Origin of the sequence: Micromonospora sp. NPDC020750, from assembly GCF_044334565.1 — a bacterium.
Classification (GTDB): Bacteria; Actinomycetota; Actinomycetes; order Mycobacteriales; family Micromonosporaceae; genus Micromonospora.
The window spans coordinates 113,888-228,107 of sequence record NZ_JBIRTH010000003.1 but is presented as its reverse complement, the minus strand read 5'-3'; the positions used below and the strand labels follow the sequence as shown (position 1 = coordinate 228,107).

The 114,220-nt window shown below is 74.0% G+C and carries 102 protein-coding genes, 1 tRNA gene and 5 pseudogenes (2 of these 108 cut by a window edge); 75 read left to right on the top strand and 33 right to left on the bottom strand.

The genetic code is table 11. From position 1 onward, the window contains the following. Positions 1-691: the 3' portion of a sensor histidine kinase gene (locus ACH4T9_RS11240; RefSeq protein WP_396670947.1), read on the top strand. It extends 557 nt beyond the left edge of the window; only the last 691 of its 1,248 coding nucleotides appear in the window; its start codon lies beyond the left edge, outside the window; it ends in the stop codon at positions 689-691. After that, a complete protein-coding gene (locus ACH4T9_RS11235) occupies positions 688-1,344 on the top strand; it encodes a response regulator (RefSeq protein WP_396670946.1) in 657 nt (218 codons plus the stop codon). Before ACH4T9_RS11240 ends, ACH4T9_RS11235 begins: the two co-directional genes overlap by 4 nt. Positions 1,345-1,458: 114 nt before the next feature. Here the strand turns inward: ACH4T9_RS11235 and ACH4T9_RS11230 are convergent, their stop codons facing one another. Genes ACH4T9_RS11230 through ACH4T9_RS11220 form a run of 3 tightly spaced genes read right to left on the bottom strand, consistent with a single transcriptional unit; the run spans position 1,459 to position 4,101 of the window. After that, a complete protein-coding gene (locus ACH4T9_RS11230) occupies positions 1,459-2,148 on the bottom strand; it encodes a TVP38/TMEM64 family protein (RefSeq protein WP_396670945.1) in 690 nt (229 codons plus the stop codon). Then, a complete protein-coding gene (locus tag ACH4T9_RS11225) occupies positions 2,145-2,864 on the bottom strand; it encodes a glutamine amidotransferase (protein WP_350884884.1) in 720 nt (239 codons plus the stop codon). The genes ACH4T9_RS11230 and ACH4T9_RS11225 overlap by 4 nt, the downstream gene beginning before the upstream one ends. Then, positions 2,854-4,101, bottom strand: coding sequence for a MurT ligase domain-containing protein (locus tag ACH4T9_RS11220; RefSeq protein WP_396671457.1), 1,248 nt, complete (start codon positions 4,099-4,101; stop codon positions 2,854-2,856). Before ACH4T9_RS11220 ends, ACH4T9_RS11225 begins: the two co-directional genes overlap by 11 nt. 355 nt (positions 4,102-4,456) lie before the next feature. On the opposite strand from ACH4T9_RS11220, the gene mraZ reads away from it, so the two are divergent. The 25 genes and pseudogenes from mraZ to ACH4T9_RS11095 all read left to right on the top strand — a co-directional run bounded on the left by mraZ (position 4,457) and on the right by ACH4T9_RS11095 (position 31,251). Further along, positions 4,457-4,888: a division/cell wall cluster transcriptional repressor MraZ gene (mraZ, locus tag ACH4T9_RS11215; protein WP_396670944.1), complete on the top strand. Its 432-nt coding sequence runs from the start codon at positions 4,457-4,459 to the stop codon at positions 4,886-4,888. A gap of 206 nt (positions 4,889-5,094) precedes the next feature. Beyond that, positions 5,095-6,194, top strand: a pseudogene (gene rsmH / locus ACH4T9_RS11210) (16S rRNA (cytosine(1402)-N(4))-methyltransferase RsmH). After that, positions 6,191-6,793 (top strand): hypothetical protein, encoded by a 603-nt coding sequence (locus ACH4T9_RS11205; RefSeq protein ID WP_396670943.1) that lies wholly within the window; start codon positions 6,191-6,193, stop codon positions 6,791-6,793. Before rsmH ends, ACH4T9_RS11205 begins: the two are co-directional and overlap by 4 nt. A gap of 3 nt (positions 6,794-6,796) precedes the next feature. Then, complete coding sequence (locus tag ACH4T9_RS11200) at positions 6,797-9,022, top strand: peptidoglycan D,D-transpeptidase FtsI family protein (RefSeq protein WP_396670942.1); 2,226 nt, start codon at positions 6,797-6,799, stop codon at positions 9,020-9,022. Between the two features lie 52 nt (positions 9,023-9,074). Beyond that, on the top strand, positions 9,075-10,637 hold the full coding sequence (locus ACH4T9_RS11195; RefSeq protein WP_396670941.1) for a UDP-N-acetylmuramoyl-L-alanyl-D-glutamate--2,6-diaminopimelate ligase: 1,563 nt from the start codon (positions 9,075-9,077) through the stop codon (positions 10,635-10,637). Beyond that, on the top strand, positions 10,634-12,034 hold the full coding sequence (murF, locus tag ACH4T9_RS11190) for a UDP-N-acetylmuramoyl-tripeptide--D-alanyl-D-alanine ligase (RefSeq protein WP_396670940.1): 1,401 nt from the start codon (positions 10,634-10,636) through the stop codon (positions 12,032-12,034). The genes ACH4T9_RS11195 and murF overlap by 4 nt, the downstream gene beginning before the upstream one ends. After that, positions 12,031-13,167, top strand: a complete 1,137-nt coding sequence (mraY, locus tag ACH4T9_RS11185; protein ID WP_396670939.1) for a phospho-N-acetylmuramoyl-pentapeptide-transferase — start codon at positions 12,031-12,033, stop codon at positions 13,165-13,167. The genes murF and mraY overlap by 4 nt, the downstream gene beginning before the upstream one ends. A 256-nt stretch (positions 13,168-13,423) precedes the next feature. After that, positions 13,424-14,830, top strand: coding sequence for an FtsW/RodA/SpoVE family cell cycle protein (locus ACH4T9_RS11180; RefSeq protein ID WP_396671456.1), 1,407 nt, complete (start codon positions 13,424-13,426; stop codon positions 14,828-14,830). Then, positions 14,830-15,936, top strand: a complete 1,107-nt coding sequence (gene murG, locus ACH4T9_RS11175; RefSeq protein WP_387023480.1) for an undecaprenyldiphospho-muramoylpentapeptide beta-N-acetylglucosaminyltransferase — start codon at positions 14,830-14,832, stop codon at positions 15,934-15,936. Before ACH4T9_RS11180 ends, murG begins: the two co-directional genes overlap by 1 nt. Before the next feature lie 142 nt (positions 15,937-16,078). Beyond that, the gene (gene murC / locus ACH4T9_RS11170; protein ID WP_396670938.1) at positions 16,079-17,548 is read left to right on the top strand and encodes a UDP-N-acetylmuramate--L-alanine ligase; all 1,470 of its coding nucleotides are present in this window, start codon (positions 16,079-16,081) and stop codon (positions 17,546-17,548) included. A gap of 32 nt (positions 17,549-17,580) precedes the next feature. Continuing rightward, positions 17,581-18,363 (top strand): cell division protein FtsQ/DivIB, encoded by a 783-nt coding sequence (locus tag ACH4T9_RS11165; RefSeq protein WP_396671455.1) that lies wholly within the window; start codon positions 17,581-17,583, stop codon positions 18,361-18,363. 276 nt (positions 18,364-18,639) lie between these two features. Next, entirely contained in the window at positions 18,640-19,755 is a 1,116-nt protein-coding gene (ftsZ, locus tag ACH4T9_RS11160) for a cell division protein FtsZ (protein WP_387023476.1), read from the top strand. Positions 19,756-19,764: 9 nt separating this feature from the next. Next, positions 19,765-20,511: a YggS family pyridoxal phosphate-dependent enzyme gene (locus tag ACH4T9_RS11155; protein ID WP_396670937.1), complete on the top strand. Its 747-nt coding sequence runs from the start codon at positions 19,765-19,767 to the stop codon at positions 20,509-20,511. Positions 20,512-20,700: 189 nt separating this feature from the next. After that, positions 20,701-21,411 carry a cell division protein SepF gene (locus ACH4T9_RS11150; protein ID WP_396670936.1) on the top strand — a complete coding sequence of 237 codons (711 nt, stop codon included), beginning with the start codon at positions 20,701-20,703 and terminating at the stop codon, positions 21,409-21,411. A 29-nt stretch (positions 21,412-21,440) separates the two neighbouring features. Continuing rightward, positions 21,441-21,743, top strand: a complete 303-nt coding sequence (locus ACH4T9_RS11145; protein ID WP_161690198.1) for a YggT family protein — start codon at positions 21,441-21,443, stop codon at positions 21,741-21,743. Between the two features lie 52 nt (positions 21,744-21,795). Beyond that, the gene (locus ACH4T9_RS11140) at positions 21,796-22,596 is read left to right on the top strand and encodes a DivIVA domain-containing protein (protein WP_396670935.1); all 801 of its coding nucleotides are present in this window, start codon (positions 21,796-21,798) and stop codon (positions 22,594-22,596) included. Between the two features lie 73 nt (positions 22,597-22,669). Next, a complete protein-coding gene (locus ACH4T9_RS11135; protein WP_396670934.1) occupies positions 22,670-23,377 on the top strand; it encodes a hypothetical protein in 708 nt (235 codons plus the stop codon). 6 nt (positions 23,378-23,383) lie between these two features. Continuing rightward, on the top strand, positions 23,384-23,683 hold the full coding sequence (locus ACH4T9_RS11130) for a DUF167 domain-containing protein (RefSeq protein ID WP_396670933.1): 300 nt from the start codon (positions 23,384-23,386) through the stop codon (positions 23,681-23,683). 22 nt (positions 23,684-23,705) lie between these two features. Next, positions 23,706-25,211, top strand: a complete 1,506-nt coding sequence (locus ACH4T9_RS11125) for a potassium/proton antiporter (RefSeq protein WP_396670932.1) — start codon at positions 23,706-23,708, stop codon at positions 25,209-25,211. Between the two features lie 224 nt (positions 25,212-25,435). Beyond that, positions 25,436-25,855 carry a TraR/DksA family transcriptional regulator gene (locus ACH4T9_RS11120; RefSeq protein ID WP_396670931.1) on the top strand — a complete coding sequence of 140 codons (420 nt, stop codon included), beginning with the start codon at positions 25,436-25,438 and terminating at the stop codon, positions 25,853-25,855. A gap of 62 nt (positions 25,856-25,917) precedes the next feature. Continuing rightward, positions 25,918-26,532 carry a signal peptidase II gene (gene lspA, locus ACH4T9_RS11115; RefSeq protein WP_396670930.1) on the top strand — a complete coding sequence of 205 codons (615 nt, stop codon included), beginning with the start codon at positions 25,918-25,920 and terminating at the stop codon, positions 26,530-26,532. Continuing rightward, a complete protein-coding gene (locus ACH4T9_RS11110; RefSeq protein ID WP_396670929.1) occupies positions 26,529-27,473 on the top strand; it encodes an RluA family pseudouridine synthase in 945 nt (314 codons plus the stop codon). The genes lspA and ACH4T9_RS11110 overlap by 4 nt, the downstream gene beginning before the upstream one ends. A gap of 43 nt (positions 27,474-27,516) precedes the next feature. After that, a complete protein-coding gene (locus ACH4T9_RS11105; RefSeq protein WP_396670928.1) occupies positions 27,517-28,485 on the top strand; it encodes a hypothetical protein in 969 nt (322 codons plus the stop codon). A gap of 76 nt (positions 28,486-28,561) precedes the next feature. Next, positions 28,562-30,244 carry an AAA family ATPase gene (locus ACH4T9_RS11100; RefSeq protein ID WP_396670927.1) on the top strand — a complete coding sequence of 561 codons (1,683 nt, stop codon included), beginning with the start codon at positions 28,562-28,564 and terminating at the stop codon, positions 30,242-30,244. A 56-nt stretch (positions 30,245-30,300) separates the two neighbouring features. Beyond that, positions 30,301-31,251, top strand: a complete 951-nt coding sequence (locus ACH4T9_RS11095) for a DUF2567 domain-containing protein (protein WP_396670926.1) — start codon at positions 30,301-30,303, stop codon at positions 31,249-31,251. Here ACH4T9_RS11095 and ACH4T9_RS11090 read toward each other — a convergent pair. Continuing rightward, positions 31,166-31,867: an LON peptidase substrate-binding domain-containing protein gene (locus ACH4T9_RS11090; RefSeq protein WP_396670925.1), complete on the bottom strand. Its 702-nt coding sequence runs from the start codon at positions 31,865-31,867 to the stop codon at positions 31,166-31,168. The genes ACH4T9_RS11095 and ACH4T9_RS11090 overlap by 86 nt on opposite strands. A 106-nt stretch (positions 31,868-31,973) precedes the next feature. On the opposite strand from ACH4T9_RS11090, the gene hisD reads away from it, so the two are divergent. The 11 genes and pseudogenes from hisD (at position 31,974) to hisF (ending at position 40,212) form a co-directional block, all read left to right on the top strand. After that, positions 31,974-33,296, top strand: coding sequence for a histidinol dehydrogenase (gene hisD / locus ACH4T9_RS11085; RefSeq protein ID WP_396670924.1), 1,323 nt, complete (start codon positions 31,974-31,976; stop codon positions 33,294-33,296). A 23-nt stretch (positions 33,297-33,319) separates the two neighbouring features. Next, positions 33,320-34,393, top strand: coding sequence for a histidinol-phosphate transaminase (locus ACH4T9_RS11080; protein ID WP_396671454.1), 1,074 nt, complete (start codon positions 33,320-33,322; stop codon positions 34,391-34,393). Then, positions 34,390-35,001, top strand: coding sequence for an imidazoleglycerol-phosphate dehydratase HisB (hisB, locus tag ACH4T9_RS11075; protein WP_396670923.1), 612 nt, complete (start codon positions 34,390-34,392; stop codon positions 34,999-35,001). The genes ACH4T9_RS11080 and hisB overlap by 4 nt, the downstream gene beginning before the upstream one ends. Before the next feature lie 28 nt (positions 35,002-35,029). Next, positions 35,030-35,203: a hypothetical protein gene (locus ACH4T9_RS11070; protein ID WP_396670922.1), complete on the top strand. Its 174-nt coding sequence runs from the start codon at positions 35,030-35,032 to the stop codon at positions 35,201-35,203. A gap of 156 nt (positions 35,204-35,359) precedes the next feature. Beyond that, a complete protein-coding gene (hisH, locus tag ACH4T9_RS11065; RefSeq protein WP_396670921.1) occupies positions 35,360-35,995 on the top strand; it encodes an imidazole glycerol phosphate synthase subunit HisH in 636 nt (211 codons plus the stop codon). 75 nt (positions 35,996-36,070) lie between these two features. Then, positions 36,071-36,394 carry a hypothetical protein gene (locus ACH4T9_RS11060; protein WP_396670920.1) on the top strand — a complete coding sequence of 108 codons (324 nt, stop codon included), beginning with the start codon at positions 36,071-36,073 and terminating at the stop codon, positions 36,392-36,394. A 32-nt stretch (positions 36,395-36,426) separates the two neighbouring features. Then, positions 36,427-37,152: a bifunctional 1-(5-phosphoribosyl)-5-((5-phosphoribosylamino)methylideneamino)imidazole-4-carboxamide isomerase/phosphoribosylanthranilate isomerase PriA gene (priA, locus tag ACH4T9_RS11055; RefSeq protein ID WP_396670919.1), complete on the top strand. Its 726-nt coding sequence runs from the start codon at positions 36,427-36,429 to the stop codon at positions 37,150-37,152. Then, positions 37,149-37,538, top strand: a complete 390-nt coding sequence (locus ACH4T9_RS11050) for a RidA family protein (protein ID WP_396670918.1) — start codon at positions 37,149-37,151, stop codon at positions 37,536-37,538. The genes priA and ACH4T9_RS11050 overlap by 4 nt, the downstream gene beginning before the upstream one ends. Before the next feature lie 95 nt (positions 37,539-37,633). Beyond that, positions 37,634-38,062 (top strand): annotated as a pseudogene (locus tag ACH4T9_RS11045) (MarR family winged helix-turn-helix transcriptional regulator); the annotation flags it as partial. Positions 38,063-38,182: 120 nt separating this feature from the next. Continuing rightward, positions 38,183-39,181 (top strand): NADP-dependent oxidoreductase, encoded by a 999-nt coding sequence (locus ACH4T9_RS11040; RefSeq protein ID WP_396670917.1) that lies wholly within the window; start codon positions 38,183-38,185, stop codon positions 39,179-39,181. Positions 39,182-39,444: 263 nt separating this feature from the next. Next, positions 39,445-40,212: an imidazole glycerol phosphate synthase subunit HisF gene (hisF, locus tag ACH4T9_RS11035; RefSeq protein ID WP_387023427.1), complete on the top strand. Its 768-nt coding sequence runs from the start codon at positions 39,445-39,447 to the stop codon at positions 40,210-40,212. Positions 40,213-40,249: 37 nt separating this feature from the next. On the opposite strand, the gene ACH4T9_RS11030 is transcribed toward hisF, so the two are convergent. Together ACH4T9_RS11030 and ACH4T9_RS11025 are read right to left on the bottom strand one after the other, a co-directional pair. Then, complete coding sequence (locus ACH4T9_RS11030; protein ID WP_396670916.1) at positions 40,250-40,711, bottom strand: hypothetical protein; 462 nt, start codon at positions 40,709-40,711, stop codon at positions 40,250-40,252. 68 nt (positions 40,712-40,779) lie between these two features. Continuing rightward, on the bottom strand, positions 40,780-41,514 hold the full coding sequence (locus ACH4T9_RS11025; protein ID WP_396670915.1) for a YitT family protein: 735 nt from the start codon (positions 41,512-41,514) through the stop codon (positions 40,780-40,782). A 59-nt stretch (positions 41,515-41,573) separates the two neighbouring features. Between ACH4T9_RS11025 and ACH4T9_RS11020 the strand changes: the two genes are divergently transcribed. Together ACH4T9_RS11020 and ACH4T9_RS11015 are read left to right on the top strand one after the other, a co-directional pair. Further along, entirely contained in the window at positions 41,574-43,031 is a 1,458-nt protein-coding gene (locus tag ACH4T9_RS11020; protein WP_396670914.1) for a PLP-dependent aminotransferase family protein, read from the top strand. A gap of 102 nt (positions 43,032-43,133) precedes the next feature. Next, positions 43,134-44,435 (top strand): low temperature requirement protein A, encoded by a 1,302-nt coding sequence (locus tag ACH4T9_RS11015; protein WP_396670913.1) that lies wholly within the window; start codon positions 43,134-43,136, stop codon positions 44,433-44,435. A 58-nt stretch (positions 44,436-44,493) separates the two neighbouring features. Here ACH4T9_RS11015 and ACH4T9_RS11010 read toward each other — a convergent pair whose 3' ends face one another. The 3 genes from ACH4T9_RS11010 to ACH4T9_RS11000 form a co-directional block, all read right to left on the bottom strand. Then, on the bottom strand, positions 44,494-46,320 hold the full coding sequence (locus tag ACH4T9_RS11010) for an AMP-dependent synthetase/ligase (protein ID WP_396670912.1): 1,827 nt from the start codon (positions 46,318-46,320) through the stop codon (positions 44,494-44,496). A gap of 139 nt (positions 46,321-46,459) precedes the next feature. Beyond that, complete coding sequence (locus ACH4T9_RS11005; protein ID WP_396670911.1) at positions 46,460-47,398, bottom strand: terpene synthase; 939 nt, start codon at positions 47,396-47,398, stop codon at positions 46,460-46,462. A gap of 129 nt (positions 47,399-47,527) precedes the next feature. After that, positions 47,528-48,157, bottom strand: a complete 630-nt coding sequence (locus ACH4T9_RS11000; RefSeq protein ID WP_396670910.1) for a TIGR03085 family metal-binding protein — start codon at positions 48,155-48,157, stop codon at positions 47,528-47,530. Between the two features lie 151 nt (positions 48,158-48,308). Here ACH4T9_RS11000 and ACH4T9_RS10995 point away from each other — a divergent pair, with 151 nt between their 5' ends. From ACH4T9_RS10995 to ACH4T9_RS10985, 3 genes are all read left to right on the top strand, one after another. Continuing rightward, entirely contained in the window at positions 48,309-50,183 is a 1,875-nt protein-coding gene (locus ACH4T9_RS10995) for an ABC transporter ATP-binding protein (RefSeq protein ID WP_396670909.1), read from the top strand. A gap of 102 nt (positions 50,184-50,285) precedes the next feature. Continuing rightward, positions 50,286-52,067, top strand: a complete 1,782-nt coding sequence (locus ACH4T9_RS10990; protein WP_396670908.1) for an ABC transporter ATP-binding protein — start codon at positions 50,286-50,288, stop codon at positions 52,065-52,067. Positions 52,068-52,181: 114 nt separating this feature from the next. Next, the gene (locus ACH4T9_RS10985) at positions 52,182-52,934 is read left to right on the top strand and encodes a DUF2470 domain-containing protein (RefSeq protein ID WP_396671453.1); all 753 of its coding nucleotides are present in this window, start codon (positions 52,182-52,184) and stop codon (positions 52,932-52,934) included. A gap of 72 nt (positions 52,935-53,006) precedes the next feature. Here ACH4T9_RS10985 and ACH4T9_RS10980 read toward each other — a convergent pair whose 3' ends face one another. Genes ACH4T9_RS10980 through ACH4T9_RS10970 form a run of 3 tightly spaced genes read right to left on the bottom strand, consistent with a single transcriptional unit; the run spans position 53,007 to position 55,170 of the window. Continuing rightward, positions 53,007-53,600, bottom strand: coding sequence for a TetR family transcriptional regulator (locus ACH4T9_RS10980; RefSeq protein ID WP_396670907.1), 594 nt, complete (start codon positions 53,598-53,600; stop codon positions 53,007-53,009). 47 nt (positions 53,601-53,647) lie between these two features. Next, on the bottom strand, positions 53,648-54,403 hold the full coding sequence (locus ACH4T9_RS10975) for an ABC transporter permease (RefSeq protein WP_396670906.1): 756 nt from the start codon (positions 54,401-54,403) through the stop codon (positions 53,648-53,650). Then, positions 54,400-55,170, bottom strand: a complete 771-nt coding sequence (locus tag ACH4T9_RS10970; RefSeq protein WP_396670905.1) for an ABC transporter ATP-binding protein — start codon at positions 55,168-55,170, stop codon at positions 54,400-54,402. The genes ACH4T9_RS10975 and ACH4T9_RS10970 overlap by 4 nt, the downstream gene beginning before the upstream one ends. 101 nt (positions 55,171-55,271) lie before the next feature. Here ACH4T9_RS10970 and ACH4T9_RS10965 point away from each other — a divergent pair, with 101 nt between their 5' ends. The 5 genes and pseudogenes from ACH4T9_RS10965 to ACH4T9_RS10945 all read left to right on the top strand — a co-directional run bounded on the left by ACH4T9_RS10965 (position 55,272) and on the right by ACH4T9_RS10945 (position 59,202). After that, positions 55,272-55,694, top strand: a complete 423-nt coding sequence (locus tag ACH4T9_RS10965; RefSeq protein ID WP_396670904.1) for an aldo/keto reductase — start codon at positions 55,272-55,274, stop codon at positions 55,692-55,694. Positions 55,695-55,718: 24 nt separating this feature from the next. After that, positions 55,719-56,441: pseudogene (locus ACH4T9_RS10960) on the top strand (phosphoribosyl-AMP cyclohydrolase); the annotation flags it as partial. 180 nt (positions 56,442-56,621) lie between these two features. Further along, the gene (gene hisI / locus ACH4T9_RS10955) at positions 56,622-57,059 is read left to right on the top strand and encodes a phosphoribosyl-AMP cyclohydrolase (RefSeq protein WP_396671452.1); all 438 of its coding nucleotides are present in this window, start codon (positions 56,622-56,624) and stop codon (positions 57,057-57,059) included. Continuing rightward, the gene (locus ACH4T9_RS10950; protein ID WP_396670903.1) at positions 57,056-58,609 is read left to right on the top strand and encodes an anthranilate synthase component I; all 1,554 of its coding nucleotides are present in this window, start codon (positions 57,056-57,058) and stop codon (positions 58,607-58,609) included. Before hisI ends, ACH4T9_RS10950 begins: the two co-directional genes overlap by 4 nt. Positions 58,610-58,665: 56 nt before the next feature. Next, positions 58,666-59,202, top strand: coding sequence for a Trp biosynthesis-associated membrane protein (locus ACH4T9_RS10945; RefSeq protein WP_396671451.1), 537 nt, complete (start codon positions 58,666-58,668; stop codon positions 59,200-59,202). Between the two features lie 7 nt (positions 59,203-59,209). Here the strand turns inward: ACH4T9_RS10945 and ACH4T9_RS10940 are convergent, their stop codons facing one another. Further along, positions 59,210-59,467, bottom strand: coding sequence for a hypothetical protein (locus tag ACH4T9_RS10940; RefSeq protein WP_396670902.1), 258 nt, complete (start codon positions 59,465-59,467; stop codon positions 59,210-59,212). A 524-nt stretch (positions 59,468-59,991) separates the two neighbouring features. Here ACH4T9_RS10940 and trpC point away from each other — a divergent pair. The 5 genes from trpC to ACH4T9_RS10915 are packed head-to-tail and all read left to right on the top strand — an operon-like array spanning position 59,992 to position 65,342. Further along, positions 59,992-60,795, top strand: coding sequence for an indole-3-glycerol phosphate synthase TrpC (trpC, locus tag ACH4T9_RS10935; protein WP_396671450.1), 804 nt, complete (start codon positions 59,992-59,994; stop codon positions 60,793-60,795). A 41-nt stretch (positions 60,796-60,836) separates the two neighbouring features. After that, positions 60,837-62,072, top strand: coding sequence for a tryptophan synthase subunit beta (gene trpB / locus ACH4T9_RS10930; RefSeq protein WP_387023740.1), 1,236 nt, complete (start codon positions 60,837-60,839; stop codon positions 62,070-62,072). Positions 62,073-62,076: 4 nt separating this feature from the next. Continuing rightward, positions 62,077-62,880, top strand: a complete 804-nt coding sequence (gene trpA, locus ACH4T9_RS10925; RefSeq protein ID WP_396670901.1) for a tryptophan synthase subunit alpha — start codon at positions 62,077-62,079, stop codon at positions 62,878-62,880. Between the two features lie 49 nt (positions 62,881-62,929). Beyond that, positions 62,930-64,138, top strand: coding sequence for a prolipoprotein diacylglyceryl transferase (gene lgt, locus ACH4T9_RS10920; RefSeq protein ID WP_396670900.1), 1,209 nt, complete (start codon positions 62,930-62,932; stop codon positions 64,136-64,138). Positions 64,139-64,154: 16 nt separating this feature from the next. Continuing rightward, positions 64,155-65,342, top strand: a complete 1,188-nt coding sequence (locus tag ACH4T9_RS10915) for an FAD-dependent oxidoreductase (protein WP_396670899.1) — start codon at positions 64,155-64,157, stop codon at positions 65,340-65,342. A 170-nt stretch (positions 65,343-65,512) separates the two neighbouring features. Here the strand turns inward: ACH4T9_RS10915 and ACH4T9_RS10910 are convergent, their stop codons facing one another. Then, complete coding sequence (locus ACH4T9_RS10910) at positions 65,513-66,364, bottom strand: GNAT family N-acetyltransferase (RefSeq protein ID WP_396670898.1); 852 nt, start codon at positions 66,362-66,364, stop codon at positions 65,513-65,515. A gap of 144 nt (positions 66,365-66,508) precedes the next feature. Between ACH4T9_RS10910 and gltB the strand changes: the two genes are divergently transcribed. Both gltB and ACH4T9_RS10900 read left to right on the top strand, forming a co-directional pair. Next, positions 66,509-71,203 (top strand): glutamate synthase large subunit, encoded by a 4,695-nt coding sequence (gene gltB / locus ACH4T9_RS10905; RefSeq protein WP_396670897.1) that lies wholly within the window; start codon positions 66,509-66,511, stop codon positions 71,201-71,203. Beyond that, positions 71,196-72,704, top strand: coding sequence for a glutamate synthase subunit beta (locus ACH4T9_RS10900; protein ID WP_396670896.1), 1,509 nt, complete (start codon positions 71,196-71,198; stop codon positions 72,702-72,704). Before gltB ends, ACH4T9_RS10900 begins: the two co-directional genes overlap by 8 nt. Positions 72,705-73,534: 830 nt before the next feature. Here ACH4T9_RS10900 and ACH4T9_RS10895 read toward each other — a convergent pair. Then, entirely contained in the window at positions 73,535-74,293 is a 759-nt protein-coding gene (locus ACH4T9_RS10895; RefSeq protein ID WP_396670894.1) for a TOPRIM nucleotidyl transferase/hydrolase domain-containing protein, read from the bottom strand. 526 nt (positions 74,294-74,819) lie between these two features. Beyond that, positions 74,820-76,364, bottom strand: coding sequence for a M1 family metallopeptidase (locus ACH4T9_RS10890; RefSeq protein WP_396670893.1), 1,545 nt, complete (start codon positions 76,362-76,364; stop codon positions 74,820-74,822). Between the two features lie 597 nt (positions 76,365-76,961). On the opposite strand from ACH4T9_RS10890, the gene ACH4T9_RS10885 reads away from it, so the two are divergent. The 3 genes from ACH4T9_RS10885 to ACH4T9_RS10875 all read left to right on the top strand — a co-directional run bounded on the left by ACH4T9_RS10885 (position 76,962) and on the right by ACH4T9_RS10875 (position 81,384). Then, entirely contained in the window at positions 76,962-77,762 is an 801-nt protein-coding gene (locus ACH4T9_RS10885; RefSeq protein ID WP_396670891.1) for an SGNH/GDSL hydrolase family protein, read from the top strand. A 104-nt stretch (positions 77,763-77,866) separates the two neighbouring features. Further along, positions 77,867-80,497, top strand: a complete 2,631-nt coding sequence (locus ACH4T9_RS10880) for an FtsK/SpoIIIE domain-containing protein (protein WP_396670890.1) — start codon at positions 77,867-77,869, stop codon at positions 80,495-80,497. Positions 80,498-80,499: 2 nt separating this feature from the next. Further along, entirely contained in the window at positions 80,500-81,384 is an 885-nt protein-coding gene (locus ACH4T9_RS10875; protein WP_396670889.1) for a hypothetical protein, read from the top strand. Positions 81,385-81,406: 22 nt separating this feature from the next. Here ACH4T9_RS10875 and ACH4T9_RS10870 read toward each other — a convergent pair whose 3' ends face one another. Beyond that, positions 81,407-82,366, bottom strand: coding sequence for an FAD-dependent oxidoreductase (locus tag ACH4T9_RS10870; RefSeq protein WP_396670888.1), 960 nt, complete (start codon positions 82,364-82,366; stop codon positions 81,407-81,409). A gap of 178 nt (positions 82,367-82,544) precedes the next feature. Between ACH4T9_RS10870 and ACH4T9_RS10865 the strand changes: the two genes are divergently transcribed. Together ACH4T9_RS10865 and ACH4T9_RS10860 are read left to right on the top strand one after the other, a co-directional pair. Next, the gene (locus ACH4T9_RS10865; RefSeq protein WP_396670887.1) at positions 82,545-83,453 is read left to right on the top strand and encodes a LysR family transcriptional regulator; all 909 of its coding nucleotides are present in this window, start codon (positions 82,545-82,547) and stop codon (positions 83,451-83,453) included. Positions 83,454-83,539: 86 nt separating this feature from the next. Then, positions 83,540-83,992: a hypothetical protein gene (locus ACH4T9_RS10860; protein WP_396670886.1), complete on the top strand. Its 453-nt coding sequence runs from the start codon at positions 83,540-83,542 to the stop codon at positions 83,990-83,992. A 102-nt stretch (positions 83,993-84,094) separates the two neighbouring features. Here the strand turns inward: ACH4T9_RS10860 and ACH4T9_RS10855 are convergent, their stop codons facing one another. Beyond that, the gene (locus tag ACH4T9_RS10855) at positions 84,095-85,024 is read right to left on the bottom strand and encodes an aminoglycoside phosphotransferase family protein (protein WP_396670885.1); all 930 of its coding nucleotides are present in this window, start codon (positions 85,022-85,024) and stop codon (positions 84,095-84,097) included. A 109-nt stretch (positions 85,025-85,133) separates the two neighbouring features. Continuing rightward, positions 85,134-85,490, bottom strand: coding sequence for a hypothetical protein (locus ACH4T9_RS10850; RefSeq protein ID WP_396670884.1), 357 nt, complete (start codon positions 85,488-85,490; stop codon positions 85,134-85,136). A 40-nt stretch (positions 85,491-85,530) separates the two neighbouring features. Here ACH4T9_RS10850 and ACH4T9_RS10845 point away from each other — a divergent pair, with 40 nt between their 5' ends. Together ACH4T9_RS10845 and ACH4T9_RS10840 are read left to right on the top strand one after the other, a co-directional pair. Next, positions 85,531-85,728: a DEAD/DEAH box helicase family protein gene (locus ACH4T9_RS10845; RefSeq protein WP_396670883.1), complete on the top strand. Its 198-nt coding sequence runs from the start codon at positions 85,531-85,533 to the stop codon at positions 85,726-85,728. Beyond that, positions 85,725-85,877 (top strand): hypothetical protein, encoded by a 153-nt coding sequence (locus tag ACH4T9_RS10840; RefSeq protein WP_396670882.1) that lies wholly within the window; start codon positions 85,725-85,727, stop codon positions 85,875-85,877. The genes ACH4T9_RS10845 and ACH4T9_RS10840 overlap by 4 nt, the downstream gene beginning before the upstream one ends. A gap of 112 nt (positions 85,878-85,989) precedes the next feature. Here ACH4T9_RS10840 and ACH4T9_RS10835 read toward each other — a convergent pair whose 3' ends face one another. Continuing rightward, complete coding sequence (locus tag ACH4T9_RS10835; protein ID WP_396670881.1) at positions 85,990-87,102, bottom strand: trypsin-like serine peptidase; 1,113 nt, start codon at positions 87,100-87,102, stop codon at positions 85,990-85,992. 606 nt (positions 87,103-87,708) lie between these two features. Here ACH4T9_RS10835 and ACH4T9_RS10830 point away from each other — a divergent pair. The 4 genes and pseudogenes from ACH4T9_RS10830 (at position 87,709) to ACH4T9_RS10815 (ending at position 91,347) form a co-directional block, all read left to right on the top strand. After that, on the top strand, positions 87,709-87,927 hold the full coding sequence (locus ACH4T9_RS10830; RefSeq protein ID WP_396670880.1) for a hypothetical protein: 219 nt from the start codon (positions 87,709-87,711) through the stop codon (positions 87,925-87,927). Between the two features lie 17 nt (positions 87,928-87,944). Continuing rightward, positions 87,945-88,232, top strand: a pseudogene (locus ACH4T9_RS10825) (hypothetical protein). Between the two features lie 319 nt (positions 88,233-88,551). Then, the gene (locus tag ACH4T9_RS10820) at positions 88,552-90,774 is read left to right on the top strand and encodes a M48 family metalloprotease (protein ID WP_396670879.1); all 2,223 of its coding nucleotides are present in this window, start codon (positions 88,552-88,554) and stop codon (positions 90,772-90,774) included. 72 nt (positions 90,775-90,846) lie between these two features. Further along, positions 90,847-91,347 carry a hypothetical protein gene (locus ACH4T9_RS10815; RefSeq protein ID WP_396670878.1) on the top strand — a complete coding sequence of 167 codons (501 nt, stop codon included), beginning with the start codon at positions 90,847-90,849 and terminating at the stop codon, positions 91,345-91,347. A 111-nt stretch (positions 91,348-91,458) separates the two neighbouring features. Here the strand turns inward: ACH4T9_RS10815 and ACH4T9_RS10810 are convergent, their stop codons facing one another. The 5 genes from ACH4T9_RS10810 to ACH4T9_RS10790 form a co-directional block, all read right to left on the bottom strand. Beyond that, positions 91,459-91,902 (bottom strand): nitroreductase family deazaflavin-dependent oxidoreductase, encoded by a 444-nt coding sequence (locus ACH4T9_RS10810; RefSeq protein ID WP_396670877.1) that lies wholly within the window; start codon positions 91,900-91,902, stop codon positions 91,459-91,461. 112 nt (positions 91,903-92,014) lie between these two features. Next, entirely contained in the window at positions 92,015-92,887 is an 873-nt protein-coding gene (locus tag ACH4T9_RS10805) for an aldo/keto reductase (RefSeq protein WP_396670876.1), read from the bottom strand. A 115-nt stretch (positions 92,888-93,002) separates the two neighbouring features. Beyond that, complete coding sequence (locus ACH4T9_RS10800) at positions 93,003-93,629, bottom strand: hypothetical protein (protein WP_396670875.1); 627 nt, start codon at positions 93,627-93,629, stop codon at positions 93,003-93,005. A 118-nt stretch (positions 93,630-93,747) separates the two neighbouring features. Then, entirely contained in the window at positions 93,748-94,257 is a 510-nt protein-coding gene (locus tag ACH4T9_RS10795) for a hypothetical protein (RefSeq protein ID WP_396670874.1), read from the bottom strand. A 261-nt stretch (positions 94,258-94,518) separates the two neighbouring features. Then, positions 94,519-96,144, bottom strand: a complete 1,626-nt coding sequence (locus ACH4T9_RS10790; protein WP_396670873.1) for a GMC family oxidoreductase — start codon at positions 96,142-96,144, stop codon at positions 94,519-94,521. 174 nt (positions 96,145-96,318) lie between these two features. Here ACH4T9_RS10790 and ACH4T9_RS10785 point away from each other — a divergent pair, with 174 nt between their 5' ends. The 3 genes from ACH4T9_RS10785 (at position 96,319) to ACH4T9_RS10775 (ending at position 99,290) form a co-directional block, all read left to right on the top strand. Further along, positions 96,319-96,684, top strand: coding sequence for a YciI family protein (locus ACH4T9_RS10785; RefSeq protein ID WP_396670872.1), 366 nt, complete (start codon positions 96,319-96,321; stop codon positions 96,682-96,684). A 279-nt stretch (positions 96,685-96,963) separates the two neighbouring features. After that, positions 96,964-98,412: a pyruvate kinase gene (pyk, locus tag ACH4T9_RS10780; protein WP_396670871.1), complete on the top strand. Its 1,449-nt coding sequence runs from the start codon at positions 96,964-96,966 to the stop codon at positions 98,410-98,412. Then, a complete protein-coding gene (locus ACH4T9_RS10775; RefSeq protein WP_396670870.1) occupies positions 98,409-99,290 on the top strand; it encodes an acyl-CoA thioesterase in 882 nt (293 codons plus the stop codon). Before pyk ends, ACH4T9_RS10775 begins: the two co-directional genes overlap by 4 nt. On the opposite strand, the gene ACH4T9_RS10770 is transcribed toward ACH4T9_RS10775, so the two are convergent. Then, the gene (locus ACH4T9_RS10770) at positions 99,291-101,057 is read right to left on the bottom strand and encodes an extracellular solute-binding protein (RefSeq protein ID WP_396670869.1); all 1,767 of its coding nucleotides are present in this window, start codon (positions 101,055-101,057) and stop codon (positions 99,291-99,293) included. It lies immediately after the preceding gene. Positions 101,058-101,081: 24 nt separating this feature from the next. Then, positions 101,082-102,419, bottom strand: coding sequence for a protein kinase (locus ACH4T9_RS10765; protein ID WP_396670868.1), 1,338 nt, complete (start codon positions 102,417-102,419; stop codon positions 101,082-101,084). Between the two features lie 216 nt (positions 102,420-102,635). Here ACH4T9_RS10765 and ACH4T9_RS10760 point away from each other — a divergent pair, with 216 nt between their 5' ends. Continuing rightward, on the top strand, positions 102,636-103,106 hold the full coding sequence (locus ACH4T9_RS10760) for an Rrf2 family transcriptional regulator (RefSeq protein ID WP_350885060.1): 471 nt from the start codon (positions 102,636-102,638) through the stop codon (positions 103,104-103,106). A gap of 201 nt (positions 103,107-103,307) precedes the next feature. Next, on the top strand, positions 103,308-104,267 hold the full coding sequence (locus tag ACH4T9_RS10755; RefSeq protein ID WP_396670867.1) for a sulfite exporter TauE/SafE family protein: 960 nt from the start codon (positions 103,308-103,310) through the stop codon (positions 104,265-104,267). A 327-nt stretch (positions 104,268-104,594) separates the two neighbouring features. Here ACH4T9_RS10755 and ACH4T9_RS10750 read toward each other — a convergent pair whose 3' ends face one another. Continuing rightward, positions 104,595-106,043 carry a pyridoxal-dependent decarboxylase gene (locus ACH4T9_RS10750; RefSeq protein ID WP_396670866.1) on the bottom strand — a complete coding sequence of 483 codons (1,449 nt, stop codon included), beginning with the start codon at positions 106,041-106,043 and terminating at the stop codon, positions 104,595-104,597. Positions 106,044-106,287: 244 nt separating this feature from the next. On the opposite strand from ACH4T9_RS10750, the gene ACH4T9_RS10745 reads away from it, so the two are divergent. After that, entirely contained in the window at positions 106,288-108,531 is a 2,244-nt protein-coding gene (locus ACH4T9_RS10745) for a cellulose binding domain-containing protein (RefSeq protein ID WP_396670865.1), read from the top strand. A gap of 235 nt (positions 108,532-108,766) precedes the next feature. Here the strand turns inward: ACH4T9_RS10745 and ACH4T9_RS10740 are convergent, their stop codons facing one another. Then, complete coding sequence (locus ACH4T9_RS10740) at positions 108,767-109,762, bottom strand: LLM class flavin-dependent oxidoreductase (RefSeq protein ID WP_396670864.1); 996 nt, start codon at positions 109,760-109,762, stop codon at positions 108,767-108,769. A 71-nt stretch (positions 109,763-109,833) separates the two neighbouring features. Beyond that, the gene (locus ACH4T9_RS10735) at positions 109,834-110,313 is read right to left on the bottom strand and encodes an Lrp/AsnC family transcriptional regulator (RefSeq protein ID WP_350885069.1); all 480 of its coding nucleotides are present in this window, start codon (positions 110,311-110,313) and stop codon (positions 109,834-109,836) included. An 83-nt stretch (positions 110,314-110,396) separates the two neighbouring features. On the opposite strand from ACH4T9_RS10735, the gene ACH4T9_RS10730 reads away from it, so the two are divergent. Then, a complete protein-coding gene (locus tag ACH4T9_RS10730; RefSeq protein ID WP_396671449.1) occupies positions 110,397-111,575 on the top strand; it encodes a trans-sulfuration enzyme family protein in 1,179 nt (392 codons plus the stop codon). 42 nt (positions 111,576-111,617) lie between these two features. Here the strand turns inward: ACH4T9_RS10730 and ACH4T9_RS10725 are convergent, their stop codons facing one another. The 3 genes and pseudogenes from ACH4T9_RS10725 to ACH4T9_RS10715 form a co-directional block, all read right to left on the bottom strand. Next, positions 111,618-111,983, bottom strand: a complete 366-nt coding sequence (locus ACH4T9_RS10725) for a hypothetical protein (protein WP_396671490.1) — start codon at positions 111,981-111,983, stop codon at positions 111,618-111,620. Between the two features lie 207 nt (positions 111,984-112,190). Next, positions 112,191-112,295: pseudogene (locus ACH4T9_RS10720) on the bottom strand (transcriptional regulator); the annotation flags it as partial. 35 nt (positions 112,296-112,330) lie between these two features. Then, positions 112,331-112,405 (bottom strand) — tRNA-Leu (locus tag ACH4T9_RS10715). 93 nt (positions 112,406-112,498) lie between these two features. Between ACH4T9_RS10715 and ACH4T9_RS10710 the strand changes: the two genes are divergently transcribed. Continuing rightward, the gene (locus ACH4T9_RS10710; protein ID WP_396670863.1) at positions 112,499-113,119 is read left to right on the top strand and encodes an ANTAR domain-containing response regulator; all 621 of its coding nucleotides are present in this window, start codon (positions 112,499-112,501) and stop codon (positions 113,117-113,119) included. 171 nt (positions 113,120-113,290) lie between these two features. Further along, positions 113,291-114,220, top strand: the 5' portion of a protein-coding gene (locus tag ACH4T9_RS10705) for a hypothetical protein (RefSeq protein WP_396670862.1). Its footprint extends 270 nt past the window's final position; 930 of the gene's 1,200 nt are visible here — the first part of the coding sequence; its start codon is at positions 113,291-113,293; its stop codon lies beyond the right edge, outside the window.

Here is a 114,220-nt window from a genome sequence, read left to right as displayed (position 1 = left end):
CGAGGCGGTCACCGCCGAGCGGCTGCGCATCGCCCGCGAGCTGCACGACATGGTCGCGCACAGCATCGGGGTGATCGCCATCCAGGCCGGCGTGGGGGCCCGGGTCATCGACACTCAGCCGGCGCAGGCCCGCGCCGCGCTGGCCACCATCGAGGCGACCAGCCGCGACACCCTGGCCGGCCTGCGGCGTACGCTCGGCGCGCTGCGTCGCCCGCAGTCGGAGTCGGCGTCGTTGGATCCGACGCCCGGGCTGGACGACCTGGACCGGCTGGTCTCGGCCGCCGCCGACGCCGGGGTGCGGGTGGAATTGCGGCAGTGCGGCGAGCGGCGGCCCGTCCCGGCCGACCTCGACCTCGCCGCGTTCCGGATCGTGCAGGAGGCGCTCACCAACGTGGTACGACACGCGGGCACCGACCGGTGCCGGGTCACCGTCACGCACGGCCCCGACGAAATCGCCGTGGAGGTCGTCGACGACGGCCGGGGCGGCGCGGTCGGCGGTGAGGGGCACGGGCTCGTCGGCATGCGCGAGCGGGTCGCCCTGGCCGGCGGCCGGTTCCACGTCGGGCCGCGCCCGGAGGGAGGCTTCCGGGTGGCGGCGTGGCTGCCGGTGCCGCAGGAGCAGCCCAGGCCGGGGGAACTGCCCAGGCCGGGGGAGCCGGTCGGATCGCGGGCCGGGGCGGGGGACCGGTGACCGTCCGGGTACTGCTCGTCGACGACCAGCCACTGATCCGCGCCGGCCTGCGGGTGCTGATCGTCGACGCCCCCGACATCGACGTCGTCGGTGAGGCGGCCACGGGGGCCGAGGCGGTGCGGCTGGCCCGCGAGGTCGTGCCGGACGTGGTGCTGATGGACCTGCGGATGCCCGGCATGGACGGTATCCAGGCCACCCGGGCGATCGCCGCGCAGGGCGGATCCACCCGCGTCCTCGTGCTCACCACCTTCGACGACGACGAGCACGTGCACGCCGCGTTGCGCGCCGGCGCGAGCGGGTTCCTGGTCAAGGACATGGCGCTGGACGACATCCTCGGCGCGGTCCGGGTGGTCGCCGCCGGGGACGCGCTGATCGCCCCCGGGGTCACCCGCCGGCTCATCGCCGAGTTCGCCCGCCGGCCCACCCCGGCCGCCCCGACCCGGTCCCTCGACGGCGTCACCGAACGGGAGCGCGAGGTGCTGACCCTCGTCGGCCGGGGCCTGTCCAACGGCGAGATCGCCGCCGAGCTGGTGATCAGCGTGGCCACCGCCAAGGCACACGTGGCCAGGCTGTTCACCAAGCTCGGCGCCCGCGACCGGGTGCACCTCGTCATCGCGGCCTACGAGGCGGGACTGGTCTCCCCGACCAACTGAGCCCCGCCCCGCCCCCCGCCCCCCGCCCCAGCTGCGGCACTTTCACGGAAAGAGTGGCCATCCCGTGCCGGGAGGCCACTCTTTCCGTGAAAGTGCGTGGATCTTGTCTGCGGGTCAGGGGGGTGGTGGCGCGTGGCGGCGGCGGCGTTCGGTGTGCCACCAGCGGTGGATCAACACCGCGCTGGCGATCAGGCCGAGGCCGGCGGGGGCGGCGGCGTACCAGTTGACGTCGCCCGGGGAGGTGGCCGCCGCGCCGAGCGCCGCGTAGCCGAAGGCGGTGGGGGCGGAGGCGAGGACGCTGCCGGCCAGGAACGGCAGCACCCGGGCGCCCGTGGTGCCGTAGCCGTAGCTGACCAGCCCGAACCCGGCGATCGGCAGCAGCCGTACGGTGATCACACCGAGGACGCTCTGCCGGGCGAACCAGCCGTCGAGGCGGGCCAGCCGGCCGCGTACCCGGTCGGCGACGAACTCCCGGCCGAGGAGGCGGCCGACCGTGAAGCCCAGCGCCGCCGCGAGCAGCGCGGCGCCCAGCGCGTACGCGGCGCCCTCCAGCGCGCCGAAGATCGCCCCCGAGGCGAGCGTGATGAAGGTCCGGGGGACCAGCGCGACCAGCAACAGCGCCCCGCCGCCGACCGCCGCCACGGGGGCGAGCCCGCCCAGCCGGTCGGCCAGCCCGGGAAACTCCTCCGCCTCGGGCAGGGGGACGACGAGCAGGGCCGCCCCGAAGGTGGCGAGCAGGAGCAGCAGCAGCGCGAACCGGACGGCCGACGGCTGCCGGAGCAGCCGCCGGGCCGCCTGGATCATGCCCGGGCGGCGGCCACGGCGGCGCGGCGCTCGGCGCGGAGCCGGTCGGCCCAGGTGTCGTCCAGCGGCGGGAGCTGGTGCGCGCCGGTCGCCCAGCGCAGCAGCAGGTCGGCCAGGGCGGGGTTGCGGGCCAGGGCGGGGCCGTGCGAGTACGTGCCGAGCAACTTGCCCCGCCACGCGCCTTCCGTGGCGCCGTCGTTGCCGACCCCGGCGGTCACCCGGGCCAACGGGGACACCCCCGGGCCGAGGTGGGTCCGGCCGCCGTGGTTCTCGAAGCCGGTGAGCGCCGGCACGCCGAGCCGGGGGTCGATGTCGCCGGCCAGCTCGCCGACGGCGCGGCTCGGGCCCCGGTCGGAGGAGAGGTCGAGCAGCTCCAGCCCGGTGCACTGGACGCCCTTGGCGAAGAACGAGGTGCCGAGTAGCTGGTAGCCGGCGCAGACGCCGAACACCACCGACCCCTGGGCGGCGGCCCGGTGCAGGCCGCCGTCGGCCCGCAGCCGCTGCGCGCCGAGCGCCTGTGGGCCGTCCTCCCCGCCGCCGATGAGGTAGATGTCGGCGGTGGCGGGGAGCCGCTGGTCGGAGCGGACCTCCAGCACCTCCACCGGCATCCCGCGCTGCTGCGCCCGGCGGGCCAGGATCAGCATGTTGCCCCGGTCGCCGTAGGTGGACAGCAGGTCGGGGTAGATCCAGACGATACGCAGGCTCTCAGTTGACACGGTCCAGCTCCGCTCGGATGTCCTGGAAGGCGGTGTAGTTGGCGATGACCTCCAGGCGGCCGGGTGGCACGGCCCGGACCGCCTCGGCGAACGTCCGGATGTGCTGGAACGGCACCCCGTTGACGTCGAGGCGGACCGCCAGGTCGTACGCCCGGTCGCCGGTGATCAGCACCTGCCGGCCGCGCAACGGGGCGAAGTCGACGTCGAACAGCCAGGAGGTGTCCATCCCGTCGGGGTCCCGGGCGTTGATGGACAGCAGCGTCGGGGCCACGTCGGCCATCTCGAACGCCTCCAGCCAACTCGCCGGGTTCTTCGCCAGCAGCAGCCGGATGTTGCGCCCGTCCCGGTCGACCTGGGCGTAGCGGCCGGCGACCGAGGTGACGGAGCCCAGCCGGGAGACCGCGTCGACGGGGCGCACGCCGAACTCGGCGGCGACGGCCAGGGCGGTCGCCGCGTTGCCCACGTTGACCTTGCCGGGGAGCTGGAGGGTCACCTTGTGCCAGGCCCCGGTGGGGTCGAGCACGCCGTCGTCCTCCACCGTCCACTGCGGCCCGGGGCGACGCAGCGGGCAGCCGCTGCACCACCACTGCTCGCCGGAGCGCTGGATGGTGTGGCCGCATTCGGGGCAGACCCACGAGTCGTCGTGCCAGCGCTGGCCGGCGCTGAACCAGGTGACGTGCGGTGGCCGGATGCCGCGGGCCGGGTCGCCGGGCGGGGTGGCGGCCCACACCACCATCGGATCGTCGGCGTTCGCCACCACCCGCACGTCCGGGTGGTTGATCAGCGCGGCCCGCCAGAGCTGCGCCATCATGGCGACCTCCTTGGCCCGGTCGAGCTGGTCCCGGGAGAGGTTGAGCAGCGCCACCACGTGCGGCTCGGTGGCCTCCAGGACCTGGGCCAGGTAGTGCTCGTCGACCTCCAGCACCGCGTACGGGGTGCTGCCGGCCTTGGCCAGCGCCGAGGTGTGGCCGGTGGGCATGTTGGCGCCGAAGGAGTTGGTGGCCACCCGGCCCAGGACGCCGACCGCCGCGGCGGCCAGCCGGGTGGTGGTCGTCTTGCCGTTGGTGCCGGAGACGAGCGCGATGGCACGTCCGGCAGACAGGTGGGCGAGCAGGTCCGGGTCGATCTTCAGGCCGATCCACCCGCCGATCACCGAACCGTCACCACGACCCGCGGCTCTCGACAGCGCCGCGGCGGTCCGCGACACCGAGCTGGCCACCTTCGCCCGCAGGGGCATCTTCGCGTCCGTCACGCGAGCGAGGTTACCGGACCGCCGCCCCCGCCAGATCGCCGCCGACGGCGAACCGTTCGGCCGGGGGCGTCCGGCGGACGGTCAGCGCACGCTCGACCGGATGGAGTCGATCTATGTCGGGTAGTGGACGCCCGGGTGGGGGCGCTCCGGCCCTCCACTCCGCTCCACCCCCTCTGACGTGCGGTTTTGCGTTCCGAAACGCCACGCCGCACGGGCGATTCTGGTTGCAGGTGGAGGGAAGTGGAGTAGAGTGGGGCCCAATGGTGAGGTCGGTAGGGCCCACCGGCCCGGGGGGAAGCGGCGCCGCGAACGCCGCTGAATGGGCGAGGGGGTTGGGCCGGTGTTTCTCGGCACCCACACTCCACGCCTGGACGACAAGGGCCGGTTGATCCTTCCGGCGAAGTTCCGGGATGAGCTGGCGGGGGGTGTCGTGATCACCAAAGGGCAGGATCGCTGTCTCTACGTCTTCCCGATGCCCGAGTTCCAGCGCATCGCCGACCAGTTGCGCGCGCAACCCATGACGCACAAGGCGGCCCGGGCGTACAGCCGGGTCTTCTTCGCCAGCGCGCACGACGAGGTCCCGGACAAGCAGGGCCGGGTCACCGTCCCGCCCCACCTGCGGGCGTACGCCGGGCTCGACCGGGACCTGGTGGTGATCGGGGCGAGCACGCGGGTGGAGGTCTGGGACAAGGCGGCCTGGGAGGCCTACCTCTCCGAGAGCGAGGACGACTTCGCCGACATCGAGGAGGGGGTGCTGCCGGGCGGTCTGTAGGGCGTGACGGCGCCCGACGTACTGCGAGATCTCCAGCCGCTTTCGAGTTCCTGGCACCCCTTCCCCGGTGCCAGGCGCACGATCTCATCGGAGGGCCGCGGCCTCCGGCGGGCGGGAGCGGATGGGGATCTGGCGGTACGACGGAGGCGTCGTCGCGACGGCAGGCGCGAAGAGAAACGGACGGTTCAATCCAAGTGGGGGTCGACATGGGGGAGCTTCGCGGCACGCACGTGCCTGTGCTGCTCGAGCGGTGTCTCGAGTTGCTGGCCCCCGCGCTGGACAGGGGCGACCGCACGATCCACGTCGACGCCACGCTGGGGCTGGCCGGTCACGCCGAGGCGGTGCTGGAACGGCATCCGCGCACGGTGCTGATCGGGCTGGACCGGGACACCGAGGCCCTCGCCCACGCGCGGGTCCGGCTGGCCAGGTTCGCCGACCGGGTCCACCTGGAGCACGCCGTCTACGACGAGCTGCCCGAGGTGCTGGGCCGGCTCGGCTACCCGGCGATCGACGGCATCCTGTTCGACCTGGGCGTCTCCTCGCTCCAGTTGGACGCGCCCGACCGCGGGTTCGCCTACGCGCAGGACGCCCCGCTGGACATGCGGATGGACCAGACCCGGGGGGTGACCGCCGAGGAGGTGGTCAACAGCTATCCCCACCCGGACCTGGCCCGGGTGCTGCGGGTGTACGGCGAGGAGAAGTTCGCCGTGCGGGTCGCCTCGGCGATCCTCCGGGAGCGCGAGCGGGCCCGGATCACCTCGTCGGCGCGGCTGGCGGAACTGGTCAGGGAGAGCATCCCGGCAGCAGCCCGACGGACGGGCGGACACCCGGCCAAGAGAACGTTTCAGGCTTTACGGATCGAGGTAAACAAGGAGCTGGCAGCGCTGGAGACGGCGCTGCCAGCTGCTCTCGACACGCTCACCGTGGGTGGTCGCATGGTGGTCCTGTCCTACCACTCGCTGGAGGACAGGCTCACCAAGGCGGCCCTCGCCGACCGGGTTCGCAGTAAAGGCCCGGTCGACCTCCCGGTCGAACTTCCCGGTTCGGCTCCGACGTTCCGGCTGCTCAGCCGGGGCGCGGAGCTGCCCGGGGAGGAGGAGGTCACCGCGAACCCGCGCGCCGCCTCGGTGCGCCTGCGGGCCGCGGAACGGATCGACCCGGAGGCGGAGCAGCAGGGGCGGGCCGACCGCGAACGGTCCCGCCGGCGGGTCAGGGCGATGCACCAACCGGGGTCGGCGGGATCGGCGGATCCGAGGCCGGCGCCGGGCGAGGGGCAGGGACGGACGAAGAGGGGGAGGGAAAATGAACGTTGACAAGCGCGACGGCCGGGACACCGGCGTTGGGCAGCGCGCACCGCGGTCGGGGGGCCGGACCGCGGCGCAGCGGACCACGCGGACCGGTGTTCCGGCGGCGGGGGCCGGCCGGTTCGACCGGCAGGGGGAGGCTCGCGCCCGGGGGACGCGCGAGTTCCCGACCAACGGCAGCGCCGCGCTGCGCCCGGCCGAGCGGACCAGTCCGGCGGCGACCCCGTCGCCACGGCTGCGGGTCGCTCCGCCGCCGCCGGTGACGGTGCCGCGGGCACCCTTCGTCGCGCTGATCCTGGTGCTGTTCGTCGGCGGGGTGCTCGGCATCCTGCTGGTCAACACCAAGATCAACGAGAATTCCTTCCGGCTGGAGAGGCTCCAGCAGCAGCAGGCCAAGCTCGACGTGGACCAGCAGCAGCTGGAGAAGAAGATCGCCGACGCGAAGGCCCCCGGCAACCTCACCGCCGCCGCGAAGCGGCTGGGCATGGTCGAGGCCGAGGAGCCGGCGTACATCCGGCTGCCGGACGGCCGGATCATCGGCGTCCCGCAGCCGGCCGACGGCCAGCCCTCGGTCACCAGCCAGCAGGGCGCGGGAGGCTGACCGGTGCCGCCGAGATCGGAGGAACCGCGCCGGGACCCCACGGGGTCCCGGCGCGGTTCGTCGCGCTCCACCAGCGGTCGGGGCGAGCCGCGCGCCGGCGAGCCCGGCGTGGGAGGCATCTCCGACGCGCGGGCGTACACCCCCCGGGGACGGACCATCCGCGAGGAGGACGGCGCGCTCGGCCGGCCGGGCGCCGGGGGCGCCGAGCAGCGGCGTACCCCCCGCAGAACCGGGGCCGGCGGCGACCCGTTCCGACCGGCGTTGCAGGTGCTCGACGGCGGCCGGGTCGGCTCGACCCGCGCGGGCCGGCGGGAGGGCGTCCCGGCCGGGCGCTCCGGGGTGATCCGGACCGTCCAGGCCCGGCCGGCCCGCACACCGGCCGACGACGATGACGCGCCGCCCCCGCCGCGCCGCCGGCCCGGCCCGCGCGCCCCGCGTCGCCCGGAGCGGCCCACCGCCCGGCGCTCGCCGCGCAAGCCGCGCAAGCCGCCCCGGCTGGCCGACCCCCGGCGCCGGCTGCGCCTGGGCACCCTGCTCGTCCTCGTGCTGTTCGCCACCATCGGCATCCGGCTGGTCTTCCTCCAGGCCGTCGACACCCCGGCGTACGCCGGCGGCGGGCTGGCCGACCGGCTGGCCCGGGTCGACCTGCCCGCCCCCCGGGGTGCGATCTACGACCGCACCGGGGCTCCGCTGGCGAACAGCGTCGAGGCCCGGTACGTCTTCGCCGACCCCACCCGGGTCGAGGACCGCGCGGCGGCCGCGCGGGCGCTCTCGCCCCTGCTCGGCCTGCCCGCCTCCGAACTGGCCGAGCGGATGAAGCAGCGCACCCGGGACAACGGCCGCGCGTCCCAGTTCGAGTACCTGGCGCGCGGCGTCGAGATCCCCACCGCCAAGAAGATCATGGCGCTGGAGTTGGCCGGCATCGGCGTGCACCGCGACGAGCGGCGCGAGGTGCCCGGTGGCGACCTGGCCGCCAACCTGCTCGGCTTCACCAGCCAGGACATGGTCGGCCTGGAGGGCCTGGAGGCCCGCTACGACGACCTGCTGCGCGGCGAGTACGGCCGCCGGGTGTACGAGGCCGGGCAAGGGGACCTGGGCGCCCCCATCCCGGGCGGCTACAGCCGCACCACCCCGGCCAAGCCGGGCAGCTCGCTGGAGCTGACCATCCTCCGGGACCTCCAGTTCAAGTCGCAGCAGGTGCTGAAGGACCAGATGGACAAGGCCCAGGGCAGCGTCGGTGTGGCCATCGTGCTCGACGCGCCCACCGGCGAGGTGCTGGCCCAGGCCAGCCACCCCACCTACAACGCCGCGAAGCCCGACGAGAGCAAGCCCACCGACCGGGAGGACGCCGCCACCAGCTTCGTGGTCGACCCCGGCTCGATCCACAAGGCGATCACCTTCGGCGCGGCGCTCCAGGAGGGCGTCGTCACGCCCGACACCGCGCTGCCGGTCGCCAACACCATCCTCAAGGGCGACACCACCTTCCGCGACACCCACCCGGCCGACGGGCAGAAGATGAGCCTGGCCGGGATGCTGGCGTACTCGTCGAACGTCGGCACCATCGAGATCGCCGACAAGCTCGGCCGGGACCGGCTGATCGACTACCAGAAGCGCTTCGGGCTCGGCCAGCCCACCGGCGAGGGCATGCCGGGCGAGGCCAGTGGCCGGCTGCTCCCCGCCGAGCAGTGGAGCGGGTCGTCGGAGGGGTCGGTGCCGATCGGGCACAGCGTCGACGCCACGCCGTTGCAGATGGCCGCCGCGTACGGGGCGATCGCCAACAACGGCACTTACGTCCAGCCGCACCTGATCAAAGCGGTGATCAACGGGAAGGACGGCAGCCGGACCCCGGGCAAGGCGCCGGTCACCCGCTCGGTGCTCAGCCCGCAGAACGCGGCGGCGCTGCGCACCCTGCTCCAGGCCGTCACCACGGTCGACAAGGCCACCGGGCTCGCCGCGGCGGTGCCCGGCTACCAGGTAGCCGGCAAGACCGGCACCGGCCTGCGCTACGTCGACGGCAAGCAGCAGCCCGGCGAGGTCGGCTCGTTCATCGGGATGGCCCCGGCGGACAACCCGCGGTTCGTGGTGGCGGTCTTCGTGTGGAGCCCGGAGGGCGGCGGCGGGGCGGTCGCCGCGCCGGCCTTCCGCGAGATCATGGGCTTCACCCTCAGCCGGTACCGGGTTCCCCCGTCGGCGGCCAAGCCGCCCAAGTTCGAGGTCTTTCCGCGCTGACCCGGCGCGGGGGGACATCATCGGTGAGTGGGGACGAACCACCGGGGCGGCTGTGCGGTCGAGACCGGACGACCGGGTAGGGTCTGACGCCGTGCCCGGCAATCCACGCCCCCGTACCATTACCGGACTCCGGCTCGGCGATCTCGCCGACCGGCTCGCCGTCGAACCGCCGTCAGGCGCCGCCGACGTCGCGGTGACCGGGGTGACCCACGCCAGCCAGGAGGTCCGCCCCGGCGACCTGTACGCCGCGCTGCCCGGCGCCCGCCGCCACGGCGCGGAGTTCGCCGCCGGCGCGGCGGCGGCGGGCGCGGTGGCCGCCCTGACCGACCCGGCCGGCGCCCCAGCGGTGGCCGCGGCGGGCCTGCCCGCGCTGATCGCGCCCGACCCCCGCGCGGTGCTCGGCGCCCTCGCCTCCGCCGTCTACGGCGACCCCACCGCCGGGCTGACCGTCATCGGGATCACCGGAACGGCCGGCAAGACCTCCACCGCCTACCTCGTCGAGTCGGGGCTGCGCGCCGCAGGCCACGTGACCGGGCTGATCGGCACGGTGGAGACCCGGCTGGGCGACCTGGTGGTCGACAGCGTGCGGACCACGCCGGAGGCCACCGACCTGCACGCCATGCTCGCCGCAGCCCGGGAGCGCGGCGTGACCGCGCTGGTCATGGAGGTCTCCAGCCACGCCCTGGCGATGGGTCGGGTCGGCGGGGTGCGGTTCACCGTGGGCGGGTACACCAACTTCGGCTCCGACCACCTGGACTTCCACGCCGACTCGGCGGACTACTTCGCGGCGAAGGCCCAGCTGTTCGACGGGCGCTGCGCGGTCGAGGTGCTCAACCACGACGACCCGGCCCTGCGCCCGCTGTTCAAGCCCGCCACGGTCAGCTACTCGGCCGCCGGCGACCCGACCGCCACCTGGTACGCCGGCGACGTCGACGGCGAGGGCTACGCCCAGCGGTTCACCGCCCACGGCCCCGACGGGTCGACCGTGCCGGCCGGTGTGGCGCTGCCCGGGCGGCACAACGTGGCCAACGCCCTGCTGGCCATCGCCACGCTGGTCGCCGCCGGGGTGGACGCGGAGACCGCCGCCACCGGGGTGGCCGCCTGCGGCGGGGTCCCCGGCCGGCTGGAGCTGGTCTCCACGGCCGGCCCGGTGCGCGGCGTGGTCGACTACGCGCACAAGACCGACGCGATCGTGGCCGCCCTGGCCGCGCTGCGCGAGCTGAGCGCCGGGCGGCTGATCTGCGTCATCGGCGCCGGCGGCGACCGGGACCGGGGCAAGCGGCCGGCGATGGGCGCCGCCGCCGCGCGGGGAGCCGACGTGGTGCTGGTGACCGACGACAACCCGCGCACCGAGGACCCGGGCGCGATCCGGGCGGAGGTGCTGGCCGGGGCGTACGGGGCCGGGACCCCGGCCCGGATCATCGAGGTGGCCGGCCGCCGGGCGGCGATCGACGAGGCGGTCCGGCTGGCCGCCCCGGGCGACGTGGTGGCCGTGCTCGGCAAGGGCCACGAGCGTGGGCAGGAGGTCGGGGGCGAGGTGCTGCCGTTCGACGACCGGACCGAGCTGGCCGACGCGCTGCGCGCCCGCTTCGGCGACCTGGCGGGTCAGCGGTGATCCCGCTGACGCTGGCCGAGGTGGCCGGGGCGGTCGACGGCCGGCTGCTCGCCGCCGACCCGGCCGCCCGGGTGACCGGCCCGGTCGAGTTCGACTCGCGCAAGGTGTCCGCCGGGACGCTGTTCGTGGCGTTCCCCGGGGAGAAGGTCGACGGCCACGACTACGCCGCCGCGGCCGTCGAGGCCGGCGCGGTCGCGGTGCTCGGCACCCGGGAGGTGCCCGGGGTGCCGATGGTGCTGGTCGCCGACGCCCTGGACGCGATGGGCCGGCTGGCCCGGGCCGTGGTGGACCGGCTGCCCGAACTGACCGTGATCGGGTTGACCGGCTCGTCCGGCAAGACCACCACGAAGGACCTGATCGCCCAGCTCACCGTCCGGCTCGGCCCCACGGTGGCCCCGCCCGGGTCGTTCAACAACGAGCTGGGGCACCCGTGGACGGCGTTGCGGGCCGATCCGGACACCCGGTTCCTGGTGCTGGAGAAGGGCGCCCGGGGGGTGGGGCACGTGCGCTACCTGTGCGAGGTGGTGCCGCCCCGGATCTCCGTGGTGCTCAACGTCGGCGTGGCGCACCTCGGCGAGTTCGGCTCGGTGGAGAACATCGCGCTGGCCAAGGGGGAGCTGGTCGAGTCGCTGCCGGCCGACGGGCTGGCCGTGCTCAACGCCGACGACCCGCTCGTCGACGCGATGGCCGGGCGTACCCGGGCCCGGGTGGTCCGCTACGGCGAGGCCGCGCATGCCGACGTCCGGGCCGTGGACGTCACCCTGGACGGGCGGGGCCGGGCGTCGTACACCCTGGTGACGCCGGAGGGGAGCGCGCCGGTGCGGCTCGGGCTGACCGGCCGGCACCAGGTCTCCAACTCGCTGGCCGCCGCCGCGGTGGCCCGGGAGCTGGGCATGTCGTTGACCGAGCTGGCCGCCGCGCTGGGCGAGCTGGGTCTGGTCTCCACCCGGCGGATGGACGTCTTCGAGCGGCCCGACGGTGTGACGGTGATTGACGATTCGTACAACGCGAACCCGGCGTCGATGGCGGTGGCGCTGCGGGCGCTCGCCGGCATGCGCGGCGGGGGGCGCACGCTCGCGGTGCTCGGCTACATGGCCGAGCTCGGGCCGTACGAACGGGACGGACATCTGGAGGTCGGCCGGCTCGCGGCCGGGCTGGGGGTGGACCGGCTGCTCGTGGTGGGCGAGCCGGCGGCGCCGATCCATGAGGGCGCGACAGCGGTAGAGGACTGGGGAGGAGGGTCGGTGCTGCTCACCGATCAGGCGGCGGCCGTCGAGGTGCTGCGGGGCGAACTACGACCGGGTGATGTCGTCCTGGTGAAGGGCTCCCGGTACCGCACCTGGGAGGTGGCCGACGCGCTGCGCGTCGACGCCACGGGCGAGGGGGCCGCCGCATGAGGGCGGTGATCATCGCCATCGGGGTGGCGTTCCTCGTCTCGCTGTTCTGCACCCCGATCGCGATCAAGGTGTTCGCCCGGCTGAAGGCCGGCCAGCCGATCCGATCGAACCTCGGGCTTGCCAGCAACGAGGGCAAGAAGGGCACGCCGACGATGGGCGGCGTGGTCTTCATCCTGGCCACGGTCATCGCGTACGTCGCCGGGCACCTGGCCCTGACCACCCTGCCGGACGCGCAGATCGCCCAGGTCGAGCCGACCATCACCGCCCTGTTCCTGCTGGGCCTGATGGTGTTCTCCGGCGCGGTCGGCTTCATCGACGACTTCCTCAAGGTCCGCAAGCGGAACAGCGGCGGGCTCAACAAGCGGGGCAAGCTGGCGGGGCAGATCCTCGTCGGCGCGCTCTTCGGCGTCGTCGCGCTGTACTTCCCGAGCAGCATGACCGACGCTACCGGCGCGGCCACCAACACCGAGACGGTGGGCGCCAGCACGCTGAGCTTCATCCGGGACATCCCCGCCCTGGACATCAGCAAGATCGGCGCGGTGGTCATCTTCATCTTCGTGGTGATGGCGGCGACCAACGGCGTGAACCTCACCGACGGCCTCGACGGCCTGGCGACCGGCGCGTCGGTGATGGTCCTCGCGGCGTACGCGCTGATCGCGTTCTGGCAGTACCGGCACTGGTGCGCCGACCCGGCGTACACGGCGAACCCGAACAACTACTGCTACACCGTCCGGGATCCGCTGGAGATCGCGCTGATCGCCGGGGCGGCGGCCGGGGCCTGCGTCGGCTTCCTGTGGTGGAACACCTCCCCGGCCCGGATCTTCATGGGCGACACCGGGGCGCTGGGCCTGGGCGGCCTGATCGCCGGCATGGCGATGTCCACCCGGACCATCCTGCTGCTGCCCATCATCGGCGGGCTGTTCGTGATCATCACGATGTCGGTGGTCATCCAGATCATCTCGTTCCGCACCACCGGCAAGCGGGTGTTCCGGATGTCGCCCCTGCAGCACCACTTCGAACTCGCCGGCTGGAGCGAGGTCAACATCGTGGTCCGGTTCTGGATCATCGCCGGGATCGGCGTGGCGATCGCACTGGGGCTGTTCTACAGCGACTTCCTGGCCGCGATGGGCTGAGTCGCCCCGCGGCTCCTGAGCCCTCCGGAGGGCCACCTGCGATAGCAGGGGGCCCTCCTTTTCGCCGGTCCGACACGCCGACCACGGCGTTCGGCGGGAACGGGCCGGTCGCATTCGCCATGATGGGCGGGTGGGGGAGGACCGAGGTACCGGCACGACGACAACCGACACGTCTCCGAGGCGGGCGGCGGGGGGTGGGCGCACCGCCGATCCGCCGGGCCCGGCGCCGGGGTTCGGCCTGGACGCCGCAGGCGGGCTGGCGGCGCTGCGCGGCCTGCTGGCCCGGCCGCTGGCCTCGTACTACCTGCTGATCTCCAGCGCCAGCCTGCTGCTGGTGATCGGCCTGACCATGGTCTTCTCGGCCACCAGCGTGATGAACTACGCCGAGCAGGGCAACGCCTTCGCCGACCTCACCCAGCAGGCCATCTTCGCGGTGATCGGCGTGGTGGCGTTCTGGGTCTGCCAGCGGCTGCCGGCGAGCACCTACCGCTCGGTCGCCCGGGTCGCGCTCGGGATCGCGGTGGGATTGCTGCTGGTGCTCAACCTGCTGCTCGCCCTGAACTCGTTCTTCGGGGTGAAGCGGATCGGGCCCCTGGAGGCGGAGCTGCTCTGGCTGTTCGTCGGCGGCATCCAGCTCCAGCCGTCCGAGTTGGCGAAGTTCGCGCTGGTGCTCTGGGGAGCCGACGTGCTGGCCCGCAAGGGCGTCCGGCTCGGCTGGTGGAAGGAGCTGGCCACCCCGCTGTTCCCGGTGGTCGGGCTGCTGTTCGTGCTGGTCGGCTACAACGACGTCGGCACCATGCTCTGCCTGCTCGCCCTGGTCGTCGGGCTGCTCTGGGCGGCCGGGGTGCGGGCCAAGGTCTTCGCGGTGCTGTCGGTGATCGGCCTGGTCGGCATCGGCCTGCTGGTCGCCGCGGCCTCGCTCGGCGCCGGCTCGGGGGCCAAGGGGCAGGAGAACTACCGGTTGGCCCGGCTGACCGTCTTCATCAACCCGCCCGATCCGGCGAAGTGCTTCGAGACATGGTGCTACCAGCCGGTCCAGGCCCGCAACGCCATCGAGCACGGCGGCTGGTTCGGCGTCGGCCTCGGCAAGAGCAGCCTCAAGTTCGGCTGGCTGCCCGAGGCGCACAACGACTTCATCTTCGCCGTGCTCGCCGAGGAACTGGGCGTGGTCGGGTGCGTGGTGCTGATCACCCTGTTCGCGGTGCTCGGCTACACCGGCCTGCGGATCGCCCGGCGGGTGGAGGACCCGTTCCGCCGGCTCGCCGCGGCCGGGGCGACCACCTGGCTGATCGGCCAGGCGATCATCAACATCGGCGGGGTCATCGGCCTGATGCCGATGACCGGCGTGCCGCTGCCGTTCATCTCCGACGGCGGAAGTGCCCTGGTGGTGACCCTGGCGGCGATCGGGATGCTGGCCTCGTTCGCCCGTGCGGAACCCGACGCGGCCCGAGCTCTGCATGCCCGTCCGCCCGCCCGATGGGTCCGACTACTCTGGGCCCCGTTGCCGCCGCTTCCCGGCCGGCGCCGCCGTCCGGCGCCGCCGCCGCCGGACCGTGGGTCCGTACCCCGGTCCCGGGCGCGGCGCGAGGACGACCAGGCCGCATCCCGCGGCGCCCGGCCCGACCGGGCCCGGGGCGGGACGGCGAGCGAGAGGAGACGCTGATGGGTCCGCTGCGTTCGGTGGTGCTCTGCGGAGGGGGCACGGGTGGCCACATCTACCCGCTGCTCGCCTTCGCCGACTGCCTGCGCCGACACGACCCGGGCGTCCGGATCACCTGCCTCGGCACACCGAAGGGCCTGGAGAACGAGCTGATCCCGCCAGCCGGCTACGACCTGCGGCAGATCCCGGCGTACCAGCTTCCCCGGTCGGTGAACATGAGCCTGGTCCGCACCCCGGACCGGATGTGGAAGGCGGCCCGCGCGGCGGGCAAGGTGATCGACGAGGTCCGGGCCGATGTGGTCGTGGGCTTCGGCGGGTACGTCTCGGTGCCCGGCTACCTCGCCGCCTGGCGGCGCGAGCTGCCGATCGTCATCCACGAGGTCAACGTGCCGCCGGGGGTGGCCAACCGGCTCGGCATGAAGTTCACCGACAACGTGGCCGTGGGCTTCCCGCACCAGCCGGCGCAGGCCGAGGCGCTGCGCGACGCCCGGGTCGTCGGCGTGCCGCTGCGCCGGGGCATCGCGGGGCTGGACCGGGCCGCCAACGCCGCCGCCGCCCGCGCCCACTTCGGACTCCGCCCCGACCTGCCGGTGCTCTTCGTCGCCGGCGGTTCGCAGGGCGCCCGCTCGATCAACCTCGCAGTGGCCGGGGCGGCCAAGGAGTTGGCCCGGCACGGGGTGCAGGTGCTGCACGTGATGGGCGCCCGCAATGAACCGGTGCCGATCCCCACCGACCTACCGGTGCCGTACGTGACCCTGCCGTACCTGTCCCAGATGGAGATCGGCTACGCGGCAGCCGACCTGATGCTCGGCCGGGGCGGGGCGATGACCTGCGCCGAGGTCGCGGCGATCGGCCTGCCCACCGTCTACGTGCCGTACCCGCACAGCAACCAGGAGCAGAAGCGCAACGCGCTGCCCGTGGTGGAGGCCGGCGGCGGGCTGCTCGTCGACGACGCCGAGCTGACCCCGGCCTGGGTGGAGCGCACCGTCATCCCGCTGATCCGCGACCCGCACCGGCTCGCCGCGATGGGCGCCGCCGCGTCGGCCTACGGGCGGCGCGACGGCGACGAGGCGCTGCTGAACTTCGTCTACGAGGCGGTGGCACGGTGAGCGTGAGGAGTGAGCTTGCGAGCCCCGCAGTCGCGAACAGAGGGGGCGCGGTGAGCGTGAGGAGTGAGCTTGCGAGCCCCGCAGTCGCGAACAGAGGTGACACCGTGAGCGTGAGGACCGTCGATACCGGAAGGTACCCGTCATGAACACCGCGCAGTTCACCCCGGCCGGCACACTGACCGCCGAGGACCTGGGCCGGATCCACCTGATCGGGGTCGGCGGGGTCGGGATGAGCGGGCTGGCCAGGCTCTTCCTCACCCGGGGCCTGCCGGTCTCCGGCAGCGAACTGCGGGACTGGCCGTCGCTGGCCGGGCTGCGCGCCCTCGGCGGGACCATCCACTCGCGCCATGAGGTGTCCAACCTCGACGGCGTCGACACCGTGGTCTACTCCTCGGCGATCCCGCAGGACCACCTGGAGATGGTGGAGGCGCGTCGGCGCGGGCTGCGGGTGCTGCACCGCTCCGAGGCCCTGGCTGCGGCGATGACCGGCCGGCGGACCGTGGCGGTGGCCGGCACCCACGGCAAGACCACCACCACCTCGATGGTGACGATGGTGCTCCAGCAGGCCGGCGTCGATCCGTCCTTCGTCATCGGCGGGGAGATCTCCGAGGTCGGCTCCGGGGCGCACCACGGCACCGGCGAGCACTTCGTGGTCGAGGCGGACGAGAGCGACCGCTCGTTCCTGATCTACCGCCCGTACGTCTCGGTCATCACGAACATCGAGGCGGACCACCTCAACACCTACGGCGACCTGGCCAGCCTGGAGGTGGCGTTCGCCGAGTTCGCCCGGCTCACCGACCCCGACGGGTTCATCGTCACCTGCGCCGACGACCCGGGCGGGCGGCGGCTGGCCGAGACGCTGCGGGCCGAGGGCCGCCGGGTGCACACGTACGGCGAGGCGCCCGACGCCGACCTGCGGCTGAGCGACATCGTCTCGTCCGCCCAGGGGGTGCGCTACCTGGCCGAGGTGGACGGCCGTTCGTTGGGCGAGGTCCGGCTGCCGGTGCCGGGGCGGCACATGGGGCTCAACAGCGCCTCGGCGGTGCTGACCGCGTACCTGCTGGGGTTGCCGGTCGAGGCGGCGGAGGCCGCGCTCGGCGCGTTCCCGGGGGTGCGGCGGCGCTTCGAGCGCAAGGGTGTGGCCGACGGCGTGCTGGTCTACGACGAGTACGCCTACCACCCGACGTCGATGACCCTGGCGTTGCAGACGCTGCGTGAGGTGGCCGGCGACGGGCGGGTGATCGTGGTGTTCCAGCCGTACCGGCTCTACCGGACCCGGGACCTCCAGGCGGAGATCGCCGCGGCGCTGGGCATCGCCGACGAGCTGGTGCTGCTGGAGGTCTTCGGGCCGGGCGAGGTGCGCCAGCCGGGTGAGGGCTCGGCCGCGCTGGTCGAGGCCGTGCCGCTGCCGGCCGACCGGAAGGTCTTCGTGGACTCCTGGGACGACGCGCCGGTGGAGGTGGTCCGCCGGGCCCGCCCCGGCGACGTGGTGGTGACCATGGGTGCGCCGCCGATCTCGCTGATGGGCGACCAGCTCCTAGATGCCCTGTCGGCCCGCTCCGGTGACGCCGCCGCCGTCGGACCGGACGGCTCGGCGGCCACCGCCGGATGAGCCCCGGTCCGGCGCGCGGCCGTACCGCCGGCGTGGACCCGGGCGGCGGTCGGCGAGGGCCGGTGCGCCGCTGGCAGCTGGTCCGGGCCGGCACCGACGCGGTGCCGCCGTCCACCCGGCGGTTCATGGCCCGGGCCCGGCAGCGCCGGATGCGCGCGGCGCTGCCCTGGGCGGTGGCCGCCGGGGTGTTCGCCCTGGTCGCGCTGGTGGGCTGGACGGTCTTCGGCACCGGCCTGCTCGGGGTGCGCGAGGTCCGGGTGGAGGGCGCCGAACTGGTCAGCGCGGTGCAGGTCCGTGAGGCCGCCGCGGTGCCGGACGACTTTCCGCTGGCCCGGGTGGACCTGGCCGGCACCGGCCGGCGGATCGGCACGTTGGCCCCGGTGGAGCGGGCGACGGTCACCCGGGACTGGCCGGGCACGCTGGTGGTGCGGGTGGTGGAGCGGACGCCCGTGGCGGCGGTGCCGCAGGGCGGCGCGTTCGCGGTGGTCGACCGCTCCGGGGTGGTCTTCCGGTCCCTGCCGCGGCAGCCGGACGGCCTGCCGGTGGTGCGGGTCGGCCGGCCGGGCCCGGAGGACCCCGGCACCCGGGCCGGGTTGGAGGTGCTGGGCGTGCTCACTCCCCAGCTTCGCGGGCAACTGGTGGAGGTGACCGTGGAGGGGCTGGCCCGGATCAGCCTGCGGCTGCGCGGCGACCGGACCGTGGTCTGGGGGGACGCCACCCGGGGCGCGGACAAGGCCCGGGTGGCCACGGCCCTGCTCGGTCGTGAGGCCGACACCATCGACGTCAGCGCCCCGGACGTGGTCACCTTCAAGTGACCGGCCGGTCAGCGGTCCGTCCCGGGTGGGGTGGCCGGTGGGCGGCGGAAGTGAGGCGTGGCCCTCTCCGGACGGCGACACGCCGGGCGGGTCCTTGGCTCCGGGCGTGAGGCCGCTTACGTTGCCCCGAAGAGGATCAGTAGTTGACATAACTGTAAGCCTCTAGTAGAGGGTGAGGGTTCAGCTCGGCCTCGCAGGGACAAGCTGATGTCGACGCTGGTCTGGCCAAGCCGTGTGGGGTCGGCCCATGCCAATCTCGAAGGGAAAGGACCGGAGATGACACCTCCGCACAACTACCTGGCGGTCATCAAGGTCGTCGGCATCGGGGGCGGCGGCGTCAACGCCGTCAACCGGATGATCGAGGTTGGGCTCAAGGGCGTCGAGTTCATCGCGATCAACACCGACGCGCAGGCGCTGCTGATGAGCGACGCCGACGTGAAGCTGGACGTCGGCCGCGAGCTGACCCGCGGGCTCGGCGCGGGCGCCAACCCGGACGTGGGTAAGAACGCCGCCGAGGACCACCGCGACGAGATCGAGGAGGTGCTCAAGGGCGCCGACATGGTCTTCGTGACCTGCGGCGAGGGCGGCGGCACCGGCACCGGCGGAGCGCCGGTGGTGGCGAACATCGCCCGCAAGCTCGGCGCGCTGACCATCGGCGTGGTCACCCGGCCCTTCTCGTTCGAGGGCAAGCGCCGCCAGGTGCAGGCCGAGGCGGGAATAGACGAGCTGCGCAACCAGTGCGACACGCTGATCGTCATCCCGAACGACCGGCTGCTGGCGCTCGGCGACCGCAACATCAGCATGATGGACGCGTTCCGCACCGCCGACCAGGTTCTCCTCTCCGGTGTCCAGGGCATCACCGACCTGATCACCACTCCGGGCCTGATCAACCTGGACTTCGCCGACGTCAAGAGCGTGATGAGCGGCGCGGGCAGCGCCCTGATGGGCATCGGCAGCGCGCGCGGGGAGAACCGCGCGGTCGAGGCGGCCGAGGCGGCCATCTCGAGCCCGCTGCTCGAGCAGAGCATGGACGGCGCGCGTGGTGTGCTGCTCTCCATCGCCGGCGGCTCCGACCTGGGCCTGTTCGAGATCAACGACGCGGCCCAGCTGGTCACCGACGCGGCCCACCCGGACGCCAACATCATCTTCGGCGCGGTCATCGACGACGCGCTCGGCGACGAGGTACGGGTCACCGTGATCGCCGCCGGCTTCGACGGCGGCACCCCGGCGTACAAGGCGGTCGAGCCGAGCCGCAAGACCAACCAGAACCAGCCGACCCAGCCCACCCCGCCGGCCACGCCGCAGACCACCATGCCGGCGCCCACCCAGTCGCCGCGTCGCGTGCTCTTCGACGACGTGGACGTGCCGGACTTCCTCAAGAACGGATCCTGACCGGCGGCCATGACCGACGCGAAGCCGACCGTGTCCCCGGACCGCCAGGCCGAGCTGGCGGCCGGGTTGGTTCAGGTCCAGGCCCGGATCGCCGACGCCTGCGTGGCCGCCGGGCGGGCCCGGTCCGAGGTCACCATGGTCGCGGTCACCAAGACGTACCCGGCCTCCGACGTGCTGGCCCTGGCCGGGCTCGGGGTGACCGAGGTGGGGGAGAACCGGGACCAGGAGGCGGCCGGCAAGGCCGCCGAGGTGGCCGCCGCCGGGGCGAGGCCGCGGTGGCACTTCATCGGGCAGTTGCAGCGCAACAAGTGCCGTTCGGTGGTCAGGTACGCCGACGTCGTCCAGTCGGTCGACAGCGCCCGGCTCGCCCGGGCGCTGGGCGCTGCGGCGGTGGCCGGCCGGGATCGGCCCCTCGACGCGCTGATCCAGGTCAGCATCGACGGCGACCCGACCCGCGGCGGCGCGCTGCCGGGCTCCGCCGACCCGGACGCCGGGCTGCACCCGGTGGCCGAGGCGGTGGCCCGCGCGGACGGGCTGCGGCTGGCCGGGCTGATGGCGGTGGCCCCGCTGGGCTGGGAGCCGGAGCGGGCGTTCGCCCGGCTGGCCGAGGTGGCGCGGGAGTTCCGGGCCGCCCACCCGGAGGCGGTCATGCTCTCCGCCGGAATGAGCGGCGACCTGGAAACCGCGATCGGGTATGGCGCGACACATGTCCGCGTCGGCAGCGCGTTGCTCGGAATGCGTTCCACGCTGCGGTAGCCTGACCGCGAGAGAAGCAAATTACATCAGTGTTGTTTCAGGAGCGGCGTCCCGTTGCCAGGGGGCCGGGCCCGTGAACGCGAATCGCGGGCCGGGGGATTGCCGTTCCGGTCCGGTGGGCAGTTGTCCACCCGCGAGAAGCGACACGGCACGGGGGCGCGTGCCGCACGGCGGACGGAAGGGCGCGGGATGGGTGCACTGCGCAAGGCGGGGGTCTGGCTCGGTCTGGTCGAGGAGGACGACGAGCGGGCCTACGACGACGGTGGCTACGAAAAGGGTGGCTACCGCGAGTCGCGTTACCGGCAGGGCCGGTACGCGGAGGAGTTCGCCGACGACGATGACGACGAGGCCGACGAGCCGCCGGCTCCCCGACCCCGGGCCGGGGAGCGGGGCCGGCTGACCGAACGGTCCGCGAGCCGTGCGCTGGACACCGACCGGGCCGAGTCCGACCGTCCGGAGCGGGTCGAGCGCGAGCGTCCCGACCGGTCCAGCGTCCGGTCGATCACCCGCAACTCCGCCGGCGACGGCTCGGGCACGTTGAGCTACCACACCCGGGACAACCTGGCCCTGGCCCCGCAGGGGCAGGCCCGGGAGCGGGCGGTGCCGGCCGAGGAGGAGCAGCGGTACCAGATCACCACGCTGCACCCGACCACGTACCGTGAGGCCCGCACGATCGGGGAGCACTTCCGCGACGGCGTGCCGGTGATCATCAACCTCACCGAGATGGACGAGGCGGATGCCCGCCGACTGGTCGACTTCGCCGCCGGGTTGGCGTTCGGCCTGCGCGGTACGATCGAGCGCGTGACCAACCGGGTGTTCCTGCTCTCACCGGCCAACGTCCAGGTCACCGCAGAGGACAAGGCCAAGATTGCCGAGGGCGGGTTCTTCAGCCTGAGTTAGCCCCGGCCGACCGAGGGACGTCGCCTGCTGTGTTGTCGATCCTGCTGCAAGTCCTGTACCTGATTCTTTATGTCTTCCTGATCATTCTTCTGGCCCGGTTTGTCCTCAGCGCGGTGCTCGCCTACGGCCGCCGCTGGCAGCCGGGGCGGGGGGCGACGGCGGGACTGGAATCCGTGTGGAGCGTCACTGATCCGCCTCTGAAGGCGTTGAGGCGTGTGATCCCTCCGCTGCGCATTGGTACCGTGAGCATCGACCTGGCCTCCCTTGTGCTCCTGGTTATCCTGTTCGTGCTGATGGAGTTCGTGTTGAAGCGGCTGATCCGCGGGTGGTGAACACCCGCAGGCCCAGCCCGCTACGCGGCCGCAACTGACCCGAGGAGTTTCGATGCCGCTGACCCCGGCCGACGTACACAACGTCGCCTTCAAAAAGCCGCCGATCGGCAAGCGGGGGTACGACGAGGAGGAGGTCGACGCCTTCCTGGACGAGGTCGAGCGTGAGCTTGCCCGTCTGATCGAGGAGAACAACGAGCTGCGCGCCCAGGTGGAGCGTGGCGGCCGTGGCGGCGCTCCCGCCGGCCCCGGCGGTGACGCCCGGCTCGCCGCCGAGCTGAACGACGTCAAGGCCCAGCTCGACCGGGTGCAGCGTGACAAGGCGGCGGCCGAGCAGGCCGCCCGCGCGATGCAGGCCGAGCTGGAGCAGGTCCGCACCCAGGGCGGCCCTGCCGTGGCCGGCGACGGCGAGCAGCAGGCGCTGCGGGTGCTGATGATGGCCCAGCGCACCGCCGACGACCACGTCTCCGACGCCCGTCGGGAGGCCGACCAGCTGCTCTCCGAGGCCCGTTCGAACGCCGAGGAGGTCACCCGTGAGGCGCGCTCCAAGGCTGACGCCCTGGAGCGCGACGCCCGCCAGCGGCACCAGGAGGCCATGGGCGGCCTGGACGCCAAGCGCACCGCGCTGCAGAAGCACATCGAGGAGCTCAAGCAGTTCGAGCGGGAGTACCGCACCCGGCTCAAGGCGTACCTGGAGAGCCAACTGCGCGACCTCGACGGCCGCGGTCAGGGCCTGGAGGCCGAGATGACCCGCGAGGGCAGCCGGGCCGTGGGCGGCAGCAACGGCCTCGCGGCAGCCAGCCTCGCCGGCTCGTACAGCGGCGGTCGGTCCGGCGCCCTGGAGTCGGGTCGCTGATTCCGGTACGGCGGTCGTCGTGGGGACGACCGCCGACCACGCCCACCTGAATCCGACGCGGCGGGGGTGAGCCGTGATAGTCGTAAGCCTGTTGCTCATCCTCGTCGCCGTCGTGCTCCTGGTGGTCGGCCTCACCGGTGGTTCCAGCCTGCCGCTGACCGGCTCCATCGCGGCCAGCCTGCTGGCCGCCGTCGCGTTGGTGGTCGGTGCCCGCCAGGCGGCCGCCACCCGGGCGGCAGCCGGGCGTTCCGACCCGGACGCCACCTGGGTCCGCCGGCGACCGGCCGGCGAGGACCCGGAGTCCGAGGCCCACTTCCAGGCCGGGCCGGACATCCCGGCCCAACATGTTCCCCCGACGATCGGTGCCGACGACACCGGGTGGCGGCAACCACCCGGGTCGTCGGCCGTCGTCGGGGAGGACCCGCACGACGACGGGCAGCCGTACGCGGCCGAGGCCCCGCTCGACCCGCACGACTACGGGCAGCCGTACGCCGGCGAGGACCCGTATGCCGGTCCGGCCGACCCGGACCAGGCCGTGGCGCCGCCGGACGAGCCGCCCGCGCTGCGGGTGTCCCCGTCGGACGCCGCGCTGGTCGCTCAGCTCGACGACGAGGTCCAGGTCATCGACGGGCGGCCCCGCTATCACCTGGCCGACTGCCCGCACCTGTTCGGCCGTGTCGCCGAGCCGCTGCCGGTGGCCGAGGCCATCCGGCTGGGCTTCACCCCGTGCGCCGGCTGCGCGCCGGACACCTTCCTGCTCGCCGACGCCCGGCCACTCTGACGCCCCATGGACGACACGCTCACCGTTGCCGTGCGGGTGAAGCCGGGGGCAGCCCGGGCCCGGGTCGGCGGCCGGCACGACGGCCCGCACGGGCCGGCCCTGGTGATCGCGGTGAACGCCCCGCCGGTCGACGGCCGGGCCACCGAGGCGGCCCGTCGGGCGCTGGCCGAGGCGCTCGGCGTCCGGCCTGCGGCCGTGTCGTTGCGGGCCGGCTCGGCCAGCCGGGACAAGCTCTTCCTCGTCGAGCGCCCGTCGCCGGAGCTGGCGCAGGCGCTGCGCCGGCTGCGCGACGGGGCCGACCGGTGACGGCTGCCCGCCCCGGGCCGGCATGACCCCCGGGTTCGACCTCACACTGCTGCTCGGCGCCGCGGTGCTGCTGGTGGCCGTCGGCGCGGTCCGCTTCTCCACCCGGCTCGGCGTGCCGAGCCTCCTGGTCTACCTCGCGCTCGGCATGGCGATCGGCGAGTCCGGGTTGGGCATCCGGTTCGACGACGTCGAGCTGACCCGCACCCTCGGCTTCTGCGCCCTGATCGTGATCATCGCCGAGGGCGGGTTGACCGCCCGGTGGAGCGCCCTGCGACCGGTGCTCGGGCTGGCCGCGGTGCTGTCCACCGCCGGGGTGGTGGTGAGCATTCTGGTGGTCGGCCTGGCGGTGCATCTGCTGCTCGGGCTGGACTGGCGGCTGGCCATGCTCTACGGCGCGGTGCTCTCCTCGACCGATGCCGCCGCCGTCTTCGCCACCCTGCGCCGGCTGCGACTGCCGCCCCGGCTGGTCGCCACCCTGGAAGCCGAGTCGGGGATGAACGACGCTCCGGTGGTACTGCTGGTGGTGCTGCTGTCCCGGGCGGCCGCCGAGGCCGCCCACCCGTGGTGGCACGAGGGTCTGCTGCTCGGCTACGAGCTGGGCGTGGGCGTCGCGGTCGGGCTGGGCGTCGGGCTCGCCGGCCGGGCGGCGTTGCGCAAGGCGGCGCTGCCCTCGGCCGGGCTCTACCCGATCGCGGCGGTCGGTTTCACCGTGCTCGCGTACGCGGCGGGCGCGGTGCTGCACGCCTCCGGCTTCCTGGCCGTGTACGTCGCGGGGGTGCTGCTGGGCAATGCCCGGTTGCCGCACCGGCAGGCCATTCTCGGCTTCGCCGACGGGCTGGCCTGGCTGGCCCAGATCGGCCTGTTCGTCCTGCTCGGGCTGCTGGCCTCGCCGGCCCGGCTGGACGCGGCGCTGCTGCCGGCGATCGTCGCCGGGCTGGCGCTGGTGCTGGCGGCCCGGCCGCTGTCGGTGGTGGTGTCCGCCTGGCCGTTCCGCTTCGGCCTGCGCGACCAGGCGTTCCTGTCCTGGGCCGGGCTGCGCGGGGCGGTGCCGATCGTGCTGGCGACCATCCCGCTGTCGGAGCGGGTGCCGGGGGCGGAGCGGCTCTTCGACGCGGTCTTCGTGCTGGTGGTCATCTTCACCCTGCTCCAGGCGGGCACCCTCGCCCCGGCCGCCCGCTGGCTGGGAGTGACCGCGCCGGCCGAGCCGGCGGAGATCCGGGTGGAGATCGCCCCGCTGGAGCGGATGCGGGCGGACCTGCTCCAGTTGGAGGTGCCCCCGCAGTCGCGGCTGGCCGGCGTCCACGTGGACGAGCTGCGGCTGCCGGTGGGCGCCTCGGTGACCCTGGTGCTGCGCGACGGGGCGGGCTTCGTGCCCGGCCCGGACACCCGGCTGAAGACCGGCGACAGCCTGCTGATCGTGGCGACGTCGGGGGTGCGGGACGCCGCTGAGCGGCGGCTGCGCGCGGTCAGCCGCCGGGGACGCCTGGCCCGGTGGTTTGGGGAGTACGGCGAGGATCGCGACGATTGATCTGCTAGCGTTCGTTTTGCCCATTTGAGGGCTTTTCGGGGCGGAATGACGGGGCGGCGGTGCGGCACGTTGTCGGACGCCTGTACGTTCCGTATTCTTGCCAACCTCCGGAGTGCGCGACGACCGTTGCCGTGCGCCCGTTTTGTTACCTGGGGGCGCCAGGCCGGCGACCCCTGTCCAGGGGCCGCGGCAGCGCCGCGGCGCCGCGGCGCTAGGGAGCGACGATGGCGAAGCCAGCCGAAACCAGGACCGCCGGCCGCAAACCGGTGGCCAAGGCCACCCGCAGCGTCGCGGAGACCGAGAAGATCCGGGCGGCCCTGGCGGCGCGGCGGGACGAGTTGCGCGCCGAGTACGATCAGACGTTGAGCGAGATCACCGAGCTGCAGCGCGATCGGCTGACGGACTCGGCCGGGGACGACCAGGCCGACACCGGCACCAAGACGTTCGAGCGGGAGCAGGAGATCTCACTCGCCAACAGCATCCGGGAACGGATCACGCAGGTCGAGCGGGCGCTGGAACGGCTCGACGAGGGCGGCTACGGCTGGTGCGAGCGGTGCGGCGACCCGATCCCGGTGGAGCGGCTCGCCGCCTTCCCGTCGGCGACGCTCTGCGTGAAGTGCAAGCAGCTGGAGGAGCGGCGCTGAATTCGCTCCCCGGCCGATCAGGACGGTGAGCGATCACCGCCGAGAGCGTCGATGGGGAGCAGATGACGGCTACACCGCCCGCCGGGTCCGAGACCGGCACCGCCGAGCCGGGCGGGGCCACGCCCCCGGCCCGGCGTCGGGCGATCGTGATCCTCGTCGCGGTCGCCCTGGTGGCGTTCCTGGCCGACCTGCTCACCAAGCACCTCGCCCTGCTCGAACTCAGCGACAGGGAGCCGGTGAAGCTGCTCGGCGGCGCGGTCTACCTCAGCCTCACCCGCAACAGCGGCGCGGCATGGGGCATCGGCGGCGACCACACCTGGGTCTTCCCGCTGATCACCATCGGGGTGGTCGGCTGGATCGGGTGGATGGCCCTGCGGCTGCGTTCGCTGCCCTGGGCGGTCTCGCTCGGTCTGGTGCTCGGCGGGGCGCTGGGTAACCTGGGCGACCGGATCTTCCGGGCCCCCGGCCACTTCGTCGGCCACGTAGTCGACATGATCAGCCTCTTCGACCCGTACGGCCAGGTGTGGCCGGTGTTCAACCTGGCCGACAGCTCGCTGCTCTGCGGGGTGGTGCTGGCCGTGGTGCTGGAACTCACCGGGCGTCAGCGCGACGGCTCCCGGCTCGGCAGGGACAAGGCCGCCGACGCGGTCCCGGCCGGACAGCGGGAGCGGGCATGACCGCGGCGTTCGCCGCGGGCGGCGACCAGCGTTCCCTGCCGGTGCCGGACGGCCTGGACGGCATGCGGCTCGACCAGGCCGTGTCCCGGCTCTTCGGGCTCTCCCGCACCGCAGCCGCGGCCCTGGTCGACGCCGGTGACGCGCTGGTCGACGGCGCGGCCCGGCCCAACTCGCACAAGGTCAAGGCCGGCTCGTGGCTGGAGGTGACGCTGCCGGCCCCGCCCGCCCCGCCGGCCGTGGTGCCGCAGACGGTTCCCGGCCTTCGGGTGGTGTACGCCGACGACGACATCGTGGTCGTGGACAAGCCGGTGGGCGTGGCGGCCCACCCCAGCCCCGGCTGGACCGGCCCGACCGTGATCGGCGGGCTGGCCGGCGTCGGGCACCGGATCTCCACCAGCGGCGCCGCCGAGCGGCAGGGCGTGGTGCACCGCCTCGATGTCGGGACCACCGGGATCATGGCGGTGGCCAAGAGCGAGCAGGCGTACACCGCGTTGAAGCGGGCCTTCAAGTACCGCGAGGTGGAGAAGCGCTACCACGCCGTGGTGCAGGGTCACCCGGACCCGCTGCGCGGCACCATCGACGCCCCGATCGACCGGCACCCGAACCACGACTACCGGTGGGCCGTGGTCTCCGACGGCAAGCCCAGCGTCACCCACTACGACACGCTGGAGGCGTTCCCGGCGGCGAGCCTGCTGGACGTCCGGCTGGAGACCGGCCGGACCCATCAGATCCGGGTGCACTTCTCCGCCCTGCGCCACCCCTGCGTGGGCGACCTCACCTACGGCGCGGACCCGACGCTGTCCGCCCGGCTGGGCCTGGGCCGGCAGTGGCTGCACGCCCGGTCGCTGAGCTTCCAGCACCCGCGTACGGGCGACGAGGTGACCTTCGTCAGCGACTACCCGGCCGACCTGGAACGGGCGCTGGAGATCCTCCGCGACTGACCCGACGTCCCACCGAGACTCTTCCGACGGGAGGGCCCGCGCGGTGCGCGCTACCGAACCACCGCGGTCCGACCAGCCGTCGTCGGGCCCGGAACCCGGGCCGGCCGCCGCGACCGGCCCCGCCGCCGGTCGCGCCGCGGCCGGAGTGGCCCGCCGGCCCCGCCTGCTCACCTCGGCCGCGCTGCTGGCGGTGGCGGCGGTGCTGCTCGCCGCCGGGTGGGCGAGCCGCCAGGACCGGCCGGCAGGGGACCGCACGGTGGGCGAGGTGACCCGGGTCGGAATCGCCTCCGGCGACCCGATCCCCGGGTACCTGCGCACCGCCGCGGCCGAGCTGGCGGCCCTGCCGGCCGGCGGGTCGCCGGCCGGAACGTACGCGCTGGTGTCGTTCTCGGCGTACGTCGCCCCGGGCGGGCTGGCGACGCTGCTCGACGGCGTGTCCGTCGCGGAGGTGGTGGCCCGGGCGCCGCTGCCCGGCCGGCAGAGCGAGATCGTCCGGCTGCCGGTCCAGTGGCTGCCGCAGGACGTGACCGCCGGGATGGCCGGGGTGGCCGCCCGCAAGGACCGCGAGGCCGCCGACCAGCGGGCCCGGGCCGCCGGTGCCGCCGACCCCGAGCTGCGCCGGGGGTACGAGACCGGGGCGCAGGTCGCGGCGGACGAGGCGGCGGCGTACCGGGCGGGGTGCGCCTGCGTGTACGCGGCGGTGGTGCGGGGCGGGCCGGAGGCACTGCGCGCGCTGGCCGGTCGGCCGCGGGTCCGGTCCGTCGAACCTGCTCCGGAGCTGCGCCGGTTGGACCGCACGGTGGTCACCCCACCGCTGCCCGAACAGCGCGACGTGGCCCGCCCGCCGGCCGACACCGGGCCGGTGCCGGGGGTGGGCGAAACGTCGGAAGCGGCACCGAAGGTCGTGGTGTCGTCACCGCCTGTCGGCCCGGCGTCGGCCGGGGATGTCCCGCCGAGCGCCGCGACCTCGCCGTACGCGGCCGACGGCGGCCCGGAGGCGGTGCCTCGGTGACAAAGACGGATCAGAATGTGCGCAGACCGGTGTGGTCCGAATAGGGTTTCGTTCGTAGCCTGTCAGGCGGAGATCGATGGCGCTGGGAGGGCGAGCCTTGGACGGCACGGAGACCGGCTGGGGTCGCCCGGCCGAGCCAGCACCGCGGTGGCGGGCGCTGCTCGACCGGGCCCGCCACGGCGGTCGTACCGCGGAGCAGGCCGAGGCCGACCATCGTGCCGAGGAGGCGTCCCGGGTGGCCCCCGAGCCGTTGCCCCGGCGCGCGTCGGGCAACGGCTACGCCGGGCGGGCGCCGGCGATCGGCCGCTCCGCCGAGCCGTCGTACGGCTCGGAGCCCGGCCACCCGGCCGAGCCACCCCACGGGGGCTACCGGGCCGGGGCGAGCTACCGGGTGGACCCGGCCTACCGGATCGACCCGGGCTACCAGCCCGAGCCCTCCTACCCGCCCGAGCCGACGTACCAGGCGGAGCCGTCCTACCAGCCCGGGCCGGCATACCAGTCCGAGCCCGCCTACCCGGGCGAGCCGGTGTACCCGGTCGAGCCGGTGTGGCGGGCCGAGCCGGCCCGCCACGAGCCGGTCCATCCGGAGCCGGAGCCGGTGCGCCGTGCCGACCTCGCCCCGCTCGCCCCGCCCGCCCAGTCCCGGTACGCGATGCTGGACAACGGCTACCGGTCCGAGCCGTCACCGGTCGAGTCGCGGTACGCGCTGCTGGACAACGGCGGGTACCGGCCCGAGCCGACGTACCAGCCTCCGGTCGAGCCGACGTACCAGCCGCAGATCGAGCCGGTCTACCCGGTCGAGCCGGTGTACCAGTCTCCGGTGGAGCCGGTCTACCCGGTCGAGCCGGTGTACCAGTCTCCGGTCGAGCCGGTCTACCAGGCCGGGCCGCCGGCCGTGGTGGACCGGGGCTATCCGGCCCGGATCGAGTGGCGACCGCAGAGCCCGGAGAGCGAGCTGGAGCGGTCTGCCGGGGTGCTCCGCCGCGAGCTGGGCACCCCCCGGGTGCTCGCCTTCGCCAACCCCAAGGGCGGGGTGCACAAGACCACCGCCACGGTGTTGGCCGCCGCCACCGTGGGCAGCGTGCGGGGCCGGGGCGTGCTCGCGTGGGACGACAACGAGCTGCGCGGCACCCTCGGGCTGCGCGCCGGGAGCGCCCGGCACGCCCGGACCATCCGGCACCTGATCGGCGACCTCGCCCAGATCGAGATCCGTGAGGGCGCCGAGCTGCTGGCGAGCCTGGACGACTATCTGCGGCACGCCTCCGACGGCTCGTACGACGTGCTGGCCGGGGAGGAGAGCCCCCGGTTCGCCCAGCGGCTGGACCAGTTCACCGTCAAGCGGGTGCTGGAGCTGCTGCGCCGAACCCACGACGTGGTCTGCGTGGACACCGGCAACAACGTGGAGAGCCCGAACTGGCGCACGGTGATGCAGGCCGCCGACCAACTGGTGGTCACCACCGTGCCCCGGGAGGACGCCGCGTTCAGCGCGGACTGGATGCTCGACCTGCTGCACGAGGTGGGCATGGGCGAGCTGGCCGAGAACGCGGTCACCCTGATCTCCTGCCCGACGCCCGGCCGCTCGCCTCTTCAGGACGACCTGGAGCGGCACTTCGCCACCCGGACGAGGGCCGTGGCCGTGGTGCCGTACGACCCGGCGCTGGAGACCGGGTCCTCGATCGAGTACCAGCAGCTCCAGCCGGAGACCCGCCAGGCCTGGCTGCGTGCCGCGTCGACCATGCTCGAACCCTTCGCCGACTGAGACCGTCCGGCGGCACCGACGCCCCGGGGGTGGGTCCGGTCTGGAAGGATCAACCGGTGAGCCCGGACACCTCCGATCCCGACCGACCCCTGCCCCCACCCGCCGCGCCGGGCGGGCCCGAGCCCGGGGCGCACCCCCGGCCGGTGGCGGGCCCGGAGGCCCCCGGCTGGTCCGCCGGCCTGCCGGTGCCGGCGGGCACCCCCGCCGCCGCGCCCGGCGCGGACCCGCTCGCCTGGCCGGCCCCCGACCCCGGGGCGTCCGGACCGGCGAACCCCGCCGCCGGCTACGTCCCGTTCCCCGACGCCGACCGGCCGGCGCGTCGGCCGGGGCGGTCGATCGCGGTGGCGCTCGGCGCGGTGGCGGCGCTGGCCGCGCTGGGCGTTCCGCTGGGGCTTCTCTGGGCGGCCGTCGCGCCCGACACCCCGGTGGTCAAGACCGCCGCGGGTGCCGTCTACGCCCAGCCGCAGCCGGAGCAGCCGATCGCCGCGGACGGCTGGTTCAGCATGCTCGGGCTCGGGTTCGGCGTGCTCGCCGCGCTGGCCCTGTGGGTGCTGTTGCGTCGCCGCCGCGGCCCCGCCGGGCTGCTCGCCGGCGTGCTCGGCGGGCTCGCGGCGGCACCGGTGGCCTGGCAGGTCGGCCGTCGGGTCGGCCTGTCGACGTACGACCGTCTGCTGGCCGATGCCCCGGTGGGGCGGGCGTTCACCAAGCCCGCGGACCTGCGCGCCGGGGGCGTGCACTGGTTCCTCGACGTGCTCCCGGTGCCGTACGGCAACCTGCTGCTGCCGGCGTTCGCCGCGGCCGTGACGTACACCCTGCTGGCCGGCTGGTCCCGCTGGCCGTCGCTGCGCCGGGAACCGACGCCCGACCTGGCCTGGGTCCCGGCTGCCCCGCCCGGCGGCTTCCCGACCGCCCCGCCGGGGGTCAGTTGGGGGCCGGCGGGCTCGCCAGCTCCGACAGCGGCACCGGAACCGCCCGCACCTGGCGCAGCAGAGCCGCCTCGCGGTTGAGCAGCCGCAGCTCGGCGCGGAGCCGGGCGGTCGTGTCGTCGATGGCGAGCAGCCGCTGCCGGTCGTCCACGGTCAGCATGGCCGTCGCGGCGACCAGGTGGGACAGGACGGTGGGATCCTCCGGGAGCTGCTCGGAGATGTCCTCCGGGTCGGGGCGGATCAGCCCGAGGTACTGCCGGAACACCGAGATCACCCGGGCCGCCAGCAGGTCGCTGCCCTCGTCCGGGCCGCCCGGCTCCGGCAGCCACTCCACCTCGGCGGTCAGGTACGGCTCGGCACGCTCGTCGACGTCGGTGATGCGGAACCGCCGCCGTCCCACCGTGACGATGTCGAACCCGCCGTCGGCCAGCTCGGTCACCTGACGCACCTCGGCGGTGCAGCCCACCTCGTGCAGCGTGACGTCCCCGACGCCGGGGACGGGTCGCTCCGTGGCCCTGGGGGCCACCTCCCAGCCGGCCCGGATCGCCACCACCCCGAACTCGCGGGGCGTGCCCTCGGGCAGGCCCACCAGATGGCGCACCAGGGCCCGGTAGCGCTCCTCGAAGATGTGCAGGGGCAGCACCAGACCGGGGAAGAGCACCGTCCCGAGGGGGAAGATCGGCAACCGTGCAGTCACGTGGTCGAGCGTAGCCCGCCCGCGCCGCGCCGGCGTGGCTCGGCTCACCGTCCCGGCCTGCGGGCGGCGCGGGCCTGCGCCGGGCGGTCCGCCTAGACTCGCAGGGGTGTTGAATCGGATCGACCTGCGCGGCGGCGTCCAGGACCCCCGCCGCCTGCTGCCCCGTGCCCAGCTCGACGTCTCCGTGGCCGTCGAGCGGATCCGCCCGCTCGTGGAGGCGGTCCGGGAGCATGGGTACCCGGCGATCCGGGAGGCGAGCGAGCGGTTCGACGGCGTCTCGCCGGAGCGGCTGCGGGTCCCCGCCGAGGCGATCGCCGAGGCCGAGGGGACGCTCGACCCGCAGGTCCGCGCGGCGCTGTCGGAGTCGATCAGCCGCGCCCGGAAGGTGCACGCCGACCAGCGGCGCACCGACCACACCACGCAGGTGGTGCCGGGCGGCACGGTAACCGAGCGCTGGGTGCCGGTGGACCGGGTCGGCCTGTACGTTCCCGGCGGCCTGGCGATGTACCCGTCGACGGTGGTGATGAACGTGGTCCCCGCCCAGGCGGCCGGGGTCCGTTCCCTGGTGGTGGCCAGCCCTCCGCAGCAGGACAACGGCGGCCTGCCCGACGCCCGGGTCCTCGCGGCCTGCGCGCTGCTCGGCGTCGACGAGGTGTACGCCGTCGGCGGCGCCCAGGCGGTGGCCATGCTCGCGTACGGCTCGGCGGTCGACCCGGCCGGCGCGGAGCGCTGCGACCCGGTCGACATGATCACCGGCCCGGGCAACATCTGGGTGACCGCCGCGAAACGGCTGCTGCGCGGGGTGGTCGGCATCGACGCCGAGGCCGGCCCGACCGAGATCGCCATCCTCGCCGACGACACGGCCGACCCGGCGCACGTCGCCGCCGACCTGGTCAGCCAGGCCGAGCACGACCCCCTCGCGGCCAGCGTGCTGGTCACCCCGTCGCCCGCGCTGGTCGAGGCGGTCGAGCGGGAGCTGGCCCGACAGGTGCCCGCGACCAAGCACGCCGAGCGGGTCACCACCGCGCTCACCGGTGAGCAGAGCGGCGTGGTCCTCGTCGACGACCTGGAGGCCGGCCTGCGGGTGGTCGACGCGTACGCCGCCGAGCACCTGGAGATCCAGACCGAGAACGCCCGCGAGTGGGCGCTGCGGGTGCGCAACGCCGGGGCGATCTTCGTCGGCGCCTGGTCGCCGGTGTCGCTGGGCGACTACTGCGCCGGCTCCAACCACGTGCTGCCCACCGGCGGCTGCGCCCGGCACTCCTCGGGCCTGTCGGTGCAGTCCTTCCTGCGCGGCGTCCACCTCATCGAGTACACCGAGCAGGCGCTGCGCGAGGTGGCCCCACACGTCGTCACCCTGGCCGGGGTGGAGAACCTGCCGGCCCACCGCCAGGCGGTCAGCGTGCGTTTCCCGGGGGACACCCCGTGAACGAGCGAGGCGGGGTGGCGGGCGTGGGTGCCATCGACGACCTGCCGATCCGCGACGACCTGCGCGGGCTGTCCCCGTACGGGGCGCCGCAGCTCGACGTGCCGGTGCGGCTGAACACCAACGAGAACTCCTACCCGGTGCCCGAGCCGGTGGTCGACGCGATCGGCAAGGCCCTCGCGGCGGAGCTGCGCGACCTCAACCGGTATCCGGACCGCGACGCCGTGGCGCTGCGCGCCGACCTGGCGGCGTACCTGGGCCACGGGCTCACCGTCGAGCAGGTGTGGGCGGCCAACGGCTCCAACGAGATCCAGCAGCAACTGCTCCAGGCGTTCGGCGGCCCGGGGCGCAGCGCGCTCGGCTTCGCCCCGGCGTACTCGATGCATCCGCTGCTGGCCCTGGGCACCGGCACCCGCTGGGTGCCGGCCCGGCGTGGGGCGGACTTCGGGCTGACCGCCGACGAGGCGGTGGCCCAGGTCCGGGAGCACCGCCCCGACGTGGTCTTCCTCTGCTCGCCGAACAACCCCACCGGCACCGCGCTGGACCCGGCGGTGGTCGCCGCGGTGCTGGCGGCGGCCCCCGGCATGGTGGTGGTCGACGAGGCGTACGCCGAGTTCGCCCGCCCCGGCACGGTCAGCGCCCTCGCGGTGCTGCCCGGCCACCCGAGGCTGGTGGTGACCCGGACGATGAGCAAGGCGTTCGGCTTCGCCGGCGGCCGGCTCGGCTACCTGGCCGCCGACCCGGCCGTGGTGGCCGCGGTGCAGCTCGTCCGGCTGCCGTACCACCTCTCCGCGCTCACCCAGGCCGCCGCCCGCGCGGCGCTGGCGCACCGCGACGCCCTGCTCGGCACGGTCGAGGCGATCATGGGGCAGCGGGACCGGATCGTCGCCGAGCTGCGCGCCCGGGGTCACCGGGTGGCCGACAGCGACGCCAACTTCGTGCTCTTCGCCGTGGGCGGTGACCAGGCGGTGGCCTGGCGCGCCCTGCTCGACGCCGGCGTGCTGGTCCGCGACGTCGGGCTGCCCGGCTGGCTGCGGGTCACCGCCGGCACCCCCGCCGAGACCGACGCCTTCCTCACCGCGATGGAGAGACTTCAATGAGCCGGACCGCCCGGGTGGAGCGGATCACCAAGGAGACCAAGGTGCTCGTCGAGATCGACCTCGACGGCACCGGAGCGGCCGAGATCGGCACCGGGGTCGGCTTCTACGACCACATGCTGCACCAGATCGCCCGGCACGGCGGCTTCGACCTGACCGTGCGCACCGTCGGCGACCTTGAGATCGACGCCCATCACACGATGGAGGACACGGCGCTGGCCCTGGGCGCCGCGTTTGACGAGGCGCTGGGGGACAAGGCCGGCATCCGGCGGTACGGCTCGGCCACCGTCCCGATGGACGAGGTCCTGGTCCGGGCCGCCGTCGACCTGTCCGGCCGCCCGTACGTGGTGCACGACGAGCCGGTGCTCGCGCCGTACATCGGGCCGGTCTACCCGACCAGCATGACCCGGCACATCTGGGAGTCCTTCGGCCAGGCGGCCCGGATCACCCTGCACGTGGACGTGCTGCGGGCGGCCCGCCCCGGCGGCCACCCGGACGCCCACCACGTGGTGGAGGCCCAGTTCAAGGCGGTCTCCCGCGCCCTGCGCGAGGCCACCGCCATCGATCCGCGCTCGGCCGGCGCGATCCCCAGCACGAAAGGCGCGTTGTGAGGCCGGGCGCGCGGAAGGGACGATCCTGATGGGGTCTGTGTTGCCGACGCTGCTGTTGATCCTCGCCGGGGTGCTGGTCGGCGGGGTGTGGTCGCTGCACCGCCAGGGCGCGCCGCGTAGCGCGGTGGTGATCACCGCGCTGCTCGCGGTGCTGGCCACCATCGGCGGGGTGCTCTGGCTGCTGCCCGGGGAGGGCTCATGAGCGAGCGTAGCGAGCGAATCGTCGGGCGCGGTGCCGTGGTGTCTCATGGCGGCACGGAGCGCAGCGGAGTGCCGGCATGAGCGAGCGTAGCGAGCGAATCGTCGGGCGCGGTGCCGTGGTGTCTCATGGCGGCACGGAGCGCAGCGGAGTGCCGGCATGAGCGAGCGGATCGTGGTGCTCGACTACGGCTCGGGCAACCTGCGCTCGGCCGAGCGGGCCCTGGAACGGGCCGGCGCGCACGTCACGGTGACCGATGACCTGACCGCCGCCGCCGAGGCGGAGGGCCTGGTCGTTCCGGGCGTCGGCGCGTTCGCCGCCTGCATGGCCGGGATCGAGGCGATCGGCGCCGGCCCGGTGATCGCCGAACGGGTCGCGGCCGGCCGTCCGGTGCTGGGCATCTGCGTCGGCATGCAGGTGCTCTTCGAGCACGGGGACGAGCACGGGGTGGTCACCAAGGGGCTCGGGCTGCTGCCCGGCGCGGTGACGCGGCTGGCCGCCGCCCGGCTGCCGCACATGGGCTGGAACACCGTGCACGCCCCGGCGTCGTCGACGCTCTTCGCCGGCCTGCCGGCGGACAGCCGCTTCTACTTCGTCCACTCCTACGGGGTGACCGACCCGGCGGCGCTGGCCGCGGCCGGGTCGACGGTGACCACCGCGCACCACGAGACGGACTTCGTGGCCGCGGTCGAGCGCGGCGCGTTGTCGGCAGCCCAGTTCCATCCGGAGAAGTCGGCCGACACCGGCGCGGCGCTGCTGCGCAACTGGCTGGCCACCGTGACCGTCGGTGGCTGAGCGGGTCACCGGGCCGGGCCGGGCCGCCGCGGGCCGGCCGCCCGTCGGCCCGGCGACGCCGGGCCGGGGCGTCCGATGAGCAAGGAGCGGGCCCGCCGCCGGGAGGCCCGCGAGGCCCAGTTGGAGCGGGAGCGCGCCGTCCGCCGCCGCCGGGTGGCCCGCCGGGAGCGCCGCCGCGCGCTGGTACGCCGGCTGCTGCCCCGCTGGTCGCGCCGCCGTTCGGGCCGGCTGGCCCGGCACACCCGGGGTGAGCGGGCCGCGATCGTGGGGCTGACCGGGGTGGCGGTGCTCGGCATCTGGAGTTTCGTCGACGACGTGGCGCTGCGGCTGGTGCTGGTCGTGTTGTTGCTGCTGGTCCTGCCGGCGGCCGTGGTGATCGCCCTGGGCCGCCGGTCCTGATCCACCGTGTTCCCGATTCGAGGAGAAGAGCGTTGAGCCTCACCCTGTTGCCCGCCGTGGACGTCGCCGACGGCCAGGCCGTCCGGCTCGTGCAGGGCGCCGCCGGCAGCGAGACCACCTACGGCGACCCGTTGGAGGCGGCGCTGGCCTGGCAGCGCGACGGCGCGGAGTGGATCCACCTGGTGGACCTGGACGCCGCGTTCGGTCGTGGCTCCAACGCGGCCCTGCTGGCCGAGGTGGTCCGCCGGCTCGACGTCAAGGTGGAGCTGTCGGGCGGCATCCGGGACGACGAGTCGCTGCGGGCCGCCCTGGGCACCGGCGCGGCCCGGGTCAACATCGGCACGGCCGCGCTGGAGGACCCGCAGTGGTGCGACCGGGTCTGTGGCGAGTACGGCGACCGGATCGCCATCGGGCTGGACGTGCGGGGTCGTACCCTGTCGGCGCGCGGCTGGACCCGCGACGGCGGCGACCTGTTCGAGGTGCTGGAGCGGCTCGACAAGGCCGGCGCAGCCCGGTACGTGGTGACCGACATCACCAAGGACGGCACCATGCGAGGGCCGAACCTGGACCTGCTGCGCGAGGTGTGTTCCCGCACCGCCGCCCCGGTGATCGCCTCCGGCGGCGTCTCGACGCTGGATGACCTGCGGGCCCTGGCCACCCTGGAGCCGGCGGGCGTGGAGGGTGTGATCGCCGGCAAGGCGCTGTACGCGGGCGCGTTCACCGTGCGGCAGGCCCTCGACGTGCTGGCCGCCGCGTGACCGTCACCCGGCTCGGCTCGGGCGGCCCCTGGGAGCAGCTCTACGGCTACTCCCGGGTGGTCCGGGCCGGCGACCGGGCCGTCACGGCCGGCTGTACCGCCACGGTCGACGGGCGTGTCGCGCACGTGGGGGATGCCGCGGCGCAGACCGCCCAGGCGCTGCGGATCGGCCTGGCGGCTCTGGCCGAGGTCGGCGCGGAGCCCGGGGACGTGGTGCGCACCCGGATGTACGTGACCGACCGCGCGTACGCCGACGAGGTGGGCCGGGCCCACAACGCGGTGTTCGGCGCGGTCCGCCCGGTGGCGACCCTGGTCGTGGTGGCCGCCCTGCTGGACCCGGACCACCTGGTCGAGGTGGAGCTGGAGGCGTACCTCGGCGACCGCTAGCCCGCCTCACCCCGCCCCGGCGAGGGCGGGGTGAGGCGGGCTGCCGTCCGGCAAGATCGGTTGTGCGCAACTTGATTGCCCGCTACCTTTCTGAGGTGACCGATGATCTGGTGTTGCGCCGGCAGGTGTGCTTCGCGCTGTACGCGGCGTCGCGCGCCCTGACCGACGTCTACCGGCCGATCCTCGACGCGTTCGGGCTGACCTACCCGCAGTACCTGGTGCTGCTGGTGCTCTGGGAGCGCGACGACGCCCCCACCGTCTCCGAGCTGGGCGCCGCGCTGCGCCTGGACTCCGGCACCCTCTCCCCGTTGCTCAAGCGGCTGGAGGCGGCGGGCCTGCTGGTCCGGTCCCGCTCGGCGCGCGACGAGCGCCGGGTGGAGGTGCGCCTGACCGGCGACGGCGGGGCGCTGCGCGAGCGGATGGGCGACGTCCCGCTGCGGGTGGCCCTCGCCACCGGCCTCAGCGAGGCCGAGCTGGTCGCGCTGCGCGACACCCTGACCCGGGTCACCGAGACGATCCACCGACAGAGCCCGTACTCGAACGCGGGACGTGGCAACGTCGAGGTGGCACTCACCGTCCGCGAGGACCTGGCCGCCTGACACCTCGCGCGGCGCAGCCCGACCAGCGACCGAAGGGACGACACCGTGACCGTCAACCGTGAGATCCACCTGGCCTCCCGCCCGCAGGGCTGGCCGACCGCCGAGAACTTCCGCCTTGTGGAGACCGAGGTGCCCACCCCGGGGCCCGGCCAGCTCATGGTGCGCAACCAGTTCATGTCCGTCGACCCGTACATGCGGGGGCGGATGAACGACGTCAAGTCCTACGCGCCGCCCTTCGCCCTCGACGCCCCGCTCGACGGCGGCGCGCTCGGTGAGGTGGTGGCCGGTGAGGCCGACGGGATCGCCCCGGGCGACACGGTCCTGCACGGCCTCGGCTGGCGGGAGTACGCCCTGGTCGACGCCCGGGAAGCCCGCAAGGTCGACCCGGACCTGGCCCCGGTGAGCACGTACCTGGGCGTGCTCGGCATGACCGGGCTGACCGCGTACGCGGGGCTGCTCGACGTGGCCGCGATGAAGCCGGGCGAGACGGTCTTCGTCTCCGGCGCGGCCGGAGCGGTGGGTAGCGTGGTCGGCCAGATCGCCAAGCTCAAGGGCGCCGGTCGGGTGGTCGGCAGCGCCGGCTCGGCGGCCAAGGTCGAGCGGCTGGAGGAACTGGGCCTCGACGCCGCGTTCGACTACCACGACGGCCCGGTGCGCGACTCGCTCAGGGCCGCCGCGCCGGACGGGATCGACGTCTACTTCGACAACGTCGGCGGGGAGCACCTGGAGGCGGCCATCGGTGCGATGAGGCTGCACGGCCGGGCCGCGATCTGCGGGATGATCGCCCAGTACAACGACAGCGAGCCGCCGGCGGCCCCGCGCAACCTGGCGCTGGTCATCGGTAAGCGGCTCACCCTGCGCGGCTTCCTGGTCCGCGACCACAACCACCTGCGCGACCGGTTCGTCCAGGAGGTCGCCGGCTGGCTGCGCGAGGGGAAGCTCTCGTACGACGAGACGGTCGTCGACGGCATCACCCGCGCCCCGGAGGCATTCCTCGGCCTGCTCCGCGGCGAGAACCTCGGCAAGATGCTCGTCCGGCTGTAGACCCCGCCCCACCCGCCCCACCGCCCCACCCGCCCCACCGGGCCCCACCCGCCCCACCAGCCCCGCCAGCCCCGCCCGCCCCGCCGCCCACACCCCGCCCCCGCCCGCGCCCTCCCGGTGTTCCGGTGCGCGCACTTTCACGGAATGTGTGGCATCGGCGCGCGCCATGGCCACACATTCCGTGAAAGTGCGCGTAGGCGGGGCGTGGGCGGGGTGTGGGCGGTCGGCGGAGGGGGTGGGCGGGGGAGGATAGGCTTCGCGGCATGACGGTGGCGGTACGGGTCATCCCGTGTCTGGACGTGGACGCCGGGCGGGTGGTCAAGGGGGTCAACTTCCTCGACCTGCGCGACGCCGGTGACCCGGTGGAGCTGGCGGCGGCGTACGACCGGGCGGGCGCGGACGAGCTGACCTTCCTGGACGTGACCGCCTCCTCCGGCGAGCGGGGCACCATGCTCGACGTGGTGCGGCGCACCGCCGAGTCGGTCTTCATCCCGCTCACCGTGGGCGGCGGCGTCCGGCAGGTCGCCGACGTCGACACCCTGCTGCGCGCCGGCGCCGACAAGGTGGGGGTGAACACCGCCGCCATCGCCCGCCCGGAGCTGATCGCGGAGATCGCCGACCGGTTCGGTCGGCAGGTGCTGGTGCTCTCCCTCGACGTGCGCCGGGCGCCGGCCGGGGTCACCCCGAGCGGTTTCGAGGTGACCACCCACGGTGGTCGCCGTGGCACCGGGATCGACGCCGTCCGGTGGGCGCGGCGCGGCGCCGAGCTGGGCGCGGGGGAGATCCTGCTCAACTCGATGGACGCCGACGGCACGAAGGCCGGCTTCGACCTGGAGCTGATCGGCGAGGTCCGCCGGGTCGTCGACGTGCCCGTGGTGGCCAGCGGCGGAGCGGGCGAGATCGCCCACTTCCCACCGGCGATCGCCGCCGGGGCGGACGCGGTGCTCGCGGCCAGCGTCTTCCACTTCGGCGAGCTGACCGTCGGCGAGGTCAAGGGCGTGCTGCGCGGCTCGGGTCACCCCGTCCGCTGACGTCGCCCTCCCCGCCTGTGCCCGGGCGGGCCCGGGGTCAGCCCCGGCCGGAGTGGCCCTCGGGGGAGCGGCGCGGGGCCGGGATCGAGCGGACCACGTACTCCTGCACGGCGGCGGCGTGTTCCTCCTTCTCCAGCGTCCAGTCGGCGCTGCCGGGGGTGTGCCGCCGGCACAGCACGCCCTGCACGGTGTCCACGGCGGTGGACAGGCCGGCGTTCGGCCGGGTGCGCCACAGCCGCTCTCCGTCGGTGGTGAGCCGGAACCAGCCGTCCGAGACGCTGACCAGGCCGGCGCCGACGAGCCGTCGGACCGCCGTCTCCACCTCGTGCCGCTCGGGGATGGCGTGGTTGAGGTGGTCGGCTGTGGAGAGCACGTCAGCGAGCCGGACGCCCTCCGGCCGTCGGGTGGACGCCGCCCGGCGGTGCCGCCCCGCACCGTTCGCGATCACCAGTGAAACGAAGATCCAGGCGTCGGCCCAAAGCCATCCGTTCTCCCCCATGCAGGAATGATGCCGTGCGCCGCCGAGCAAGGAAACACCCACTTTTCCCGGCCCGGCATTTCCGCAGCTCAGCGCGGTTGGCCGCAGTCCATCGTCGGGTCTTCGACCACATTATGGCCGTCCGGCTCCGGGCTGACCGCGATCCGATCGTCCCGCTCCGGGCCGGCGGGCTCCGGCGCGGCGGGCTCCCGGGGCGGCAGGTCCACCGTGAAGACGGGCAGGAAGAACTGGGCCAGCGGCCCGATGGTGAGCGCGTAGGCGACCGTGCCGACGCCGACCGTGCCACCGAGCAGCCAGCCCAGGGCCAGCACGGTGATCTCGATGACGGTGCGTACCAGCCGGACGGACCGTCCGGGCCGGCGGGCCACGTACCCGGTCATCAGGCCGTCGCGGGGGCCCGGTCCGAGCCGCGCGCCGAGGTAGAGGGCGGTGGCGACGCCGTTGGCGACGATCCCGGCGACCAGCAGCGCCGCCCGCGCCGCGAGCGGGCCGCCGCCGGGCAGCAGGGCCAGGGTGGCGTCCACCACCAACCCGATCACCAGCACGTTGCTCACCGTGCCCAGGCCGGGACGCTGCCGTAGCGGGATCCACAGCAGCAGCACCAGCGCGCCGACCGCGATGGTGACGGTGCCGAACGACAGCCCGGTGAGCCGGGAGAGCCCCTGGTGGAACACGTCCCAGGGATCGAGGCCGAGCCCGGAGCGGATCATCAGCGCCATGCTGACGCCGTAGAGGAGCAGGCCCGCGTAGAGCTGGGTCAGCCGCCGGACCGGCCGCTGCCGGAGATTGCCAATCGGTGCCATGCATGCCACCCTAGGGTCCAATTGCTGCGGCATAAGGAGCCAATATCGGGAGGGTGGCCATGACAAGTCAGGTGCGTGGCACCCAATTGGCCCGACTGCTCGGGCAGTGGCACGCCCTGCCGGGTCGCCGCCGCAGCCCGGACTACGCGGCGCTCGCCGCTGCCGTCCGAGGGCTGCTCGCCGACGGCCGGCTGCCCCTGGGGGTGCGCCTGCCCGCCGAGCGGGAGCTGGCCGAGGCGCTGCGGATCAGCCGGACCACGGTCACCGCCGCGTACCGGCTGCTGCGGGAGACCGGCCACCTGGCCAGCCGGCGGGGCGCGGGGAGCTGGACCATGCTCCCGGGCACCCACCGGGTCGCCAGCACCGGGCTGTGGACCCCGCAGGACGACCGGGACATGATCGACCTCGGGGTGGCCGCGCTGGCCGCCCCGGCGGAGCTGATGCCCGCCGCCCGCGCCGCCGCCGAGGACCTGCCCCGCTACCTGGGCGGCGCCGGCTACCACCCGACCGGCATCATCGAGCTGCGCGAGGCCGTGGCCGCCGGGTACACCGACCGGGGCCTGCCCACCTCGCCCGACCAGATCATGGTCACCAGCGGCACCCAGCACGCGCTGGACCTGGTGCTGCGGCTGGCCCTGGCCCCCGGCGGCAGCGTGCTGGTCGAGTCGCCCACCTACCCCAACGCCCTCGCCGCGCTGGCCGCCCGGCGGGCCCGGATCACCACCCACGGGCTGGCCACCGACGGCGCCGGGTGGGACGCCGACCTGCTGCTGGGCAGCCTGCGCCAGGGGCGGCCGAAGCTGGCGTACCTGATCCCGGAGTTCCAGAACCCGACCGGGCACCTGATGCCCACCGAGCTGCGCGAGCGGGTGGTCGGCGCGGCCCACGCCGCCGGCACCGACCTGGTCATCGACGAGTCGTTCGTGGACCTGCCGCTGGACGGCACCCCGCTGCCGCCGCCGGTGGCCACCTTCGACCGGCACTCCCGGGTGATCTCCATCGGCGGGATGAGCAAGCCGTACTGGGGCGGCCTGCGCATCGGTTGGGTGCGCGCCTCCGCCCCCCAGGTGCAGCGGCTGGCCGCCGCCCGGGTCGGGGTGGACATGGCCGGCCCGGTGCTGGACCAGCTGGTCGCGGTCCACCTGCTGGCCGACGCGTCGACCATCGTGGCCGCCCGGCGGGTGCAGCTCGCCGCCCAGCGCGACGCGCTGACCGGCGCGCTCGCGCAGCGGCTGCCCGACTGGCGGGTCACCGTCCCGCGCGGCGGGGTGACGCTCTGGGCCGAGCTGGACGGGCCGATCTCCAGCGCGCTCGCCCGGGCCGCCGAGGAGGTCGGCGTACGGCTGGCCCCCGGCCCCCGGTTCGGCCTGGACGGGACGCTGGAGCGGTTCCTGCGGCTGCCGTTCACCCTGCCGGCCGCGGACCTGGTCGACGCCGTGGGGCGGCTCGCCGCAGTCCGGTACGACCTGGACCGCGGCGGCCGGCCGCGGTGGCGGGAGCCGGCCGTCATCGCCTGAGCGGCGCGCCGCGGCCCGGACGACGTCCCGGCCGGGTCGCGCCCGACACCCGATCCGGCGATCGCGGGGTGGGGTGGGGCCGTGGCTTGACAGACTTCCGGAGTGGGCAACGTGGGCTGGTCGCAGTGGGTCCGCCCCGGTGCGCCCGGCTCCCGGACCACCCGGCTGGAACTCTTCTACGACCTCGTCTTCGTCCTCGCCTTCCTCAACGTGACCGCGTTGACCACGAGGCAACCCTCCGCCACCAACCTGTACCGCTGCCTGCTGGTGCTGGGGCTGCTCTGGTGGTGCTGGAGCGGGTTCGCCGGGCTGGCCAACTACACCCGCGCCGACCAGGGCGTCCTGCCGCTGGTCGGATTCGTCACCGTCGCCGCCACCTTTCTGCTCGTGCTGAGCCTGCCGGGGGCGTTCGTGGATCAGCCGGGTGGGCTGAACGGCCCGCTGGTCTTCGCCGCCTGTTACTTCCTCGTCCGCGCGTCGCAGCTCGCCGTCTTCGGCTGGCTGGCCCGGGGGGACCGGGAGCGGCTGCGGCGGTGGCTGCTGCTCGTCCTGCTGCCGGTGGTCGCGACCGCGCTGCTCGTCGCCTCCGCCTTCGTGCGGCGGATCGTCGGGGACGGCGCGGGGACGACCGTGCAGCTGGTGCTGTGGACCGTCGCGCTCCTCGTCGAGTACGGCGCGGGGGTGGCGCTCGGCGGCACGTACTGGGTGGTGGTGTCCGCCGGGCACTGGGCCGAGCGGCACGCCCTCATGGTCCTGATCGCGCTCGGCGAGTCGGTCATCGCGCTGGGGATCGGCCCGGGGTTCGCCAACGGGCTGCCGCTGACCTGGCGGGTGGTGGTCGCCGCCGTGACCGGCATCGCGGTGGCGTCGGCGCTGTGGTGGGCGTACTTCGACACCCTGGCCCTCGCCGTCGAGCAGGCGCTGCACCGGGCCCGCGACCCGTCGGCCCGGGCCCGGCTGGCCCGCGACGCGTACACCTACCTGCATCTGCCGATCATCGCCGGGGTGATCTTCTTCGCCCTCGGGATCAAGGACGTGCTCGCCGAGGCGGCGAACCCCGAGACCCCGGCCTGGGGGGATCCGCTGGGGCTGTCCTGGATCCTGGTCCTCTACGGCGGGGTCGCCCTCTACCTGCTCAGCCTCGTCGCGTGCGGGATGGTGGCGCTGCGGGTGCTCCGCTGGCCGCTGCTGGCCGAGGTGGCGCTGCTGGCCCTGCTCGCCCCGGTGGCCGCCCGGTTGCCGGAGCTGCAGGCGCTGGTGCTGCTGGCCGTGGTCTGCGTCACCCTCACCGCCGGGGAGACGCTGGGCGGGCGGCGCCGCCGGAGCCGGGTCCGGCAGCTCGCACTGGAGGAGCAGCGGGCGGCCGAGATCGAGGAGAGCCGGTGGCGGGGCGAGCACCTGTGAGACGACGGCGGCGGCCGTGTCCCGGGACGGGGGGACACGGCCGCCGGCGGGACCGCGGTCAGAGCTCGGCGAGCGTGCCGGCGTACATCTTCTCGATCTCGGCCGCGAAGTTGCCCTCCACGCCCCGACGCTTGATCTTCAGGGACGGGGTCATCTCGCCGTGCTCGATGGTCAGGTCCCGGGGGAGGACGGCGACCTTCTTGATCGTCTCCCAGCGGTTCAGCTTGGCGTTGAGCTGGGCGACGTACTCCTCGACCATGAGCCGGGCCTCGTCGGAGGCGACGATCTCGGCGTACCCGCGGCCCTCCAGGGGACCGCCGGCCGCCCAGCCGGTGATCGCGTCCGGGTCGAGGCTGACCAGCATGGTGCAGTAGTTGCGGGCCTGGCCGATCACGATCGCCTGCGAGGTGTACGGGCAGAGCGCCTTGAACATGCCCTCGATGTGCGACGGCGCGATGTACTTCCCGCCGGAGGTCTTGACCAGGTCCTTCTTCCGGTCGGTGATGCGCAGGTAGCCGTCCTCGTCGAGGCTGCCGATGTCCCCGGTGCGGAAGAACCCGTCGTCGGTGAAGGCGGCGGCGGTGTCCTCGGGCAGGTTGTGGTAGCCGCGCATCACCGGGCGGCCCCGGACCAGGATCTCCCCGTCGGTGTCGATCCGGCACTCCAGGTCGCCCATCGCCCGGCCCACGGTGCCGATCCGCAGCCCGTCCGGGGGGTTGACGAAGTTGCCGGCGCTGGTCTCGGTGAGGCCGTACCCCTCCGAGATGGGCAGGTTGGCGGCGGCGAAGAAGCTGGCGATCTCCTTGCTCAGCGGCGCGGCGCCGGAGACCAGCACCCGGATCCGCCCGCCGAGGCGGGCCTGGAGCTTGCTGAACACCAGCTTCTCGGCCAGCGCGTACTTCAGCCTCAGCCCGGTCGGCACCGGACGGCCGGCCTGCTCGAGGGCCACCTTCGCCTGGCCGACCCCGACGCCCCAGGAGAAGATCTTCGCCTTGGCGCCGCCGCCGTCCCGGGCGGTGGTGACCACCTTGTTGTAGATCTTCTCGAACACCCGGGGCGCCCCGCACATCAGCGTCGGCCGGATGATCCCGAGCAGGTCGACCAGCTTCTCCACCCGGCCGTCGACGTAGGTCGGCAAGCCGACGTGGGTGGACCCGCAGAGCAGGGTCTTGCCGAACGAGTGGGACAGCGGGAGCCACAGGTACTGCAGGTCGTCCTCGCGCAGCAGCCCGACCTCGTCCTGCGCCACCCCCTCCCAGCACCAGCCGCCGTGCAGCAGCTCGACGCCCTTGGGCCGGCCGGTGGTGCCCGAGGTGTAGATCAGGGTGGCCAGGTGCTCCGGCCCGATCCCGGCCACCAGCCGCTCGATCAGCCCCGGCTCGGCGGCGAGCGCCCGGGCGCCCTGCTCCTCCAACTCGGCCAGGGTGAGCTGGGGCACGGCCGCGGCGGGATCGACCGCGCCGTCGAAGAGCACCACGTGGGTCAGCGCCGGCAGTTCCGCGCCGGCGAGCTTCGCGGCCTGGGCCGGGTTCTCGGCGAACAGCACCCGGGAGCCGGAGTCGGCGATGATGTACGCCGCCTCCTCGGGCTCGGTGGTCGGGTACACGGTGGTGGTGGCGCCGCCAGCGCACATGATGCCGAAGTCGGCGATGACCCAGTCGAGCCGGGTGCTCGCCAGGATCCCCACCGGGTCCTCCTGGCCGACACCGAGCCCGTGCAGCCCGGCCGCGACCGCCTTGGCCCGCTGGCTGACCTGCTGCCAGGTCAGCCAGACCGGCCCGGAGTCGTCGGGGGCGGGGTGGCCGAAGGCGTGGCGGTCGGGGGACGCCGCGACGCGCTTGAGGAACATGTCGGGGATGGAACGGTACGGTACATCGAGAGCCATCGCTGTAGCCGCCTTCAGGGCTGGAGGCGTGACGGGGGTCACGTCATTCTGCGGTTACCGAAGGGTATTGCCTGTACCGCCCATCGGCTAGCCCCGGTGATCCCAGGCCGTCCCCCGGCTGCGCCGCCGGGGTGTGGCCTCAGGCGTACCGGGCGGCACGGGTGGACCAGTCGTAGGTGGCCCGCACCCAGTTGCTCCGGGCGGCCAGGAACGGGCGCACCGTCGGGTCCTCGGCGAGCAGGGTCGCCTCCCGCTCGGCGTACACCGCGAGGGTGCGGTTGAACCGGTCGGCGGCGGCGCGCAGCGCCGCCGGCTCGTCCCGGCCGGTCTCGGCCGCGATGGCGCTGACCAGGTTGTGCGCGTCCGGACCCGACTGGTTCTCCTTGCCGTACGAGAAGAGGTCGTTGCACCAGCAGACCAGGTCCGCGGCGAGGGTCTCGACGTCGACCAGCGCCGGCTCGACCCGGCGTGCCGCCGCGGGCGGGGCGTCGTACGCCAGGTCGGTCAGGGTGAACGCGGGATGCACGGCCCCGGTGTGCCGGCGTAGCCGGACGTACTCCGCCACCCCGGGGGTGCGCCGGCGTTCCCGGTTCGTCGCCTCCCAGAGCAGGGCCAGCAGGTAGTCGCGCACCTGGCCGACGAAGCGCAGCAGCAGCCCGGGGGAGCCGTGGGTCCGGGTCCGTCGGCACAGGTCGTCCAGGGCGCTGCCGAGCGGGTCCCCGCCCGCGTTCCCCGGTGCGCCGTGCCGGTCGAGAACGTCGAGCAGGTCGGCGACGGCCGGGGCCAGCCGGGTGGGCGCCGCGCCGAGGCCGTCCTCGTCACAGGCGTCGTCGACCACGAACAGCCAGGTGACCAGGTCGGTGAGCAGGCGCAGGCGCTCGCCGGCCGCGTCCGGACAGGTGCGCCCGGCCAGTTCGGCGGCGGCCGCCCCGCGCAGCCGGATCAGCCGGTGCCCGGTGGTGATCAGGCCGAGTTCCTGCGCCCAGGCCAGGCTCGCCTCGGCGGCCAGGTCGGTCTCGGCGTGCCGGCGCGGGGGAAACGGCGGTTCGTTCAGGGCCGAGACCGCGAAACTTCGCATGTCGCCCTTCCGGATGTGGCCGCCCCGGGGTGGGGCGACGGCCGGACGAGGGTACGTCAGCAACGATCGACATTCATAATTCGGTCACGAACGGTTCACACCCGGGTGTGATCGGAGAATCGCGGTCCGTCAGATGCCCAGCTTGGCGGACCTCAGCCGCTCGGCCAGCTCCGCAGGCCCGTCCACCTGCACCCGGGCCACCCGCTGCCGGCCGGTCAGGAACAGCACCAGTTCGCCCGGCGGGCCGACCAGCCGGGCCCGCTGCCCGCCCCGCCCCGCCGACAGCTCGCCGTGCCCGGGGGCCTGCACCAGCAGGTCGGCCGGGAAGCGGCGCAGCGCCAGCCGGCCCAGCACCGCGGCCCGGCGCCACAGCACGGTGTGCAGCCCGGCCGGCAGGTCCCTCGGCTGCCACCCGGGCCGGGCCCGGCGGACGTCCTCGTGGTGGATGTAGAACTCCATGGTGTTGACCAGCTCGTCGGTGAGCGGGTTGCTCAGCGGGCTCCACACCGGCGGGCGGCGAACCTGGCCGACCAGTTCGGCGAACGGCCGGGCCGCGATCCGGGCCTGCACCCCCTCGGCGTATCTGCGCAGGGGCGGCAGCATGATCCCACCGGCGGCGTCCGGCCGGCGTTCCCGGACGATCAGGTGGGCGGCGAGGTCGCGGACCGACCAGCCCTCGTTGATCGTCGGCGCGTCCGGACCCAGGCTCAGCATGAGGTCGGCGAGCGCGTCGCGCTCCGACCGGGCGTACCGCGTCATCGCCCGATCGTAGGCCGGTCCGGCGCGGTCGGCGCGGTCGGCGGCGTCGAAGGCCGGGACGTGATCACCGACATACCCGATACGGGACGGCGAGGTGGACCGGACCCGGTAAGGATGAGGGGGATAATTGCGGCTTACGGCGGGGGAGAGCGTGACCAGCAGGGCAAGTCGGGACGTGCTCGGTAGAGGACTGTCCGTGCTCGGCCGGGCGATCCGGGAACAGCCCCGGATCTTCGCGGTCGCGGTGGCCGGCAGCGTGCTGTTCGGCGGGCTGGTCATCGCCAGCGCGTACATCGTCGGCGCGGTGGTCGGTGACGTGGTGGTGCCGGCGGTCGAGCGCGGGTCGGTGGGCGTGGCGGCCATCGCCCTCGCCGCCGGGGCCCTGTTCGGGATCAGCGTGCTGCGGGTGGTCGGCATCTTCGGCCGCCGGCTCGGCGCCGGCTACATGCAGTTCCGGCTCCAGGCCGCCTACCGTCGCCGGGTCACCCGTCGCTACCTGGATCTGCCGCTGTCCTGGCACCAGCGCAACGCCACCGGCACCCTGTTGTCCAACGCCAACTCCGACGTCGAGGCGGCCTGGTACCCGATCGCCCCGCTGCCGTTCGCGGTCGGCACGCTGGTGATGCTGGTCGGCGCGGTCGCCTCGCTCTTCGTCACCGACTGGGCGTTGGCCCTGGTCGGGCTGGCCGTGTTCCCGGCACTGTTCGCCCTCAACGTGGTCTACTCCCGCTGGATGGCCCCCCGCCAGGCCCGCGCCCAGCGGCTGCGCGCGGAGGTCAGCGGGATCGCCCACGAGAGCTTCGACGGTGCCCTGGTGGTCAAGACGATGGGCCGCGAGGCCCAGGAGACCGCCCGGTTCTCCGCCCGGGCCGGTGAGCTGCGCGACGCGCTGATCGCCGTCGGCCGGCTGCGCGGCGTGTTCGACCCGCTGCTGGAGACCCTGCCCGGTCTCGGCACCCTCGCCGTGCTGGTGGTCGGCGCGTTCCGGCTCCGGCAGGGTGCCATCACGGTCACCGAGCTGGTCAGCGTGGCGTTCCTGTTCACCGTCCTGGCGTTCCCGGTGCGGGCCATCGGCTGGGTCCTGGCCGAGCTGCCGCGCAGCGTCGCCGGCTGGGACCGGGTGCGCCGGGTGCTCGACGCCACCGGCGAGATGTCGTACGGGGACGTCGCGCTCGACCCGGCCGACCCCACCCCGGCCACCCTGACCTTCGCCGACGTCGGCTTCGCGTACGAGCCGGCCGAGGCGCACCTGCCCGGCGTCGAGGTGCTCGGTGAGGTCTCCTTCACCGTGCCGGCCGGGAAGACCGTGGCCCTGGTCGGGCCGACCGGCTCCGGGAAGTCGACGATCACCGCGCTGGCGGTGCGGCTGGTCGACCCGCACACGGGCGCGGTCCGCCTCGACGGGGTGGACGTCCGCCGGCTCACCGCCACATCGCTGGCGGGCGCCGCCGCGCTGGTGGCCCAGGTGCCGTTCGTCTTCGACGACACGGTCCGGGCCAACATCACCCTGGACCGGCCCGACATCGCCGACGAGGACGTCTGGGCGGCGCTGCGGCTGGCCGAGGCGGACGGCTTCGTCGCCGCGCTGCCCGACGGGCTGGACACGATGGTCGGCGAGCGGGGCACCTCGCTCTCCGGCGGGCAGCGGCAGCGGCTCACCCTGGCCCGAGCGCTGGCCGGGCGACCCCGGCTGCTGGTTCTCGACGACGCCACCAGCGCGGTGGACCCCCGGGTGGAGGCGGCCATCCTGGCCGGGCTGCGCGCCCCGACCGCCGGGGGGCCGGCCGCCTCGATCCTGGTGGTGGCGTACCGGCGGGCCACCATCGCGCTCGCCGACGAGGTGATCTACCTGGAGCACGGCCGGGTGCTCGCCCGGGGCACCCACACCGAGCTGCTCGCCACCGTTGCCGGCTACGCCGACCTGGTCACCGCCTACGAGCAGGCCGAGACCGACCCCCAGCAGGAGCGCACGCCCGACGAGGTCAAGCCGTTGGCCTCGGGCCTGGAGATCGAGGTGGATCGGTGAGCGCGAGGAGTGAGCTTGCGAGCCCCGCAGTCGTGAACGAGGTGGATCGGTGAGCGCGAGGAGTGAGCTTGCGAGCCCCGCAGTCGTGAACGAGGTGGATCGGTGAGCGCGAGGAGTGAGCTTGCGAGCCCAGTAGAGGAGAGCACCTGGCAGACCCTGCGGCGGGGGCTGGCCCTCTCCCCGGAGCTGCGCGCCGGCCTGGTCGGCACGCTCGCCCTGGCGTTGGTCTACATGGTCGGCCGGGTGGCCGTGCCGGTGGCCGTGCAGCAGGGCATCGACAAGGGCATCGTCGGTGGGCTCAACCTGGATGTGGTCTGGACGGTGGTGGCGGTTGCGGTCGCCGTGTTGGTGGTGACCACCATCTGCGGCTACCTGATGATGCGGCGGCTGTTCACGGTCAGCGAGACCGCCCTGGCCAACGTGCGCACCCGGGCGTTCCGGCACGTGCACGACCTGTCGATGCTGCACCAGCAGTCCGAGCGGCGTGGCTCCCTGGTCTCCCGGGTGACCAGCGACGTCGACCAGATCACCCAGTTCCTCCAGTGGGGCGGGGTGATCCTGATCGTCAACCTCGGTCAGCTCGCGGTGACCGCGGCGGTGATGCTGGCGTACTCGTGGCAGCTCACCCTGGTGGTGTTCGCCGCGTTCGCGCCGGCGGTGCTGGTGATCCGGCTGCTCCAGCGCCGCCTCGCCGGGGCGTACGGGGTGGTCCGGCAGCGGATGGGGACGCTGCTCGGGACGATCGCCGAGAGCGTGGTGGGGGCGCCGGTCATCCGGGCGTACGGGATCGCGGGGCGGACGGCCCGTCGGCTGGACGTGGCGATCGAGGGGCAGCGGCAGGCCCAGCAGCGGGCGATCCGGATCAGCATCCTGGGCAGCTCGGTAGGGGAGCTGGCGGCCGGGCTGGCGCTGGCCGGCGTCGTCGTCCTCGGGATCACCCTCGGGGTGGACGGCACCCTGTCGGTCGGCCAGCTCACGGCGTTCCTGTTCCTGGTGACGTTGTTCATCCAGCCGGTGCAGATCGCCACCGAGGTGCTCAACGAGGCGCAGAACGCGATCGCCGGCTGGCGGCGGGTGCTCGACGTGCTGGACGCCGTCCCGGACGTGGCCGACCCGGGAGAGCGGGGGCGGGAGCTGCCGTCCGGTCCGCTGGACATCCGCTTCGCCGGGGTGGGTTTCGCCTACCCGGGTGGCCCGCCGGTGCTGCACGACGTCAGCCTGGAGATCTCGGCGAAGAGCCGGGTGGCCGTGGTGGGGGAGACGGGCAGCGGCAAGACCACCTTCGCCAAGCTGCTCACCCGGCTGATGGATCCGACCGACGGCGAGGTGCTGCTGTCCGGGGTGCCGCTGCCACAGGTCCGGTTCGCCTCGCTGCGCACGCGGGTGGTGATGGTTCCGCAGGACGGCTTCCTCTTCGACGCCACTGTCGGGGAGAACGTCCGGTTCGCCCGGCCGGAGCTGACCGACGCCGAGTTGACGGCAGCCTTCACCGAGTTGGGGCTGGTGGACTGGCTGGACGGGCTGCCCACCGGGCTGGACACCCCGGTCGGCGAGCGCGGCGAGGCGTTGAGCGTGGGGGAGCGGCAGCTCGTCGCGCTGGCGCGGGCGTACGTCGCCGACCCTGACCTGCTGGTGCTGGACGAGGCGACGAGCGCGGTCGACCCGGCCACCGAGGTCCGCCTGCAGCGCGCCCTGGACGCGGTGACCCGGGGCCGGACCACCCTCGCGATCGCGCACCGGCTCTCCACGGCGCAGGCCGCGGACGAGGTGATCGTGGTGGATCAGGGCCGGATCGTGCAGCGCGGCCCGCACGACGAGCTGGTCCGCGAGCAGGGCTCGGTCTACGGGCTGCTCTACGCCTCCTGGCTGGAGCAGACCCGCTGACCGGGTGGACCGGCTGGAACCGGCAAGGCGGTGGACGTGGGGGGCGCGGGTGGTCTACGGTGCCACTTAGGTAAGGCTAACCTTTGGAGGTGGGTCATGCGCCCCAGCACCGCCCTGCGGCCCAGTCCCGCCGAGATCGTCCGGACCCTGGCCGCCGGCCGGCTGCCGGGCCTGGCCTACCTCGCCCAGCGGCCCGGCCCGTTCCACGTCCGGCACGTCACCGATGCCGAGGGCCGGGTGCTGCTGCTCGTACCGGTGCACAGCGACCTCGCGGCGGCGCTGCCGCCGGGCGACGACGTCGCCGTGGCGCTCGACGTGCTGGACCTTCCGCCGGCTGCCGGCGCCCCGTCACTGGGTCGGGCCTGGGTCTCCGGCTGGGCGGCCGCGCTGCACGGCGACGCCGCCCGCCGTGCCGCGCTGGACTACGCCGAGGTTGACCCGACGGGAGACCTGCTCGACGTCGGCACCCGGTTCCGGCTGTACCGCTTCGAGGTGGCCGAGGCCCGCCTGGAGCGCCCCGACGGACTGCTCCGGATCGACCCGCTGGCGTACGCGGAGGCCGAGCCGGACCCGCTGCACCCGGTGGAGGCGGAGCTGCTGGCCGAGCTCACCGTGCACCACGGCCGGGAGATGACGGCGTACGTCCGGCGGCAGCTCGGCCTGGCCGACGCGGCCCGCGCCGACCCGCCCCGGGTGGTGCGGGTCGACCGGTACGGCCTGGTGGTCTCCTTCGGTTCCCCCGGCGCGCGGCGGCGGGCCCGGTTGGCCTTCCCGAGCCCGGTGGCCGACCACGGTGAGCTGGCCCGGATGCTGCACCCCGTGTTCTTCCGGCGTGCCGAGTCACCCCGCCTGACCGGCCCCGCCTGACCGACCCGCCGCACCCGCACCCGCGCCGGCGCTAGCGGGGGACCAGCTCCGCCTGAGGCGTCGACCAGGGCGCTACGAGAGGTCGCCGCACAGGTATCGCTGGACCGTTGGGGCGATCGCGGTGACCAGGGTCTCCGCCGGCGCGGAGGCGACCGGCTCCAGGCGGATCACGTGCCGCATCATGGCCAGCCCGATCATCTGGGTGGCCACCAGCGACCCGCGCAGCGGCCGTTCGGCCGGGTCGACGTCGAGGTGGTCCAGGACCCGGCGCAGCACCTGCGTGACCAGGAACTCGCGCAGCAGCCGGGCGGTCCACTCGTTGCTCACCCCGGATCGCAGCAGGGCCACGGCGCCGGCGCCCGTCGGGGAGTCCCAGATCTCGAGGAACGTGCGGACCAGCCGCTCGCCGACGCCGTCGGCGTCCCCGCCGAGCACCCGGGGGAACAGCTCGCCGGGGTCGACCGGGGCGTCCATCGAGGCCAGGAAGAGCCGGTCCTTGGTGCCGAAGTAGTGGTGCACCAGCGCCGGGTCCACCCCCGCCGCCCCGGCGATCGACCGGATCGAGGTCGCGTCGAAGCCCCGCTCCGCGAATGCGGCCCGGGCCGCGTCGAGGATCGCCTCCCGGGTGTCCGGGTTGCCGGGTCGTCGACCGGTCCGCCGCGCCATCGCCGCCCTTTGCTCGTCCGTCGTCGTGCCGCCCGCGCCCCGGCGGCTCAGCCGCTGCGCCGGCGCAGGGTGGCCGCGGCGAGCACCAGCGCCAGCACCACCGCGCCGGCCACCACCCCGAGGTCCCGCCACATCGTGCCGGTCGGTTCGGCGTGCGCGCCGACCTCCTGCAACGCCTCGACCGCGTACGACAGGGGGAGGGCGTAGCTGACCGCCTGGAGCCAGCCGGCCATCTCGTCGCGGGCGACGAAGAGCCCGCAGAGCAGCAGCTGGGGGATCACCACGACCGGCATGAACTGTACGGCCTGGAACTCGGTGCGGGCGAACGCGCTGCAGAACAGCCCGAGGGCCACCCCGAGCACCGCGTTGACCACCGCGATTCCGATCACCAGGGCGCTGCTGCCGGCGGTGGTCAGCCCGAACACCCAATACGCCACGGCCGCGGCGATCGCGGCCTGCCCGGCGGCGGCGACGCCGAACGCGATGCCGTAGCCGAACAGCAGGTCGAGCCGGCCGAGCGGGGTGGTGAGCAGCCGCTCCAGAGTGCCGGAGGTGCGCTCGCGCAGCATCGCGATGCTGGTCACCAGGAACATGATCACGAACGGGAAGACGCCGAGCAGCACCAGCGCCACCCGGTCGAACATGCTCGGCCGGCCGGGTGGGACGGGCTGATCGGCATACATGAAGTAGACGAGGGTGAGCAGCAGTGTCGGCACCACCACGAGCAGGGCGACGGTGCGTCGGTCGTGCCGGAGCTGGCGCAGGATGCGTCCGGTGGTGGCGGCCAGGATGCGCGGGCTCACGACGCGCCCCCGTCCGGGCCGGTGGAGCGGCCCGTGCCGTCGGCCGTGATCCCGGCCGTGCCGCCGGCCCGGATCAGGCGCAGGAACGCCTCGTCGAGGTCGTCGACCCCGGCGGCGGTGCGGACCGCGTCCGGGGTGTCGTCGGCGATCAGCCGGCCCTCGCGGATCAGCAGCAGTCGGTCGCAGCGGGCCGCCTCGTCCATCACGTGGCTGGACACCAGCAGGGTCGTCCCGGCCGCGGCGAGGGCGTGGAACCGGGCCCACAGGTCGGCGCGCAGCACCGGGTCCTGCCCGACGGTCGGCTCGTCGAGGACGATCAGCTCCGGCTCGCCGACCAGGGCGCAGGCCAGCGACGCCCGGCTGCGCTGGCCGCCGGAGAGGGTGCCGACGAGCTGGCCGGCCGCCTCCGCCAGCCCGACGTCGGCCACCGACCGGTCCGCCTCGGCCCGGCCCCGGCCCTGCAGGACGGCGAAGTAGCGGGCGTTCTCCCGGACGGTGAGGTCGGCGTACACGCTGGGCGCCTGGGTCAGGTAGCCGACCCGGCTGCGCAGCGGGGCCGAGCCGGCCGGGCGGCCGAGCACGGTCACCGAGCCGGAGCGGACGGTCTGCACGCCGACGACGGCCCGCATCAGGGTGGTCTTGCCGCTGCCGCTCGGCCCGAGCAGCCCGGTCACCGAGCCGCGCGGCACCGCGCAGCTCACGCCGTGCAGCACCCGCCGCCGGCCACGCTCCACGACCAGGTCGCGGACTGCGATCGCGTGGTCCATCGTCACCTCCAGATTTCATCACCTAATGAAATCAACGCTAGATGAATTCCTCCCCGTGCACAACGGGGGGTTGACTTCGCGTGCGCTCCAACTGACAGCCTGTGTCGCGTGGACGTCAGCACGCAGGAGTCCGGCTGATCGGGCTGTCCGAGGTGAGCCCGGCGACCCTGCGGGCCGCGCACGCTGTGCACCCGGTGGCCGCCGTGCAGATGGAGTACTCGCTGTTCACCCGGGACGTCGAGGGCGAGATGCTGGCCACCTGCCGGGAACTGGGGACGGCGCTGGTGGCGTACTCGCCGGTGGGTCGGGGCCTGCTCACCGGGGCGATCACCCGTCGCGACCAGCTCGCCGCCGGTCGGCGCCGAGCAGCTGGCCCGGCTGGCCGCTGCGGTGTGCCGTCCGGTTGCCGTGGCCGGCGAAAGGTACCCCGAGGCAGGAATGAGAACGACCGGGCACTAGCCTTCGGACCGGGCACTAGCCTTCGGACCCGGACAGCCGGTCCGGCATCGGGCATTGCGCCCTGAACGGGCGTACGGCACGATGGCGCGGTGGGTCACGCTGCGTCACCTGAGACTGGGTTCCTCGACGACTGGGCCGCGCGGCTGCGGCAGGGGGCCGAGCGGCCCGTCGTCGGCATCCTGTTGCGCGGCAGCCACGCCCGACGGGCCGCCACGGCGCACAGCGACGTCGACCTCGACGTGCTCGTCACCGACGGGGCGCCGCCCCGGTCGGCCGCCCCGCCGATCAACGCCCCGTACGCCGCCCGCCGCGCCTACCTCGCCGAATCCGGCGGTCGGCTGACCCACGTCTCGGTGGCGGTCCGGGACATCCGCTCGTGGCTGGCCCGGCTGGCCCAGCCCGCCGACTGGGCGTTCGGGCTGCCGGTCACCACGCCCACCCGGCTGCTGTGGGCCGACGAGCACTGGCGCGACCGGATCGACCTGACGGTGCTCTGCCAGCCCGCCGACGAGCCGCGGCTGGAGGAACTGATCGCCACTCTCGGTAAGGTCGCCGGGGCCCGGGCCCGGGAGGACCACCTCGGCGTCCGGCTCGCCGCCGCCGACCTGGCCCGACTCTGCCCGTCCGTGCTCCGGCTGGCCAACCCGTCGGTGCGGGTGGTGTCCCGGCGGGCCGCGTTCACCGCCGCCCTCGACCTGCCGGTCGCCCCGCCCGGGTACCGCGACGACATGCTGCTCTGCCTCGGCGGCCGGCCCGGCTCCACCGGGCAGCTCTGGGCCGCCGCCGGGCGGCTGGTCACCGGCACCGTCCCGCTGGTCCGCCCGTACGCCGACGAGATCGCCGCGGTGGCCGGCACGGACCTGGCCGACGCCCTCGCCGACGGGCGGCTGGACCGTTACCTCGCCCAGCTCACCGGCGTCGCGACGGCCGTACCACGGCCGCGGCGGGAGCCGTCGCCGGTGCCCGCGCCGCGTCCGGGACAATGGGTCACTGTGCCCGTACCTGACGCGCCGACGACCGGCGCCAACGCCCCTGCGAACCCGCCGGCGGCCGATGTGCCGGCCGGCCCGTCCCGGCTCGACCCGGCCGTCGCCGCCCGGCTGCGCCGCAACCCCGACGGCCTGGTGGCCGCCGTGGTCCGCCAGCACGACACGGGCGAGGTGCTGATGGTCGCCTGGATGGACGACGAGGCGCTGCACCGCACCCTCACCACCGGTCGGGCCACCTACTGGTCGCGCAGCCGCCAGGAGTACTGGGTCAAGGGCGCCACCTCCGGCCACCACCAGTACGTCCGTTCCGTCGCCCTCGACTGCGACGGCGACGCGCTGCTGGTCAGCGTCGAGCAGGTGGGCGCGGCCTGCCACACCGGCGAGCGGACCTGCTTCTTCACGGAGCTTCCGGTCACCTCCACCCCGGGAGACCCCTCATGACCGACGGCTCCGTGAGCCCGGACCGGGTCACCTTCGCCGACCTGGCGGCCCGCTGGCGGGTCGTCCCGGTCACCCGCCGGCTGCTCGCCGACGCGGAGACCCCGGTCGGGGTGTACCGAAAGCTGGCCGGCGGGCCGGGCACGTTCCTGCTGGAGTCCGCCGAGCAGGGCGCCGGCCCGGCCGGGTCGGCCTGGTCGCGGTACTCGTTCATCGGGGTACGCAGCGGCGCGACGCTCACCGAGCGGGACGGGACCGCGTACTGGACCGGCCAGCCGCCCACCGGGCTGCCCACCGGGGGCGACCCGGTCCGGGTGCTGCGCGAGACGGTCAACGCCCTGGCCGGCCCGGCCTGGGACCCGGCCAGCGGCATGCCGCCGCTCACCGGCGGCATGGTCGGCTTCCTGGGGTACGACCTGATCCGCCGCTTCGAGCGGCTGCCCGAGCTGACCGAGGACGACCTCGGCGTGCCCGAGTTGGGCATGATGCTCGCCACCGACCTGGTGGTCCTCGACCACTATGACGGCTCGGCGATCCTGATCGCCAACGCGGTGCTCCCGCCGCCGGACGAGCCGGACCGCGACGCCCTGATCTCCGCCGCGTACCACCACGCGGTGGGGCGGCTGGACGCGATGACCACCGCGCTGTCCCGGCCCATCCCGCCGATGATCTCCACGGTCGACCGGCCGGTGGTCGGCGACGTGGTCAGCCGCACCGAGGAGGGCGGCTACCCGAAGGCCGTCGATGCGGCCAAGGAGGCGATCCGGGCCGGCGAGTGCTTCCAGATCGTGCTCGCCCAGCGCTTCGAGCGGCCGACCCACGCCGACCCGCTGGACGTGTACCGGGTGCTGCGCACCACCAACCCCAGCCCCTACATGTACCTGCTGCGCTTCGACGGCTTCGACGTCGTCGGCTCGTCGCCGGAGGCGCACCTGAAGGTGAGCGCCGGCCCGGACGGGCAGCGCCGGGCGCTGCTGCACCCGATCGCCGGCACCCGCCCGCGCGGCGACAACCCGGAGGAGGACGCCCGGCTCGCCGCCGAACTGCTCGCCGACCCGAAGGAACGCGCCGAACACGTCATGCTGGTCGACCTGGGCCGCAACGACCTGGGCCGGGTCTGCCGGCCGGGCACCGTCGAGGTGTCCGAGTTCGCCACCATCGAGCGGTACAGCCACGTCATGCACATCGTCTCGACCGTGGTCGGCACTGTGCGGGAGGACCGGACGGCCTTCGACGCGCTCGCGGCGACCTTCCCCGCCGGCACCCTGTCCGGTGCGCCGAAGGTCCGGGCCATGGAGATCATCGAGGAGCTGGAGCCGGTCCGGCGCGGCCTGTACGGCGGCACCGTCGGGTACTTCGACTTCGGCGGGGACCTGGACATGGCGATCGCCATCCGCACCGCGCTGATCCGGGACGGCCGGGCGTACGTGCAGGCCGGCGCCGGGGTGGTGGCCGACTCCGACCCGGCCGCCGAGGACCAGGAGACCCGCAACAAGGCCGCCGCGGTGCTGGCCGCCATCGCCGCCGCCGAGACCCTCCGGCCAGCCCGGTGACCGGCCCGACAACGGTGGCGGGGGCGGGCGCGCCGGCCGCGCGGCGCCGGCGTGAGATGACGTACGCGGTGCTGCTCTGCCTGGCCGGGGCGGGCCTGGCGCTGTGGGCGTCGACCCGGACCTGGTCGATCGAGCTGACCGTCCGGCCCACGCCGCTGCCGCCGGTGCGCGAGGCGCGCACCGGGGCGGCGCTGCTGCCCTGGCTGTCGGCGCTGGCCGTGGTCGGGCTGGCCGGCGGCGGCGCGGTGCTGGCCACCCGGGGGGCGTTGCGCCGGCTGATCGGTGTGCTGCTGCTGGCGCTCGGCGTCGCCGTGGCGGCCGGTGGAGGGTACGGCCTGTTCGCCGCGTTCGACGGCGAGATCAGCCGGCAGTGGCCGGCGCTGTGCCTGGTCGGCGGGCTGCTCACCGGCGCCGGCGGGGCGCTCACCGCACTGCGCGGCGCGGGCTGGCCGGCGATGGGGGCCCGCTACGACCGACCGGCCCGGCGGGTCGCCACCGAGCCGGGGCCGGCGGCGGCCGGACCGGTGACCGGGCGGCGCACCACCGAGGCGTGGGACGCGCTGGACCGCGGCGAGGACCCGACGGCCGGCTGACGGGCGGTCAGCCGACCGGCTGGCGCTCGCGGGCGGCGGCCCGGGTGGCAACGAGCTCGGCCACCAGGCGGTCCAGCTCGGCGCGCTGGTCGGCGCGGGCCCGGTCGGCGCAGACCGCCTCCCAGGCGTTGCCGCGCGCGGTACGGATCCGGCCGTCCCCCACCACGGCGCGCTCCAGGGTGTGCACCACCCCGACAGCGAGCGACGCGACGGTACGGGAGATGGTGGTCAGTCCAATGGTCGGGTTGGGCTCGACGTTGCTCATGGTCACCCCGCACGAAGATCGTTCCGACGGTCTCGGGCTGCGCGTCGCCGCGTCACCCGACGCCCCGGGCAGGCGCGTAAACGAGTCTGCCCGAGGAAGACGATGCCCGGCTCACGTTTCGCCCCGGTCACCGGCACGTCAACTCTCCCCCGGAGCGGGCGACCTGGACAGGGCCGTTCCGCCTTGACCTACGTCACAGCACCCACCGAGATGCGCGGGGGGTGAGCGCGGGCTGACAATGGTCGAATGGGAATGGGTACCCGTCGATGGGCCGACCGGCGCACCCGCCGGGCGCGGGGTCACCGCGATCGACGGGACCGGTGGCGCTGTGTGACGCGGCGTTCACCGGAAGTCGGGCATTATGCCGCAGCCCATTTCGTGAGGAGCGCCATACCCCCCGGCATCCGGTCCCAGGTGGCGCCCCCTAGCATCGGCCCATGACACCCGGAGAGGGGAGTCCGTTGGTGACTGCTGACCATGCGCACGCGGAGGGGGACGGGGCCGGTCCGGCGGCGTCCGGAAGCGTGCTCGACGAGATCCTGGCCGGTGTCCGAGAGGACGTCGCCCGGCGGCAGGAGCAGGTTCCGCTGGAGCGGATCCGCGAACTGGCCGCCGCCGCGCCCCCGCCGCTGGACGCGTACGCGGCCCTGCGCCGGCCCGGCGTGGCCGTGATCGCCGAGGTGAAGCGCTCGTCGCCGTCCAGGGGACAGCTGGCCGAGATCGCCGACCCGGCCGAGTTGGCCGCGGAGTACGCGGCCGGTGGCGCCCGGGCGATCAGCGTGCTCACCGAGGGGCGCTGGTTCGGCGGGTCGCTGGACGACCTGGCCGCCGTCCGGGCCGCGGTGAAGGTCCCCGTGCTGCGCAAGGACTTCGTGGTCTCCAGCTACCAGGTGCACGAGGCCCGCGCGCACGGCGCCGACCTGGTCCTGCTGATCGTCGCCGCGCTGGAGCAGAACGCACTGGTCGGGCTGCTGGAGCGGATCGAGTCCCTCGGGATGACCGGGCTGGTCGAGGTGCACACCGAGGAGGAGGCCGACCGGGCCATGGAGGCCGGTGCCCAGGTGATCGGGGTCAACGCCCGTGACCTGCGTACGCTGGAGGTCGACCGCTCGGTGTTCGAGCGGATCGCCCCCGGCCTGCCCAGCAACGTCGTCAAGATCGCCGAGTCCGGCGTGCGTGGCCCGCACGACCTGATCCGGTACGCCTCGGCCGGCGCCGACGCCGTGCTGGTCGGCGAGGGCCTGGTGACCCAGTCCAGCCCCCGCGACGCGGTGGCCGGACTGGTCAACGCCGGCAACCACCCGGCCACGCCCCGACCGGCGCGCTGACCCGCGCCCGGGGCGACAAGCAGCAGCGAGAGGACACCGCGATGAGCGCCGACGCCCCCGCCCCGCCCGGCCGGCTCCCCGACGCCGCCGGTCACTTCGGCCGGTTCGGCGGCCGGTTCGTCCCGGAGGCGCTCGTCGCGGCGCTCGACGAGCTGGACGCGGCGTACCGCAAGGCGATGGGCGACGAGGAGTTCCTCGCCGAGTTCGACGGGCTGCTGCGCGGCTACGCCGGCACCCCCTCGCTGCTCTACCCGGCCGAGCGGTTCTCCGCGAAGATCGGCGCCCGGGTGCTGCTCAAGCGGGAGGACCTCAACCACACCGGTGCGCACAAGGTGCGCAACGTGCTCGGCCAGGCGTTGCTGACCAAGCGGATGGGCAAGCGGCGGGTGATCGCCGAGACCGGCGCCGGCCAGCACGGCGTGGCCACCGCGACCGCCGCCGCCCTGTTCGACCTCGACTGCGTGGTCTACATGGGCGAGGTCGACACCCGGCGGCAGGCGCTCAACGTGGCCCGGATGCGGATGCTCGGCGCCACCGTCGTCCCGGTCACCACCGGCTCGCGCACCCTCAAGGACGCGATGAACGAGGCGATGCGGGACTGGGTCGCCAACGTCGACGACACCCACTACCTGATCGGCACCGCCGCGGGCCCGCACCCGTTCCCCGAGATGGTCCGGGACTTCGTCCGGGGCATCGGCGAGGAGGCCCGCCAGCAGTGCCTCGACCTGACCGGCGCGCTGCCGGACGCGGTCGCGGCCTGCGTCGGCGGCGGCTCCAACGCGCTGGGCATCTTCCACGCCTTCGTCGGCGACCCCGGCGTGCGGCTGTACGGCTTCGAGGCCGGCGGCGAGGGCATGGAGACCGGGCGGCACGCGGCCAGCATCACCGGCGGCTCCTCGGGGGTGCTGCACGGCACCCGCACGTACGTGCTCCAGGACTCCGACGGGCAGACGATCGAGTCGCACTCGATCTCGGCCGGCCTGGACTACCCGGGCGTCGGCCCGGAGCACGCGTGGCTGCACGACAGCGGCCGGGCGACGTACACGCCGGTGACCGATCGCGAGGCGATGGCCGCGTTCGAGCTGCTCTGCCGCACCGAGGGGATCATCCCGGCGATCGAGAGCGCGCACGCGCTCGCCGGCGCGCTGAAGATCGCCCCGGGGCTCGCCGCCGAGCTGGGCCGGGAGCCGGTCATCGTGGTCAACCTCTCCGGCCGGGGCGACAAGGACGTGCACACCGCCGGCGAGTACTTCGGCATCCTCGACAAGGAGCAGTGAGAACGTGAGCCGCATCGGGGTGGCGTTCGACAAGGCCCGCGCCGACGGGCGGGCCGTGCTGGTGGGCTGCATGCCGGCCGGGTTCCCCACGGTCGAGGGCAGCATCGCCGCGATGACCGCCATGGTCTCCGCGGGGGTGGATGTCATCGAGGTGGAGATCCCGTACTCCGACCCGGTGATGGACGGCCCGGTGATCCAGAAGGCCAGCGACATGGCACTGGCCGGCGGCGTCCGTGTCGCCGACACGCTGCGCATCGTCGAGGCGGTCGCGGCCACCGGCGCCCCGGTGGTCACCATGACCTACTGGAACCCGATCGAGCAGTACGGCGTCGACGCGTTCGCCCGGGACCTGGCCGCGGCCGGCGGCACGGGCCTGATCACCCCCGACCTGATCCCCGACGAGGCCGACGAGTGGCTGGCCGCCTCGGACGCGCACGGGCTGGACCGCACCTTCCTGGTCTCCCCGTCGTCCACCGACGCGCGGTTGAAGATGACCGTGGAGCACTGCCGGGGATTCGTCTACGCCACCGCGATCATGGGGGTCACGGGCGCCCGGACACAGACCTCCGACGCGGCCCCCGTCCTGGTCTCCCGGCTGCGCGAGGTCACCGACCTGCCGGTCGGCGTGGGGCTCGGCGTCGGCACCGGCGCGCAGGCCGGCACGGTCGCCGGGTACGCCGACGGGGTGATCGTCGGCAGCGCGCTGATCCGCTGCCTGCTCGACGCGCCCGACCCGGCCGCCGGCCTGGCCGCCCTGCGCGCCCTGAGCGCCGAACTCGCCGACGGGGTGCGCAACCCGCGTCGCTGACCCGACCGGGGTGCCGCTACGGCGGTGCACAGCGGTAGCGTGTGCACCCGTGACCCTCGCCTCGACGATTCCCCAGGCGGCCCTGCCGAGCCCCAGCACGGCCGTCTGGCAGCTCGGCCCGCTGCCGCTGCGGGCGTACGCGCTCTGCATCATCGCCGGCATCGTGGTGGCCTGCGTGGTCACCGAGCGGCGGCTGCGCCAGCGCGGCGTAGCCCCCGGCGCGGTCCTCGACATCGCCGTCTGGGCGGTGCCGACCGGCATCATCGGCGCCCGCATCTACCATGTGATCACCTCCCCGGAGAAGTACTTCGGCGCCGGCGGCGAGCCGCTCAAGGCGTTCGCCGTCTGGGAGGGCGGCCTGGGTATCTGGGGCGCGGTGGCAGGCGGGGCGCTCGGCGCCTGGATCGCCGCCCGCCAGCTCGGCATCCCGTTCACCGTGGTGGCCGACGCGCTCGCCCCGGGGCTGCCGCTGGCGCAGGCGGTGGGCCGGCTCGGCAACTGGTTCAACAACGAGCTCTACGGTGGCCTGACGACCCTGCCCTGGGGGCTGCGGGTGCACGACATGGACCCGAGCAACCCCGGCCACGCGAAGGTCGTCGACGGCGAGCCGGTGCTGCTTCCCGGGCTGTACCAACCGACCTTCCTCTACGAGGCGCTGTGGAACGTCGGCGTCGCCGCCCTGGTCCTCCTCCTCGACCGGAAGCTGCGCCTCGGCAAGGGGCGGGCATTCGCGCTCTACGTGATGGGCTACACCGCCGGCCGGTTCTGGATCGAGCTGATGCGCACCGACGAGGCCACCCACATCCTCGGCGTCCGGCTCAACGTCTTCACGTCCGCCCTGGTCTTCGTCGGCGCGCTGATCTACTTCCTGCGGGTCCGTGGTCCCCGGGAGTACCTGGTCCCGATCGGCGGGCCCACCCCCGCCCCGGCCGCCACCGGCGGCGACGTCTCCCAGGTCGACCTGTCCCAGCGCGGGGCCGGTGCGCAGGCGACCGCCCCGGAGGGGTACCGGGTGGTGGGCGAGGAGCAGTTCCGCGCGTACCGGGACACGGGCGTGGTACCCGACGGGCCCGACGCGGCCGCGGACGACGACACGCCGGGCCCCGCCGGGCCCGACGCGGCCGTGGATGACGACGACGCGCCGGGCCCCGTGGCAACCGGGGACGACGCGCCGGACGACCGCGAGGCGGGCGACGGGCCGGCGGGCGACGAGCGGGCCGGCACGACCGGCCCGCGCGCCACCGACCGGGAGAGCTGAGCGGGGGAGGGGCGGCATGCGTACGGCGGTGGTGGTCGGGGCCGGGATCGGCGGCCTCGCGGTCGCCGGCGCGCTCGCCCGGTCCGGGTGGCAGGTCACCCTTCTGGAGCGCGCCGACCGGGTCCGCCCGGATCCGGCGGCTGTCGTGCTCTGGCCCAACGGGGTACGCGCGCTGCGCGCCCTCGGCCTCGGCGCGGGCCTGGACGCGATCGCCACCCCGCTGCCCGACGGCGGGATACGCCGGCCCGACGGGCACTGGCTGGTGCAGCCCCGCCCCACCCCGGCCGACCGGATGCCGGTGGTGGTGCACCAGGAGGATCTGCACGACACGCTGATCGCGGGCCTCGGCGAGCGGGTGGAGCTGCGCACCGGCGTGACGGTGCGCACGGTCCGGGCCGCTCCTGGTGAGCGGCCCTCGGTCGGCGATGGCCGGCAGCGCTTCGAGGCCGACCTGGTGGTCGGGGCGGACGGCACCGACAGCGAGATCCGCCGGCAGCTGGCCCCCGAGGCGGGGGTGGTCAGCTCCGGCTGCGCCGCGTGGCGGGCGGTCATCCCCTGGTACCGGGCGCCCCGGCTTCCGGCGGACCAGCCGGCCGGCGGGGAGACCCTGGGTGCCGGGTACCGGTTCGTGGCCGCCTCGCTGGGCGAGCGTGGCTCGTCCGGCGGGTCGAGCCGGGGCGGCATCTACTGGGTGGCCACCGCGGCCGGCGCGCCCCGGCCGGAGTCCCCGGAGACCCAGCTCGCGCTGCTCCGCCGCTGGTACGCCGGCTGGCCCGCCCCGATCGGCGAGCTGCTCGACGCCACCGACCCGGCCGACGTGGTCCAGCAGGAGATCCGCGAGCTGCGCCCGCTGCCCCGCGCCTACGGTTTCCCGGCCGGGCCGGGCGGGGTGGTGCTGCTGGGCGACGCCGCCCACGCCATGCCCCCGCACCTGGGCCAGGGCGCCTGCCTGGCCTTCGAGGATGCCGCCACCCTCGCCTCGCTGCTGCGCGAGGCCCGCCTCCCGGACGCCGTCGCCACCTACGACCGGCTGCGCCGGCCCCGGGCGGCGATCGTGGTCCGGCAGACCCGGCGGATGTCGGCGGTGCTCCAGGCCCGGGGCCGGCTCGCCCTGCGGGCCCGGGACGCCGCCCTGGGCACCATCAGCCCCCGCCTGCTCTCCACCGCGGCCTCCGTCGCCGCCCAGTGGCGCCCCCCGTCCTGACCAGCTCGGCTCACCCGTCCTGAGCAGCTCGGCTCACCCGTCCTGAGCAGCTCGGCTCACCCGTCTTGACCAGCTCGGCTCATGCGTCCTGAGTAGCTCGGCTCACCCGGTCGGCCGGGCCCGTTCCGGTCGGCCGGCGGGTGCCGGGGGGACCGGGCGGCGGGGTGCGCTCAGATGAGCGCGGCGGGCTCCGCGATGCAGGCGGTGCCGACCCGGCGGAAGCCGACCCGGACGTAGACCCGGGCGATCTCCTCGCTGCCGGCGGAGAGGAACACCAGGTCGGTGCCGGCGGCGCGTAACGCCTGGGCGAGGGCGGCGGTGACCGCCGCGCCGAGGCCCCGGCGGCGGGCCGCCGGCAGGGTGGCGACCCCGGCGATCTCGGCCACCTCCCCGACCCGCATCGCCATCCCGCTGGCCAGTGGACCCTCGGCGGGCGTCCCGGCGAGCGCGGACAGCCGGCGGCCGTCGGCGACGCACGCCCGTTCCTCCTCCAGCGCCGCCACGTCCAGCTCGGTGACCGCGGCGTCCCGCTGCGCCGGGCCGGCCTCGCCCCGGGCGGTGCCGGCGGCGGAGAACCCGACCGCGGCGACCGCCCGGCGGGCGGCCACGTCGGCGGCGAAGCCGGGCGCGGTGGGGTCCAGCAGCCGCACCGGTACGTCGGTGAACTCCTCGGGAACGGCCAGCGCGGCCGGGTCGAGCGTCATCAGCGGGGCCTCCAGCACGGCCAGCCCCGCCGAGCGGGCCACCGCCAGCAGCTCCGGGCTGCGCTCGTGCACCCACTCGAACGCCTCCGGTATGCCGAGCTCCCGCTGCCGTTCCCGTACGGCGGTCACGTCGGCCAGCGAGGGCGGCTCGGTGGCGTCCAGGCGGGGGCGGGCGTAGAACGGCCAACCCGCCCCTTCCCGGACGAACAGCACCAGGGGGCCGTATTCCTCGGCCCGGGCGCCGTCCCGGGGCACCGCGTCGTAGAAGTGCTCGAGCCGGTCGAACGTCGTAGTCGTCTCAGTGCGTACGTGATCCACCGCGCGAGACTATCGTTCCCAGCATCTGGAAGTGTGATCAATCTGAACTGGCCTTGCGCCGCAACCCCTAACGTAGACTCAATAAACCCATAAGGGCCGACGTCGTCCCGACCATGATCCACCTGAGTGACGACAGGAGGCCCGGTGGCCTTTCCGTACCCTCCCAGCCAGCAGTCGGCCCCGCGCGCGACCGGGCTCTACGATCCCGCGCACGAGCACGACGCGTGCGGGGTGGCCTTCGTGGCGGACCTCTACGGCCGGCGCTCCCACGCGGTCGTGGCCAACGGCCTCGGTGCCCTGCTTCGGCTGGACCACCGGGGCGCCCGGGGCGCGGAGCACAACACCGGCGACGGCGCCGGCATCATGATCCAGGTGCCGGACGCGTATCTGCGCGCCGTGGTCGACTTCCCGCTGCCGCCGGCCGGCGAGTACGCCACCGGCCTGGTCTTCCTGCCGACCGATGACGCCGGCGAGGCCCGCGCCCGCCGGGTGCTCGAGAAGTACGCCCTGGTCGAGGGCGCGGAGATCCTGGGCTGGCGGGACGTGCCGACCGACCCGAGCGGTCTCGGCGAGACCGCGCTCGCGGCGCTGCCCCGGGTCCGGCAGGTCTTCCTCGCCGCGCGCCGGCTCACCGACACCCCGGCCGGCCCGGCCGGCTCCCCGCTGTCCGGCCTCGACCTGGACCGGGTGGCCTTCTGCGTGCGTAAGCAGTCCGAGCGGGAGACCGCCGAGCGGGGCGTGCCGGCGTACTTCCCGTCGCTGTCCGGCCGGACCATGGTGTTCAAGGGGATGCTCACCCCCGACCAGCTTCCCGAGTTCTTCCCCGACTTGACCGACGAGCGGGTCGACAGCGCCATCGCGCTGGTGCACTCCCGGTTCTCCACCAACACGTTCCCGTCCTGGCCGCTGGCCCACCCGTACCGGATCATCGCCCACAACGGCGAGATCAACACGATCCGCGGCAACCGGAACTGGATGCAGGCCCGCGAGGCGCTGCTGCGCAGTCCGAACATCCCCGGCAACATTCGCCGGGTCTTCCCGGTCTGCACCCCCGCCGCCTCCGACTCGGCGAACTTCGACGAGGTCCTGGAGCTGCTGCACCTGGCCGGGCGCAGCCTGCCGCACGCGGTGCTGATGATGATCCCCGAGGCGTGGGAGAACGACCCGGACATGCGCGCCGACAAGCGCGCCTTCTACCGGTTCCACGCCAGCCTGATGGAGCCGTGGGACGGGCCTGCGTCGGTCGCGTTCACCGACGGCGAGATCGTCGGGGCGGTGCTGGACCGCAACGGCCTGCGCCCGGGCCGCTGGTGGCGCACCGCCGACGGGCTGGTGGTGCTCGGCAGCGAGGCCGGCGTGCTCGACCTCGACCCGGCTACCGTGGTCGCCAAGGGGCGGCTCCAGCCGGGCAGGATGTTCCTGGTCGACACCGTCGCCGGCCGGATCGTCTCCGACGACGAGATCAAAGCGGAACTGGCCGCCGCGCAGCCGTACGACGAGTGGCTGCACGCCGGGCTGATCGACCTGACCGACCTGCCGCCGCGCGAGCACACCGTCTACACCCACGACTCGGTGCGCCGCCGCCAGCAGACCTTCGGGTACACGGAGGAGGAGCTGAAGATCCTCCTCGCGCCGATGGCCCGCACCGGTGCCGAGCCGCTCGGCTCGATGGGCACCGACACCCCGATCGCCCCGTTGTCCACCCGGCCCCGGCTGCTCTACGACTACTTCCACCAGCTCTTCGCCCAGGTCACGAACCCGCCCCTGGACGCCATCCGCGAGGAGTTGGTGACCAGCCTCCAGCACACCATCGGCGCGGAGGGCAACCTGCTCGACCCCGGCGCGGCGAGCTGCCGGCAGATCGTGCTGCCGCACCCGGTGATCGACAACGACGAGCTGGCCAAGATCCTCTCCATCGACGAGGACGGCGACCTGCCCGGCTTCAAGGCCGTGCGGGTCTCCGGGCTGTACCGGGTCCGCGACGGCGGGCCCGGCATCAAGGCCCGGCTCATCGAGATCTGCCGGCACGTCTCCGAGGCGATCGAGGACGGCGTGCGCATCCTGGTGCTCTCCGACCGGGACTCCAACGCCGATCTCGCCCCGATCCCGTCGCTGCTGCTCACCGCCGCCGTGCACCAGCACCTGGTCCGCGAGCAGACCCGCACCCAGGTGGCCCTGATCGTCGAGTCCGGCGACTGCCGCGAGGTGCACCACGCGGCCGTGCTGATCGGGTACGGCGCCGCGGCCGTCAACCCTTACCTGGCCTTCGAGTCGGTGGAGGACATGATCGCCACCGGCGCGCTGGTCGGGGTGGACCCGGCGAAGGCGGTGCGCAACTACGTCAAGGGGCTCGGCAAGGGCGTCCTGAAGATCATGTCGAAGATGGGCATCTCGACCGTCTCGTCGTACTGCGGGGCGCAGGTGTTCGAGGCCGTCGGCCTGGACACCCGCTTCGTCCAGCGGTACTTCCGGGGCACCCCGAGCACCATCGGCGGCGTCGGGCTGGACGGCATCCACGCCGAGGTGGCCGCCCGGCACTCGCTGGCCTGGCCGCCGCCGGGCGCCGTGGCGTCCGACCGGCTGGAGGTCGGCGGCGAGTACCAGTGGCGCCGCGAGGGCGAGCTGCACCTGTTCAACCCGGAGACGGTCTTCCTGCTCCAGCACGCCACCCGCAGCCGGCAGTACGACGTGTTCCGCCAGTACACGGCGAAGGTCGACGAGCTGGCCGCGAAGGCCGGCTCGCTGCGTGGCCTGTTCACCCTGCGCACCGGGGTCCACCCGCCGGTGCCGCTGGACGAGGTCGAGCCGGCCACCGAGATCGTCAAGCGGTTCGCCACCGGCGCCATGTCGTACGGGTCCATCTCGGCCGAGGCGCACGAGACCCTCGCCATCGCCATGAACCGCCTCGGCGGCAAGTCCAACACCGGCGAGGGCGGCGAGGACGCCGAGCGCCTGCACGACCCGCAGCGTCGCTCCGCGGTGAAGCAGATCGCCAGCGGCCGGTTCGGCGTGACCAGCGAATACCTGGTCAACGCCGACGACCTCCAGATCAAGATGGCCCAGGGGGCGAAGCCCGGCGAGGGTGGACAGCTCCCCGGCAACAAGGTCTGGCCGTGGATCGCCCGGACCCGGCACGCCACCCCGGGCGTCGGTCTGATCTCCCCGCCGCCGCACCACGACATCTACTCGATCGAGGATCTGGCCCAGCTCGTCCACGACCTCAAGTGCGTCAACCCGGCTGCCCGGGTGCACGTCAAGCTGGTCAGCGAGGTGGGCGTCGGCACGGTCGCGGCCGGCGTGGCCAAGCTCAAGGCCGACGTCATCCTGATCTCCGGCCACGACGGCGGCACCGGGGCGTCCCCGCTGAACTCGCTCAAGCACGCCGGCACCCCGTGGGAGCTGGGGCTGGCCGAGGCGCAGCAGACCCTGCTGCTCAACAAGCTCCGCGACCGGGTCACCGTGCAGGTCGACGGCCAGCTCAAGACCGGCCGGGACGTGCTGGTCGCGGCGCTGCTCGGTGCCGAGGAGTTCGGCTTCGCCACCGCCCCGCTGATCGTCGAGGGCTGCGTGATGATGCGGGTCTGCCACCTGGACACCTGCCCGGTCGGCATCGCCACCCAGAACCCGGTGCTGCGCGAGCGGTTCACCGGCAAGCCGGAGTTCGTGGAGAACTTCTTCCTCTTCCTCGCCGAGGAGGTCCGGGGATACCTCGCCGAGTTGGGCCTACGCACCATCGAGGAGGCCATCGGCCACGCCGAGCTGCTCGACGTCGTCGACGCCATCGACCACTGGAAGGCCCGGGACCTCGACCTCGGCCGCGTCCTGTACCTGCCGGAGCTGCCGGCCGGCGCGGCCCGGCGCGGCGTGCGGGCCCAGGACCACGGCCTGGAGCTGGCGCTGGACAACGAGCTGATCGCCCTCGCCGGGCCGGCGCTCACCGACGGCACGCCGGTGCGGGTCGAGGTGGCGGTGCGCAACGAGCACCGCAGCGTCGGCGCGATGCTCGGCGGCGAGGTCACCCGCCGCTTCGGCGGGGCCGGCTTGCCCGCCGACACCGTCGAGTTCCTGCTGCGCGGCACCGCCGGGCAGTCGTTCGGCGCGTTCCTGCCCAGCGGGGTCACCCTGCGCCTGCACGGCGACGCCAACGACTACGTCGCCAAGGGCCTGTCCGGCGGCCGGATCGTCGTCCGCCCGGACGCCGCGGCTCCGTTCGTCGAGGGCGAGGCCACGCCGGGCGAGCGCGCCGAGGACCAGATCATCGCCGGCAACACCATCCTGTACGGGGCCACCGCGGGCGAGGTCTTCCTGCGCGGCCGGGTCGGCGAGCGGTTCGCGGTGCGCAACTCCGGCGCGGTGGCGGTCGTCGAGGGCGTCGGCGACCACGGCTGCGAGTACATGACCGGCGGCACGGTGGTGGTGCTCGGCGAGACCGGGCGCAACTTCGCCGCAGGCATGTCCGGCGGCACCGCGTTCGTCTGGAACCTCGACCGGCGCCGGATCAACAGGGAGCTGGTCGAACTGTCGCCGCTGCGCGACGAGGAACGGGACCGGCTGCACGAGCTGGTGCACCGGCACTTCGCCGAGACCGGCTCGGCGGTCGCCGAGGCGCTGCTGAAGCGCTGGCCGGAGGCGGTGGAGGAGTTCACCGCCGTGGTGCCCCGGGACTACCGCCGGGTGCTGGAGATCATGCGGGCCGCCGAAGCCGCCGGCCGTGACGTCGACGACGCGGTGATGAGCGCACTGGCGGCGACAGCCGCCCCAGCGGCGCCGTCGGCGCCAACCGATGCGTCCATGCCGCCTGCCCCGCGGGCGGTCGCCCAGGAGGTGGCCCGTGCCTGACCCGAACGGTTTCCTGCGTTACAACCGGCGGCTGCCCGTGCGCCGCCCGGTGCCGGTGCGGATCAGCGACTGGCGGGAGGTGTACCCGCCGGCCGGCGAGGACCTCGTCCGCGAGCAGGCCACCCGGTGCATGGACTGCGGCATCCCGTTCTGCCACGACGGCTGCCCGCTGGGCAACCGCATCCCGGACTGGAACGACCTGGTCCGGACCGGTAGCTGGGACGCGGCGGTGGAGTCGCTGCACGCCACCAACAACTTCCCCGAGTTCACCGGCCGGCTCTGTCCGGCCCCGTGCGAGGCCGCCTGCGTCCTCGGCATCGGTGGCGGCGATCCGGTCACCATCAAGCAGGTCGAGGTGGAGATCGCCGACGCGGCGGTGACCCGGGGCGGGCTGGCACCCCGCCCGCCGGCGGCCCCGACCGGCCGGTCGGTCGCCGTGGTCGGCTCCGGTCCGGCCGGCCTGGCCGCCGCCCAGCAGCTCGCCCGCGCCGGCCACGCCGTGACGGTGTACGAGCGTGACGACGCGATCGGCGGCCTGCTCCGGTACGGCATCCCCGACTTCAAGCTGGAGAAGCAGCACATCGACCGGCGGCAGGCCCAGCTGGCGGCCGAGGGCGTGCGGTTCCGCACCGGGGTGAACGTCGGCGTCGACGTGACCGCCGAACAGCTACGCGAGGCGCACGACGCGGTGCTGCTCGCCTGCGGCGCGCTCCAGGGCCGGGACACCCCCGAGACCCCGGGGCGGGAACTGCGCGGCGTGCACCAGGCGATGACGCACCTGGTCGCGGCGAACCGGGTGGTCGCGGCGGCCGGCGAGGGCAAGGCGGCGCTCGCCGTGCTGCCCGACGGCACCCCGATCGACGCGGCCGGCAAGCATGTGGTGATCATCGGCGGCGGCGACACCGCCGCGGACTGCCTCGGCGTGGCCCATCGCCAGGGCACGGCCGGGGTGCACCAGCTCGACCTGTACCCGGAGCCGCCGCACTCCCGCGACGCCGACCGGGACCCGTGGCCGACCTGGCCGTGGCTGCTGCGCAACTACCCCGCCCACGAGGAGGGCGGCGACCGGGTGTTCGCCGCCGCCGTGCAGGAGTTCGTCGACGACGGCACCGGCCAGGTACGGGCGGTGCGGATCGCCGAGGTGACCGTCGAGAAGCGCGACGGCCGGCGGATCGTCACCCCGCTGCCCGGCTCGGAGCGGGAGCTTCCGGCGGATCTGGTGCTGCTGGCGATCGGCTTCGAGGGCACCGAGCGACAGCCGTTGCTGGAGCAGTTCGGGGTGGCCCGCAACGGCCGGGGAGCGATCGACGCCCGGCCGGACTGGCAGACCGAGGCCGACGGCGTCTTCGTCGCCGGCGACATGCACCGGGGCGCCTCGTTGATCGTCTGGGCGATCGCCGAGGGGCGCGCGGCGGCCGCCGCGATCCACGCGTACCTCGGCGGGGTGGGTGAGCTGCCCGCCCCGGTCGACCCCGCGCGGCAGCCCCTGGCCGCCCGCTGACCCGCGGAACCCCGTACGGCCGGCGGCCCGGGACCTCATGTCCCGGGCCGCCGGCCGTGTCCCCGCCCGCCCGGCCCGGGGCGCCCGTAGCCGGCTGGCACGGGTCCACCCGCGGGGTACCGGCTCTTCACCCGCTGCCGGTTGCTCACGCGCTGCTGGCTGTTCACGCGATGCCGGTTGCTCACGCGCTGCTGGCCCTTCACGCGGTGCGGGTTGCTCTCGCGGTGCCGGTTGCTCACGCGGTGCCTGCCCCATGTGGTGTCTGCCCCATGCGGTGTTGGGGCCTCATTCGGTGCTGGGGCCTCATGCGTCTTCCTGGATCCGCGGTGGCGCCTATGGAGCTGCCCCGTTCGTGCGCCCAGGGCCGGCGTGGCGGCCCGATGCGGCCTGCGGGTCGGCAGGTTGCAGATCGGTAGCCGGGCAGGGACGGGGTTCGCGCAGGGACGGCCGTTCCGCCGTGGTGGGGACGGGGGTGGCGCAGGGACGGCCGTTCCGCCGTGGTGGGTCTCCTGGCGACCGTCCCGCCCACCGGTAGCGTGGACGGGGCAGCTCCAAAGGGCTCCGCGTCGGGTCGTCCGTCTCGGGCCTGTCCCGCCGATCCTGTAGTGGGCGGTCATCGACGACCTGCCGGTTGAGCCCGGCGCGTCGGCTCGAGGCCGGCCTGGCCCGGGCGCCTGTACCCGGCAGCGCCTGTGCCCGGCAGCGGGCATGCCTGGCACAGACGGGCTCGCCGAATCGACGGTCGGCCGCCGGCCGCCGGCCGCCGGAAACCGGAAACCGCTACGGTCACGGGCCGCGTTTCGAGCCGAATCCGCCGATGCCGTGGCAGATCAGGTGCGCTCCCGGCCGGCGGACCCGGCATGAGTGGTCTGCGCAGTGGGCTGCCTCTCGGGCCGGTGGTCGAGGGCCTTACCGTCGATGGATCGAACGGCGGTGAGCAGCGCGTCGAGCGGGCGAGGCAGGGCATCCCGGCCAACCGCCGCCTCGACGAGCAGCCGCGCGTAGCGCAGCTTGCGGCGCGAGCCGCTGCCCAGGAACCGCCGCATCTGCGCTTCGGGCTCCCTGCCGCGCCAGGCGGGCTGGCTCTGCAACGAGCGGAACGACCCGAGGTCGCCCTGCGAGCCGAAGAGTGCCTCGACCTCTGCGGCGCCCACGGCGCGGATCAGCTCGTCCTCAAGATCGTCGACGCAGACGTAGAACCCGAGGTGCTCCATGTCGGTGCGCGTGCGGGGTGGACCGGCCCGGGCCGCGTCCAGTCCGCGCCGGAATATCTCCTCCTCGTGCAGGTCGCACAGGCCGGCAAGCCGCACCCGGGGGCCCAGCGGGCCCAACCTCGTCAGGAAACGGCCGATCGCGTGCGCCCCGCCGATCGGCACGATCACGACTCGCTCCGCCTCGAGGTCCCGGCCGCGGCCCACTGCGGCCGTTTCCAGGGCGATCTGGTCGCTGATGCCCTCGACGAGCACCACGGCCACGGCGTTGTCGACCTTCGCCAGGGCGCGGGCCGTCGCCTGGACCGGGGCGGCGGGGCCACTCACGTAGCCATCGAGCGCCCTGCGGGCAAGCTCACGGCGATTGGCGACATCCATGGCGGTTCCCCGGTCATCTGGCTGGCTGGGCTGCTGGCCTGTGCGTCCGCCGACCCGCTCGCGCAACAGGTCCGCGTGACCCGTGTGGCGGGCGTACCCATGAATCATCATCGGCGCTGCGCGAGACGGCCGACAAGCGATTAACGGCACCCGCACTCATGGTCGGGCGGCCGGGCGGCGGGCCGGTCAGACACTGCCGTCGGCGAGCATCTCCTCGAGCTCGGCGTACCCCTCGTTGACCCCGACCTCCATGCCGCTGGCGAGCCACGCGTCACGGCTCTCAAAACTGTCCACGAGGGACTGTGCGCGTAGCCGGACACGCGTGACGCAGGCGGGGCAGCTCAGAAGGGCGGCAGCCGAACCGTTCATTCAGCCTTGTCGTGCTGACTCGGGCCGCCCGATCCACCGGACCGGCGGTTCTCGGGCACTACGAGGCGGCGGCATCGCGGCATCCTCGTCGTGCGATGCCGCGATGCCGCCGCCGTGGAGCGTCGATCGGTGCCGGCGCCCGTGCCCGGGTGCTGGGTCAGTGGGCGAGGAGGCGGTGGGACTCGCGGAGCCTGGCCCACGACTTCGGCTCGGCCGGCGCGGTGGCGGTGCGGGCGGCGGCCCCACCGGACAGCTCCGGGCGGCCCCTGCTGAACAGCCAGGTGGTGAACACCGCGTCCAGGTCCTGGCCGGAGACCTGCTCGGCGAGGGCCTGGAACTGCTCGACCGTGCCGTTGCCGTGCCGGTGGGCGGCGGTCCACTGCGGCAGGATCCGGAAGAAGGCGTCGTCGCCGACGGCCAGCCGGATCTGGTGCAGGGCCATCGCGCCCCGGTCGTAGACCGCGCCGTCGAAGACGTTGTCGGCGCCCGGGTCACCCGGTGGGACCTGCCAGAAGTCGTCGTCGGCCGGGTAGGTGGCGTAGGTGAAGTCGAACAGCTCCTGCGCCGTGCCCTCGCCCTGCTCCTCCGACCATAGCCACTCGGCGTACGAGGCGAAGCCCTCGTTGAGCCAGATGTGCCGCCAGTCCGCCACCGAGACCGAGGCGCCGAACCACTGGTGGGCGTTCTCGTGGACGATCACGTAGGTGTTCGACCCGCGCCGCCAGAAGCCCGGCCCGTACACCGGGCGGGTCTGCGTCTCCAGGGCGAAGCCGATTCCGTCGACCGGCCCGGCCACGCCGCCCTGCGCCTCGAACGGGTACGGCCCGAAGATCGTGCTGCCCCACTCGACGATCTCGGCGGTCCGTTCGATGCTGGCCCGCGCCGCGGGTGCGAGCGGGCCCAGCGTGGTGCTGTACGCGTTGACCACCGGCTGCCCGTTGGGAGCGGTGTCGGTGACGATGTCGTACTGCCCGACGGCCAGGAACGACTCGTACGTCGCGCCGGGGCTGGTGCTGCGCCAGCTCCACCGCATCCGGTTGCCCGCCTCGGCCAGCGGCGGGCGCGGCTGCACGCCGTTGCTGATGACCTCGACACCGGCCGGCACCGACACCGACACGTCCCAGTTCGCCTTGTCGAGGGGGTGGTCGTTGCTCGGGTACCACCACCAGGCCGACTCGGGCTCGTTGACGGCTAGTCCACCGTCAGACGTGCGGGTCCAGCCGCTGTAGCCGTTGACCCGGGTCGTCGACGGCACCCCGGCGTACTTCACCACGATGGTCAGGGACTGGCCCTTGACGATCGGCCGGGGCGCGGTGATCGCCAACTCGTGGACGCCCTCCCGGGCGAATTCGGCCGACCAGCCGTTGACCCGCACCGACTCGACGCCGAGCACGAAGTCCAGGTTGAACCGGGACAGGTCCTGGGTGGCCCGGGCCAGGATCGTGGTGGTGCCGCTGAGTTGGTCGGTGGCCGGCTCGTAGCGCAGCCGGATGTCGTAGTGGTCGACGTCGTAGCCGCCGTTGCCGTAGTCGGGGAAGTAGCTGTCGCCCAGGCCGGGACTGCCGGGGCTCGGCGCGGCGGGGGCGAGGGCCGGCCGGCCCCAGCCCGATCGGGCGGCGGCCTGGCCGGGGGCGCCGGTCACGGCCGTGCCGGCGGTGGTGACGGTCAGGGCGGCGATGGCCGCCGCGAGAACGCGTCGCACGAGGTGGACTCCCTCCGTCGGGGGTGTACGCACAACCAAGCTAATCGACGGATGTGAACATGTGTGTCCCGTGGGTGGGCTTCTCGGCCCGTCCGGACGAACCTGGCACCGTCCGGCTGTAGTTGACACCACCGGGGCACCTGTCCGAATTGACTTGGCAGCTACGCAGGGCCGCGCTGTTGCTCATGCCCCGTGGCTTCCGTTCGCTGTCCACCCCCGGGGCACTCCTCGGGCGGGGCGTAGGCACGAATGGTGCCGTTGTGCCGCGCAACTCTTCCGTCATCGGTGAGGGCTACGAGGCGTTTACAGGCGGGGCACCGGCCCCGCTGGTGCTGCGAGCGCTGAGTCACCTTGCCTCCCCGGGTAGGTCGTTGCACGTCTTCAGTTTCATCCACCGAGCCATGCCGCCATGGTCGCCGATCGAGGCTCGGAAGCGGGCTGACCACGGAAGGTGCCAGGTTCGGCCGGACGGGACACTTCTCGGCCCGTTCCATATATCTGGATGTTTCGATAGCATTACCCTCCGGTAACAACCACCAGCCTTGGCCACGCGCGCGGTTCCGAGGATCCACCACCCCTGTCCCGTGGAGGTTCTCCATGTTCCAACGCCCGCTGGCCCGCGCCCTGACCGCGCTGGTCGCCGTCCTCACCGCCGCCGTCGGGGCGGTGGCCGTCCCCGGCGCCGCCCAGGCTGCCGCAGCCGTCAACTACGTGGCCCTCGGCGACTCGTACTCCTCCGGCGTCGGAGCCGGCCCGTACGACCTGTCCACCTGCCTGCGCAGCGAGAAGTCGTACGCCCCGCTCTGGGCCGCCGCCCACCAGGTGACCAGCTTCAAGTTCCCGGCCTGCGGCGGCGCGGTCACCGCCGACGTCATCGACAGCCAGGTGAGCGCGCTGAGCACCGGCACCACCCTGGTCACCATCACCATCGGCGGCAACGACGCCGGCTTCGCCGACGTCATCACCAGCTGCCGGTTCGGCAGCACCAGCAACTGCACGGACGCGGTGAACGAGGCGAAGGCCTTCGCCACCGGCGAGCTGCCCGGCCGGCTCGACCGTACCTACGCCGCGATCCGCAACCGGGCCCCGAACGCCCGGCTGATCGTGCTCGGCTACCCGCGACTGTTCGAGACGGGCTCATGCGGGCTGCTCGCGATGAGCACCTACAAGCGCACCATCCTCAACGAGGCCGCCGACCTGCTCGCCTCGGTCACCGCCGGCCGGGCCGCCGCGGCCAGGGCCACCTTCGCCGACACCCGCCAGTACTTCGCCGGGCACGGCGTCTGCGCCGCCGCGCCGTGGATCCGCGACGTCAGCGGCGTCATCGAGGCGTACCACCCGAACGCCGACGGCTACCGCCACGGCTTCCTGCCGGCGTTGACCGCCGTCACCGGCTGACCCGGGCCAGCCCCGCGGCCGTCCTGGCTGCGGGGCTGTCCGTCGCCGCCACGCGTCCGTTAGGGTTCGCTGGACCGGACGGCCATCGCGTGGGGGGCACAAGGGTGGGCAGGCTCGCGGCGGCGTACGGCCAGGCGGTCACCGCCCACCGGCAGGCCCGTGACCGGTTGGAACGGGCCCGGCTGGCCCTCGGCGCGCCACCGCCGGCCGTGACCGGCGCCGCCGAGGTCGTCGCCCGGCTGGCCCGCCTCGGCGGGCGGCTCGCCGCTCCCACCCCCGGCGCGACCCCGCTGACCGAGGCGCCCGCCGGAGTCCGGGTCGGCGAGGCGGCCACCCTGGACGGTGGCTTCCCGGTGCTCGTCCCGCTCGGCGGCGGCTGCCACCTCACCGTCGACGCCGACGCCCGCGATCCCCGCGTCGGCGAGCTGCTGCGCGCGCTGGTGCTGCGGCTGCTCGCCACCGCCCCGGCCGGCACGGTCCGGGTCGCCGGGATCGACACGGTGGCCTTCGGGGCCACCTTCCTGCCGCTGCGCCCGCTGCTCGACGCCGGGGTGCTCGCCCCGCCCGCCACCACCGCCGCCGAGGTCGCCGCGCTGCTCGACGAGGCCGAGCGGCACGCCCGGGCGGCGCAGCACGCCGCCCCGGCAGCCCGGGAGCTGCTGGTGCTGGTCGCCGCCGCCGCGCCCTCGCCCCCGGAGCTGGCCAGGCTCGCCGCGCTCACCCACGCCGGCCCGTCCGCCGCGGTCTGCGTACTGCTCGCGGGTCACCCGCAGGCCGGCGCGGCCGACCCGCCGCCGCTGGGCGCGGCCACCGCGCTGCGGCTCATGCAGCGGTACGCCCACGTCGGCGACCCGCCCGGGCATCCGTTCAGCGGCGACGGCTCCGGGCTGGCCGCCCCCGTGGTGCTCGACGGCGACCTGCCGCCGGCCACCGTGGCCGCCCTCGCCGGGCACCTCGGCCCGGCCGTGCGCCGCGACGCCCCGCCCACCTTCGCCGACCTGCTGCCCGCCCGACGTTGGACGGGGTCGAGCGCCGCCGGGCTGTCCACCGTGGTCGGCCGGGCCGGGCGGCAGCCGGTCACCGTCGCCTTCGACGACGCCACCCCGCACTGGCTGGTCGCCGGGCGCACCGGCGCCGGCAAGACCGTCTTCCTGCTCGACGTCCTCTACGGGCTGGCCGCCCGCTACTCCCCGGCGCAGCTCCAGCTCTGGCTGCTCGACTTCAAGGAGGGCGTCAGCTTCACCGAGTTCGTCCCCACCGAGCGGGATCCGTCCTGGCTACCGCACGCCCGCGCCGTCGGCATCGAATCCGACCGGGAGTACGGCCTCGCCGTGCTGCGCGAGCTGCGCCGGGAACTGAACCGGCGGGCGGGCGTGCTGAAGCGGCACGGCGTCACCAAGCTCGCCGACCTGCCCGGCGACGCGGCGGTGCCCCGGATCGTGGCGGTCGTCGACGAGTTCCAGGTGCTGCTCGCCGGCACCGACGCCGTGGCGCGGGAGGCCGTCGACCTGCTGGAGGAGTTGGCCCGCAAGGGCCGCTCGTACGGGGTGCACCTGGTGCTGGCCAGCCAGGCCACCACCGGCATCGAGTCGCTGTACGGGCGCGCCGAGGCGATCTTCGGGCAGTTCCCGCTGCGGGTGGCGCTGCCTGGCGGCGCGGGGGCGCTCGACCCGCTCAACGGCGCCGCCAACGCGCTGCCGATCGGCGCGGCCGTGTTGAACACCGCCGCCGGGGCGGCCGGCGCCGACACCGTGGTCCGCTTCCCCGACGCGTACGCCGCCCGCGCCGACCTGGCCCGGCTGCGCCACGAGCTGTGGCGGGACCGGCCGGCCGGCGACGGCCCCCCGGCCGTCTTCCGGGGGTACGAGCCAGCGCGGCTGGAGGACGATCCCACCTTCGCCGGGCTGCGCCCCGGTGTCGGGCCCCCGGTCGCCCTGGTCGGCCGCACGGTCGACGTGGCCGGCAGCACCGCGTCGTTCACCCTGGACTCCACCCCGGGCCGGCACCTCGCCGTGGTCGGCACCTCGACCGCCGGCGCGGACGTGCTGCGGGCCGCCGTACTGAGCCTCGCCCGGCAGCACGCGCCCGGCGAGGCCCGGTTCCTGCTCGCCCCGCTGGTCGCCGCCGCGGGCTCGGCGGCCGACGACACCGCCGCCGCGCTCGCCGCCGCCGGCCACCCGGTCGAGCGGCTCGACCAGGCCGCCCTGCGGGACCGGCTGGCGGCCTTCGCCGCCACCCCACCCGCCACAGCCCCGCCCGCCGCCGGTTCGCCCGCCACAGCCCCGCCCGCCACCACCTCGCCCGCCACCACCCCACCCGCCACAGCCCCGCCTGCTGCCGCCTCGGCCGTCGGCCGGACCTACCTGGTGCTGTTCGGCGCGGACGCGGCGTCGGCCACCCTCGCCGGCACCGACCCGGTCACCTTCCGCTCCGGCCACGACGACCTGCGCGCCCTGCTGCGCGAGGGCCCGGCCCGCGGGATGCACCTGCTCGGCTGGTGGCGCGGGTTGCGCCGGCTCGCCGACGACCTCGGCGGGTCGCACCACCGCGACGACGCCGCCTGCCTCGTCGCGCTGAACGTCCCGGGTGCGGAGCTGGGGCTGTACCTGGGCGAGCACGACCTCGCCCACACCCCGCGCGCCGACCGGGCTCTCCTGGTGGACCGGCACGACCAGCGCACCCGACTGATCGTGCCGTTCGCGTGGGCCGGGCACGAGCGGGACGAGGAGAGCTGACGGTGTCCACCTTCTCCGAGTACGCCGCCCTGGCCCGGCAACTCGCCGACCAGCGCCGCGAGACCGACCAGGACGCCGCCGCCGAGGCCGGCCGTCGCCGCGCCCTGCACACCACGCTCGACCAGCTCACCCGGCGCCTCGCCGTCCAGTCCCACCGCCTCGGCCAGCTCGGCCACGCCGTCGGCCTGCCCGCCGACCCGCCACCCGCCGCCGGGGGAGATCACTCCGGGACGACCGCCCCTGCAAGCAGCACCCCCGGGGGAGACCACTCCGGGACGACCGCCCCTGCAAGCAGCACCCCCGGGGCGACGTCGTCCGGCGGGACCTCCGGGGCGGGGGCGGTGCCCGACGGCGGCGCAGCCGCCGGGCCGGGGCGGCCGGGCGTCGGGGCGTACCCACCGGGTGCCCCGGGCGGGGCGGTGGTGGCGCTGCCGGCGGCGGCCGGGGTGCCCGCGCCCCGCGCCGGGGTTTCCGACCCGGCCGCGGAGCTGGCCGGGGCCCGGCGGCTCGCCGACGAGACCGACCGGCTGGTCCAGGTCACCGAGGCCGTCGCCCGGCAACCGCCGCTGCTGCCGACCTGGTCGCCGCTGGCCCGGGCCCTGGCCGTGTACACCGGCTGCGCGGCGGCCGGGGTGGTGCTCATGTTGATCATGGTGGTGGCCGCCGACCTGGCGGTGGTGGGCCTCGGTGCCCTCTACGCCGCCACCTGCGCCGGGCTGCCGGTGCTCTCCTTCGTCGCCGGATATCTGGTGCTGGGCCGGTGGGGGCGGCCGGCGCTGGGCTCGGAGCAGCCGCCCCGGTTCGTCCCGCTCGGCTTCGTCACCTGCGTGCTGCTCGTGCCCCTCGCCTACTGCGGCTACCTGCTGCTGTTCCGCCTCGTGCGCTGACCGCGCCGGCCACCGGGCGGGGTCAGCCGTCCAGGGCGAGCCGGGCGACCTCGGCGGCGCAGCCCCAGGAGAGGGTGACCCCCGCGCCGCCGTGCCCGTACGCGTGCACGAGCCGGCCGCCGCCCGGTCCGGCCGGCTGCACCTCCACCCGGGGACCGCCGTGCCGGGCCGGGCGGAGCCCGATCCGCTCATTGAGCACCGGCGCGTCGGCCAACTCCGGCACCAGCGCCACGCAGCGGCGCCGGATCGCCGCCGCCGTCTCCGGGTCCGGCCGGGTGTCCCACACCCCCGGCTGGAACGTGCCGCCGAGCACCACGTCGTGCCGGCGCGGGTGTACGTAGGTGATCCCGGCCGGATCGTCCTCGTCGCGGAACGAGGTGGTCAGGCCCGGGTTCGCCACCAGCACCACGTGCCCGCGTACCGGATGCACCGCCGGGTCGGCGGCGAGCCAGCCGGCCGCCAGCCCGGTCGCGTTGACCACGGTGGGGGCCGCCTCGAAGGCCTCGTCCAGCCGCTGCACCCGGCGGCGCAGCACCCGCCCCCCGCCCGCCTCGACCCGCTCGGTCAGCCACGCCAGGTACGGCGTCATCTCCACCGTGGGCGCGGTGAACCGCAGCAGCGTCGTGTACGGCGCGGCGGCCGGCTCGGCCGTCAGGTCCCCGGTCGCATCCGCCCACCACGGCGGGCCCGCGTCGGGGTGGCGCAGCAGCATCCGGGTCGCCCTGGCCACCACCCCCGGCACCCCGCCGGCCGCCTGGCGGCCCAGTTCCGCGTGGGTCTCCCGGGCCCAGCGCAGCACCCGGGGGTCCTCGTCGGTGTGGCTCGGGTACCAGACCGCCGCGGCCACCGTCGACACGATGTCGGCCGGATCGTCCGCGGCCCACACCGTCACCCGCGCGCCCCGCTCCTGAAGCGCCACGGCGGCCGTCAGCCCGATCACCCCGCCACCGACCACCACCACGTCCGTCGTCTTCTCCGTCATCGCCGCTCCCTCCGGTCGTCCACGGCCGTCGGCGCCGTGGCTGTCGTCCGCTGCCTGTCGTCCACGGTCGTCGCGCTGCGTTCTGTCACGCCGTGACTTCGGATCGTGCCCGGGTGGGCGGTGCGCCGTCCAAGACGGAAACCACAGTTGGCGATAAGCGGCGCTTATAATGGCTGCCATGCCCGACTCCGTAACCCGGGATCCCTGGTGGGATCTGCGCCGGCTGCGGTACTTCGCGGTGCTCGCCGAGGAACTGCACTTCACCCGGGCCGCCGCCCGCCTGCACATCGCCCAGCCGGCGCTCAGCCAGCAGATCCGGGCCCTGGAACGCCAGCTCGGCGTCCCGCTCGTGCACCGCACCAGCCGGGGCTGCACGCTGACCGAGGTGGGGCAGCGGGTCGCCGCCGAGGCCGGTCGGCTGCTCGCCGAGGTCGACGCCGGCACCGCCCGCATCCGCGATCTGGTGCGGGGCCGGGACGGCCGGCTCCGGCTGGCGTACACCCGCTCGGCCCGCGGCGGCCGGGTGGATGCCCTGGTGACCCGGTTCCGGGCCGCCCACCCCGACGTGGAGGTGGTCGCCGAGACCGCCTGGACCGCCCCCAACGTCGCCGGCCTGCTCGCCGGCCGGCTCGACGCGGCCTTCGTCCGCACGCCGGTCGAGGAGCCGGGCCTGAGGTGCCGGTTCGTCGAGGCCGAGGAGCTGCTGCTCGCCCTGCCGGTAGGGCACCCGCTGGCCGCCGGCCGCCGCCGGATCAGCCGGGCCGAGGTGGTCGACCTGCCCGCGGTGATGTGGCCGCGCGACAACGGCCCCGGCATGTTCGACCGGACCATCGCCCAGGTGTGGCCGCAGGGCGGCTTCCGCCTCGTCCGGCAGGAGCCGGACGACGAGCAACTGCTCCGCGCGGTGGCCGGGGGAGACGTGGTCGCGGCGGTGCCGGCCGGTCGCGCCCGCGCGCTCAAGGTGCCGGGGGTACGGCTGCGCCGGTTCACCGCCCCGACGCCCACCGTCGACGTGCGCCTGGCCTGGCCCCGCGACACCACGAACCCGGCCGTCCACCATCTCCTCGCCCTACTCGACGACGACTGACCGCCCCGGGGCCAGGGCCGCGACTCGCCGCTTTCTCTTTCGGCATTCGCGGACCTTGGACAATTGTCGTCTGCTGTGGACGATAGGTGTCCAAGATTCGGCGGCGGGCCGGGTCGGGCGGCGGGGAGGTGCCGGTGAGCGGCGAGTTGGACGGGTTCGTCATCGGGTACGTGCCGGCGGGAATCGGGGCGGAGGTGTCCGACTTCGCCAGCGAGTGGGAGGACGTGCGATTCCGTACCCGGGTATGGGAGCGGCAGGTCGAGGAGGGCTACCGGGTCGACCTGCGGGTGCACGTCCTGCGCGGCGGCGGGCTGGGCACCCTCGACGAGCTGCGCGACTTCCTCGCCGGCTACCACGAGCGGGACGCCGCGTCGTGGCGGCCGACCGAGTTCGTCGACGGCGACGTCACCGGCCTGATCGGCGACGGTGAGGCGTTCCGGCTGGTCGGGCCGGGCGTGGCGGTCGACGTGCTGGCCGACCCGGAGCGGGTGCCGGAGGCGGAGCTGCGGGCCGTGCTCACGCAGGTCCACCCCGGCTGAGCCTGCGGTGCCGCCCGGCCTGTCGAACTCGACATCACCCGGCTGAAGGACGCCGACGTGCTCCTGCCGCCCGAGGTCATCGCGCAGGAGATCGTCGAGGACCTACAGGCGGCGCTGCGCGAGTTCGTACTCCGAGAAGATCTGGCCGATGATGCGTCGTGCGCCGGCGGCCGGCTCGTCGGCATTGCGCAAGGTCCGGGCATAGGTGACGAGCGTCTTCCAGAGGGCCCAGCCGCGCCCGCGCGCCCATGTCGCCTCGTCGACGGACAGTCGCTCCCGGAACGCCTGCCGGCCGTCGGCGGTCAGCAGTGTCCAGGCGATCGCCAGGTCACAGGCCGGATCGCCGACGCCGCATGTCCCGAAGTCGATGACGGCTGACAGCTCCCCGTCGTCGAGCAGGAGATTTCCCTGGGCGACGTCACCGTGGAACCAGCGCTCCACGCCGTCCCAGCGGGCGTCCAGTGCGCTCTGCCAGATCTCGCGAGCCAGGTCGACGTCGACGTGACCGTCGAGTGCCGCGAGCGCGCGCCGGGCTCCGCCGTCGTAGGTGCGCAGCGTGCCGCCCCGGTACCAGTTGTGCTGTCCGGGGCGGGGCCCGTCGGTGGTATCGACGCTCTGCAGGGCCGCCAGGAACTCGGCCAGGTCGAGCGCGAACCGGACGGGGTCGGCGATGCGGTCGGCACTCGCCGTCTCGCCGTCGAGCCATGGGTAGATCGACCACGGGTAGGGGTAGCCTGCGCCGGGTTCGCCTTTCGCCAGTGGGATGGGGATGGGCAGCGGGAGTCGGGGGGCGAGCGCCGGAAGCCACCGGTGTTCCTTGTCGACCGCCAGGGCGTACTCCGATGCGCTGGGCAGACGCACCAACGCTCGGGAGCCGAGGTGGAAGCTCCAGTTGTCCCAGCCACCGATGGCTACGGGCTGAACGGGGAGGCCGGCCCATTGAGGGAACTGGTCGGCGACAAGCCGACGCACCTGTTCCGCGTCGACGGCAATGCGCTGGGGAACGGGACCGAGATGCGGTGTGCTGCTCATCGAGACGTCCTTGTCTGACAGGGAAAGGAAGTGTAGGAGCTGAGCGACAACTCGCCGTCCGAGCACACCCCGTGGCTGCTCAAGCCGGGATGTGCTTCGGGGTGCCGGCTCAGCGCCCGTTGCCGCTGCCAGCTCCGTGGGCGGCGTGCAGGAACGACTCGAAGCCCATCAGCATCTCCCCGACGTCGCCCAGGCTCCCCGGGCTCACGTCTGCCAGCTCGCCCAGGTACCGCATCCAGAGCTGATACGCGGTGGGCGCGTCTGCCACCGCCTGCTGCGCCAGCCACAGGTCCTTCAACGCCCGGCCGGCGTTCCCGCGTTCGGCTGCCTCCCTGGCCAGGTCGAACCGATCGTTGGTGAAGCTCAGCAGCAGACAGAGGTGGTCCGCGGCAGCAGCGCGAAGCCGGTGAAGGTCTCCGCCGGCAAGCGGGAGGAGTTCATCGCCCGCGCCCGCCGCGCCTCCCACGAGCCGCTGAACGAGGCGCAGACCCGCGTCGAAATCGACCGTGCTGGACCGGGCCGGCCTGCGCCCGGCGCAGGTCGAGGCGGTCGAGGGGCTGGAGCACTCGCTCGCCGAGGCCCGGCCCCGTGCGCTCGTGCAGATGGCCACGGGGGCGGGGAAGACGTTCGCGGCGGTGACGGCCAGCTACCGGCTGCTCAAGCACGCCCGCGCCCGCCGCATCCCCTCGACATCACCTGGTTGAAGGACGCCTCCCTGGAGGACGCCGACGCGCTGCTGCCGCCCGAGGTGATCGCGCAGGAGATCGTCGAGGATCTACAGGCGGCGCTACGCGAGTTCGCCGCCATCGCCGAAGCGCTCGGCGCGTCGGGCTCGCGAGTCGACACGGATTGATCGCCGTCCCTTGGGGCGGAGTGAGACGGCGGGCTGCCCGGCCGGTCGGTCCGACCGGGCAGCCCTCTTCTGAACTGAGCGCCAACTCGGTGGCGGTGCTCCGATCAGATCATCAGGACGGAGTGTAGTTCTTGACCTCGTCGTAGAATTCGCGCGTGCTCATCCCGTAGTAGGGCGAAAACATGTGTCCCCGAACACCGTCCACCGTGAAGGCGTTGTGCCCGTTCACCAGGCCGGTTGCGCCGTTGAAGTCAGCCAGCCAGTAGCCGCCTGAGCTTCCACCGTTCATCCCGCTCAGCATGTAGCTGACGCTGGCTCCGGCGTCGCCTGACGGACTATTTGCTCGCCACAGAAGCTCCCCGTTGAACGGCGCTTCGGCCGGGTATCCGAAAGCGGCGATAGACGGGTAGTAGGGCAGGCTGAAGGCGATGCCCTGCGAGCCCACCACATTTTGGAGCAGCTTGTCACCGCGGAACTGCATGATCACTGCACCGAGGTCACTGTACTGCCTCTTGTAGTCGATCCAGTCACGAGCGGCGAACAATGCAGCGGCATACCAGATGCCGTAGGGAGCGACAGGATTTCCGGAAGAGTTCAGGGTGTAGTTCGGCACGAAGATCCAGTTGCGAGCCCAGGTGCCACTACTGCCACCCCCGTGCACGCAGTGGCCGGCGGTCCACACCAGCGCCTTGCCCGGGCTGGTCACCACCCCGGCCGAGCAGACCATTTCCTGTCCTCCCATGGTGAAGAAGACCTTGCCCATGGTCCGGGCCACCTGGTGACCCGTCGGGTAGTCGGGCAGGTAGGTGTTGGGGCTGGTGACCGGAGGGGGCTCGTTGGGCGGGATGGCGTTGGGGGTCACGACAGCGTTCCCGTTGGTCGTGGCGACCTCCGCCGGGGGTGCGACCGTCGGGGCGGCCGGTGGAACGATGACAGGATCCTGGGCGCGATCGATTCCGGCCCCGGCCGGGAGGGTGGTGCCAGGCTCCATGCTCTTACGCGGCACCGTCTCCACCGGGCGGGCGTTGCGCATCCGTTCCGGAGTCCAGTACTCGGCCAGAGCCCGGTTACGTGCGGCGGGGCCGGTGCCTTTAACCTTCCGGGCCACATCTGGGCTGAGCTGGGCCGAGGTCCCGGCCGCCTGCCTTAGCTGCGACGACGAGGAGTCGACCGCGCTGGCCGGCCCCGCTGCCGAGGCCACGGCCACCGTGAATGTTGTGATCACGATGAGACTGCGGCGCAAATTTCGCAGCATGCTACCTCCGAGTGCGAGAAATGATGATCGGAGGTTAGGGCGTCCGGATGCCGCTGAACTGTCGCCTGCCGGACAATGTGATCATTGGGTTGAGTGGACGTCGGCAAGGATGATGTGCGTTGGGTGGCGGTGAGGCAGGGCCACTGCGTAGTCGGGTAACTACTGGTCACGGCGGTGATGAGGTCGTGGGGCGGCGGTTGGCGTGTCGCTGCCGGACTCTCCTGGCGTGGCATGACCCTCTGGAACCGCTGCCGCGACGCCCAGGCGCTCTGCGATCTCGAAGGGCCCCATCAGGAACCCGCACCACGGCCCATGAAAGCCGAAAGTAGTTGGATAGCTACTGTCCGATTGGCTATTGCCGTTTGACTCGTTGTCCTACCGGGATCGTGGCTGCATGCCGCGAAGACTGTCCTTCAAGGAGTATCTGCTCGCTACGGCGATGACCCTGGCCCGCCGGCATCGGCCGGTCTGGTCGTGGATCAGGTGGCGGTACGTCTGCAAGTGCGGGAACGAGCTGCCCTGCCGACATAGACACAAAATCCCGATCAACCGGGGCCACTGGCCGGGTGAGGACCAGTGACCGAGCACGGCCCCGTCCTGCCCATCTGGCTCTGCGCCGGCTGCGCCGCCCCATGGCCCTGCGCCACCCGCCGAAACGAACTCCTCCAGGAGTACGCCTCCGCGCCGATCTCCCTCGCGCTCTTGATGGGCTCGTACTACGTGGCCGCCAGCCACGACATCAACTGGGCCCCGGCCGGTACGCTCCACCGCCGCTTCCCCGGCTGGGTGCGTTGATCGAGTTCCGGGCCGGGATGCTCTTCCACGTGACCCGGGCGGCGAGCCCTCAGTTCGTGCAGCCGATCTTCTTCCGATTGATCCGCGTGCAAGCGGACTGGATCACCTACGACGCCTGAATCTGGCTCGACGGCTACCAACTTGACGACAGGGGCGACGCGGTGGCGCGACGGTCGATCTTCGTTTAGAAGGCCGGGCTCCGGGTGCTGGCCCCCTCCGCGCTGGCCGCGGCCCCGGCCGACCGCCGAGCGCGCCGGCCGCGACAGCCGGCCCCTCGGCGGTCGGCGCCGCTCGCGGGTTCATAGCTCCGCATGCTTTCTTCATGAGCGAGCGGCATCGGTGTTCGCCTTGGGGAATGGCGAGGCAGCTTCACCTTCGTGAAACTGCCACGCGCCCGCGCTTTGTCAACCTTACGTCTGTCACGAAGCACTGTAGGAATACTGGTGGCGAGATCCATTCGGGACAGGTAATGTGCCGACGTCGATTCCATCAGCGGGACGACGCTATTCTCCGCACCTGCGCAATTCCTCCGACGGTCGGCCGAGCCGCCCGTCCGATACGCCGTGCCCGTGAACCGTCCCCGTTCGCCACCCGCCCCGGTGGCGGCCGAGTCGAGGAGCCGCCGTGCGCGACCCGGAAACTGACCGGCAGGTCAGACCCGCCACTGTAGAGACGCCCACCGACCCCGAGCCGCCCACCGAGCCGGCCGACCGGTCCCGGCTCGGAAACAGTTTCGCCAACCGTCCCCTCGGCTACCCCAACGCCCTGGTCTGGCTGCGCGCCGGCATCCTGCGGGACTGGCGCGGGGTGCTGGGCGCGTTCCTGGCCACCTGGTTCTACGTACCCGTGGCCCTGCTCTGCGCGGTCCTGGGCGGAGTCGGCCTCGCCGTCTACGGCCTGGTCGCCGGCGGGAGTGGCGCCCCCGATGCCGTGCCGTCCGTGCTGCGCGACGCGCCTCTGGTGGGTGCCCTGCTCGACACGTTCCTCAACCGGTCCGGCGGGGTGCTCGGCGGCTTCGCCGGCTTCGCGATCGGCTTCCTGGCCGGCTTCCTCGTGGTGCTGGTGCTGCCGTGGCGCGACGCGTTCGACGAGCCGGCGAACCTGTTCACCGGCCTGGCCGGGATGGTGGCGGCCGCCGCGCTGGTCGGCGTGCTCTACACCCTCTACCGGGTGCTGTGGGAACCCTGGCTGCTGACCGTCTCGGGGGCGCGTCAGCTCAGCCGCCGCGAGGCCGAACGGCTCAGGCCCATCCTGTACGACTGCGCGAGCGCCCTCGGCCTGCCCAACGTGCCCCGGCTGCTCATCGAGGACGACCCGGTGCTCACCAACGCCCGCGCGTACGCCCGGCACGTGGTGGTCACCACCAGTCTGCTCGACGAGTCCGACGAGGACATCGCGGCGCTGCTCAGCCACGAACTGGTGCACTGGCACACCGGCGACGAGGTGACCGGCGCGTTCGTCCGGGGGGTGGCGCTGCCGCTGGTGCTGGTGCACGCGGTGCCGGCATGGCTGATGCGGACCTTCCCGCACCCGGCCACCAACCTCGTGGTGTTCGTCTTCTTCTGGCCCGTGCTGCTCACCATGAAGTATGTGGTGCTGCCCCCGCACTCCCGGGACGTCCGGGCCGCCGAGTACCGCGCCGACGCCGGTGCCGTGCTCGCCGGCCACGCCCGGGGCATGCGGGACATGCTGGAGCGGCGCAAGTCCTTCGAGAGCGGGCGCAGCGGCTGGGACGAGGCGGTCTGCGCCACCCACCCCGCGTCCGAGCTGCGGCTGGACCGGTTGGAACTGCTCGCCCCGGCGGCCGACGGTGCCGAGCGGCCCGCCGGGGACGTCGCCCCGGTCACCGCCGAGGACCTGTTCGGGCGGCCGGGGGCGATCGCGTCCCCACGGGCCGTGCTGGTGGCCGGCCTGCTGGCGCTGGCCTGCGGCCTCGGCGGCACCCTGCTCGGGGCGGCGCAGTGGGCGTTCTTCCGGCCGGCGACGGTGGTCGACGGGTACTTCTCGGGGCTGGCCGACCACGACGCCCGCGCGGCCCTGGAGTCGCTGGCCCCCGGCGTACGACCGTCCGGCGGCGACCTGGAGCTGCTCGCCGCGCTGGTCGAGGCGAAGGACTACCAGCCACCCGAGGACGTCGACGTGACGTCGATCGAACGGGACGGCGACGAGGCGGTCGCCACGGTCGAGTTCACCCTCGCCGGCCGGAAGACGACCGCGAAGCTGCACCTGGAGCGGGAGGAGTCCGCCACCCTGGGGGTCTTCCACGGCTGGGGGATCAGCGAGAGTTCCCCGTGGCTCGGCCTGCCGGCCGGGCAGTCGGGCCTGACGATCAACGGGTTGTCGGTGCCGGTCGGGCCGGAGGGGAAGAGCGTTCCGCTGCTGCCCGGGGCGTACACGGTGGGCGGGCAGTCCAACCCGCTCGCCGAGACCCCGCCGCAGGTCGTCCTGGCCGCACCCGGGCAGGGCAACCTCGGCGACGTGCGGCTGGAGCCGACCCTGACGCCGACCGCCCGGTCGACGGCCGAGCAGGAGGTCCGGAAGTACCTGGACGCCTGCGCCGCGCAGCAGGTGGCCGCGCCGGAGAACTGCCCGTTCCGCTACTACAACGGGGCGACGGTCAAGAAGATCGCCTGGAGGATCACGGAGTACCCGAAGGTGGAGCTGACCCTGACCGGCCCCACCACGGCCCAGGTCTCGACGCCGTACGAGGGGCAGGGGACGGCCCTGGCCACCGGCACCACCGCGGGTTTCTACGGGACCAGCCCGTTCACCGAGGACGACACGTTCGGTGTCACCGGCGTCCTGTCGGTGGTGGACGGCAGGCTGACGTTCCAGCCCGGCGAGTGAGGCCGGCCGCCGATGACGGGAACGGCCCCGCACGCGGTGGCGCGGGGAAGACGAGTGAAGGAGAGGGACCACGTGACCGAGACCCCGACCGGGGCCCGGCAGCCGGTGCGGCTGGTGCTCGTGCCGCGCACCGCCCGGCCGCCCCGGGTGCCGCTGCTGGACTGGCTGCACCAGCGCCCCGAGTTCCGTGCCGGGGTGCGGGACTCCGGCGGGCGGACCGGCGGGCGACCCGGGTTCAGCGACGCGGTGATCATCGCGGTGGTGGCCCAGGCGCTGCTGCCGGGGCTGTTCGGCCTGTTGCAGAGCTGGGTCGACCAGCAGCGCACCGAGGTCACCGTGCGGGTGCGGGCGGGGGAGTCCGAGGTGGAGATCCAGGTCAACGGCCGCACGGACGCCACGAAGCTGATCGATCAGGCGACCCGGGCGCTGCGGCAGGCCGGGGGAGCGGTGGCTGACCAGGCCGGCTCCGAGGCCGACCGGGCGCTCCCGGCGGCAGATGACCGGGCACTGCCGCCCGAGGACGGGCGGGCGCTCCCGCCGGCTGGCCCGGAGGGGCCCGGCCCGGCCACCTGACCGACGAGCCCGAGCGGGCTCCGACGCCCGTCCCGCCCGTGCGGATGCGCATTCCCGCACGGGCGGCCCGGACCGGGCCCGCCCGCGCGGCACGACCGGAAGTACCGGCGGTCAGGCCCGCTCGATCACCACGACCGGGATCTCCCGGTCGGTGTCGCGCTGGTAACCGGCGTACCGGGGGAAGACCTTCGTCATCAGCTCGAACAGCCGGGACCGTTCCACGCCGGAGACCGTCCGGGCCCGGCCCCGGAAGCGTTCGGCACCGATCTGCACCTCCACCTCCGGGTCGGCGGCGAGGTTCAGGTACCAGTTCGGGTGCGCCGCCGCGCCCCCGTTGGAGGCGACCAGCACGACCCGGTCGCCGTCCCGGCCGTAGTACAACGCCGTCCGCCGCAGGGTGCCGGACCTGCGGCCCCGGGTGGTGACCAGCAACGCGTCGTAGCCGTGGTACGTGGCCCCCTCGGCGCCGTCGGTCGCCACGTACCGCCGTACGTGCTCGGCCACCCAGCCGACCGGGCTCTCCTCGAACGTCTCGCCCTGCTGCGGTGCGGCCATGCCGTCGCCTCCTCGCGCTCGCGGTACGCCCCCTGCGTCCCCATCGGAGGGTAACGACCGCCTGCCCGGCTGTGGGACCCGTCGCCGGGCCGGGTGCGGGATCGCCCGGCGCTCAGGTGGCCTTCGCCAGGGCCTCGTACTCGTCGTCGGTGAGCCGCACCTCGGCGGCGGCCACGTTCTCCTCCAGGTGCGCCACCGACGACGTGCCCGGGATGGGGAGCATGACCGGCGAGCGGCGCAGCAGCCAGGCGAGCGCGAGCTGCGCGGGCGTCGCCCCGTGCCCGGTGGAGATCGCGTCCAGCGGCCCGCCCGGCTTTGCCAGGTTGCCGGTGGCCATCGGGAACCACGGAATAAACGCCAGGTCGTTGCGTTCGCAGTAGTCGAGGACGCCCTCGGCGCTGCGGTCGGCCAGGTTGTAGAGGTTCTGCACCGACACGATCGGGGTGATCTCCCGGGCCGCCTCGATCTGCTCCACGGTCACCTCGGAGAGCCCGATGTGCCGGATCTTGCCCTCCTGCTTGAGTAACGCCAGCTCGCCGAGCTGGTCGGCCAGTGGCACCTGGGCGTCGATCCGGTGCAGCTGGTACAGCCCGATGGCGTCCAGGCCGAGGTGGCGCAGGCTCAGCTCGCACTGCTGGCGCAGGTACTCCGGCCGGCCCACCGGCCGCCAGTCGGCCGGGCCGGCGCGGGTCAGCCCGGCCTTGGTCGCGATGACCAGGTCGTCGGCGTACGGGTGCAGCGCCTCCCTGATCAGCATCTCCGAGACGAACGGGCCGTACGAGTCTGCGGTGTCGATGAAGGTGACGCCCAGCTCGTACGCCCGGCGCAGCACTCGTACCGCCTCGGCCGGATCCAACGGATCGCCCCAGACGCCCGGCCCGGTGAGCTGCATCGCCCCGTAGCCGAGCCGGTCGACCTGGAGGTCGCCGCCGATCCGATACGTGCCGGATGCCTTCGCGGGCTGCCTGCCAGCGTCGTTGCCCATGAGAGGAACCCCCAATCCCTGTGTGCCGTCGTCGGCGAACCCCCGACGCCGTACGGTGGCATTTCCCCGGATCGCGGCCCGCAAGCCGATCGCGGGGTTGCCCGGCGACACCGGGTCAGGGCCGCAGGTGCAGGGGCGCGGGCACGTGATCGAGGTGGGCGTGCCGGAACGGCTGGGTCAGCGGGCACGGCTGCAGGCCCAGCGCGTCGAGGATCTCGGTGTGCTGGCACTCGGCGAACAGCCTGGGCGCGTCGTCGAGCGGCACGTCGCCGCGCAGCGCCGCCCCCAGGCGCTCCGGGTCGACCTCGCCCACACCCAGCGCCACGAACGCCTCCGGGTCGGCCCCGGACGGGCCGGGCGCCGGCAGCGGGCCGTCCACCGGGTACAGGGTGCCGTCGAAACCGGCCCAGAATTCGTTGTCGTCGTCGTCCCAGTATTCCGTGACCCAGGAGCGGTCGGAGACGTATTCGTGCGCCAGCTCGCCGGCGACGTAGACGGTGGCCGACATGACGCTGGAGTCGAAGACGTTGAAGGCCACCGCCGGCTCGCCCGTCACCGTGCTGATCAGCTCGGCCAGGTCGTCGACCTCGGCGTAGCCGCTCTCCTCCTCCTCGCGCGGCACGACCGCCCACCGCCGTGACCCGACCGCCGTCACGTACGCCTCCCGGCCGGCGTCGCCCACCGCCGCGCGCACGGCGGCCAGCTCGCCGACGGCCAAAATGCTCTGATAGCTCGTTCCCATGCCCGGGGACGCTACGACGCCGGTCCGACACCCGTCGGCTGCGGTGCCCGGCGAGGCGTCCACCCAGCCGAAGCCCGGAGATCCCGCAAGGGGTCACCGGACATCTCGATGTCAGTGCTCAGAGTGCTTCACCTCGCGCGACTGCCTCGATGACCTCCATATGCTCAGGCTGCAAGCCGGTGGACATCTTCGGCCGGATCAGCAGGGCCCGCCCCGTCGACATCAGCTCGTCGTAGACGTCGCCGGCCAGGGGAACCTCGGTGTCGTCGGTCCAGATCAGCCGGCGGCCGTCGGCGAGTACCTGCCGGGCGGCGGCGAGTTTCGCCGCGGACGCCTCCTCACCGCGCAAGGGCTCGGTGAAGGCACGGGCCAGGGGCGGAAACGCCCACAGGTATTCCAGTGCGGCGGCGTCGGCGCACCAGGTGCTGCACCAATGGACTTCCACGGCGCCGGCCCGGTGAAGATCGCGGATGCGGGTGATCAGCGAGGGCGCCCACCGCAGCGTGTATTCGTAGTTGTCGGCGTTCGACCAGCAGCGGCCCTTGAGGGGTGGGCCGCCCCAGCCGGGTCTGTTGGCGTTGATGACGCCGTCCACGTCGAGAAGCCACACGGGCGGCAGGTCGGTCATGGGCGATGCTCCTCAGGGTAGAACGAGTTCGGGCGCGCGCTGAGAATCTACGGGGGCAGCAACGGCTGCCCGGGTCGACGGAGACGTTCGTTGCGCCGAGTGCGCAGGCAACATCAACGTGCCCGGGCCGGGACACGGGGCCGCTGACCTCGATACCGTCGGTGGTGAGCAGACGCGCCATTCCAGCGCCCCACCGCAGCGCCAACGCCGCCACCGACATCACCCCCGACAACTGATAGCTCGTTCCCATGCCCGGGGACGCTACGACGCCGGTCCGACACCTGTCGGCTGCGGCACCTGGCCCAGGATCAGGTCGGCCGCCCGCCAGGCCAGCGCCATCACCGGGGCGTTCAGGTAACCCGACACCAGCACCGGCAGCACGGAGGCGTCCACCACCCGCAGCCCGTCGACACCGCGCACCCGCAGCTCGGGGTCGACGACGTGCTCGTCGTCCGGCCCCATCGCGCAGGTGCCCACCGCGTGGTACCCGCAGTAGCCCAGCGCCAGCGTCGCCTCGACGATCTCCCGGTCGTCGCGCACCTCCGGGCCGGGCACGGTCTCCACCGCGATGCGCCCGGCGACCGGGTCCGTCGCGAACAGCTCCCGCATCCGCCGGAAGGCGTTCACGGCGACTCGCCGGTCGTGCGGGGTGTCGAGGTAGTTGGCGACGATCCGGGGCGGGGCCGACGGGTCGGCCGAGGTGATGGTGAGGCTGCCCTCGCTGTCCGGCCGGGTGACCGTGCACAGCCCCATCATCCCCGGCTCGGACTCCAGCTCCAGCGCGTGACCGGGGCGGCGTGGCGCCGCCGAGAAGGGCGCGACCAGCAACTGCGCGTCCGGATGATCGACGTCGGGGGTGGAGCGGAAGTGCGCCCCGATGTCCTGCACGGGCAGGCTCAGCGGCCCGCGCCGGGTCAGCGCGTACCGCAGCGCGGCCAACCCCTGCCCGACCAGGCTGCCCAGCATGTGGTTGTACCCGCCGTTGCCGGCCAGCCGGAACTGCACCGGCGTCGACCGGTGCTCGCGCAGCCCGCGCCCCACCCGGGGCCGGTCCAGCAGCACGGCCACCCCGGCCCGGCGCAGCGTGTCCGCCGGCCCGACCCCGGAGACCTGCAACAGTTGCGGGCTGGCGATCGCCCCGGCGGCGAGGATCACCTCGGCCGAGGCGGCGTAGTCGACCGTCCGTCCCGCGCGGCGGGTCCGCACCCCGATGGCCCGGCCGGCGTGGACGAGGACCCGCAGCACCTCCGTCTCCACGGCCACGGTCAGGTTGGGTCGGTCCCGGACCGGGTGCAGGAACGCGTCGGCGGCGCTGACCCGGCGTCCGTCGCGGATCGTGGCGGTGACATAGCCGATCCGCTCGCCGTCCTCGGCGTTCAGGTCGTCCACCCGACGCCAGCCCAGCGCCTCCCCGGCGCCGATCGTCGCCTCGCACAGCTCGTCGGTGCCGGTCGCCGAGGACAGCCGCAGCGGCCCGCCCACGCCGCGCATCTCGGAGGCCCCCAGCGGGTGGTCCTCCAGCCGCTTGAAGATCGGCAGTAGGGTGTCCCAGCCCCAGCCCGGGTTGCCCAGCCGCTCCAGCCCGTCCCAGTCGACCCGGTCGCCCCGGCCGTACACCATGCCGTTGATCGAACTGGACCCGCCGACCAGCCGGCCGCGCTGCCACACCTCGCGCCGCGCGGGCGCCGCCTCCGCCGGGTAGTGCCACGCGGTGCGTCGGTCGTCCATCAGCCGGCTGAACCCCTTCGGCAGCCGCACGAAGGGGCTGCGGTCCCAGCCGCCCGCCTCGATCAGCAGCACCCGGGTCGTCGGGTCCTCGCTCAGCCGGTTGGCCAGCACGCACCCGGCGGCGCCCGCGCCCACCACGACGTAGTCGTACTCCTGCACGGGGCCTCCCGCTTCGACGGATACGAGAACCACTCAGAAGGTAGTTGCTCGATCACCGAGGGGAAAGGTCGGGGTCGCCCCGCGCGTCCGTCGGGTCACCCGGCGTGGCGGATCGGCTCGAGTGGCTCCGCAGCCGGCCGGCCCGTGCGACGCTGGCCAGGGGGGAGGAGCGACATGACGGGGATGCCGCAGGTCGACTTCGCGCTCGACACCTACGAGTGCATCGTGCTCTACCCGGGTCCCGCCGGGCGGGCGCTGCCCGACGAGACGGTCCAGCGGTTGCAGGCCGAGCACACCGAACACATGCGGGTGCTGCAACGACGGGGCATCGTGCTGGTCGCCGGTTCGATCGACGGCCCCGCCCGCGAGCCCGACCCGCCGATCGGCTTCGGGCTGGCCCGCACCGGCTCGGTGGACGACGTGCGCGGCGTCATGGAGGCCGACCCGGCGGTGCAGGCCGGGCTCTACCGGGTGGACGTGTTGACGTTCCTCTGCCCGGCCGGCGCGGTGGAGTTTCCCCTGGCCAAGACGGAGAGCTGACCGTTCGGCGGCCGGCGGGGTGTCGGCATCGTGACGGCGGTCGCAGCCCGTCCGCTGATACCGTCGCCCAGTGGTGGGGAGCGCGCCCGAGGGAGGTGACGCCGGGCGGTACGATTCCCGGCGCGCGGTCGCCGATGCCCGCCGACACGACGATTCCGGACGATGGTTCCGGGTGTGAGTCCGCCCGCCGGGTGCGCGGGTGTGGCGCGTCGTCGCAGAACTGTTCCGCAATCCGAAAGGGGTCGGCCCGTAGACCGACCCGGAGGAGAGACTAGCCTGATGGGCGTGACACGCCGCGCGAAGATCGTCTGCACTCTTGGCCCCGCCACCTCGTCCCCGGAGCGTATCCGGGGGCTCGTCGAGGCGGGCATGAACGTGGCGAGACTCAACTTCAGCCACGGCAGCCACGCGGACCACGAGGCGGTCTACCGACTCGTCCGCGAGGCCTCCGACGCCGCCGGGCGGCCGGTGGCCCTGCTCGCCGACCTCCAGGGCCCGAAGATCCGGCTCGGCCGGTTCGCCGACGGCCCGCACGAGTGGCGCACCGGCGACTCCGTGGTGATCACCGGGGACGAGATCCTCGGCACCAAGGAGCGGGTCTCCTGCACCTACCGCAAGCTCCCGCAGGAGGTGAAGGCCGGCGACCGGCTGCTGATCGACGACGGCCGGGTGGCCATCGAGGTCAGCGACGTGGTCGGCAACGACATCCGCTGCCTGGTCACCGAGGGTGGCCCGGTCTCCAACAACAAGGGCGTCTCGCTGCCCAACGTGGCCGTCAGCGTCCCGGCCCTGTCGGACAAGGACGCCGAGGACCTGCGTTTCGCCCTCGGCCTCGGCGTCGACATGATCGCGCTCTCCTTCGTCCGCTCGGCGGAGGACATCAAGCTCGTGCACAACATCATGGCCGAGGAGGGCCTGTACCGGCCGGTGCTGGCCAAGGTCGAGAAGCCCGAGGCGGTCGACCACCTCGAGGCGATCGTGCTGGCCTTCGACGGCGTCATGGTCGCCCGCGGTGACCTCGGCGTCGAGATGCCGCTGGACCAGGTCCCCCTGGTGCAGAAGCGCGCCGTGCAGCTCTGCCGGGAGAACGCCAAGCCGGTCATCGTGGCCACCCAGATGCTCGACTCGATGATCGAGAATTCGCGGCCGACCCGCGCCGAGGCCTCCGACGTGGCCAACGCGGTCCTCGACGGCGCCGACGCGGTGATGCTGTCCGGCGAGACCAGCGTCGGCAAGTACCCGGTGCTCACGGTCAGCACCATGGCCAGGATCATCACCACCACCGAGGCCGGCTCGATCGGGGTGCCCCGGCTCCAGCACGACCCGCGCACCCACGGCGGGGCGCTCACGGTCGCCGCGTCCTCGATCGCCCGGGCCATCGGCGCCAAGGCCCTGGTGGCCTTCTCGCAGACCGGTGACACCGTCAAGCGGCTGAGCCGGCTGCACTGCGACCTGCCGCTGCTGGCCTTCACCCCGGTGCCCGAGGTGCGCAGCCAGCTCGCCCTCTGCTGGGGCGTGGAGACGTTCCTGATGCCGTTCGTCGAGCACACCGACGAGATGTTCCGCCAGGTCGACCAGGCGCTGCTCGGGCTCAACCGGGCCAACCCGGGCGACTACGTGGTGATCGTCGCCGGCAGCCCGCCCGGCACCCCCGGCTCCACCAACACCCTGCGGGTGCACCAGCTCGGCTCGCTGGTCGACGCGGCGTCCGCGCGGGCGTTGCAGTGACCGACCCGGTCGCCGTCGGCCAGGCTGCCGTCGACCAGCTCCTCGGGGTCCTGGACCTGGAGCAGACCGGCAAGATGACCTTCCGGGGGGTTAGCCCCCCGGTCGGTCCGCAGCGGGTGTACGGCGGCCAGGTCGCCGGCCAGGCCCTGGTCGCTGCCGGCCGCACCGTCGACCCGGAGCGGTTCGTGCACTCGCTGCACGGCTATTTCGTCCGGCCCGGCGACCCGTCCGAGCCCATCGAGTACCAGGTGGAGAACGTCCGCGACGGCCGGTCGTTCTCCGTGCGCCGCTCGGTGGCGCTCCAGCACCACCAGCCGATCTTCTTCATGTCGGCGTCGTTCCAGCGGACCGCGGAGGGCCTGGACCACCAGGCCCCCACCCCGCCGGACGTGCCCGCGCCCGACGACGTGCCCACGATGGCCGACCGGCTGTCCCGCTACCCGGAGCGGCTGGGCATCTGGGGGCAGATCCCGCGCCCGATCGACGTGCGCTACGTGGGCGAGCCCGGCTGGGTTCGCCCCGGCGACCGGCCCGCCGACCCGCACCAGCGGGTCTGGATGCGCATCGACGGCAAGCTGCCCGACGACCCGCTGCTGCACGCCTGCGCCCTGACGTACGCCTCCGACCTGACCCTGCTGGACTCGGTGCTGTCGGTGCACGGCGAGGTGTGGGGGCCCGGCGGCGTGGTCGGGGCCAGCCTCGACCACGCCCTGTGGTTCCACCGGCCGTTCCGGGCCGACGAGTGGTTCCTGTACGACTGCGGCAGCCCGTCTGCCTCCGGCGCGCGCGGGCTGGCCACCGGCCGGGTTTTCACCACCGACGGCCGGCACGTCGCCAGCGTCGTGCAGGAGGGCCTGCTGCGCCGGGTCGGCACCTGATCAGAAGCTGCTGACCAGCTTCACGAACGCCTCGTCGATCGTCCCCGGGTCCCTGGCGTCGAACGCCTTGCCGGCGCTGGCCTTGGCGATCTTGTCGAGGGTGGCGAAGTCGGAGTCCTGGTCGAAGGCGACGCAGAAGACCTTCACCGGCCGCTCCGGGTCCAGCGCGATGTCCTTCAGCAGCCGGGCGAGGTCGCTGTCCTTCGGGTACTCGTTCTTGCCGTCGGTGAGGACCACCACCGCGTTGATCCGGTCCGGGTCGTAGTCGTCGAGCAGTTGGCGGTGCGCGGCGCGGACCGTCGCGTACAGCGCGGTGCCGCCGTCGGCCTTCAGGCCGCCGAGCTTGCCGGTGAAGCCGGCCTTGTTGAACGGCGAGAGCCGAAGCTCCTCGCGGTGCGGCTTCGGGCGCTGCGACGTCTCCGAGGAGAACGACCAGAGGGCGACCTGGTCGGCCGAGTTGAGCAGGCCGACCGCCTTGCCGGCGGCGCCGGTGGCGACCTGGAGCCGGGACCGGCCGCCGACCTTCTTGGTCATCGAGCCGGAGACGTCCACAGCGAACAGGATGTTCGCCTTCTTGCGCAGCGTGCTCCACCCGCGCAGGATCGCGTCCACCACCTCCGGCTCCGGCGGATCGAAGTAGTTGAGGTTCCCGGCGGGCCCGCCCCGCACGACGGAGACCAGCTCGTCCGAGGGCCGGCGTTCGTGGTCGCGGAATCCGAGCTCGTCGAAGGTGCGCTGCTGCGGGCCGTCCTGGAGGAAGCGCAGGAAGTCCTGCGCCGCCGCGCGCTGCGCCTCGTCGGCCGAGGGCAGCACCACGTACGGGTGGTCGAGGTTGAAGGTGCCCTCCTTCGGGTGCACCGCCACCAGCGGGACCCGGGGCTTCTGGCCCGGTGTGGGGCTGAGCTGCCCCTGGTTGTACTGGTAGACCAGCTCCTCCTGCACCACGACCGCGCTCATGTCCCGCGTCCGCGCGTCGCCGCCCGCGCCCAGGTCCGCCTCGGCGAGGTCGCGCAGCAGGTCCACCGAGTCGTCGCTGTAGTGCGAGACGTTCGCCTCGATCTCGCGCACGAACCGGGTCACCGCGGGCTGCGCCAGGTCGGGCTCGGTCAGGTCACTGGAGCGCTGCACCGCCGCGTAGTAGGTCGCGATGGTGGCCGCCAGCCCCGAGGTGGACAGGTTGGGGTTGTCCTTGCCGAAGGTGAACCGGCCCCACTCGGGCCGGCCGAAGGCCGCCCAGCCCTGGTCCCCGGACAGCCCGAGGACGTCCGCCCAGCCGAGGGGGCCGCGCTGCTGCACCAGCTCGCCCTTCTCCTTGGGCATGGCGATGACCAGCGGGCTGTTCGCGATCGACGGGTACTTGTCGGGGGTCTGCGCCGGCCGGCCGTTCGTCTCGTCCAGCAGCCGCAGCCGACCGGTCCACAGCGACGACGTCGGCAGCCACACCTGCGGCGCCGGGATCGCCGGCTGCTGCCTGGCCCAACCGCCCGCCAACGCCTCCATCGCCTTGCCCGAGTTGAGCCCGTGCACGGTCACCTGGGCGCAGCGCCCGTCGAAGCGCCGGTCGCTGTCGTTGTACTTCGCGGCGAGCTGGCCGAGCAACTGGTCCTTCTCCGTCGAGGAGTTCACCTCCAGCGCCACGCACGAGGAGCGGTCCGCGCCGGAATCCGGCCGCACGATCACGTACGCCGCGGCGATGACCGCGAGCCCGGCGACCACGGCCACCGTCAACGGCAACCAGGGCCGGGCGGAAGGCTGACCGGGGGCCATCGGATCCTCCAGGGGTTCGCGGGTTCAGGTGCCGGGGTAGGCCGCGGGGCCGCCCCGGTCGGACGTGGGCGCCCCGGACCCGTCCGGTGCGGGGGCGTCCGGTGCGGCTGCTCCGGGCAGCGCGGTGGCGACGAGCAGACGGACACCGTAGACCACGACGAAGGTCACCGCCCCCACGGCGGCGGCGGGGCCCGGGGCGGTGGTCGCCACGTACCCGGCGGCCCCGCCGGCCGCGCCCAGGAAGATGGCGGCCGAGATCCCCCAGGCATCGGCGTACTGCCGGCGCACCCGCCGCGACCACGTGTCCCGCTCAGGCCCGCGCCCCACCGGTCGGTACGTGGTCGGCCCGTGCGTCGTGGGCTGGTAGGCGGTGGGCGGGGGAGCCGTCGGCCCGTGCGTCGTGGGCTGGTAGGCGGTGGGCGGAGGCGCCGTCGGCCCGTGCGTCGCCGGTGGGTAGACGGTCGGCTCGTGCATCGCCGGTTGGCGGGGGACCACCTGGGTGGCCGCCGCGTCGGTGCCCGCCCGCAGCGCCGTCTGGATCGGCACCGCCGCCCCGGCGTGCGGGGTGTGCCCCAGCAGGCGCAGCAGGACCTGTTCGGCCGGCGGCCGGGCCCGGTGGTCCTTGTCCAGGCACTGCCCGACCAGCTCGCCGAGCGGGCCGGAGAGGCCGGCCAGATCCGGCGGGTCGTGCAGCACCCGGTTCATCACCGCAACGACCGTCCCGGTGCCGAACGGCGGTCGGCCCGCCGCGGCGAACGCGATGGTCGCCGCCCAGGCGAACACGTCGCTGGCCGGGCCCACCTCGTCGTCGCGGAACCGCTCCGGCGCCATGTACGGCGCGGTGCCCATGACCCTGCTGGTCATCGTCTCGGTGACGTCGAGGGCCCGGGCGATGCCGAAGTCGATGACCCGGGCGCCGTCCGCGCCGAGGACGACGTTGTCCGGCTTGAGGTCGCAGTGCACCACGTCGGACTGGTGGATCGCGGCGAGCGCGGTGGCGGTGCCCACTGCCAGCCGGTGCAGGGCGTTGCCGGTGACCGGGCCGTACTCGCGGACGTGCCGTTGCAGGGTCGGGCCCTCGATGTACTCGCTCACCACGTACGGCGGGTCGCTGTCCACGTCCGCGAAGAGGATCTGCGCGGTGCAGAACGGCGTTACCCGCCGGGCGGCGGCGATCTCCTTGGCGAACTGGGCCTTGGCACGCGGGTTGTGGTGCAGGTCGAGGTTGATCATCTTGACGGCGACGAACCCGCCCTGCTGTTCGCGGCCCAGGTAGACCACGCCCTGACCGCCCGCACCGAGGCGGCCGAGCAGTTCGTAGGGGCCCGCCCGGTCCGGATCCCGCGGACCCAGCGGCGTCATGTCCGGCATCGCTGTCGCTGCCCCTATCGGCCTGGCTGTCTTCCGCTCTGCGCGCTGACGCGTCGTCGGGTCCCCGTCGTGCGACGACACCGGTATGGTGCCACGACCGCGCCACCGACGAGAGCCGCCCGGCCGGGCGGTGGGACGAGGGCGGTTCGACCGTTCGGCCGAGGGGCGGCAGCCTGGCCGGTCGGCTCGGCGACTAACCTGGCCGACATGCGTCTCTCCGCTCGGGTCGACTACGCCCTCCGCGCGGCCGCCGAACTCGCGGCGGTCGCCGACGGTGCCGGCGCCGGCCGGGCCCGCCCGGTGACGGCCGAGCAGATCGCCAAGACGCAGGAGATTCCGCCGAAGTTCCTGGAGAGCATCCTGCTGCAACTGCGCCGCGGCGGGATCGTGCACGCCCAGCGCGGCCCCGAGGGCGGGTACTGGCTGGCCCGGCCGGCCGCCGACATCTCCCTGGCGGAGGTGATCCGGGTGATCGACGGGCCGCTGGCACACGTCCGGGGGCAGCGCCCGGAGCAACTCGGCTACCTCGGCGCCGCGCGGGCGTTGCAGGACGTGTGGATCGCCCTGCGGGCCAGCGAGCGGGAGATCCTCGAACTGGTCACCGTCGCGGACGTGGCCAACGGCACGCTCCCCGCGCGGGTCAACGAGCTGGCCGCCGACCCGCGCGCCTGGAGCTGACCGGCGCCACCCGCGCCACCAGCCACCGCCACCGCCACGGATCGCCACCGGCGCTACCCGCACCGCCAAGGATCGCCGACCGCGCCACGGGTGGCGGCCGTCCGGCGCGTCCCATCAGCCGATCGGGGACTTGACCCGGGGCGACCCGTGCCGCATTGTCGACCAAGTCGATAGGATATGCCGCAAAGTCAGGGGGCGCTCGTGCGCAAGCTGCTGGTCCTCGCCCTGGTCGGGCTCGTCGCGCAACTGATCGACGGTTCGCTCGGCATGGCCTACGGGCTGACCTCGTCCACCCTGCTGCTCGTCGCCGGGGTCGCCCCGGCCGCCGCGTCGGCCTCGGTGCACCTGGCCGAGATCGGCACCACGCTCGCCGCCGGGGTGGCCCACTGGCGGTTCGGCAACGTCGACTGGCGGGTGGTCGCCCGCATCGCCGTTCCCGGCGCGCTCGGCGCGTTCGCCGGTGCCAGCTTCCTCAGCGCCATCTCCACCGAGGCGGCCGCGCCATGGATGGCCGCGATCCTGTTCACCCTCGGCGCGTACCTGCTGGTGCGCTTCTCCCGGCCGCTGCGCGTCAACCGCGCCGCCGGTGGGCTGCGCGGCCGGTTCCTCGGCCCGCTCGGCCTGGTCGCCGGCTTCGTCGACGCGACCGGCGGTGGGGGATGGGGTCCGGTCGCCACCCCGGCGCTGCTGGTCTCCGGCCGGATGGAGCCCCGCAAGGTCATCGGCTCGGTCGACACCGCCGAGTTCGTGGTGGCGGGCGCGGCCAGCGCCGGCTTCCTGATCGGCCTCGGCACCGAGGGTTTCCTGCTGCCGACCGTCGCCGCCCTGCTGATCGGCGGCCTGATCGCCGCCCCGATCGCCGCCTGGCTGGTCCGGATCGTCCCGGCCCAGCTCCTCGGCGCCACCATCGGCGGCGTGATCGTGCTGACCAACGCCCGCACCCTGATCCGCGTCGGCGGCCTACCCGGCGGGGCCCAGTGGCTGGTCTACGGGCTCCTCGCCGCCGGTTGGCTCGTCGCGATCGTCCTGGCCGTCCGCGCGCTGCGCCGCGTCCGCGACGCCCGCGCCACGGTCGAGGCCGCCGTCGCTGCTTCGGCTGCCCCGGTGGCGGACGACGCCCCGTCGCGGCCCGTCCCGGTGACTGCCACCGCCGAGGGCTGACGGTCGGAGGGCCCTGGGCCCTGGACTCAGGGTCGTTGGTCGTTGGTCGCTGAGGCGGTCCGGCAGAGCTGGGGTACGCCTCGCCGGGCTGTGGAGCCGAAGCGTCGCCCGGCGCTCCTCGACGTTGCCCTGTGCCTCAGGACCATGGGAGGGCAGCTGCATGAGCTGTCGGGCTGCCTATGGAGCTGCCCCGTCTGCGCTACCGGTAGCGCATGTCCTCGGCCGACGGTGCCCACCGCGACGCGAAGATGCCCCGTTGGTGCGGGCAGCTCCATAGCGCCTGGAAGGCGTATCACCCCCGGCGTGCCGTCAGGCTGTCGCGGATCTTCAGCGGCTGGCTCCGGGCTCCTCCAGCATCGTCCCCGCGATGGTGGAGAGCAGCTCCCATGCCTCGTCCACATGCGCCTGGGTGGTCAGTGGCGAGCCGACCGCAAGGCGCAGCGTGTACCGGCCGGCGACCCGGGTGTGGGTGAGCAACACCCGGCCCGTGGCGTTGACCCGGGACAGCAGTTCGGCGCTGGCCTCGTCGCCGGCGGTGAGCCGGAAGCAGACCAGCGAGAACGGGTGCGGTACGGCGAGCGTGAACCGGCCGTCGGCGCGGACGTGGGCGGCGAACCGGTCGGCGAGGGCCACCCCGGAGCGGATGTGCGCCCGCAGCCCCTCCACCCCGTACCAGCGCAGCACGAACCACAGCTTCAGGGCGCGGAACCGACGCCCCAGCGGCACCTGCCAGTCCCGGTAGTCGATCACGGCCCCGGTCTCGGTCGCCGCGTTGTGCAGGTACTCCGGCAGCACCGTCAGCGCCTCGATCAGCTCACCGGAGTCGGCCACCCAGAACGCGTCGCAGTCGAAGCCGGTGAGCAGCCACTTGTGCGGGTCGAAGCAGTACGAGTCGGCGTACTCCAGACCGGCGTGCGACCAGCGCAGCTCCGGGCAGACCGCCGCCGCCCCGGCGTACGCGGCGTCGACGTGCAGCCAGACGCCGAGCTCCGCGCAGATCGCGCCGATCTCCGGCAGCGGGTCGACGGCGGTGGTGGAGGTCGTGCCGATCGTGGCCACCACGATCGCGGGCACGTCGCCGGCCGCCAGGTCCGCCCGGATCGCCTCGCGCAGCGCGTCCGGGCGCATGGCCAGGGTTTCCGGGTCGACGTCGACCACCCGTACCCCGTCGAGGCCCAGCCCGGCGATCCGGGCCGCCTTCTCGATGGACGAGTGGCCCTGGCTGGAGGTGTAGGCGCGGTAGCGGCGGTCGATCCCGGCGGCCCGCCACTGGCCTGCGCTGGCCCGGTGCAGCGCGGCGAGGGTGGCCACCAGGGTCGCCGAGGAGGCGGAGTCCTGGATCACGCCGCCGCCGCTGCCGGTGGAGCGGAACCGCTGCGGCAGGTCGAGCAGCCCGGCCAGCCAGTCCAGCACCACCGTCTCCAGTTCGGTGCAGGCCGGGCTGGTTGCCCACAGCATGCCCTGCACGCCGAGCCCGGAGCTGATCAGGTCGCCCAGCACGCTCGGGCCGGAGGTGTTCGCCGGAAAATAACCAAAGAAGCTCGGGTGCTGCCAGTGGGTCAGGTGCGGGGTGACCAGGTCGTCCAGGTCGGCGAGCAGGGCCTCGACCGGCTCGCCGTGCGTGGTCGGGCCGGTCGGCAGCGCGGCTGCCAGCGTCCCCGGCGGGGCGGGTGAGGTGACCGGGCGCCGCCCGAGCGTCGCCCAGTAGTCGGCGATCCAGTCCACCGCCGCGTGCCCGGCCCGGCGGAACTCCTCGGGGTCCATGTGCTCAGCCATCCGCCGAGTTGATCAAATCCAGCCGCCGAGGGCAAGGTCCCGTCCGGGGGTGCTTCCGACGGGCGCGGTCGGCGCGGCTGTTGCCTGGCGGAAAGCGTTGTCCTAGCATTCGTGCAGCGCGGAGTCGAACTACGGACGTCAATTCGTCCCCCACCGCCCCAGCGCGGCGCACCGCCACCGCCGGCCCAGGGCAGGCCGACGGGCATCGCGTCGCCGCGCGCCCGACCTCCCCGGAGGCACGCCCGTGCACCCCAGCAGATCCCGTCGCCGCACCGCCCTGCTCGCCGCGGCGGCGGCCACCGCCCTCACCGCCACCACCCTGACCGCCGGCACCCTCGGCGCCGTGGCAGCCTCGTCCGCCGCCGGCTGCCGCGTCGATTACAAGATCACCAACCAGTGGGGCGGCGGCTTCGGCGCCGACGTCACCGTCACCAACCTCGGCGACCCGGTCAACGGCTGGACCCTCACCTGGTCCTACACCGCCGGTCAGCAGGTCGCCCAGGCGTGGAACGCCACCGTCACCCAGTCCGGTGCCCAGGTCACCGCCCGCGACGCCGGCTACAACGCCGCCATCGGCACCGGCGGCACCGCGAACTTCGGCTTCAACGCCTCGTGGAACGACGCCAGCAACCCCGTTCCGGCGAGCTTCGCGCTCAACGGCACGACCTGCACCGGCGCCACCACCCCGACGACCACCGCGCCGCCGCCCACCACGCCGCCCCCCACCACCCCGCCCGCCGGGGCGAAGCAGGTCGAGGACCTCGACCGGGGCCTGATCAGCGTCCGTTCCGGCAGCGGGAACCTGGTCTCCTGGCGGCTGCTGGGCACCGAGACCTCCGGGGTGTCGTTCAACCTCTACCGGGGCTCGACCAGGGTCAACGGCAGCCCGATCGCCGGTGCCACCAACCACCTAGACAGCGGGGCCGCCGCCGGGGCGGCGTACACGGTGCGGGCCGTGGTGAACGGCGTCGAGCAGGCGGCGTCCGGGCCGGCGCTCCAGTTCGCGGGCGGCTACCTCGACGTGCCGATCCAGCCGCCGGCCGGGGGCACCACCCCGACCGGGGAGACGTACACCTACGCCGCCAACGACGCCAGCGTCGGCGACCTCGACGGCGACGGCCGCTACGAGATCGTGCTCAAGTGGGACCCGTCCAACGCCAAGGACAACTCCCAGTCCGGCTACACCGGCAACGTCCACGTCGACGCGTACACCCTGACCGGCACCCGGCTGTGGCGCATCGACCTTGGGCGCAACATCCGGGCCGGCGCCCACTACACCCAGTTCCAGGTGTACGACTACGACGGCGACGGCCGGGCCGAGGTGGCCATGAAGACCGCCGACGGCACCCGCTCCGGCACCGGCCAGATCGTCGGCTCCTCCTCGGCGGACCACCGCAACTCCAGCGGGTACGTCCTGTCCGGCCCCGAGTACCTGACCATGTTCGACGGCCGGACCGGCGCGATCGCGTCCACCGTCAGCTACGACCCACCGCGCGGCACCGTCTCCTCCTGGGGCGACAGCTACGGCAACCGGGTCGACCGGTTCCTCGCCGGCACCGCCTACCTCGACGGCCAACGCCCCTCACTGATCATGGCCCGGGGCTACTACACCCGCGCCGTCATCGCCGCCTGGGACTTCCGCGACGGCGCCCTGACGAAGCGGTGGACGTTCGACTCCAACGCCTCCGGCAACTCCGCCGCCGCGGGCCAGGGCAACCACCAGCTCTCCGTCGCCGACGTCGACGCCGACGGCCGGCAGGAGATCGTCTACGGCGCGGCCACCATCGACGACAACGGTCGCCTGCTCTACTCCACCGGCAACGGCCACGGCGACGCCCTGCACGTCGGCGATCTCGACCCCAGCCGCGCCGGCCTGGAGATCTTCAAGGTCGACGAGGACGCCAGCAAGCCCAGCTCCTGGTTCGCCGACGTCCGCACCGGGCAGATCATCTGGTCGACCGCCGCCTCCGGCGACAACGGCCGGGGCGTCTGCGCCGACATCTGGGCCGGCAGCCCCGGCGCCGAGTCCTGGTCCTCCGCCGTCGACGGCCTGGCCAACACCAGGGGCCAGAACGTCGGCCGCAAGCCGTCCTCGGCGAACTTCCTCGCCTGGTGGGACGGCGACCCGGTGCGCGAACTCCTCGACGGCACGAAGATCGACAAGTACGGCACCGGCGGCGAGGCCCGACTGCTCACCGGCAGCGGCGTCAGCTCCAACAACGGCACGAAATCGACCCCGGCGCTGTCCGGCGACATCCTCGGCGACTGGCGCGAGGAGGTCGTGTGGCGCACCAGCGACAGCACCGCCCTGCGCATCTACAGCACCCCGACCCCGACCGGCACCCGGATCCACACCCTGATGCACGACCCGCAGTACCGGGCCGCCATCGCGTGGCAGAACACGGCCTACAACCAGCCGCCGCACCCGGGCTTCTTCATCGGGGACGGCATGGGAACCCCGCCCGTGCCGAACATCTACCTGCGCTGAGCGCTCGTCGTGCTGGATGCCCTGCCCACCGGGGAGACCGGCAAAGCAGGGTGGCAGGCACCGGGCCGCAGCCGCGGAATCCGCACAGCTCCGGCCCGGTGCACCACACCGCGGCACCCCCGACCCGTCCCGACCGGGGAGTGCCGTACCACCACCGGAACCAAAGTTACGCGCCGTCCGCGACGCGGGGGTGACGCCGTTATGAAGACTGTGTTTCGGGCGTTTCCAACAAGGTTCACCCGTTCCGGCGCAGCCCGCCCGCCACCCTGTCCGCGATCAGCTCGTACGAGCGCACCCGGTCGGCCACGTCGTACACCAGCGTGGTCAGCATCAGCTCGTCCGCGCCGGTGCGCTCCAGCAGGCCGGTGAGCTGCCGGCGCACCGTCTCCGGCGACCCCAGCGCCTGCCCCTCCCGCCGGGCGAGCGCGAACTCCCGCTCCGCGTCCGTGTACGGGTACGCCGCCGCCTCGTCCGGCGTGGCGAGGGGCTCCGGCCGCCCCGAGCGCAGCCTCAGGAACGACAGCGCGCTCGGCCCCGCCAGCCACTCCGCCCGCTCGTCGGTGTCCGCGCAGACCGCGTTCACCGCCACCATCGCGTACGGCTTCTCCAGGAACCGCGACGGCCGGAAATGCTGCCGGTACAGCGCCAGCGCCGGCACCGTGTTCTGCGCGCTGAAGTGGTGCGCGAACGAGAACGGCAGCCCCAGCAACCCGGCGAGCTGAGCGCTGAACCCGCTGGACCCCAGCAGCCAGACAGCGGGCTGCAGGCCCCGCCCCGGCGTGGCCGTGATCGGCCCCGGCCGCTCCCCGGAGAAGTAGTTCATCAGGTCGGCCAGTTCCCGGGGGAACCCCTCGGCCGACAGCCCTTCCATCGTCCGGCGCAACGCCAGCGCGGTGACCTGGTCGGTTCCCGGGGCCCGGCCGATCCCCAGGTCGATCCGGCCCGGGTGCAGCGCTTCGAGGGTGCCGAACTGCTCGGCCACCACCAGCGGGGCGTGGTTGGGCAGCATCACCCCGCCCGAGCCCAGTCGGATCGTCGAGGTGTTGGCCGCCAGGTGTGCGAGCAGCACCGCCGGCGCGGAACTCGCGATCGCCGGCATGTTGTGGTGCTCGGCCACCCAGAACCGGCGGTAGCCCAACTCCTCCGTGCGCCGGGCCAGCTCGGTGGTGTGCCGCAGGGCCGCGCCGGCGGTGGCGCCGGCCGCGACCGGGGCAAGATCAAGAACAGACATCGGTACGTTGATCACGCGATCGTCCAACCCGCCCCGTGCCGGAATTGTTCCCCTCGTCGGGTACGTGTGGCTCAACCCATCCCGCGCGCCTGCTCGAAGATCAGGCTGGTCTGGGTGTGCTGCACCGCCGGGTCCACCGCGAGATGGTCCAGCACGAAGTCCCGCAACGCGTCCCCCGACGCCGCCCGCACGTGCAACACGTAGTCCTCCGCGCCCGCCACGTGGAACACCGACACCACCCCGGGCAGCCGCACCGACCGGGCCCGGAACGCGTCCACCGCCGCCCGCTCGTGCGCCGTCAACCGCACCGACACCAGGGCCTGCAACGGCAGTCCCACCGCCGCCGGGTCCACCTCCGCGTGGAACCCCCGGATCGCCCCGCACTCCCGCAGCGACCGGGTCCGGGTCAGGCATGTCGACGGTGCCACCCCCACCCGGTCCGCCAGGGCGTTGTTCGGCAGTCGGCCGTCCACGGCCAGCTCGGTCAGGATCGCGCGATCGACGTCGTCCAGGGCGGCGAAGGGCCGCACATCATTCGGTGCGAGGGGCATTCCACCATCCTGCTCCGAATCATCGCGTTGTCAAAGACCGACAAACAGAATCTTCTGCGACTCTCTTGCCGATTGCCGCCCTGATGTTCGACGCTTCCCGCATGACGACCGTGGACACCAGAGCAGTGCACGCCGGCCGCGCCGACCTGGCCGCCCTCGGCGTCCACGTCCCACCCATCGACCTGTCCACCACCAACCCCCTGCCGTCGGTCACCGACGGCGGCGACGCGTACGAGCTCCTCGCGACCGGCGGCACCCTCCCACCCGGCGGCAGCGCCGTCTACCAACGCCTCTGGAACCCCACCGTCGCCCGCTTCGAGACCGCCCTCGCCGAGCTCGAAGGCACCGCCGCCGCCGTCGCTTTCGCCAGCGGCATGGCCGCCCTCACCGCCACCGTCCTCGCCGCCACCCGGGACGGGAAGCACCACATCGTCGCCGTCCGCCCCCTCTACGGCGGCACCGACCACGTCCTCGCCACCGGCCTGCTCGGCACCGAGGTCACCTGGGCCCACCCCGACGGCGTCGCCGACGCCGTCCGCCCCGACACCGCCCTCGTCATCGTCGAGACCCCCGCCAACCCCACCCTCGACCTCGTCGACATCGCCGCCCTGGCCACCGCCGCCGGCGACGTGCCCCTGCTCGTCGACAACACCGTCGCCACCCCCGTCCTGCAGCAGCCCGCCCGGCACGGCGCCGCGCTCGTCCTGCACAGCGCCACCAAGAGCATCGGCGGCCACGGCGACGTCCTCGCCGGCGTCGTCGCGTGCGACGACCAGTGGGCCGCCCGGCTGCGCCAGGTCCGCGCCCTCACCGGCGCGATCCTGCACCCCCTCGGCGCGTACCTGCTGCACCGCGGCCTCCAGACGCTGCCCGTGCGGGTCCGCGCCCAGTCCGCCGGGGCCGAGAAGCTCGCCGGCTGGCTCGCCCGCCACCCCGCCGTCGCCCGCGTGCACCACCCCGGCATCGACGACCCCGCCGGGCTCGTCGGCCGGCAGATGGCCGGCACCGGCAGCCTGCTCGCCTTCGAGGTACGCGGTGGCGCGTCCGCCGCCGCCGCCGTCGCCGGGGCCTGCCGGCTGATCACCCATGCCGTCTCCCTCGGCGGCGTGGACACCCTCATCCAGCACCCCGCCTCGCTCACCCACCGGCCGGTCGAAGGCGACGCCAAGCCGGTCGGCGGTCTGCTGCGGATCTCCGTCGGCCTGGAGGACCCGGAGGACCTGCGGGCGGACCTGGAGCAGGCGCTCGCCGCGCTCGGCTGACCGTCTGGTGCCCCGTTTCGGCTGACGGGCGGGCCCGCCCGTTCAGGACTTCGGGCCGACGTGCCGGTCCAGCTCGGCGACCGCCTCCCGTCGGGCCACCGACAGCGAGTTGCGGCGGTTCATCCGCCAGGCGACGCCCAGCAGGTCCAGCGCCCACTGGCAGAGCCCCATGATGTCGGCGGACTCGTTGGTGAACATGTAGCGGGGATAGACGTAGGCCCGACCGTGCGCGATCACCCGGTTGGCCACCCGGCAGCCATCGGAGTGGAACAGGCCGCGCACGAAGTCGCCGGGGTGGGTGGCGACGATCTTCCGCTGCCAGTCGGTGAGGACGATCAGCCGCTCGTGCTTCTTGCCCGGCCCGTGCTGCGGCAGCAGGCAGGGCCAGTGCAAGCCGTAGCTCTGCACGCTGACGCACCCCTGCTGCTGAACCCGTTGCACTTTCGCCGCCAACACGGCCTTCATGGAAGCCTCGCAGGCGTCGATCAGCCCAGGCCAGACGTTTGCGTAGGCATAGGAACCCGGGTCTGTCGGACTGTCGAGGTCGGGACGGCACCGGAAGCAGCGGAGGGCTGTGCTCTGCTGCTTCGGTTCGGGACGGTCCTTGCACCAGTGGCGGACCGTCGGATAGGGGAGCCCTACGCTGCGGGCGGTTTCGGCAACCGTGGCCCCGGAGAGGTAGAGGCGGCGGGCGCGCGCTCGGATCTCAGGTGGATGCACGCGCCCATCTTCGAACGCCTGTATGACAAGTTTTGTGCCCTCGGTGGGATTCGAACCCACACTGTATGCAGTTTGAGTGCATTGCCTACTGCCGGTTGGGCTACGAGGGCCTTCCATGATTCGACCATGACAGCCTACCCACTACGCTAGGGACGGCGACACCCGGCACGGCGGTGTCGGGCACAGACTGGTGGGAGTGGCTCGTGGCCGAGACGCAGACGGATGCCGAGCGCAGGCGGGTGTTGATCGCCGAGGACGAGGCGCTCATCCGGCTGGACCTGGCCGAGATGCTGGTCGAGGAGGGCTACGAGGTGGTCGGCGAGGCCGGCGACGGCGAGACCGCCGTTCGTCTCGCCGAGGAGCTGAAGCCCGACCTGGTCATCCTCGACATCAAAATGCCGATCATGGACGGGCTGGCCGCCGCCGAGCGGATCGCCGGCGCCCGGATCGCCCCGGTGATCATCCTGACCGCGTTCAGTCAGCGTGACCTGGTGGAGCGGGCCCGGGCGGCCGGCGCGATGGCGTACCTGGTGAAGCCGTTCCAGAAGAGCGACCTGGTGCCGGCGGTGGAGATCGCGCTGTCCCGGTACTCGGAGGTCGCCGCGCTGGAGGCCGAGGTCGCCGGCCTGACCGACCGGCTGGAGATCCGCAAGACGGTGGAGCGCGCCAAGGGCGCGTTGATGACCACGTACGGGATGACGGAGCCGCAGGCGTTCAAGTGGATCCAGCGCACGGCGATGGACCACCGGCTGACCATGAAGGAGGTCGCCGAGCGGATCCTCGCCGAGACCGCCGGCGGCGAGCTAACCCAGCCAACCTCCTGACCCCACCCCCCACGAGCCCCAAGGCGCAAATTCCCGGAATGAGTGGCTATCCCCCACGGAATAGCCACTCATTCCATGTAAAAGTGCGAGGGGGCCGCGGGGGGCCTCGGGCGGCGGGGCCGGCGCATCGCGGGCTCCCCGTCGTTGCGATTGATCGATACGATCGCGTCCATGCCTTCTCGGCGCCTGCGGGCGATGCCTGGCGTGCTGGCCGCGTGCGCGGTGCTGCTGGCCGGGTGCTGGTCGGCCCCGCGTCCCGCGCCGGAGCCGACCCCGCTGCGCCCCGACTGGCGGGCGGTGACCCTGCCGACCCCGCCGGGCGCCCCGGGGCGGCTGCTGCTGCGCGACGCGGCGGCCTGCGGTGGGCGCTGGTTCGTGGTGGGCGCGGTCGCGGACGCGGCGGGCGTGACCCGGCCGGCGGCGTGGTCCAGCCCGGACGCGGCGGCGTGGACCCCGCTGCGGCTGTCGGCGCGCAGCGGGTACGGCGCGGAGAACGTGCTGAAGGCGGTGGGCTGCCGCGACGGCCGGCTGGCGGCGGTGGGCGCGAAGAGCGGCGGGGTGCACGGCAATCCCCGGGTGAGCACGTGGCGGCAGCTCGCCGACGGTTCGGTGGTGGAGGTGCCGGCGGAGTTCGAGGTGTTCGGCGGCCCGGACGCGGTGAACGTGGGGCGGATCGCGGGCGGCCCGGAGGGTTGGGTGATCGCCGGTAACCGGGGCACCGGCGCGGCGGCCTGGTCCTCGGTGGACGCGGGGGAGTTCCGGCTGGTCAGCGGTGTGCCGCCGCTGGCATCTGACGCGGCGGGGCGGACCTGGGCGGCGGACGTGGCAGCGGGAGCGTCGGGTTGGGTGCTGGTGGGCTCGTCGCGGGCGCCGGGGCGGCCGGGGGGTGAGCCGGCGGTGTGGACCTCGCCGGACGGCCTGGGCTGGCGGCGGGAGGCGCTGTCGGACGCGGACGCGTCGGGCGATCTCCAGCGGGTGGTTCGGGCGGGGGAGCGGCTGGTCGCGGTGGGTAGGCGCGGTGACGGCGTGGGGGCCTGGATCGAGGGGCCCGGCGGGGCTGCGGGGGCGACCCGGGTGGGGTGGCGGCCGGGCGGGGTGCTG

Excerpts from the sequence above, each read along its gene's own strand:
- ACH4T9_RS10735 (WP_350885069.1), bottom strand. The coding sequence starts at position 110,313 with ATGCCCCTCGCACCGAATGATGTGCGGCCCTTCGCCGCCCTGGACGAC.
- ftsZ (WP_387023476.1), top strand. The coding sequence starts at position 18,640 with ATGACACCTCCGCACAACTACCTGGCGGTCATCAAGGTCGTCGGCATC.
- hisH (WP_396670921.1), top strand. The coding sequence starts at position 35,360 with ATGAGCGAGCGGATCGTGGTGCTCGACTACGGCTCGGGCAACCTGCGC.
- ACH4T9_RS10785 (WP_396670872.1), top strand. The coding sequence starts at position 96,319 with ATGACGGGGATGCCGCAGGTCGACTTCGCGCTCGACACCTACGAGTGC.
- mraY (WP_396670939.1), top strand. The coding sequence starts at position 12,031 with ATGAGGGCGGTGATCATCGCCATCGGGGTGGCGTTCCTCGTCTCGCTG.
- ACH4T9_RS10980 (WP_396670907.1), bottom strand. The coding sequence starts at position 53,600 with ATGGCGCGGCGGACCGGTCGACGACCCGGCAACCCGGACACCCGGGAG.
- ACH4T9_RS11130 (WP_396670933.1), top strand. The coding sequence starts at position 23,384 with ATGGACGACACGCTCACCGTTGCCGTGCGGGTGAAGCCGGGGGCAGCC.
- hisB (WP_396670923.1), top strand. The coding sequence starts at position 34,390 with ATGAGCCGGACCGCCCGGGTGGAGCGGATCACCAAGGAGACCAAGGTG.
- ACH4T9_RS11005 (WP_396670911.1), bottom strand. The coding sequence starts at position 47,398 with ATGCGAAGTTTCGCGGTCTCGGCCCTGAACGAACCGCCGTTTCCCCCG.
- ACH4T9_RS10805 (WP_396670876.1), bottom strand. The coding sequence starts at position 92,887 with ATGGGCAACGACGCTGGCAGGCAGCCCGCGAAGGCATCCGGCACGTAT.
- ACH4T9_RS10750 (WP_396670866.1), bottom strand. The coding sequence starts at position 106,043 with ATGGCTGAGCACATGGACCCCGAGGAGTTCCGCCGGGCCGGGCACGCG.
- murG (WP_387023480.1), top strand. The coding sequence starts at position 14,830 with ATGGGTCCGCTGCGTTCGGTGGTGCTCTGCGGAGGGGGCACGGGTGGC.
- ACH4T9_RS10970 (WP_396670905.1), bottom strand. The coding sequence starts at position 55,170 with ATGGACCACGCGATCGCAGTCCGCGACCTGGTCGTGGAGCGTGGCCGG.
- ACH4T9_RS11070 (WP_396670922.1), top strand. The coding sequence starts at position 35,030 with ATGGGGTCTGTGTTGCCGACGCTGCTGTTGATCCTCGCCGGGGTGCTG.
- ACH4T9_RS11110 (WP_396670929.1), top strand. The coding sequence starts at position 26,529 with ATGACCGCGGCGTTCGCCGCGGGCGGCGACCAGCGTTCCCTGCCGGTG.
- ACH4T9_RS11205 (WP_396670943.1), top strand. The coding sequence starts at position 6,191 with ATGAACGTTGACAAGCGCGACGGCCGGGACACCGGCGTTGGGCAGCGC.
- ACH4T9_RS10765 (WP_396670868.1), bottom strand. The coding sequence starts at position 102,419 with ATGACGCCGCTGGGTCCGCGGGATCCGGACCGGGCGGGCCCCTACGAA.
- ACH4T9_RS10915 (WP_396670899.1), top strand. The coding sequence starts at position 64,155 with ATGCGTACGGCGGTGGTGGTCGGGGCCGGGATCGGCGGCCTCGCGGTC.
- lspA (WP_396670930.1), top strand. The coding sequence starts at position 25,918 with ATGACGGCTACACCGCCCGCCGGGTCCGAGACCGGCACCGCCGAGCCG.
- ACH4T9_RS10810 (WP_396670877.1), bottom strand. The coding sequence starts at position 91,902 with ATGGCCGCACCGCAGCAGGGCGAGACGTTCGAGGAGAGCCCGGTCGGC.
- ACH4T9_RS10760 (WP_350885060.1), top strand. The coding sequence starts at position 102,636 with ATGCGTCTCTCCGCTCGGGTCGACTACGCCCTCCGCGCGGCCGCCGAA.
- ACH4T9_RS10770 (WP_396670869.1), bottom strand. The coding sequence starts at position 101,057 with ATGGCCCCCGGTCAGCCTTCCGCCCGGCCCTGGTTGCCGTTGACGGTG.
- ACH4T9_RS10945 (WP_396671451.1), top strand. The coding sequence starts at position 58,666 with ATGACGTACGCGGTGCTGCTCTGCCTGGCCGGGGCGGGCCTGGCGCTG.
- ACH4T9_RS11000 (WP_396670910.1), bottom strand. The coding sequence starts at position 48,157 with ATGACGCGGTACGCCCGGTCGGAGCGCGACGCGCTCGCCGACCTCATG.
- ACH4T9_RS11150 (WP_396670936.1), top strand. The coding sequence starts at position 20,701 with ATGGGTGCACTGCGCAAGGCGGGGGTCTGGCTCGGTCTGGTCGAGGAG.
- ACH4T9_RS10950 (WP_396670903.1), top strand. The coding sequence starts at position 57,056 with ATGACCGACGGCTCCGTGAGCCCGGACCGGGTCACCTTCGCCGACCTG.
- murC (WP_396670938.1), top strand. The coding sequence starts at position 16,079 with ATGAACACCGCGCAGTTCACCCCGGCCGGCACACTGACCGCCGAGGAC.
- ACH4T9_RS11155 (WP_396670937.1), top strand. The coding sequence starts at position 19,765 with ATGACCGACGCGAAGCCGACCGTGTCCCCGGACCGCCAGGCCGAGCTG.
- ACH4T9_RS10895 (WP_396670894.1), bottom strand. The coding sequence starts at position 74,293 with ATGGATGTCGCCAATCGCCGTGAGCTTGCCCGCAGGGCGCTCGATGGC.
- ACH4T9_RS10940 (WP_396670902.1), bottom strand. The coding sequence starts at position 59,467 with ATGAGCAACGTCGAGCCCAACCCGACCATTGGACTGACCACCATCTCC.
- trpB (WP_387023740.1), top strand. The coding sequence starts at position 60,837 with ATGAGCGCCGACGCCCCCGCCCCGCCCGGCCGGCTCCCCGACGCCGCC.
- ACH4T9_RS10795 (WP_396670874.1), bottom strand. The coding sequence starts at position 94,257 with ATGACCGACCTGCCGCCCGTGTGGCTTCTCGACGTGGACGGCGTCATC.
- ACH4T9_RS11010 (WP_396670912.1), bottom strand. The coding sequence starts at position 46,320 with ATGGCTCTCGATGTACCGTACCGTTCCATCCCCGACATGTTCCTCAAG.
- hisF (WP_387023427.1), top strand. The coding sequence starts at position 39,445 with ATGACGGTGGCGGTACGGGTCATCCCGTGTCTGGACGTGGACGCCGGG.
- pyk (WP_396670871.1), top strand. The coding sequence starts at position 96,964 with ATGGGCGTGACACGCCGCGCGAAGATCGTCTGCACTCTTGGCCCCGCC.
- ACH4T9_RS11120 (WP_396670931.1), top strand. The coding sequence starts at position 25,436 with ATGGCGAAGCCAGCCGAAACCAGGACCGCCGGCCGCAAACCGGTGGCC.
- ACH4T9_RS11100 (WP_396670927.1), top strand. The coding sequence starts at position 28,562 with ATGGCGCTGGGAGGGCGAGCCTTGGACGGCACGGAGACCGGCTGGGGT.
- ACH4T9_RS10885 (WP_396670891.1), top strand. The coding sequence starts at position 76,962 with ATGTTCCAACGCCCGCTGGCCCGCGCCCTGACCGCGCTGGTCGCCGTC.
- ACH4T9_RS10730 (WP_396671449.1), top strand. The coding sequence starts at position 110,397 with ATGTTCGACGCTTCCCGCATGACGACCGTGGACACCAGAGCAGTGCAC.
- ACH4T9_RS11220 (WP_396671457.1), bottom strand. The coding sequence starts at position 4,101 with ATGCCCCTGCGGGCGAAGGTGGCCAGCTCGGTGTCGCGGACCGCCGCG.
- ACH4T9_RS10870 (WP_396670888.1), bottom strand. The coding sequence starts at position 82,366 with ATGACGGAGAAGACGACGGACGTGGTGGTGGTCGGTGGCGGGGTGATC.
- ACH4T9_RS11125 (WP_396670932.1), top strand. The coding sequence starts at position 23,706 with ATGACCCCCGGGTTCGACCTCACACTGCTGCTCGGCGCCGCGGTGCTG.
- ACH4T9_RS10865 (WP_396670887.1), top strand. The coding sequence starts at position 82,545 with ATGCCCGACTCCGTAACCCGGGATCCCTGGTGGGATCTGCGCCGGCTG.
- ACH4T9_RS11230 (WP_396670945.1), bottom strand. The coding sequence starts at position 2,148 with ATGATCCAGGCGGCCCGGCGGCTGCTCCGGCAGCCGTCGGCCGTCCGG.
- ACH4T9_RS11020 (WP_396670914.1), top strand. The coding sequence starts at position 41,574 with ATGACAAGTCAGGTGCGTGGCACCCAATTGGCCCGACTGCTCGGGCAG.
- ACH4T9_RS10800 (WP_396670875.1), bottom strand. The coding sequence starts at position 93,629 with ATGGGAACGAGCTATCAGAGCATTTTGGCCGTCGGCGAGCTGGCCGCC.
- ACH4T9_RS11025 (WP_396670915.1), bottom strand. The coding sequence starts at position 41,514 with ATGGCACCGATTGGCAATCTCCGGCAGCGGCCGGTCCGGCGGCTGACC.
- ACH4T9_RS11060 (WP_396670920.1), top strand. The coding sequence starts at position 36,071 with ATGAGCAAGGAGCGGGCCCGCCGCCGGGAGGCCCGCGAGGCCCAGTTG.
- ACH4T9_RS11030 (WP_396670916.1), bottom strand. The coding sequence starts at position 40,711 with ATGGGGGAGAACGGATGGCTTTGGGCCGACGCCTGGATCTTCGTTTCA.
- ACH4T9_RS10740 (WP_396670864.1), bottom strand. The coding sequence starts at position 109,762 with ATGTCTGTTCTTGATCTTGCCCCGGTCGCGGCCGGCGCCACCGCCGGC.
- ACH4T9_RS10855 (WP_396670885.1), bottom strand. The coding sequence starts at position 85,024 with ATGAGCAGCACACCGCATCTCGGTCCCGTTCCCCAGCGCATTGCCGTC.
- ACH4T9_RS11140 (WP_396670935.1), top strand. The coding sequence starts at position 21,796 with ATGCCGCTGACCCCGGCCGACGTACACAACGTCGCCTTCAAAAAGCCG.